The sequence below is a fragment of the Segatella oulorum F0390 genome, from assembly GCF_000224615.1.
Taxonomy (GTDB): Bacteria; Bacteroidota; Bacteroidia; order Bacteroidales; family Bacteroidaceae; genus Prevotella; species Prevotella oulorum.
The window spans coordinates 230,012-345,354 of the sequence record NZ_JH114215.1 but is presented as its reverse complement, the minus strand read 5'-3'; the positions used below and the strand labels follow the sequence as shown (position 1 = coordinate 345,354).

Annotated in this window: 99 protein-coding genes, 3 tRNA genes, 1 other RNA gene and 1 pseudogene (1 of these 104 cut by a window edge); 34 read left to right on the top strand and 70 right to left on the bottom strand. The window is 44.3% G+C overall.

Annotated features, from left to right (window positions below; genetic code table 11):
- The 4 genes from HMPREF9431_RS01460 to HMPREF9431_RS01450 all read right to left on the bottom strand — a co-directional run.
- On the bottom strand, positions 1–649 hold the start of the coding sequence (locus HMPREF9431_RS01460) for a putative transporter (RefSeq protein ID WP_004379286.1). It extends 1,046 nt beyond the left edge of the window; 649 of the gene's 1,695 nt are visible here — the first part of the coding sequence; its start codon is at positions 647–649; its stop codon lies off the left edge, out of view.
- A 289-nt stretch (positions 650–938) separates the two neighbouring features.
- Positions 939–1,012 (bottom strand) — tRNA-Thr (locus HMPREF9431_RS01455).
- A gap of 1 nt (position 1,013) precedes the next feature.
- Positions 1,014–1,112: signal recognition particle sRNA small type (gene ffs, locus HMPREF9431_RS12065), an RNA gene on the bottom strand.
- A gap of 79 nt (positions 1,113–1,191) precedes the next feature.
- Entirely contained in the window at positions 1,192–3,726 is a 2,535-nt protein-coding gene (locus HMPREF9431_RS01450) for an endonuclease MutS2 (protein ID WP_004379285.1), read from the bottom strand.
- A 125-nt stretch (positions 3,727–3,851) separates the two neighbouring features.
- Between HMPREF9431_RS01450 and HMPREF9431_RS01445 the strand changes: the two genes are divergently transcribed.
- From HMPREF9431_RS01445 to HMPREF9431_RS01400, 10 genes are read left to right on the top strand one after another with little or no spacing between them, the layout of a single operon-like run.
- On the top strand, positions 3,852–4,367 hold the full coding sequence (locus HMPREF9431_RS01445) for a DUF4199 domain-containing protein (protein ID WP_004379284.1): 516 nt from the start codon (positions 3,852–3,854) through the stop codon (positions 4,365–4,367).
- 17 nt (positions 4,368–4,384) lie between these two features.
- Positions 4,385–5,335, top strand: a complete 951-nt coding sequence (locus HMPREF9431_RS01440; protein WP_004379283.1) for a glycosyltransferase family 2 protein — start codon at positions 4,385–4,387, stop codon at positions 5,333–5,335.
- 41 nt (positions 5,336–5,376) lie between these two features.
- The gene (locus HMPREF9431_RS01435; protein WP_036902211.1) at positions 5,377–5,868 is read left to right on the top strand and encodes a DUF6452 family protein; all 492 of its coding nucleotides are present in this window, start codon (positions 5,377–5,379) and stop codon (positions 5,866–5,868) included.
- The gene (locus HMPREF9431_RS01430; RefSeq protein ID WP_004379281.1) at positions 5,819–6,505 is read left to right on the top strand and encodes a DUF6048 family protein; all 687 of its coding nucleotides are present in this window, start codon (positions 5,819–5,821) and stop codon (positions 6,503–6,505) included. Before HMPREF9431_RS01435 ends, HMPREF9431_RS01430 begins: the two co-directional genes overlap by 50 nt.
- On the top strand, positions 6,495–7,532 hold the full coding sequence (locus HMPREF9431_RS01425) for an FAD:protein FMN transferase (protein ID WP_004379279.1): 1,038 nt from the start codon (positions 6,495–6,497) through the stop codon (positions 7,530–7,532). Before HMPREF9431_RS01430 ends, HMPREF9431_RS01425 begins: the two co-directional genes overlap by 11 nt.
- A 7-nt stretch (positions 7,533–7,539) precedes the next feature.
- Positions 7,540–8,226: a Crp/Fnr family transcriptional regulator gene (locus HMPREF9431_RS01420; RefSeq protein WP_004379278.1), complete on the top strand. Its 687-nt coding sequence runs from the start codon at positions 7,540–7,542 to the stop codon at positions 8,224–8,226.
- Between the two features lie 14 nt (positions 8,227–8,240).
- A complete protein-coding gene (locus HMPREF9431_RS01415; RefSeq protein WP_004379276.1) occupies positions 8,241–10,376 on the top strand; it encodes a M3 family metallopeptidase in 2,136 nt (711 codons plus the stop codon).
- Positions 10,373–10,825, top strand: a complete 453-nt coding sequence (locus HMPREF9431_RS01410; protein WP_004379274.1) for a deoxycytidylate deaminase — start codon at positions 10,373–10,375, stop codon at positions 10,823–10,825. Before HMPREF9431_RS01415 ends, HMPREF9431_RS01410 begins: the two co-directional genes overlap by 4 nt.
- Positions 10,806–12,461 (top strand): S41 family peptidase, encoded by a 1,656-nt coding sequence (locus tag HMPREF9431_RS01405; RefSeq protein WP_004379272.1) that lies wholly within the window; start codon positions 10,806–10,808, stop codon positions 12,459–12,461. Before HMPREF9431_RS01410 ends, HMPREF9431_RS01405 begins: the two co-directional genes overlap by 20 nt.
- Entirely contained in the window at positions 12,458–13,012 is a 555-nt protein-coding gene (locus tag HMPREF9431_RS01400) for a 5-formyltetrahydrofolate cyclo-ligase (RefSeq protein ID WP_004379270.1), read from the top strand. The genes HMPREF9431_RS01405 and HMPREF9431_RS01400 overlap by 4 nt, the downstream gene beginning before the upstream one ends.
- Before the next feature lie 1,158 nt (positions 13,013–14,170).
- On the opposite strand, the gene HMPREF9431_RS01395 is transcribed toward HMPREF9431_RS01400, so the two are convergent.
- Both HMPREF9431_RS01395 and recF read right to left on the bottom strand, forming a co-directional pair.
- Positions 14,171–14,461: a DUF721 domain-containing protein gene (locus tag HMPREF9431_RS01395; protein ID WP_004379268.1), complete on the bottom strand. Its 291-nt coding sequence runs from the start codon at positions 14,459–14,461 to the stop codon at positions 14,171–14,173.
- Positions 14,454–15,563, bottom strand: a complete 1,110-nt coding sequence (gene recF, locus HMPREF9431_RS01390; protein ID WP_004379266.1) for a DNA replication/repair protein RecF — start codon at positions 15,561–15,563, stop codon at positions 14,454–14,456. Before recF ends, HMPREF9431_RS01395 begins: the two co-directional genes overlap by 8 nt.
- Before the next feature lie 165 nt (positions 15,564–15,728).
- Here recF and HMPREF9431_RS01385 point away from each other — a divergent pair, with 165 nt between their 5' ends.
- Genes HMPREF9431_RS01385 through HMPREF9431_RS01375 form a run of 3 tightly spaced genes read left to right on the top strand, consistent with a single transcriptional unit; the run spans position 15,729 to position 17,291 of the window.
- A complete protein-coding gene (locus HMPREF9431_RS01385; RefSeq protein WP_004379265.1) occupies positions 15,729–16,427 on the top strand; it encodes a tetratricopeptide repeat protein in 699 nt (232 codons plus the stop codon).
- Positions 16,427–16,903 carry a 6,7-dimethyl-8-ribityllumazine synthase gene (gene ribH / locus HMPREF9431_RS01380; protein WP_004379264.1) on the top strand — a complete coding sequence of 159 codons (477 nt, stop codon included), beginning with the start codon at positions 16,427–16,429 and terminating at the stop codon, positions 16,901–16,903. The genes HMPREF9431_RS01385 and ribH overlap by 1 nt, the downstream gene beginning before the upstream one ends.
- A 7-nt stretch (positions 16,904–16,910) precedes the next feature.
- A complete protein-coding gene (locus HMPREF9431_RS01375; RefSeq protein WP_004379263.1) occupies positions 16,911–17,291 on the top strand; it encodes a hypothetical protein in 381 nt (126 codons plus the stop codon).
- 124 nt (positions 17,292–17,415) lie between these two features.
- On the opposite strand, the gene HMPREF9431_RS01370 is transcribed toward HMPREF9431_RS01375, so the two are convergent.
- The 38 genes from HMPREF9431_RS01370 to spt form a co-directional block, all read right to left on the bottom strand.
- Complete coding sequence (locus HMPREF9431_RS01370; protein WP_004379262.1) at positions 17,416–18,024, bottom strand: sugar transferase; 609 nt, start codon at positions 18,022–18,024, stop codon at positions 17,416–17,418.
- Positions 18,025–18,033: 9 nt separating this feature from the next.
- Positions 18,034–19,287: a glycosyltransferase family 4 protein gene (locus tag HMPREF9431_RS01365; RefSeq protein WP_004379261.1), complete on the bottom strand. Its 1,254-nt coding sequence runs from the start codon at positions 19,285–19,287 to the stop codon at positions 18,034–18,036.
- Positions 19,254–19,934, bottom strand: coding sequence for an HAD family hydrolase (locus tag HMPREF9431_RS01360; protein WP_040560641.1), 681 nt, complete (start codon positions 19,932–19,934; stop codon positions 19,254–19,256). Before HMPREF9431_RS01360 ends, HMPREF9431_RS01365 begins: the two co-directional genes overlap by 34 nt.
- Positions 19,924–20,889 (bottom strand): ATP-grasp domain-containing protein, encoded by a 966-nt coding sequence (locus HMPREF9431_RS01355; protein ID WP_004379259.1) that lies wholly within the window; start codon positions 20,887–20,889, stop codon positions 19,924–19,926. Before HMPREF9431_RS01355 ends, HMPREF9431_RS01360 begins: the two co-directional genes overlap by 11 nt.
- A gap of 29 nt (positions 20,890–20,918) precedes the next feature.
- Positions 20,919–22,025, bottom strand: coding sequence for a glycosyltransferase (locus HMPREF9431_RS01350; RefSeq protein ID WP_004379258.1), 1,107 nt, complete (start codon positions 22,023–22,025; stop codon positions 20,919–20,921).
- A gap of 5 nt (positions 22,026–22,030) precedes the next feature.
- Positions 22,031–22,993 (bottom strand): hypothetical protein, encoded by a 963-nt coding sequence (locus tag HMPREF9431_RS01345; RefSeq protein ID WP_004379257.1) that lies wholly within the window; start codon positions 22,991–22,993, stop codon positions 22,031–22,033.
- A gap of 3 nt (positions 22,994–22,996) precedes the next feature.
- Positions 22,997–24,448, bottom strand: coding sequence for an MBOAT family O-acyltransferase (locus HMPREF9431_RS01340; RefSeq protein WP_004379256.1), 1,452 nt, complete (start codon positions 24,446–24,448; stop codon positions 22,997–22,999).
- A gap of 14 nt (positions 24,449–24,462) precedes the next feature.
- A complete protein-coding gene (locus HMPREF9431_RS01335; protein ID WP_004379255.1) occupies positions 24,463–25,350 on the bottom strand; it encodes a glycosyltransferase family 2 protein in 888 nt (295 codons plus the stop codon).
- Positions 25,347–26,465, bottom strand: a complete 1,119-nt coding sequence (locus HMPREF9431_RS01330; RefSeq protein ID WP_231287683.1) for an acyltransferase — start codon at positions 26,463–26,465, stop codon at positions 25,347–25,349. The genes HMPREF9431_RS01335 and HMPREF9431_RS01330 overlap by 4 nt, the downstream gene beginning before the upstream one ends.
- Complete coding sequence (locus HMPREF9431_RS01325; RefSeq protein ID WP_004379253.1) at positions 26,413–27,600, bottom strand: EpsG family protein; 1,188 nt, start codon at positions 27,598–27,600, stop codon at positions 26,413–26,415. Before HMPREF9431_RS01325 ends, HMPREF9431_RS01330 begins: the two co-directional genes overlap by 53 nt.
- Before the next feature lie 32 nt (positions 27,601–27,632).
- On the bottom strand, positions 27,633–28,841 hold the full coding sequence (locus tag HMPREF9431_RS01320) for a glycosyltransferase (RefSeq protein WP_231287681.1): 1,209 nt from the start codon (positions 28,839–28,841) through the stop codon (positions 27,633–27,635).
- A gap of 258 nt (positions 28,842–29,099) precedes the next feature.
- The gene (locus HMPREF9431_RS11940; protein ID WP_081463295.1) at positions 29,100–29,663 is read right to left on the bottom strand and encodes a serine O-acetyltransferase; all 564 of its coding nucleotides are present in this window, start codon (positions 29,661–29,663) and stop codon (positions 29,100–29,102) included.
- Positions 29,650–30,762, bottom strand: coding sequence for a glycosyltransferase family 4 protein (locus HMPREF9431_RS01310; protein WP_004379250.1), 1,113 nt, complete (start codon positions 30,760–30,762; stop codon positions 29,650–29,652). The genes HMPREF9431_RS11940 and HMPREF9431_RS01310 overlap by 14 nt, the downstream gene beginning before the upstream one ends.
- A 63-nt stretch (positions 30,763–30,825) precedes the next feature.
- Positions 30,826–31,794, bottom strand: coding sequence for a glycosyltransferase family 2 protein (locus HMPREF9431_RS01305; protein WP_004379249.1), 969 nt, complete (start codon positions 31,792–31,794; stop codon positions 30,826–30,828).
- Positions 31,795–32,757, bottom strand: coding sequence for a glycosyltransferase family 2 protein (locus tag HMPREF9431_RS01300; protein WP_004379248.1), 963 nt, complete (start codon positions 32,755–32,757; stop codon positions 31,795–31,797). It abuts the gene before it with no gap.
- A gap of 39 nt (positions 32,758–32,796) precedes the next feature.
- Positions 32,797–33,717, bottom strand: a complete 921-nt coding sequence (locus tag HMPREF9431_RS01295) for a glycosyltransferase (RefSeq protein ID WP_004379247.1) — start codon at positions 33,715–33,717, stop codon at positions 32,797–32,799.
- 63 nt (positions 33,718–33,780) lie between these two features.
- The gene (locus HMPREF9431_RS01290; protein WP_004379246.1) at positions 33,781–34,722 is read right to left on the bottom strand and encodes a glycosyltransferase family 2 protein; all 942 of its coding nucleotides are present in this window, start codon (positions 34,720–34,722) and stop codon (positions 33,781–33,783) included.
- 30 nt (positions 34,723–34,752) lie between these two features.
- On the bottom strand, positions 34,753–35,712 hold the full coding sequence (locus HMPREF9431_RS01285) for a glycosyltransferase family 2 protein (protein WP_004379245.1): 960 nt from the start codon (positions 35,710–35,712) through the stop codon (positions 34,753–34,755).
- A 267-nt stretch (positions 35,713–35,979) separates the two neighbouring features.
- Positions 35,980–36,951, bottom strand: a complete 972-nt coding sequence (locus HMPREF9431_RS01280) for an acyltransferase family protein (RefSeq protein ID WP_004379244.1) — start codon at positions 36,949–36,951, stop codon at positions 35,980–35,982.
- A gap of 14 nt (positions 36,952–36,965) precedes the next feature.
- Positions 36,966–37,928, bottom strand: a complete 963-nt coding sequence (locus tag HMPREF9431_RS01275) for a hypothetical protein (RefSeq protein ID WP_004379243.1) — start codon at positions 37,926–37,928, stop codon at positions 36,966–36,968.
- A 1-nt stretch (position 37,929) separates the two neighbouring features.
- Positions 37,930–39,366 carry a lipopolysaccharide biosynthesis protein gene (locus HMPREF9431_RS01270; protein ID WP_004379242.1) on the bottom strand — a complete coding sequence of 479 codons (1,437 nt, stop codon included), beginning with the start codon at positions 39,364–39,366 and terminating at the stop codon, positions 37,930–37,932.
- Positions 39,367–40,031: 665 nt separating this feature from the next.
- On the bottom strand, positions 40,032–41,219 hold the full coding sequence (locus HMPREF9431_RS01265; RefSeq protein ID WP_004379241.1) for a TDP-N-acetylfucosamine:lipid II N-acetylfucosaminyltransferase family protein: 1,188 nt from the start codon (positions 41,217–41,219) through the stop codon (positions 40,032–40,034).
- A 56-nt stretch (positions 41,220–41,275) separates the two neighbouring features.
- A complete protein-coding gene (locus tag HMPREF9431_RS01260) occupies positions 41,276–43,738 on the bottom strand; it encodes a LuxE/PaaK family acyltransferase (RefSeq protein WP_004379240.1) in 2,463 nt (820 codons plus the stop codon).
- Positions 43,739–43,743: 5 nt separating this feature from the next.
- A complete protein-coding gene (locus HMPREF9431_RS01255) occupies positions 43,744–45,189 on the bottom strand; it encodes a class I adenylate-forming enzyme family protein (RefSeq protein WP_004379239.1) in 1,446 nt (481 codons plus the stop codon).
- Between the two features lie 7 nt (positions 45,190–45,196).
- Positions 45,197–45,430: an acyl carrier protein gene (locus HMPREF9431_RS01250; RefSeq protein WP_004379238.1), complete on the bottom strand. Its 234-nt coding sequence runs from the start codon at positions 45,428–45,430 to the stop codon at positions 45,197–45,199.
- A gap of 7 nt (positions 45,431–45,437) precedes the next feature.
- Positions 45,438–46,397: a transketolase family protein gene (locus tag HMPREF9431_RS01245; RefSeq protein WP_028899241.1), complete on the bottom strand. Its 960-nt coding sequence runs from the start codon at positions 46,395–46,397 to the stop codon at positions 45,438–45,440.
- Positions 46,384–47,205: a transketolase gene (locus HMPREF9431_RS01240; RefSeq protein ID WP_004379236.1), complete on the bottom strand. Its 822-nt coding sequence runs from the start codon at positions 47,203–47,205 to the stop codon at positions 46,384–46,386. The genes HMPREF9431_RS01245 and HMPREF9431_RS01240 overlap by 14 nt, the downstream gene beginning before the upstream one ends.
- A 10-nt stretch (positions 47,206–47,215) precedes the next feature.
- Positions 47,216–47,950 (bottom strand): SDR family NAD(P)-dependent oxidoreductase, encoded by a 735-nt coding sequence (locus HMPREF9431_RS01235; protein ID WP_004379235.1) that lies wholly within the window; start codon positions 47,948–47,950, stop codon positions 47,216–47,218.
- On the bottom strand, positions 47,947–49,005 hold the full coding sequence (locus HMPREF9431_RS01230) for a 3-oxoacyl-ACP synthase III family protein (RefSeq protein WP_004379234.1): 1,059 nt from the start codon (positions 49,003–49,005) through the stop codon (positions 47,947–47,949). The genes HMPREF9431_RS01235 and HMPREF9431_RS01230 overlap by 4 nt, the downstream gene beginning before the upstream one ends.
- Before the next feature lies 1 nt (position 49,006).
- On the bottom strand, positions 49,007–49,774 hold the full coding sequence (locus tag HMPREF9431_RS01225) for an SDR family NAD(P)-dependent oxidoreductase (RefSeq protein ID WP_004379233.1): 768 nt from the start codon (positions 49,772–49,774) through the stop codon (positions 49,007–49,009).
- A gap of 3 nt (positions 49,775–49,777) precedes the next feature.
- Entirely contained in the window at positions 49,778–50,008 is a 231-nt protein-coding gene (locus HMPREF9431_RS01220) for an acyl carrier protein (protein ID WP_004379232.1), read from the bottom strand.
- A 16-nt stretch (positions 50,009–50,024) separates the two neighbouring features.
- Complete coding sequence (locus tag HMPREF9431_RS01215; RefSeq protein WP_004379231.1) at positions 50,025–50,660, bottom strand: acetyltransferase; 636 nt, start codon at positions 50,658–50,660, stop codon at positions 50,025–50,027.
- A 41-nt stretch (positions 50,661–50,701) separates the two neighbouring features.
- Entirely contained in the window at positions 50,702–51,811 is a 1,110-nt protein-coding gene (locus tag HMPREF9431_RS01210; RefSeq protein WP_004379230.1) for a DegT/DnrJ/EryC1/StrS family aminotransferase, read from the bottom strand.
- The gene (locus tag HMPREF9431_RS12680) at positions 51,804–52,229 is read right to left on the bottom strand and encodes a hypothetical protein (protein WP_155812905.1); all 426 of its coding nucleotides are present in this window, start codon (positions 52,227–52,229) and stop codon (positions 51,804–51,806) included. The genes HMPREF9431_RS01210 and HMPREF9431_RS12680 overlap by 8 nt, the downstream gene beginning before the upstream one ends.
- Positions 52,230–52,273: 44 nt before the next feature.
- Positions 52,274–52,858: a hypothetical protein gene (locus HMPREF9431_RS13125; RefSeq protein ID WP_004379228.1), complete on the bottom strand. Its 585-nt coding sequence runs from the start codon at positions 52,856–52,858 to the stop codon at positions 52,274–52,276.
- Between the two features lie 413 nt (positions 52,859–53,271).
- Positions 53,272–53,345, bottom strand: a tRNA-Pro gene (locus HMPREF9431_RS01200).
- Between the two features lie 24 nt (positions 53,346–53,369).
- A tRNA-Pro gene (locus tag HMPREF9431_RS01195) sits at positions 53,370–53,443 on the bottom strand.
- A gap of 447 nt (positions 53,444–53,890) precedes the next feature.
- Complete coding sequence (gene spt / locus HMPREF9431_RS01190) at positions 53,891–55,078, bottom strand: serine palmitoyltransferase (RefSeq protein WP_004379227.1); 1,188 nt, start codon at positions 55,076–55,078, stop codon at positions 53,891–53,893.
- Positions 55,079–55,309: 231 nt separating this feature from the next.
- Between spt and HMPREF9431_RS01185 the strand changes: the two genes are divergently transcribed.
- The 3 genes from HMPREF9431_RS01185 to HMPREF9431_RS01175 all read left to right on the top strand — a co-directional run bounded on the left by HMPREF9431_RS01185 (position 55,310) and on the right by HMPREF9431_RS01175 (position 58,369).
- Positions 55,310–56,341 (top strand): diacylglycerol/lipid kinase family protein, encoded by a 1,032-nt coding sequence (locus tag HMPREF9431_RS01185; protein WP_004379226.1) that lies wholly within the window; start codon positions 55,310–55,312, stop codon positions 56,339–56,341.
- A 1-nt stretch (position 56,342) separates the two neighbouring features.
- Positions 56,343–57,437 (top strand): DUF3810 domain-containing protein, encoded by a 1,095-nt coding sequence (locus tag HMPREF9431_RS01180; protein WP_004379225.1) that lies wholly within the window; start codon positions 56,343–56,345, stop codon positions 57,435–57,437.
- 101 nt (positions 57,438–57,538) lie between these two features.
- Positions 57,539–58,369, top strand: a complete 831-nt coding sequence (locus tag HMPREF9431_RS01175) for a DUF4595 domain-containing protein (protein ID WP_004379224.1) — start codon at positions 57,539–57,541, stop codon at positions 58,367–58,369.
- 410 nt (positions 58,370–58,779) lie between these two features.
- Here the strand turns inward: HMPREF9431_RS01175 and HMPREF9431_RS01170 are convergent, their stop codons facing one another.
- The 20 genes from HMPREF9431_RS01170 to holA all read right to left on the bottom strand — a co-directional run bounded on the left by HMPREF9431_RS01170 (position 58,780) and on the right by holA (position 81,443).
- A complete protein-coding gene (locus HMPREF9431_RS01170) occupies positions 58,780–59,565 on the bottom strand; it encodes a class I SAM-dependent methyltransferase (RefSeq protein ID WP_004379222.1) in 786 nt (261 codons plus the stop codon).
- Positions 59,566–59,816: 251 nt separating this feature from the next.
- Entirely contained in the window at positions 59,817–60,932 is a 1,116-nt protein-coding gene (locus HMPREF9431_RS01165; RefSeq protein WP_004379221.1) for a hypothetical protein, read from the bottom strand.
- 348 nt (positions 60,933–61,280) lie between these two features.
- On the bottom strand, positions 61,281–61,655 hold the full coding sequence (gene folB / locus HMPREF9431_RS01160; RefSeq protein ID WP_040560998.1) for a dihydroneopterin aldolase: 375 nt from the start codon (positions 61,653–61,655) through the stop codon (positions 61,281–61,283).
- A 23-nt stretch (positions 61,656–61,678) separates the two neighbouring features.
- Complete coding sequence (locus HMPREF9431_RS01155) at positions 61,679–64,264, bottom strand: adenosylcobalamin-dependent ribonucleoside-diphosphate reductase (RefSeq protein WP_004379219.1); 2,586 nt, start codon at positions 64,262–64,264, stop codon at positions 61,679–61,681.
- Between the two features lie 460 nt (positions 64,265–64,724).
- Positions 64,725–65,294: a UpxY family transcription antiterminator gene (locus HMPREF9431_RS01150; protein ID WP_231287679.1), complete on the bottom strand. Its 570-nt coding sequence runs from the start codon at positions 65,292–65,294 to the stop codon at positions 64,725–64,727.
- A gap of 20 nt (positions 65,295–65,314) precedes the next feature.
- On the bottom strand, positions 65,315–66,901 hold the full coding sequence (locus HMPREF9431_RS01145) for a peptide chain release factor 3 (protein ID WP_004379216.1): 1,587 nt from the start codon (positions 66,899–66,901) through the stop codon (positions 65,315–65,317).
- 41 nt (positions 66,902–66,942) lie between these two features.
- The gene (gene rfbD / locus HMPREF9431_RS01140) at positions 66,943–67,818 is read right to left on the bottom strand and encodes a dTDP-4-dehydrorhamnose reductase (protein ID WP_004379215.1); all 876 of its coding nucleotides are present in this window, start codon (positions 67,816–67,818) and stop codon (positions 66,943–66,945) included.
- A gap of 33 nt (positions 67,819–67,851) precedes the next feature.
- Positions 67,852–68,403, bottom strand: a complete 552-nt coding sequence (locus HMPREF9431_RS01135) for a DUF4924 family protein (protein ID WP_004379214.1) — start codon at positions 68,401–68,403, stop codon at positions 67,852–67,854.
- A gap of 33 nt (positions 68,404–68,436) precedes the next feature.
- Positions 68,437–69,126, bottom strand: a complete 690-nt coding sequence (locus HMPREF9431_RS01130) for a LysE family translocator (protein WP_004379213.1) — start codon at positions 69,124–69,126, stop codon at positions 68,437–68,439.
- A 64-nt stretch (positions 69,127–69,190) separates the two neighbouring features.
- Positions 69,191–70,171: an ROK family protein gene (locus HMPREF9431_RS01125; protein WP_004379212.1), complete on the bottom strand. Its 981-nt coding sequence runs from the start codon at positions 70,169–70,171 to the stop codon at positions 69,191–69,193.
- Between the two features lie 398 nt (positions 70,172–70,569).
- A complete protein-coding gene (locus tag HMPREF9431_RS01120) occupies positions 70,570–72,291 on the bottom strand; it encodes a chloride channel protein (protein ID WP_050795601.1) in 1,722 nt (573 codons plus the stop codon).
- A gap of 80 nt (positions 72,292–72,371) precedes the next feature.
- Positions 72,372–72,941 carry an L-threonylcarbamoyladenylate synthase gene (locus tag HMPREF9431_RS01115; protein ID WP_004379210.1) on the bottom strand — a complete coding sequence of 190 codons (570 nt, stop codon included), beginning with the start codon at positions 72,939–72,941 and terminating at the stop codon, positions 72,372–72,374.
- A gap of 153 nt (positions 72,942–73,094) precedes the next feature.
- The gene (gene fmt / locus HMPREF9431_RS01110; protein WP_040560997.1) at positions 73,095–74,075 is read right to left on the bottom strand and encodes a methionyl-tRNA formyltransferase; all 981 of its coding nucleotides are present in this window, start codon (positions 74,073–74,075) and stop codon (positions 73,095–73,097) included.
- 936 nt (positions 74,076–75,011) lie between these two features.
- Positions 75,012–75,377, bottom strand: a complete 366-nt coding sequence (locus HMPREF9431_RS01100; protein ID WP_004379207.1) for a hypothetical protein — start codon at positions 75,375–75,377, stop codon at positions 75,012–75,014.
- 237 nt (positions 75,378–75,614) lie between these two features.
- Positions 75,615–76,691 carry a chorismate synthase gene (gene aroC / locus HMPREF9431_RS01095; RefSeq protein WP_004379206.1) on the bottom strand — a complete coding sequence of 359 codons (1,077 nt, stop codon included), beginning with the start codon at positions 76,689–76,691 and terminating at the stop codon, positions 75,615–75,617.
- Positions 76,692–76,714: 23 nt separating this feature from the next.
- The gene (locus HMPREF9431_RS01090) at positions 76,715–77,296 is read right to left on the bottom strand and encodes an FKBP-type peptidyl-prolyl cis-trans isomerase (protein ID WP_004379205.1); all 582 of its coding nucleotides are present in this window, start codon (positions 77,294–77,296) and stop codon (positions 76,715–76,717) included.
- A gap of 139 nt (positions 77,297–77,435) precedes the next feature.
- Complete coding sequence (locus HMPREF9431_RS01085) at positions 77,436–78,347, bottom strand: dihydroorotate dehydrogenase (protein ID WP_004379204.1); 912 nt, start codon at positions 78,345–78,347, stop codon at positions 77,436–77,438.
- Positions 78,335–79,111 carry a dihydroorotate dehydrogenase electron transfer subunit gene (locus HMPREF9431_RS01080; protein WP_004379203.1) on the bottom strand — a complete coding sequence of 259 codons (777 nt, stop codon included), beginning with the start codon at positions 79,109–79,111 and terminating at the stop codon, positions 78,335–78,337. The genes HMPREF9431_RS01085 and HMPREF9431_RS01080 overlap by 13 nt, the downstream gene beginning before the upstream one ends.
- Before the next feature lie 59 nt (positions 79,112–79,170).
- A complete protein-coding gene (locus HMPREF9431_RS01075) occupies positions 79,171–79,638 on the bottom strand; it encodes a helix-turn-helix domain-containing protein (RefSeq protein WP_040560638.1) in 468 nt (155 codons plus the stop codon).
- A 770-nt stretch (positions 79,639–80,408) separates the two neighbouring features.
- Entirely contained in the window at positions 80,409–81,443 is a 1,035-nt protein-coding gene (gene holA, locus HMPREF9431_RS01070; RefSeq protein WP_004379199.1) for a DNA polymerase III subunit delta, read from the bottom strand.
- Between the two features lie 106 nt (positions 81,444–81,549).
- Between holA and HMPREF9431_RS01065 the strand changes: the two genes are divergently transcribed.
- Positions 81,550–82,017 carry a type I restriction enzyme HsdR N-terminal domain-containing protein gene (locus tag HMPREF9431_RS01065; protein WP_004379198.1) on the top strand — a complete coding sequence of 156 codons (468 nt, stop codon included), beginning with the start codon at positions 81,550–81,552 and terminating at the stop codon, positions 82,015–82,017.
- 363 nt (positions 82,018–82,380) lie between these two features.
- Here HMPREF9431_RS01065 and nrdG read toward each other — a convergent pair whose 3' ends face one another.
- Complete coding sequence (gene nrdG, locus HMPREF9431_RS01060; RefSeq protein WP_004379197.1) at positions 82,381–82,887, bottom strand: anaerobic ribonucleoside-triphosphate reductase activating protein; 507 nt, start codon at positions 82,885–82,887, stop codon at positions 82,381–82,383.
- A gap of 144 nt (positions 82,888–83,031) precedes the next feature.
- Positions 83,032–85,248: an anaerobic ribonucleoside triphosphate reductase gene (locus HMPREF9431_RS01055; RefSeq protein WP_004379196.1), complete on the bottom strand. Its 2,217-nt coding sequence runs from the start codon at positions 85,246–85,248 to the stop codon at positions 83,032–83,034.
- A gap of 466 nt (positions 85,249–85,714) precedes the next feature.
- Between HMPREF9431_RS01055 and purL the strand changes: the two genes are divergently transcribed.
- Together purL and HMPREF9431_RS01045 are read left to right on the top strand one after the other, a co-directional pair.
- Positions 85,715–89,443 carry a phosphoribosylformylglycinamidine synthase gene (gene purL, locus HMPREF9431_RS01050; protein WP_004379194.1) on the top strand — a complete coding sequence of 1,243 codons (3,729 nt, stop codon included), beginning with the start codon at positions 85,715–85,717 and terminating at the stop codon, positions 89,441–89,443.
- Between the two features lie 78 nt (positions 89,444–89,521).
- Positions 89,522–90,406 (top strand): DMT family transporter, encoded by an 885-nt coding sequence (locus HMPREF9431_RS01045; RefSeq protein ID WP_040560637.1) that lies wholly within the window; start codon positions 89,522–89,524, stop codon positions 90,404–90,406.
- A gap of 164 nt (positions 90,407–90,570) precedes the next feature.
- Here the strand turns inward: HMPREF9431_RS01045 and lpxB are convergent, their stop codons facing one another.
- A complete protein-coding gene (gene lpxB / locus HMPREF9431_RS01040) occupies positions 90,571–91,734 on the bottom strand; it encodes a lipid-A-disaccharide synthase (RefSeq protein ID WP_004379192.1) in 1,164 nt (387 codons plus the stop codon).
- A gap of 8 nt (positions 91,735–91,742) precedes the next feature.
- The gene (gene surE, locus HMPREF9431_RS01035; protein WP_004379191.1) at positions 91,743–92,519 is read right to left on the bottom strand and encodes a 5'/3'-nucleotidase SurE; all 777 of its coding nucleotides are present in this window, start codon (positions 92,517–92,519) and stop codon (positions 91,743–91,745) included.
- A gap of 103 nt (positions 92,520–92,622) precedes the next feature.
- On the opposite strand from surE, the gene HMPREF9431_RS01030 reads away from it, so the two are divergent.
- From HMPREF9431_RS01030 to HMPREF9431_RS13120, 9 genes and pseudogenes are all read left to right on the top strand, one after another.
- On the top strand, positions 92,623–93,387 hold the full coding sequence (locus HMPREF9431_RS01030) for a ParA family protein (RefSeq protein WP_004379190.1): 765 nt from the start codon (positions 92,623–92,625) through the stop codon (positions 93,385–93,387).
- Positions 93,388–93,417: 30 nt separating this feature from the next.
- Positions 93,418–94,314, top strand: coding sequence for a ParB/RepB/Spo0J family partition protein (locus HMPREF9431_RS01025; protein WP_004379189.1), 897 nt, complete (start codon positions 93,418–93,420; stop codon positions 94,312–94,314).
- Positions 94,315–95,028, top strand: coding sequence for a DUF5683 domain-containing protein (locus tag HMPREF9431_RS01020; protein WP_004379188.1), 714 nt, complete (start codon positions 94,315–94,317; stop codon positions 95,026–95,028).
- 55 nt (positions 95,029–95,083) lie between these two features.
- Positions 95,084–96,448, top strand: coding sequence for a lytic transglycosylase domain-containing protein (locus HMPREF9431_RS01015; RefSeq protein WP_004379187.1), 1,365 nt, complete (start codon positions 95,084–95,086; stop codon positions 96,446–96,448).
- Positions 96,449–96,465: 17 nt separating this feature from the next.
- Positions 96,466–98,741, top strand: a pseudogene (locus HMPREF9431_RS01010) (RelA/SpoT family protein).
- A gap of 387 nt (positions 98,742–99,128) precedes the next feature.
- Positions 99,129–99,314: a hypothetical protein gene (locus tag HMPREF9431_RS01005; protein WP_004379184.1), complete on the top strand. Its 186-nt coding sequence runs from the start codon at positions 99,129–99,131 to the stop codon at positions 99,312–99,314.
- A gap of 44 nt (positions 99,315–99,358) precedes the next feature.
- A complete protein-coding gene (locus HMPREF9431_RS01000; protein ID WP_231287675.1) occupies positions 99,359–101,008 on the top strand; it encodes a hypothetical protein in 1,650 nt (549 codons plus the stop codon).
- Between the two features lie 524 nt (positions 101,009–101,532).
- A complete protein-coding gene (locus HMPREF9431_RS00995) occupies positions 101,533–102,438 on the top strand; it encodes a DUF6261 family protein (RefSeq protein ID WP_004379182.1) in 906 nt (301 codons plus the stop codon).
- A gap of 436 nt (positions 102,439–102,874) precedes the next feature.
- Complete coding sequence (locus tag HMPREF9431_RS13120; protein ID WP_231287674.1) at positions 102,875–103,180, top strand: hypothetical protein; 306 nt, start codon at positions 102,875–102,877, stop codon at positions 103,178–103,180.
- 122 nt (positions 103,181–103,302) lie between these two features.
- Here HMPREF9431_RS13120 and HMPREF9431_RS12670 read toward each other — a convergent pair whose 3' ends face one another.
- Positions 103,303–103,602 carry a hypothetical protein gene (locus tag HMPREF9431_RS12670; RefSeq protein ID WP_155812902.1) on the bottom strand — a complete coding sequence of 100 codons (300 nt, stop codon included), beginning with the start codon at positions 103,600–103,602 and terminating at the stop codon, positions 103,303–103,305.
- A gap of 713 nt (positions 103,603–104,315) precedes the next feature.
- Between HMPREF9431_RS12670 and HMPREF9431_RS00985 the strand changes: the two genes are divergently transcribed.
- From HMPREF9431_RS00985 to HMPREF9431_RS00960, 6 genes are read left to right on the top strand one after another with little or no spacing between them, the layout of a single operon-like run.
- Positions 104,316–107,693, top strand: coding sequence for a SusC/RagA family TonB-linked outer membrane protein (locus HMPREF9431_RS00985; protein ID WP_231287744.1), 3,378 nt, complete (start codon positions 104,316–104,318; stop codon positions 107,691–107,693).
- Positions 107,694–107,698: 5 nt separating this feature from the next.
- Entirely contained in the window at positions 107,699–109,246 is a 1,548-nt protein-coding gene (locus HMPREF9431_RS00980; RefSeq protein ID WP_004379180.1) for a RagB/SusD family nutrient uptake outer membrane protein, read from the top strand.
- Between the two features lie 28 nt (positions 109,247–109,274).
- Positions 109,275–109,904 (top strand): hypothetical protein, encoded by a 630-nt coding sequence (locus HMPREF9431_RS00975; RefSeq protein WP_004379179.1) that lies wholly within the window; start codon positions 109,275–109,277, stop codon positions 109,902–109,904.
- Positions 109,905–109,909: 5 nt separating this feature from the next.
- The gene (locus HMPREF9431_RS00970) at positions 109,910–110,383 is read left to right on the top strand and encodes a hypothetical protein (protein WP_004379177.1); all 474 of its coding nucleotides are present in this window, start codon (positions 109,910–109,912) and stop codon (positions 110,381–110,383) included.
- 25 nt (positions 110,384–110,408) lie between these two features.
- Positions 110,409–111,746 (top strand): thioredoxin family protein, encoded by a 1,338-nt coding sequence (locus tag HMPREF9431_RS00965; RefSeq protein WP_004379175.1) that lies wholly within the window; start codon positions 110,409–110,411, stop codon positions 111,744–111,746.
- A 13-nt stretch (positions 111,747–111,759) separates the two neighbouring features.
- The gene (locus tag HMPREF9431_RS00960) at positions 111,760–114,597 is read left to right on the top strand and encodes a M16 family metallopeptidase (RefSeq protein WP_004379173.1); all 2,838 of its coding nucleotides are present in this window, start codon (positions 111,760–111,762) and stop codon (positions 114,595–114,597) included.
- A 439-nt stretch (positions 114,598–115,036) separates the two neighbouring features.
- On the opposite strand, the gene HMPREF9431_RS13115 is transcribed toward HMPREF9431_RS00960, so the two are convergent.
- Positions 115,037–115,343, bottom strand: a 307-nt coding sequence (locus HMPREF9431_RS13115) for a hypothetical protein (RefSeq protein WP_004379171.1), incomplete at its 5' end; no start/stop codon positions are given.

The window sequence follows — 115,343 nt, the reverse complement described above, 5'->3', positions numbered from 1 at the left end:
GGTGGGGCTTGGCGTGTGGATTTTCACCTTCCTGCTCGGCCAACTGCTGCTCCTCGCGCTCGAGCTTCACACGCGTGATGTAGCGCACGGCAATCGTAGCTCCGATGATGCCCAGCACGCCCAACGGATAGGCGCAGGCGTAACCCGACGCAATCTCGGGCACCTTGCCTGCCGGAAACACGTTGGTGAGCGCTTCATTGGCCGCACCCAAGCCCGGCGTGTTGGTCACCGCACCATAGAGCGTGCCCACCATCATCGGCAGGTTGGTGGCATTTTGGGTGTCGAAAAACAGCCAGTAGCACGCAAACATCACCGCAATGTTGAGCAAAATGGTGACCGTGGAAAGCACGTTGAGCGTGACGCCGCCCTTGCGGAAACTCTCGAAAAAACCGGGACCAACCTGCAAGCCAATGCAGAAAACGAAAAGAATGAGACCGAAGTCTTGCACAAAGCCCAGAATGTTCGTGGGCGCAGTGAAGCCAATGTGTCCGGCGATGATGCCTGCAAATAGCACAAAGGTTACGCCGAGCGAAATGCCGCCCACCTTCACCTTGCCCAAAAGTACGCCCACCGAAATGACGATGGCATAGAGCAGCGCAATATGCGCCACCGAGTCAGTTGTTGTGAATAGATTTATTAACCACTCCATAATATTATATTAGGGATGAAAATTCGGCTGCAAAAGTAATGAATTATTGCAGGGTAGCAAAATAAACCCCGTTTTTTTTGTTGCCATCCGTTCGCCGTCAGCCGGGTTTTCAGTCTGCTTCTTGGCCAGCCTCCGATTCTTCTACCCATATTTTCTGCGCCATTGTTTGCCGTTCCCCAAAAATTTATGCCTTGCGTCCGATGAGTTACACGACACGCCACGTTGCGTTTTGATGTCGCAAAGAAAAGGAGCGCACCAACTATCTGATGCGCTCCTTGCGTTGTTTTCGAGCCTCTTGTCGGATTCGAACCAACGACCCCGAGATTACAAATCACGTGCTCTGGCCAACTGAGCTAAAGAGGCGGGTGGGCAAGCTGTCCTTATCGCGTCGCTACAACCATGTACCCTTGCTGCGTTCCCACCCTGGGGGATTCCAAGGGAGCTGACCGTAAGGGACTTGCCCGTATGCTTTTTTTGAGCGATTGCAAAAGTATAGTTTTTATCGATAGCGGCAAAATATCGTTCATTAATTTAAAGTTTATTTACAAATCAACCACCGTGATGCCTGCACCACCAAATTGCACCTGCTCGTCGGCATAATGTTCCACATTGGGTACGGTGGCAAGGTATTGTCGAATGAGCGTGCGCAAGATGCCGTTGCCCTTACCATGGAGAATTCTTACGCGCGGCATACCCAACAAAATAGCATCGTCAATGAAGTGTTGCACGGCATTTAGTGCTGCATCTCCACGCATACCGCGCAAGTCTAAGTCCTGATGGAACTGCTGTTTGTGCTGATCAATCGTTGCGCGTGTAGCATGACTTAAATGTTGTGTAGCAGCCGTTGCGGGGGCTGTTTGCACACCGTCTTTCACGCGCTCCAAGCGTTGTAGCGCCACGGTCGAACGCATTCCTCCAAAAATAACGACCCCCTTTGCACCATCCATACGCTCTAACAGCCCTACGGTGGTGGTGCCTTTGATGCGAACGGCATCGCCAACCATCAAGGCGCGAGGTGCTATTTCAGCGGTCGCAGAGACAGCGTTGCGCAATTTTTCGGCTATTTGTTGCTCGCGTTGTACTTTTTCTTGGCTACGTTTCTCCTTGCGTTGCCGGCGTTGCTTAAGCTGTTCTATCTTTTTTTCAAATTCATCATGAGTCAACAAGCCCTGCTCTTTTACTGGCTCTTCCTTCACCGCCTGCGTAAACAGCTGCAACTCCTCGCGTATTTTCCGCGTCGTTTCCTTCTCAGCCTGCGCCTCTTTGATAGCTTTGATAGCATTTTCAATACGCCGATTGCCCTCTTGCAACAACTGCTCAGCCTCGGCCTTTGCCTGCGCAAGAATTTGTTTGCGCTGCCGTTGCAAATCGTTCTTTGCCTGCTCATATTGCGCCATCACCTGTTCGACATCCTTTTCTTGCTGGCGAATCGTTTGGCGTTTTCCTTCCCAATAGCGCTTATCCCGCACAATATCTTGCAAATATTTATCGCTCTGAATGTAATCCGACCCCACGATTTCCGAAGCCTCAGCAATCACATTCTCGGGCAGTCCAATCTTTCGAGCAATCTCAATAGCAAACGAACTACCGGGCCTTCCGATGGCCAACTGAAACAAGGCACGCATCTCGTGGCGGTCATAAAGCATCGCTCCATTGGCCACTTCGGGATGATGGTCGGCAAAATGCTTCAGATTTTGATAATGCGTGGTGATGACCGCCCAAGCCCCCTTGCGATAGAACTGATTCAAAATGCTTTCGGCAATGGCGCTTCCGATTTGCGGTTCAGTGCCTGTGCCCAACTCATCAATGAGAATGAGCGATGTGGGTTGCGCCTGCCGCATCATGTTCTTCATATTATAAAGGTGTGAGGAATAGGTCGACAAATCATTCTCTATGCTTTGCTCGTCACCAATATCAATCATCAGGTCGGTGAAAAGGCCACATTGCGAACGCTCGCTCACCGGGATAGGCACCCCACATTGCAACATATATTGCAGCAATCCTACCGTCTTAAGGCACACCGATTTTCCACCCGCATTAGGTCCAGAGATGATTAAAATGCGCTTTTCCGCGCTGAGTTTAATATCCAAAGGCACAATCTTTGCACTATGCCGTTGCAGCCGTTCTTCTAACAAAGGATGACGTGCTGCAATCCAATCGACGTAAGGCTCTGACGAGACTTGCGGTGAAATTGCATGAAAAGCTGCTGCGAAACGCACTTTTGCCTGAATGAAATCAAGCTGTCCCAAGAAATGGAGCGCATCTAAAATCTCATGCACATGCGGCCGTATATACTGTGTTAACTTAGTGAGTATGCGCAACACTTCTTGCCGTTCTTCACTCTCCAACGTGCGTATCTTATTGTTAACCTCAACCACTTCTGTGGGTTCTACAAAAAGTGTGCGCCCAGTGGCACTCTCATCATGCACAATACCGTTTACTTTGCGCTTCAAACTTGGCGTAATAGGCAACACCAACCGACCATCACGCACAGCGGGTGTAACATCTTTCTCAACCAAACCTTCGGCTTGAAAAGTAGTCAATATGCGATGAAGCACACGCGAAACAGTGCCCGACGATTGCGCCAGTTCTCGACGAATGCGTGCCAATTCGGGAGAGGCCGTATCGCGAACTTGCCCATAAGCATTAATCACCTGATCAATGCGTTGCACCAACTGCGGATGTGTTGCAATGCCATCTGTCAGGGAATAGAGCGCCTCCCCCACCCGATTTTCAGGTGCATCAGGATGTAAAATGCCCACAACTTGATGAATAGTGAATAATGAACGCCGCAAATCAAAGAAATCATGTTCCTCTAAATGAACATTTGAGATGCGCGCTTTGCGCACACATTCGCGCACATCAAAGACATGAAGAAGCGGGAAATCGGGCATTTGCTCTAACAACAAACGATATTCATCTGTTTGCGCATGTGCCACATTCACAACGGCTTCGTCTGAAGAAAACTGCATCGCTCCAACTTCTGTCACGCCTAAAGGAGACAGACAATAGCTCTGCAACATAGAACGTATCGCCGAGAAGCCTATCTTTTCTTCAAAATTATCGGGATATATCATGATGATTTTTTCTTTGTGTGCAAAGGTAACAAAAAAGTAAAAATAAGACAAAAACTAAAGGTCGTATGTCTATTTATAACGAAAAAGCACTACCTTTGTATCGTTTATAAACGTAATTTTGGTTAATGATTAATTCACAATCGCTTCGTCAGGCACAGGCCTTTGCACGACAAGACGGCGCGCTCTTGGGGCTACTTTGGTGCGTAGCCTTTGCCAGCAGCTTATATATGCCACAATCATCCATCGGCGGGCTGCTGACTTTAGCCACGCCCATCTTCATGATTTGGCGACTCATCGTTTTCAGGAACTATGCCCTCGAAGGAAAAATTTCCTATCGCAGAGCCTTTTATTACTGTGTTTCAGCGTTTTTCTATGCTGCATTACTCTTTGGTTTGTTGCTCTTTATTTATTTTGTAACACTTGGTAATACACAGCTTGTAGCACTCTTCCATGCAACCCTGCAAGCCATTGCGCCCATCTACCAACAACACGGTATTGACACAAAGGTGCTCAACGATGCACAAACGCTTGTGGCAACCATGTCACCCCTCAACTTAGCTTTCCTCTTTGCAACCTATGGTTTGATTGCAGGTTGGTTTGCTTCGATTTTCATTGCCATATTCGGTCTTTTTAAACGTTGAACTCATTTACTCAAAATATGGATATAACAGTTGTCATTCCACTTTATAACGAAGAAGAGTCTCTTCCCGAATTGCACGCTTGGATACAGCGTGTGATGAATGAAAATCACTTTTCTTATGAAATTATTTTCGTCAATGATGGAAGTACAGACCACTCATGGGAGGTCATTTCAGACTTAGCAAAAGCCGATGAACACGTGAAGGGCATCAAATTCCGCCGCAACTATGGCAAGAGCCCAGCGCTCTATTGTGGATTTGCAGCCGCAAAAGGCGACGTTGTCATCACAATGGATGCCGACCTTCAAGACTCACCCGACGAAATTCCTGCACTCTATCGCATGATTCGGGATGAAGGCTACGATTTAGTTTCAGGTTATAAACAAAAACGCTATGACCCGCTATCCAAGACAATTCCCACGAAACTCTTCAATGCTACCGCACGAAAAATCAGTGGGGTGCACAATCTTCACGATTTCAACTGTGGTCTGAAGGCCTACAAAGTGGCTGTAGTAAAGAATATAGAGGTCTATGGCGAAATGCATCGCTATATTCCTTATTTGGCGAAAAATGCCGGATTTGACAAGATTGGCGAAAAGATTGTGCACCATCAAGCGCGCAAATATGGAACGAGTAAATTCGGATTAAACCGCTTTTTCAATGGCTACCTTGATTTAATTACACTGTGGTTTCTCAGCAACTTTGGCAAAAAGCCCATGCATGTGTTTGGCTTTTTGGGTAGCCTCATGTTCCTCATTGGCTTCATTGCTATTATTTGTATTGGCGCCGACAAGGCCTATGCGCTGCTTAACCACATTCCGCAACGCTTAATCACCGACACTCCCTACTTTTTCATCGCCCTGACCACCATGTTGTTGGGCAGCCAATTCTTCTTAGCGGGCTTCATAGGCGACCTCATTAGCCGTCAGAATCCCAACCGCAACGACTACCAAATAGAAGAAACCATTTAGACATGGGGAAGAAAAGTATAACAGATTACCAACAAAAGAAGATGAGATTACATCATAAACAAGCCTTGTTTGCACTCTTATTAATGCTGTTTTGCATCGCCGGATGTTCAACCATTGACTGTGGTATCAACAATAGTGTGTACTGCAAATATAAACTTGCGGGAGATGTTACAACATTAAATGACACCCTAACCATCACAGCCGACTTGCACGATGGCAATGATTCGGTCATCATCAACAAGGCCCAAAAAACAGATAGCTTTACACTCCCCATGAGCTATCAACAAGATGAAGATGTGTTCTATTATGAAGTTGCCAATCCATCAAACCGCTATCGTGACACAGTGAAAATCAGGAAAACGAATATTCCACACTTTGAATCGGTAGATTGCAACCCTATGGTTTTTCACCATATCACTCATGTGAGCCATACGAAGCATGCCATCGATTCGATTATCATTAACAACCCTAACGTAACCAATAATGTTACAACGAGCACTTTCCTCATTTATTTTAAAAATCATAGCCATTAGCCTGAGCCTATGCGCAGCAGAACCATTGCATGCGCAAAAGAAAGCAGCAGCAACAGCAATCGACTCCATACCCTTTTTCAACGGGATTGCTGTTTCAGCCGACCTCATTGGCCCTGCACAACTCATGATAAGTAGCTATGGTCAGTATCAAGCTGCGCTGCGAGTGAACCTCAAAAATAAATGGTTTCTGGTAGCAGAAGTGGGCTATGGAAAGGCATATGCTGATGATGTTTCTACAAAATTGAGTTATCAGACAGGGGCTCCTTATGGCCGTCTCGGTATGGATTGGAACATCAACAAAGAAAAGAACGACAGCTATCGCATTTATGCAGGCTTTAGATATGCTTACACTTCATTCAAATATGACATTGACAGTCATGGTGTAATTGACCCCGTGTGGAAGAAACCCGCCGATTTTTCGGCACACCATCAACAAGCATCGCAGCACTGGTTGGAATTGGTCTTTGCCTTAGATGCTAAATTATGGGGTGCACTGCGCATGGGATGGAGCGTGAGATACAAAAGAAGACTCTTCCACCAGCAACAGGAGATTGGTGAACCTTGGTATGTTCCGGGTTTCGGACGCAATGGAAACAGTCGCTTGGGTGGCGAATTTAATATAACCATTGAACTATGAGAAAAGGAAAAAAATATATCTTCAGGCGGCATTCCTACTCTTTTTAATCATAGGAACCGTAGTCATCATACGGCAGCAACGAGACGTTCCTTATCAAACCAACAGGGGCTTCATCTTCGGAACCATTTATCATGCGACGTATCAATATGATAAAGATTTGAATCAAGAGATTGTCGCAGCTTTAAACCGCGTAGATGAAGAGTTCTCAATGTTTAATAAAAAGTCGACCGTCACTCGATTTAATGAAGGAAAAAAGATAGTGGCTTCACCCATGTTTGTCAACTTATTGCAACTTTCACAAACAATACATCAAGCAACAAATGGGGCATTTGACATCACCGTTGCACCACTTGTTAATGCATGGGGCTTTGGATTTAAACATCAACAACTGCCCAATCAACAACAGGTTGACAGCCTACGCAAGTTCATGGGCATGCAATATATTTCAGTAAACCATGTGGATGGCAAAACCATTGTTTCTACAAAACACCCCCATCTCATGCTCGACTTTAGTGCGATTGCCAAAGGTTATGGCAGCGATGTTGTGGCCGATTTGATGAAACGCCACGGCATAAAAAACTATATGATTGAGATTGGTGGAGAGATTGTGGCCAGTGGCTTAAATGAGAAGCGCCTGCCTTGGAAGATTGGCGTGACTAAACCCAACGATAATAAGACCGAAGAAAACGAAGAATTGCAAACGGTTTTGAACATTACCAACAAAGCGATGGCTACCAGTGGCAACTATCGCAACTTCTATTATCGCGGGAAAAAGAAGTTTGCACACACCATAGATCCACGCACAGGCTACCCCGTTCAACACAGTTTACTCTCGGCTACTGTCATTGCTAACAGCTGTGCCGAAGCCGATGCCTATGCAACAGCTTTTATGGTGATGGGCGTTGAACGTGCGAAAGAAGTGCTCAAACAGCATCAGGAGCTCATGGCCTATTTCATTTATGTGGGACCTGATGGTAAGAATCAAGTGTGGTTTTCACCCAGCTTGGAGAATAAGATAGTAAAATAGAAAGACGATGGGAAACGACCTACAACTCTACAAGCAACTGTTAAGTTTGCCTTTGTTCCAGGGATTGAGCAAAGGAGACTTAGAAGAGGTCGTGACGCACACACGATTGGGCTTTGAAACGTATAACGAGGGGCAATACATCGTGCAAGAAAACGCACCATGCCACCAATTGATCTTCATTCTAAAAGGCGACTTCGAGGTTGAAACCATTGCGGCCAATCACAGCTATTCGATTACCGAGACACTGCATGCACCCGAATTGTTGCAACCCGAACGCTTATGGGGATTGATGCAATTCTACACCAAGTCGTTTCGTTGTAAAACGTCATGCCAAATACTCAGCATAGAGAAAAGTGAGATGATGAAGCTTTGCGACCAATATCTCATTTTCAGAATGAACTTATTAAATCTCCTTAGCACGGCGACACAACGAAGTGAACGTAGGCTCTTGCGCCTACATTCGGCCAATCTTGAGCATCGGATTATATACTTCTTTGCCGATCGCTGCCTACGCCCTGCCGGCGCGAAAACAATTAAAATTAAAATGACACAGTTGGCTTCAGAAGTTAATGACAGCCGTTTAGATGTGTCACGGGCGCTCAACAACCTGCAAAAGAAGGGGTTTATCAATTTAAGAAGAAATTACATAGAGATTAAGAAACTGGAAGAAATACTCCAGCATCTTGCAGTTTAAAATAAAACAACAACATGAATAAAACAGACACTCATGCCAAAAGAGTAAATCCTTTCTTTGAGGATTATGGCACACTTCATTATACGGTTCCTTTTCATAAGATTAAAACGGAAGACTACGAAGAGGCGTTTATGGAGGGCATCCGCCGTGATGATGAAGAAATCGACAAGCTCATTAATGACCCAGCCACACCAACCTTTGAAAATACAATTGCCAGAGTTGATTTAGAGAAAGGCGAACACTACTACGATTTGTTGGATAGAGTGTCGAATGTCTTCTCGTGCATGCTGAGTTCTGAAACGAATGACGAGCTTGATGCATTGGCACAAAAGCTTAGCCCGATACTTACCAAGCATGCCAACGATGTGAGCTTAAACGAAAAGCTCTTCAAACGCGTGCAATATGTCTATCATCATCATCGCGAACTAACGCCCGAAGAGCAAATGCTGCTCAACAAAAGTTATGACGGATTCGTGCGGAGTGGTGCTCTGCTGGATGAGAAAGGGAAAGAGAGACTGCGCCAACTCACGGAAGAGGCAGGCATGCTCACGCTTCAATTCTCACAAAACCTATTAAAGGAGACGAAAGCGTTTGAACTGCATATCACCGACAAAGTACAATTAGAAGGACTACCCGAAACGGCCATAGCAGCAGCAAGTCAGGCGGCAAAGGAAAGGCAACTGAAAGGCTGGCTCTTTACGCTTGACTTCCCAAGCTACAGCCCTTTCATGACCTACGCCAAGAGCCGCGCGCTACGCCAGCAGCTTTACATGGCCAGAAACACGCTGTGCACCCACAAGAATGCAGAGAACAACGTCGAGATTTGCAAGCGCCTGATTAACATACGCCGCGAAATGGCTCAGCTCTTAGGTTTTGAAACCTATGCCGATTACGTGTTGCAACACCGCATGGCCAGCAACATCAACAACGTTTACCAATTACTCGACTCGCTACTCAAGGCCTACAAGCCCACGGCATTGCAGGAGGTGACGGAGATTGAAGCCTTAGCAAGAAAGGAGGAGGGTGCTGATTTCAGCTTGCAGCCGTGGGACTTCGGCTACTATTCACATCGCCTCCAAATGGAGAAATATCATCTCGACGCCGAGATGCTGCGCCCTTACTTCGAGCTTTCCAAGGTCATTAAAGGGGTCTTTGGATTGGCCACGAAGCTCTATGGCATCACCTTCAAGGAGAACAAGGACATTCCCGTATACCATCCCGACGTGAAAGCCTATGAGGTGTTCGACAAAGACGGCTCGTACCTGGCCGTGCTCTACACCGATTTCCATCCGCGAAAGGGGAAGCAGGGCGGTGCCTGGATGACTGAATTTAAAGGGCAATGGATTGACTCCAAGGGACGGAACAGCCGTCCGCACGTGAGCTTAGTGATGAACTTCACAAAGCCCACGCCCGAGAAGCCAGCCCTGTTGACGCTGGGCGAGGTAGAGACCTTTTTGCATGAGTTCGGACACTCGCTCCACGGCATGCTTGCCAACACACGCTTCGAGAGCCTCAGCGGCACGAATGTGTGGTGGGACTTTGTAGAGCTACCTTCACAATTCATGGAAAATTACGCTGTCGAGAAAGCGTTCCTACGCACGTTCGCCATCCACTTCGAGACAGGGGAACCCATCCCCGACGAGCTCATTGCGCGCATCATCAGCAGCCGTAACTTTCTGGCAGGCTATGCTTGCTTACGACAAGTGAGCCTTGGTCTTTTGGATATGGCCTACTACACACTGAAACAGCCCTTCGATGCCGACATCATAACCTTCGAGAAAGCCGCGTGGAGGGAGGCCATCATTACAAAGCAACTGCCCGACACCTGCATGACCGTGCAGTTTAGTCACATCATGGCCGGAGGCTATGCCGCCGGCTACTACAGTTACAAATGGGCCGAAGTGTTGGACGCCGATGCCTTTAGCCTGTTCAAGAAGCATGGCATCTTCGACCAAAAGACGGCGCAGCGGTTCAGAGACAACATCCTGTCGAAGGGAGGAACCGAGCATCCCATGACGCTGTATAAGCGGTTCAGGGGGCAGGAACCCACCATCGACGCGCTGTTAGAAAGGAACGGCATCGCCGCGCCATGCACCGAGAAACAGGAGGCAGAAGGTGAGGGGCAAACCATAAGGAGCACAAAACAATGAGCAACAACAAGCAACGAACATTAGACTATCGCTATTTGCGCATGGCCAAGATATGGGCCGAAAACTCCTATTGCAAACGCAGGAAGGTCGGCGCCCTGGTGGTGAAAGACCAGATGATCATCAGCGATGGCTACAACGGTACGCCCAGCGGATTCGATAACGTTTGCGAGGATAGCCGCGACCTGACCCTCCCCTACGTGCTGCACGCCGAAGCCAACGCCATCACCAAGCTGGCACGAAGCAGCAACAACAGCGATGGGAGCACCCTCTACGTCACCGCTTCACCCTGCATCGAATGTGCCAAGCTCATCATCCAGGCAGGCATCAAGCGTGTTGTTTATGCCGAGAAATACCGTTTGGAAGACGGCGTCGCACTCCTGCAACGTGCAGGAATAGAGGTGATCTACCTCAATGATAACAAAGAAGACAATGGAACAGAAGAGAACTAACCGCTGGATGCCCATCATCATGGCCACTTGTGTCATCCTTGGCATCTTCATCGGAACATTTTACACCAGCCACTTTGCGGGCAACCGCCTCAACATCATCAATTCGGGCAGCAACCGGCTCAACAACCTGCTGAACATCATCGACGACCAATATGTCGACAAGGTCAACATCGACTCACTGGTGGACTATGCCATCCCCCAGATACTCTCGGAGCTCGATCCCCACTCGGTCTATATCAACGCCAAGGACGTGCAGGCGGCCAATGACGACCTGCGCGGTTCGTTCTCGGGTGTCGGCATCGAGTTCACCATCAGGGAAGATACTATCCACGTGCAGAACGTCATCAAAAATGGACCTGCCGAGCGAGCCGGTATCCTCGCCGGTGACAAAATTGTCAGCGTGGACGGTAAGCCCTTTGTGGGGAAGGTAGTAACCAATGAAGAGGCACAACATCGCCTGAAGGGACCCAAAGACACCAAGGTGAAGATTGGCGTCATCCGCTATGGCACCAAGACGGTAAAAACCTTCACGATCACGCGCGGCGAGATTCCGCAAAAAAGCATCACGGCAGCTTACATGGTGGATGCCACAACCGGCTACATCCGCATCAAGAACTTTGGTGAGACCACCTACCCCGAACTGCTCATTGCCCTGGCCAAACTCCAGCAGAGCAACTTCAAGGGCCTCATCATCGACCTGCGCGACAACACCGGCGGCTACCTCAACAGTGCCGTACAGATAGCCAACGAGTTCCTGCCCAAGAACCGGCTCATCGTCTACACGCAAGGACGCAAGAGCCCGCGCGAGGACTATCGCTCGGATGGTCGCGGAAGCTATCAAGGCATGCCGCTGGTGGTGCTCATCAATGAGGCTTCAGCTTCGGCGGCCGAGATTTTCGCCGGCGCCATGCAAGACAACGATCGCGCCACCATCATTGGCCGACGCTCCTTTGGCAAAGGTCTGGTGCAGCAGCAGATTGGCTTCAACGACGGCAGCATGATTCGCCTCACCATCGCCCGCTACTACACCCCTTCCGGGCGCTGCATTCAGAAGCCCTACATCAGCGGCGACGCGCAAGACTACCAGCAGGATCTGCTCATGCGCTATCAGCACGGCGAATTCTTCTCGCAAGACAGTATCAAGCACCGCGGGCCTGCCTACCACACGCGCTTGGGCAGGACCGTCTATGGCGGAGGGGGCATCACACCCGACATTTTCGTTCCCGAAGACACCCTCGCCATGACGTCCTACTTCAAGCAAGCGGCCATGAGCGGACTCATCCTCCAATTCGCCTTCAACTACACCGACGACAACCGCCCCAGGCTGGCACAATATCGCACACTTGCCGAGCTAAGCAGCTATCTTGCCAAGCAAAACCTGGTCGAGAAGTTTGCCGCCTATGCCGACAAGCGCGGGTTAAGGCGACGCAACCTCATGATTCGCAAGAGCCACAGGCTGCTCTATCGCTATGTTGCAAGCCGCATCATCTACAACATGCTCGACGAAGAGGCATGGAACGCCTACGTCAACCGGGACGATGAGGTGATTGCGAAGGCGTTGCGTGTGTTTAAAAACCATGCGGCCTTTCCACGAAAACCGCAGGCTGCACCCAAGTCCCAACCGGCCAGAAAATGAGCAACGAACGCACGCAGAAAGCACAACTGCGACAAGAAATGGCACAACGCAAACGACGCTTCAGTCCCGAAAGGCGGCACGAAGCGTCGCTTGTTTGCATGCAGCAGCTGCTCTCCCACCCGCGCATCAGGCAAGCCCGCACGCTCCTACTCTATCATGCCATGCCCGACGAGGTGGACACACGCCCACTCATCCGGCTGTTGGCACAACAGATGGACAAAACGGTGCTGCTGCCCGTGACGCTGCCACAAACACTCGAACTGCGCCGTTACACAGGCGACGAAAACCTGCAAGCAAGCGGAAAATACCACATCATGGAGCCCACCGGCCCGCTGTTCACCCAGCACGATACCATCGACGTGGTGGTGGTGCCCGGCGTCGCCTTCGATGCGCAAGGCCGTCGGTTGGGCCATGGTAAAGGCTATTACGACCGCTTACTGGAGCAGCTGCCGCAGGCCTACAAAATAGGCCTCTGTTTTGCATTTCAAATGGTTGGGCGCGTGCCCACCACGCCACAAGATGTCGCCATGGACGAAGTGGTGCACGACTAACCGTCACAACTTCTCTGTCTGCGCACATCGCGCACACAGCCTTTCCATAAAGGTTTTCCATCCTCCCCAACTGCGCATTCAACATCAACCTAAACGTTTTCCGTCCGCTCGCATCACGCGCACAACCTACATCTAAAAATTTTCCAACCTCCACAACTGCTCGCACAACCATCACGATGAAAAACACCACAACGCCATGCAAATTGCAAACTATTTTTGCTATCGATTGAATATATCTTCGGAATAAATATTGCCGCTCGTGCTACCGTTTGGATATGTCTTTGGCTCGGGTAGTCACGTTCGTGCTACTGTTTGATACTACTTTGGCTCGGGTAGTCACGTTCGTGCTACCGTTTGATACTACTTTGGCCAAGGTAGTCACGTTCGTGCTACCGTTTGATGCCACCTTCGGCTCAGGTGGCAACGTTCGTGCTACTGTTTGATACTACTTTGGCTCAGGTGGCAACGTTCGTGCTACTGTTTGATGCCACCTTTGGCTCGGGTGGCAACGTTCGTGCTACCGTTTGATGCCACCTTTGGCTCGGGTAGTCACGTTCGTGCTACCGTTTGATGCCACCTTTGGCTCAGGTGGCAACGTTCGTGCTACTGTTTGACACTACTTTGGCTCGGGTAGCAACGTTCGTGCTACCGATTGATGCCACCTTTGGCTCGGGTGGAAACGTTCGTGCTACCGATTGATGCCACCTTCGGCTCGGGTGGCAACATTCATGCTACCATTTGATGCCACCTTTGTCTCGGGTGGCAACGTTCGTGCTACTGTTTGATACTACTTTTGCTCGGGTAGTCACGTTCGTGCTACTGTTTGATGCCACCTTTGGCTCTGGTGGCAACGTTCGTGCTACTGTTTGACACTACTTTTGCTCTGGTAGTCACGTTCGTGCTACCGTTTGATACTACCTTTGGTTAAAATATACGAATAAGTGTGATAGTTTACTTCGCCATTCACCTATTCCATCATTGTTAGTGTTGTGTTTTGCATGGCGTTTCACCTATTATATAACCGACAGTGTGACGGTTTGCGTGGCATTTCACCTATTATATAATAACCGTGTGTCGGCTTGCATGGCGTTCCGTGCTCCGCATGAGCATTCGAGCCATCGTTTGCATCAGCATGATGAAAAGCGGGAACAGAAGTGGTTAATAGAAATGGATGTCGCTGATGATGTAGCCACCGACAGCGGCATTGAGTTGCTGCACCAGACGCTGCCGCATCATGCTCAGGTCCTGCCGAAGTGCCGGGTTAAGCACTTTCACATACAACGTTTGGTTTTTTATGAACCGCTCGCCGGTGAGGCGTGCCACCGTTGCGCCTGCTACCGTCGGCCAAACATCCAGCAGTCGCTTCTGCTTCAACGGAGTTTCCAGCCCTTCGTTGCGCAGAAAGGTTTGCAGCAAATCTCCTAAGGGTTTTACATCGCGCTTAAACATGGCTTTCGAGGGTTACGTTGCCGTGAACCACGGCGTAAAGGTGATAGTCGAAATTTCCTTTGCCCAAAATCATGTCCAGATGCGTGCGATTGGTGTCGGTGATGAAGATTTGGCCAAAGGCTTCACCGCTGACGAATTGGATGATGCGCTCCACGCGTCCGGCATCCAATTTGTCGAAGATGTCGTCGAGCAGCAACAGCGGTTTCTGCTCGCCCGACTGCCGGTGCAGGAAGCTATACTGCGCCAGCTTCAAGGCCAAGGCAAAGGTTTTGTGCTGCCCTTGGCTGCCCTCGCGCTTCATGGGGAAGCCGTCCAACAGCATTTCTAAATCGTCGCGATGGGTGCCGTGGAGTGAATAGCCCACGGCCAAGTCTTTGTAGCGGTCACGCTGGATGGTATCCAACAGCTCTCCGCGCTGCCCATGCGAAACGTAGCGCAGTCCCACCCGCTCGCTGCCGCCCGAGATGTAGCTGTAGATCTCTTGGAACACCGGCACCAGCTGGCCGACAAAGGCGGTGCGCTTTTGATAGAGTTCGGTGCCATGCGCAGCCATCTGCTCCTCCCAAATGCTGAGCAACGCCGTGTCGGCCGCCTCGCCCTGCTTGAGCATTGCATTGCGCTGCTGCAACGCCTTGTTATAGGCCATGAGCGATTCCATATAGGCGTGATCATACTGTGAAATCACCACGTCCATCAACCGTCGGCGCTCTTCGCTCCCACCCTCGATCAATGCAGCATCAGCGGGCGAGACAAACACCAGCGGAATGAGCCCTATGTGCTGTGCCAAGCGCTTATATTCCTTCTTGTTGCGCTTGACATGCTTCTTCGTTCCGCGCTTCATGCCGCAATAAATGTGCTCTTCATCGCCCTGGTCAGAGCGGTAATCCCCCTCCAAGACAAAGAAGTCCTCATCATGCCGCATCACCTGCGCGTCAATCGGATTAAAGGCACTGCGGCAGAACGACAGATAATAGACGGCATCTAAAATGTTGGTCTTTCCTTCGCCGTTGTTACCAATGAAACAGTTAAGTTTCGGCGATAGATCAATCGTTGCAGTCTGGATGTTCCTATAATTTAAGATGGACAATCTACGTAATATCATATTAGTGTACAAAGTTATGGGTTTATCATGAATAACGAAAAAAAGAGGCCATAAATTTCACCAATTGAGATTATTTCAGTAATTTTGTGACTGCCTTTCTTGCGCACCTTTCTGGACGCAGATACGCTGAGAACAGAATACAAATAGAAAAGACAGAATAAACAAATGACAAACATCAAAGAACAAGGAGCACTCGAGAATGGGGCGCTCATGAAGTCGGAAGCTTTCGCTATGAAGTATCGGAAAGCCATCATCATCGCAGTTGCTGCCATCATCATCGCAGTGGTGGGCGGATTTCTCTACAAGGCCTATGTTGCACAGCCGCGCGAGGAAAAAGCAAGCACGGCCTTAGCAAAAGGGCAGGAGTATTTTGATGCCGAGCAGTTCGACAAAGCCTTAAAGGGTGACGGCGCAGGCTACGCAGGCCTATTGAATATCATCAGCGACTACAGCAGCACCGATGCGGCGAACTTAGCCAACCTATATGCAGGGCTTTGCTATGCCAATTTAAACAAATGGGACGATGCAGTGAAGTATTTAGATGCCTACAGCCCGGCAGACGATGCCATGGTTAGTCCCGCAGCAATCGCGGCGCTCGGCAATGCTTATGCCCACGTAAACCAGCTCGATAAAGCCATCGATAACCTGGAAAAGGCTGCTGAGATGGCCGATAAGCAAGCCAAAGACGGCGTCAATAACTCTATCGCTCCCACTTTCTATCTGCAAGCCGGCATCCTGTTGGAGAGCCAAGGTAAGAAGGACAAGGCGCTGGAACTCTACCAAAAGATTAAGGCTAACTATGTAAACGCACAGCTCGTGCAAAGCCAAGAGATAGATAAATATATCGAAAGAGCTTCACGATAATGGCAACAGCATTACATCATCTCTCGGATTATGACCCAGCTACCGTTCCCGATGCCAGCAACATGTGCTTCGGCATCGTGGTGGCTGAATGGAATCCTGACATTACTGGCGCCCTCTTATCGGGCGCTATGGCAACACTAAAACAGCATGGTACGCTGCCCGAGAATATACATGTGAAAACTGTCCCGGGCAGTTTCGAGCTCATCTATGGCGCACACCAAATGGTGTTGCATGGCGGTTATGATGCTGTTATCGTGTTAGGGAGTGTAATCCGTGGCGAGACTCCCCACTTCGACTATATCTGTCAAGGTGTAACGCAAGGCATTGCCCACTTGAATGCCACACAGGAAATCCCCGTCATCTATGGCCTTCTCACCACCAACGACCTGCAACAAGCACTTGATCGCTGCGGTGGGAAATTAGGGAATAAAGGAGATGAGTGTGCCATTGATGCGATAAAAATGGCCAAATTCTAATCAACAAATGAAACTCTACCAATTAATACAAGCTTATTCGTTCGACGAGCTCATGCCGGTCATCAATGAAATGTTCCCCGGTACGGCCAAATACCGCGAACCATTAAAGGAGGCTTATACCATATTGGAATCGCTTCGTCCCGTGAACTCTTCCAAAAGCATTCGTTACAAAATCATGAAAGGAAACGGAGACGAGCAATATATGGGGGCCGAAGATGCCAACTTTAGAGGCAACTGGGAAGTGATTATCGGTAAAGATGTCTCGCGTGAGAAAGGAGTTGATTTGAGTGATATAGAACTCTTGGCCAACTGTATCGTTAACATGTGCTTCATCAGCAACTACCCCAAACGATTTGAGCAAGCACATCAAGCGCTCTTGCAAGAATAGGACGAGGGTTTAGAATACGAGTATAACTCATGCAACGCGATGGGAACAGATTTTGTTTCCATCGCGTTGCACGACTTTAGGCACCTTACGCTTTTAAAAAGCAACAACTCCTGCAACTGATAGGTTAATTGTGCCCATTGAATGGCTCCATCGTTGCCGAGCCCTCATGTGCAATACCATCCCGTTTCAATACACTTTTTATCGTCAAAGCAACCACCTTACAATCGGTAAGGAACGATAAATGGTCGACATACCACACATCATAAGCAAACTTTTCACTCCAAGTGAGTGCGTTGCGACCATGACATTGCGCCCAACCTGAGATACCAGGTCTGACTTCATGCCGGCGTGCCTGTGTTGCATTATACAATGGTAGATATTGAACCAACAAAGGGCGTGGCCCTATTAAACTCATATCGCCTTTCAACACGTTCACAAATTGCAATAATTCGTCCAAGGAAGTAGACCGTACGAAAGCACCAACACGTGTAATCCGCTCGTCATCAGGCAATAGATGACTGGCTGCATCGCGTGCATCAGTCATCGTTTTAAACTTGATCACCTTGAATATCTTCCCCCCTTTCCCCGGACGCTCCTGTAAAAAGAATGCTCCAGCACCACGATTAGCGAAATGCAACCACACTGTAAGCAACAACAACAATGGTGACAAACAAAGAAGCACCAAAAACGAAATCACCACATCTAAAAAGCGTTTGAAAAATTTCCGATACATAAGTCTTCTTTAAAGTGATTGATAGCATTGCAAAACAGCCTGCCAAACATGCTCGCGCTTATAACGCGTAACAATTTGTTCACGTGCGTTATGCGCCATACGCCCCACGTCATCAGGATGATTTATAAACCACTCCATCGCATGATAGAGCGCATTTTCCATCACTGTACCTCCGGATTTGGTCAACAGTCTTCCCTCATCTGAAAGTGGAGCTACAATGATTTTCCCGTTCAAACCATCCTTGATAATTTCATTACATCCATTGATATTGGTCACAATAGAAGCCAAATCCAAAGCACCTGCTTGCAAAGGAACATTGGGAAAGCCCTCCCGATAGCTGGGAAAAACCAGAGCATCGGCTGCTAAGAGATAAGGGCGTACATCGTTTTGCCAGCCAACCCACACAATATGGGGATTATTTTTAATCTCGTTTTCAGCCACTTCGCCTACAGCATCCCCCGACTCAAAACTCCCTACTATAAGGAGCTTTGCCTGCTGATAACCATTCACATGCAATCGATTTAAGGCGTGAAGCAACTCTATAATTCCTTTATCTTTCACCAAGCGACCTACAAAGACGAAAACAAAATCATTGAGATTGAAGCCTAAAGTCGCGCGAATTGAAGCACAATCTGGTGCACTTTGCTCCGTCATTTCCATGCTTTTACTAAAACGATGATCATGTATAAGATCCGCTTCTGTCCTGCTCACTGAAAAATAGTCAGTATCAATTCCATTGATATTTCCATTTCCCAAAACAGCAAGCGGCTTCTTCGTGATACCATCAACCTGCAATGTGTGCAACACTCCGTTCCCTTCAGGAATCACCTTCGTCGCGAAAAGACAGGTAAGCCGTTCCATTGTTTTTAAAACGAAACGCAACATGCCGTTGGCACCTTGATAACGTAGGCCTGTAACGGTGTATATACGATGGGGAACCCCCACCACTTTCCCAGCAATCATCGCCAACAAAGACCCCTTTGGTGTGTTGGCATGCAAAATATATGGACGTTCCTTTTTAAAAAGCTTTATCAGACACCACAAACTTTTAACATCCGCAAAGGGACGGATTTCACGCTCCATGGACACATTGATTACACGAATTCCTTCACGCTTAGCCAAGTCATGGAGCACCCCTGTATCGGCAGAAACACCCACAACCTCATAATATTGATTGAGGAATTTCAACTGTCCCACCAATAAGTTATAAAGCGATATGTCGACCGTTGTCAATCGAATGAGTTTTCGTCTATGAGCTTGCATAAATCTTCTATATGATGTATTTTGTATTGGGGTAAACAGCTTTCGTCAACATTAAACTGCTGAGAGTGGATATTCTGCCCGTCATCCAACAAGCAAATTGTTATCCATCCCAAAGCATTTGGCCATGCAAAATCTTTTTTAGGATTATCGCCTACATAGAATATTTCACTATTTTCGCCATAGCGTTGCTGCACATCCTGGAACGACTTTCCCTCTGTTTTTTCTGATCCAAACGCTTCCGAGATATAAATATCTTGCTCCTCAAAATACTTTTTTATCCCTAATGCCGCTATTTTATTTTGCTGTGTTAAGGTTCGTCCGTCAGTAATTAATCCCATTCTGATGCCCTTTGCATGCAAGTGTTCTAAAGTGTGTTGCGTTTCAATGCTTAATGTAATCTGTGGAACGTGTGCCCGATAATGCAACAATAAGTCTTGTATCGTCAAATCATGTAAGGAATGAGATGCTAATAAGCACTGGAAGACATTCTCACTAGCCTGCCAATAGCCCATCATCTCTGCATAAATTCCTTGCAAATGATAATTTGTTTCAATAAAAGAAGCTATCTCTCGGTAGGCCGATTTCAGAAAATCGACTTCATGATAGAGTGTATCATCCAAATCAAAAAAAACGACTTTATCCTTCATGAACGATAATTTCGCGGTCATAACGCAACATCAGCGTATGGTTTTTCCAATTATCTTGATACGTTATTTTCTCACCTAAACAATACTCTCTCAACATAAATTCCGCAAAATTTGCCCCAGCATAATAACTTAACGGGTAGCCACCGCCAAAACGAGGATTAATTTCTATACCATAAACACGCTCATCAGCCTCACGATAGAACAACTGAATACAAATGCACCCCACAACGCCAGGCAAATAATTCATGCGCTTTTTGAGGAATGCTACTAAACTGTTTTTTTGCGTAATGCCTTTATTGATTTCGCCAGCACGAATCTTTAAGCGTTCCCGCGGTACAATACTCTTCACTTGATGATCGCCTCCATAATACATATCCACCGTAAATTCTTTAAACTCTTCGGGGTTGATATACTCCATAAAAATAAGCTTTTCATCAGCCAACAGCTCCGAAGTCAACTCCTCTTGATGACGGATGACATGAAGGTTAGTACTTAAAGAACCATCGTAGGGCTTGGCAAAAAGGGGGAATGTTGGGTGAAACTTATCTATTTCTCGAGGCACATCAATCCCCAAATCAGCAAAGAGTTTGGCTGTCTTTCGTTTATCCCGACACTTTGAAATAAAACTTTCATCCGACACCATCACACGAATGCCTGCTGCAGCAAATGCTTCTTTGTGCTGTGCCAGTATTAAAAGTTCTGTGTCAATCGTCGGAACAAGGATACTTATATCATGTAATTGACATAGTTCTAACAAGTGTGTGATGTAAGTAGGAGCGGTACATCGCTCTACTTCAAAACAACCATCTGACACATATCCCGCAGGTGCCATTCGCGGATTCATATCCGTTGTAAACACTTTTCCTTCAAGATGCAAAGTAGCGAGTGAATTTTTAAAAATCTCTGTCAACACAACACGCTGACCGGCAGATGTAATTAATATGTTTCTTTGCATTGCTGTATTGCTTATTTTATCGTTATTTGTCATGCTTTGCACAACGTTAAATATACTTGGTTGTATGCTCTGACCATCTCGTTAATATCAAACTGTTTCGCACGTTCATAACAACGCTGGGCTATCTGCTTATAATAGGCATCATCGGTTGCCAATCGCTGAAGAAGAGCAGCCAACTGTTTTGCATCTTCATGTGGAAACAATAGTCCCCAATCCTTTGTCACTTCGCGTAAACCATTCACATCACTTGCAATGAAAGGCTTACCCGCCGACATCCCTTCAACATTACTAAGACTCAGACCTTCCCAATGAGAAGACATCACAATAATATCGGCCGCTTGCAACACCTGCGGAATATCAGTACGAATGCCCAAAAACCTTACATAAGATGCAACACCTAAAGTCTCACTTAACTTTCGCACTTCCTCTAAACGTTCACCCACTCCAGCAAACCATACTTCATACGCTGTTTTAGGAAGCAATGCTAAAGCTCGTACAAGCGTGTCTTGATCCTTTTGTTTCCTGAAGGCCGCTACCATTAATAGGACACATCTTTGTTCCTTTACTTTCACCAATTCCTGGCACGGTTCAGCCGCATGAATCGCCTCAACATCAATACCATTGTTAATCGTTGAAATGCGTTTATAAAGTGAAGATGCAGAACTATTCCAGCCTTTCCCCATATACTCACGTAACTTCTGAGCAGCAATATCGCTAATACAAATAATATGCTGATAACGATGATACATCCATCGTTCTATAGGACGATACCACCTCCAATTCCGTTTCCTGTTTGAAGTGTTATGTTCTGTCGTACATAAAAAAGGCTTATGCCACAAACTGGCTAAAGCAACAAACAACTGGGGTGACGAATTATGCGTGTGAACAAGATCATAATCACGCATCATCCGCATCAATTTAAAGATATATAAAGGGTTATAATAGCCCGTCCCTAAAACAAAAAGGTTTGTTTGTGGACATTGTTCCTTTAATCGTTGCATCAAAGGGGTTTCATTACCATTAAAAACACAAAGGTCAACTTCGTGTTCCAAAGCCTGCAAGCGAGGTATCATATTAACCAATAAGGTTTCAGCCCCTCCCATTTCCAATGAGGTTATGACTTGTAAGATACGCATTTTGATTATTTTTTACGAAAAGAAGAATGTAACAGAAGCTTCAGATAACCTGCTAAACGCTGCGAATTTACAGCAACTCCCTGTGCATTGAGATGATAGGTTGTGTTATAAAGCAAACTATCGGGATAAGCTAAACTATCGGGGGAGACCGCATAGGCACAACCTGCAGCGGCCAAACTCCGCTTAATCTTAACAATTTGCTTATGATTTAGCGCTACCATATTCTTGCTGGTTATCGGAGGGAAAAAGATGACTCGTACACCCCTCTCTCGTAAATGATGTACTTGGTTTAACAAATGTTGGATGTAACTTGCATTATAGTCACCAAAAATAGGATAGGCACCTATATTATTAATATTAGGTGGAAGTGTTCTATGTGATACTTCATCCCCCCATTTATTAAATCCGCTCATCTTATACTCATACACATTTCCTGCCGGCTTAAAGGCGTGAAGCAACTTAAAATAAGTCCCCTTAACAGCTATCTGTAATGTTGTTTTAAGAAAACCTAAGCTGACAACGCCAAGCTGTTTACCATTCAAAAGCCATGGTTTAAAATCGCTTAAATAGGGCAAATAGCCAGCAGTTTCTGGATTTCCATAAGCATTATCACTATAGAAATGATCGTATTCGGGCATTAAAATCACAATATCTCCTTGACGGAAATAAGGCTCATAGCTATCAAAAATATAACGCATTCCCAGACCAGCAATAAGCCCTGCATTAAAAACCGGAAGCTTTATACTATCGGATATTGTCTTAGAATCAATACCAAAAGCTACATTACTACCACCCACAAAAATAACTTTTGGAAGGCGGGTCTCCGTTTGAATGAGCTTACCTTTAACGGTAAATTCATTGTTATAATGATCGGTTGCAAGCCAATATTTATTGAGAAGAAATAACAGGCCTACCCAAACAGAGAAGAAAACAATAAAAGAAAAGAGCTTAATTAGTAATGCCTTCATCTTTTAAAAGTTTTGATAAATAAATTGTCCACCTTCTGTTTGAATGTAGAAGAATATAGAGAAAATCATTAAGGTATAGACTGTCCACCGGAAAAAGCGCGATTTCTTCTGCACAAAATCTAAACCATGGTTCTCATTCCTACCCTTCCATTCTATCCCGATGAAACTCAATAGTAGCATAAAAAATACCGGGGGCATCACCATCGTAACGACACTTACCGAACTACTTACGGTGAGATTATTGAACATATAGCCCAGCAATTCACAAGCTTGCGTTACTGACGCTGACCGAAAGAATACCCAACAAATTGTAATCGCAAGGAAAAGAGTGAACATGTGGATGATATTATTGAATGTAAAAGCGACTGGTGTTTGTTTCCATTTCTGCTTACTTTTCCCACCATCTAAGAGAATGGGGATAAACAATGCACCGCATAGAAAGCCCCATACCATAAAAGTCCAATTGGCTCCATGCCATAATCCACAGAGTGTAAACACAATAAGTGTATTCAATATGGTTCGAAATGTTCCACGACGACTACCTCCTAAAGGGATGTAAAGATACTCTGTAAACCAAGATGTGAGCGAGATATGCCACGAACGCCAAAACTCTGCCACCGTTCTTGCAAAGTAAGGAAAGCTGAAATTCCGCATCATCTCTATTCCAAACAGACGTCCTATGCCTATCGCAATATCCGAATAACCCGAAAAATCAGCATAGATTTGGACGGAATAAGCCATGGCTCCCAAAAGGATGACAAAAGTATTTTGTTGCGGATAGGTGTTCCAAACCTGAGAGACGATAAGTGCTAAATTATCGGCAATGACCAATTTCTTGAAAAATCCATATAACATTTGCCGCAGCCCACTAATAAAAAGATCTTGCTGGAAATGCTTTTTTTCTTCTAATTGCGGAATAAACAGTCGTGCTCTATCAATAGGACCTGCTACTAAATGCGGGAAGAAACTCATATAGACAGCATAATTCAATAGAGAAGGGGTCTTAGCGATCGTCCGCCGATAGCAGTCTATGACATAACTCATCGACATAAATAGATAGAAACTCAAACCTATCGGCAACAGCAAACGCCACGAATTCAACCTCTCTGCAGCCGTGAAATGATCGAGGAATGGTGCTATCGTCGTAACAAAAAATGATAGATACTTAAATAAAAACAGTGTAGAGACACTCACTGTCAAATAGCTTCCTACAATGAACTTCCGCTGTTTAATGTGCGTATCGTTTAGCTGTATGAGCTTTTTCCCACAATCATAAGAAAGGATGGTTATAAAGAAAAGGAAGAAAGAAAAGCGCCAATCAAATAAACTATAGAAAATATAGCTTAAAATAAATAATAAATATTTACGCCAAATTCCTCTACGAGAAGGGATACTCCAATAAACCAAGCAGGCTAAGGCCAAACTAACTAAAAAAGAAAACGATTCAAACTGCATTGTTATCCTATCTTTTATTTTAGCAACGATGCTGCACCCACCTGCTTTTTATCACGCCAATGAAGCAGCATGCCTATGAGATAGCACCATCGCCACCCTCCCTTTAAGGTTGTTATCATCACCCGAGAAGGAGCACAGGCTTTGAAACGCCAAAAATTTATAGCTGCTTTTATCTTTTCCTTAAAGGGTATCTTATAGGCCAGCATTTCTGCATACATCATACAAGTGGCTTGTGGTGCTAACATTCTGACACGGATGATGGAAGCTGTTATACCATTGGGCTGATACTCTGCAACATAAATTGGGATATTAAAATAACGGAGTTTATACTTTTGTGCGATGCGAAACCACACTAATTGCTCTGGACAAAATTTTTCATCTTGTATTTCAGGGAAAGGAAACTCCTGCAAAACGGTGGTCTTAAAAACCTCTTTTAGATCCCCATCTACATGGTAGCGATAGCGAATATCCATCGCATTACAATCGATAATATCTTGAGGTAATCCTGTCCCCACAATACGCTCATCATCAAAAACATCTAAGCCTGCAACACCAGCAAAAGTATTATCATCTGCAATCGCTGACGTATGCTGTCCCACTATCGCAACAGATTGTGGCAATAGCCAGTCATCGCTATCGGCAATAAAGATAAAATCGCCCTTTGCCTGCTTCACACCTGCATTCAAAGCACAATGCTTTCCGCCATTTTCCTGCCGATAATATCGAATGGAAAAAGGTGCCGATAGGAAGGTATTACCCGCAAATAAATCAGAAGTTCCATCTGTAGAGCCATCATCCATCACCAACCACTCAAAATCAAAATCGGTTTGGTGTGTCAGGCTTTCAAACAAACGAGGTAACAGATGCGCTCGATTAAATGTGGGGGTTAATATCGTTATCATGAGCGTTCCATTTGCTTCTGTAAGAAATTACAACCTATTTTATAAAGCTGCTGATACAGATATAGTCGGATTTGGTCCAACAAAAAAGCGATTATAAAAATGCTTATAAATAGTAAAGCGATAGAACACGCATAAGAATAAGGGGATAGTTTTGCATCCAAATCTAAAATCAACTCACGGAAAGATGTGTGCAAAACTAAAGGATGTGCATGGAGCAAATAAACAGCCAAGCAAGAAAGTGCGAGCTTATTAATAACCTTGCTCTTCATCTTCAATTGTGAGAAAAACATAAACAAGGCTACAGTTTGCACTATCACTAAAGGATTGGTGTAAGTAAAGAGACGGCCTGCAATGAGGATATTATGCCATGTCAGCCACGAAGCCAAAAGAGCTTGTAGGAAAGCTATCCCAAAGAATAACACTAACCAAGTTTTTTTATCCCATTGTTTGCAAACTGATGCATAATGACGCATATAATAGGCCAAGAGATATAACTCTACAAAAGAAGTAGCCGAGTAGCCGCCTGCAAACCAAATAGCACCATAAATACTCATCCAAGCATATAACGTCTGGAAACTATAAAAGGCAATCAGCACCCCGCGTAGCTGTTTTTCGGAACATCTCTCCGTAAAACTATTCAGCATGGGAGAAAATATCACTAATCCTAAATAGGCTTTCACAAACCAATAGTCGTCGGTATGCCACATAAAAATGGTAGATAGCGCATCGATGTTTCCGTATGTTTGAGGTGAGAGGCACCACAGCACGCCATAAATGAGCATAGCAAAGAATAGTGCTTGAAAACACAAATTACCTATACTTTGCAAGTTTTTCTTAATGCCAAACCATCCCGATATAAAGACAAATACATTCACACAGACGATAGATAACGACTCTAACATGAAACTATTGATGCTCGAAAAAGGAGCATCATGCATGCGCTGATAGCTAAAACCTATTGTCCCAGGATAGATATGCACGATTATCACCATCAGCATCGCTACTATTCTCAACAATTCTATCCCCGATTGTCGAGGCTGTTTCACAGCCGTGCGCACTAAATTATCGATAGAATTTATCTTTGTCATATCGGTAGTCATATTCATATTCATCATACGTTCTATCGGGATCCCGATGTCCGTTAGTCAAAAATGTTTTGTAAGGATACAAAATTTGATAACCACCTTCACCCCAACCACGAAGAATTCGGAAATACAAGAAGAAACTTAAACCAATGAGGAAAAGATGAAAACCACTTAAACTAATAGATTGTGGGGTGGCATTCACTCTGTGTTTTTGTGCTGCAATATTAGCCAATGTGGCCATAATACCGATGGCATAATACCAACTTAAACGTCCTCCATTCTCTGAGCGAATAAATAAAAGCAATACACAACAGAAGAATAGCCCTACATTCATCAACAGAATATGGCGTTTGGTATCTAAGACATATTCATAGTTTCGCAAAATGAGTACAGCAAAAATAACGGCTTCTATCAAATAACCCGGGCGCAAAGAACCTGTACTCTCATTCAGACTTTCGCCACGCGAGTCATCGGCCGCATCACTATAAGTGTTATAAAAGAAATTCGCAACACCCAAAGCACCTAAAAACAAGCAGACGATTAAGACCGTTATCACTACCCCCTTGGGATATTTTTTTACGGGAATAAAATAAAGCGGAAACAGAATCACTCCTGAATTATGCATCGAATAAGCTAACAATACTATCAGTACAAATTTCCAAAAACTGCGCTGATAAGCATAACGAATGGCCAACCAACCGATGCTAAAGCCCATGACCTGACGTAAATAGGTGAACGTGAAGAAAAACAATAGTCCCATGAACATCATGAGTGCCATCAGATTATCGTCAGTATATTCGCTGATTGACACAAATAACAGACCATAGACAATGAGTGTAAAGACGAGAATAAAGATATAACGATTGCTCGTAAAGAGCGAGATGGCCACATTCAACCATCCATACCCCTTCTCACCCTCCCAGTGGCTGAATATCTGTGCATCGTTAAGATAGTCGTGCATCGACGTCTTCCCCACATCAGCCACCTGGTCAAAATACTCGGCATAGATGTAACGATCATAGCCTCCTAACATGTCGGATAATCCTACGAAGAGCCCCAATGCCAACACGATAAAGAAGAAAAGCCGTTTGTCGCAGCCCGAACCGCGATAAGTCAGCTTATAAATCCCTGCAAGAGCGATAAAAAGGAATAAATATAGGAACATTTAAATCTGAAACTACTTTAAGCGATACCATCTCATTCCGCCGATGAAAGATCCCAATGAAACAGTTTGTGAACGATGGCTAAGCACTGGTGGTGTGCTAAAACCTGCTCGCGTCCGGCCTCGGCCATACGCTCATAGTCGGAAACATGCTGCGGAATAGTTGCCAACATCGTGACAAGTTCGTGAGGACTATGGTATAACAAACACGACTTGCCATGCTCCACCGCAATATTTTCTAAAGCACCCAGCGTTCCCACCGCTAACAGACCATTGGCAATCGCATCCAACACCTTACCCTTCGTTCCGGTTCCTACAGCTATCGGCGTAAGTTGTATGTCGTGGGCTTGCAGCGCTTCGATGTAATCCTCTGCAAAATTTTGATGGCTCACAACAAACCCTGCGTGCTGCAATGTTTCGGCCTCTCTCTCCCACCCTTTTCCTAAAAAGGCAATATCGTAATGCACTTTAATGGCGCCAACCTCTGCCTCAGCATTACGAGCCGCGAGCAAGGCTATCACCTTTTGCACCTCTTCGGCCATATAAAAATCATTACGCCCGGCAATCAACAGTTTGATTCGCGGTTGATGAAACGCTATCGGCTTACCCTTGTAATCATAAAGTGGATGCCGCAAGAACAACGTCTCGCCGTGCTCGGCATGTGATTGGAAAAACGACGCATCAGCCTGCCCTACAAAATGATAACGCACGTGGGGCAAACAAATGTGGCGCTCCAACGAGAGATATTGATGATAGGCAAACGACGACTTTAAAATCTGAAAGAGATTGCGCGTGGCAAACGTCTTTCCCAGCAAACGATAATAGAACAACGATTCGCAATCGGGCATCGTAACCACGCATCCCATACCACTAAACCAGCGTGCCAAGCCTGCAATCTCTTCGCCATAAATCCACACAACGTCGGGCTTCTCGGCCTTCACGGCTTGTGTTGCAGCCAACGGAAGGCGATAATAGGAGGCCAAAGGGTAGCGCAAAAACACACGCAACAGAAGCAGTCGCAACCGCATCATGAACAACATCCATCGCGGACGCGGCAGCAATCTGATGGTGATGCCTAAGGTGGCCTCTATCTGCTTGATTTCATCAGGCGCAATTTCGTTGATGTTAAACGAATAGACCACGAACGCAGTCCCCTCACCACGTTGCGCCCGAATGAGATGATAAGGCAGTGCCGAGGCAGCTCTGACATTATTATAGGTGGGTGTTGACAGGGATATCAACACTATTTTTTGCAATGAATCCATATTTTATGAAAAGATAAGCAAACGATTTTACCAAATCATTTCGATACATGTTGCTGCCCCGTCACACGGCAATCATACATTTATCTCGTTTTCGCAGCCTGAGGGTCGTTTGCATGGGAAATAAAATTTCCCGTGACTCGTGAAGGACAATAGATTAGGTCCCTCGAGAAAATGATTTCTTCCATTGCCGCAAGGTCGCATGCTCTGAACACGCGCGATGATGCATTTCTACAGGCTTCAATGCTCCTTCAGAATGATTTTGGCAGGTGCGCCCACAACGATGGCATCATCGGGCACATCCATATCCCGCACAACCGTGTCGGTTGCAATCACCACCCGATGGCCAATGTGGCACTTGCCAAACACCTTGGCGTTAGGTGCCAAATAGCAATCGTTGCCGATAACAGGCAGTTCGTGTCGGCGATTGAGCGAGCTAATGCCCACAATCACACCCGGCGATAGATGCACATTGTCGCCAATGCGCGCCTCGCTATGCACAATGATGAAGCCCGCCGTATGCTGTATTTTCACGCCCTTCCCCACCGAATGGAAACTGATTTCGATGTTTCCTTTCTGCGAATAATGATGGTAGCAGATGGCTGCCAGCGGATAAAGCCACTGAAAACGCCGATTGCACTGTGCCATCTCTGCCACACGCAACCAAAAAAGGAAGCGGAAGTGATAATTGGGGAAAAAAAAATCGGCCAAGAGAAACTTTAGCCAGGAGTAGGCATAATTGCGCTTAAAATCGGCCGCGATGCTGGCTTTCATCCCCTTCCATGTTGCCTTATCTTCCATCATAATGACAAATTTTCTGATACAAATCCATCCATTGCGCCTGAATGGCTTCTATTTTAAATTGCGCTGCAACGGCAACCGACGCTGTCCCGAAAGCCTTTCTGAGTTGCACTTCGGCTATCAGCTTACAAATTTTATCGGCAAAATCGTCAACATCGCCCAAAGGAACCATAAAACCATTTTGCCCATGATACACTAATTCGTGAGGAGCTGAGGGGCAATCGAAAGCCACAATGGGCAAGCCACACGCCTCAGCTTCGGTAATAACCAATCCGAAAGCTTCGTCACGTGAACTTAATAGAAACATCGAGGCATCGACATATTTCGACACGATATCCTTCGTCGTCCCCCGCAAAGTTACGACTTCCGACAACGCCGCCTCATCAATTTGCTGCTGCAAACGCTGCCTTAACTCACCTTCGCCATAGATATCCAACTGCCATTGCGGATAGCGTTGTGCCACCTTCTGCCACGCTTTAATCAAATAGTCAAATCCTTTTTGATAGTGCAGACGTCCCGCGGCTATAGCCTTGGGATGCTCACAAGTTGAGAGGGCTTGCGGATGGATAGTCAAAGGATTATAAATAAAGGTGGTCTGTGGAACGAAACGCTTCCATTTCTTCGCATCACTCAGACTCAATACCACCAACTGATCATACTTCCTGACCAACAGGATGCGCCGCAGAGTTTGCATCCATGCTGCAATTTGCAGAGCCAATCCGTGCCGATGTTGCCCCATCCAAACCCATGAGATATTGAAAGAAAAATGGAACTCGAAAACTTTCTTGCTTCCATCATGCAACTTATAGAGCACAAAAGACTCTAAACCTCCTGTTGAAACGGTAATGTCCTGCGGATGCTGCTTAAAATAGGCTGCCAATACCGCATAACACTCGGCCTTGGTCTTCGCTGGAAGATGCACCCGCTCGATGCGCTGATCTAATGGAAAAATGTCGGGGCAACTTCCATCATCTAACGTGATAAACGTGATATCCAGATCATGGCACATCGCATTTACCCGCAAAGAAAGCACGCGCTCCATGCCTGCAGCATGCCACAGCCCCTCGGTGATATAAGCAATTCTGATTTTATGCTGTACCATCAATAAAAATACCTTTAATAAAGCCGACCGCCTTTCCCATTGAATTGATAAGTGAGATGCCCCTCACATTCTATTTATTAAGAATGTTGCGATAAGAAAGCGTTTCCACTGTAGAGGACTTATTTTAAAAGGTAGCACTCGATCTTTTTTCAATATTGCAATCATTTCAGGAAGCTCACCTGCAAGGAATTTACGCTGCCTCCATAAAGAATAGAGTGCCCCAAATGCGATTTGTTCTGCACGCGACTTAAGGCACGAAGCAATAAAAGGTTTTTCCTTTTTAATTTTCTCAGCTAAAGCAATTAAGCTCTCACTTACGCTAATCGTATCCATAAGTTTGCCACGCACTACCTCAGGTTTATCCATATTGGTCTGTGTGACGGAATTCCCGTTTACATGATAGATATAAGGCGTACAATGAATAAATTCCACTCGTTCTGCATACGCCATTAAACAATAACAAAGTTCCGCATCTTCACCAAATGTCTTCGGTAAAAACCTTAAATGATTATCTGTCAACAATTCTTTTTTTGCTATACAAGAAGACATTGCGTATGCTACAAATCCTCTTCGATAGCACTCTTCTCCTGTGCAGACCGTATTATAACGCATGTTAGCATATCCCCCACTAAAATCAGGACGTCCATCGTTATAACGAATCAAGTCACTAAAAAGTAACATATCTAAATCATGCGATGTAGATAGATTTACTAAACGTGATAGGCAATTTACTTCTATTTCATCATCAGCATCGACGAACCAAATATATTTTCCCTGTGCAAGCCCCAACCCGTGATTACGCGCTAAACTTTGTCCAGTATTTTCTTGATAATGATAAATCAAATTAGTATGCGCATTTTGCCACTCTACCACTATATCTTTACCCTTATCTATTGAGCCATCATCAATAACAATAACCTCAAATAATGACTCTTCCAAATCTTGTTGGTAGCACGAAGTCAGCAACCGTGTTATATACTTTTCAGCATTATACATCGGAATGATAATACTAAGTTTACAACTCTCCTCCATCTATTGAAAATGATAAGTCAATCTTAAAAAATTAAAATATATAAAACGCAAAAAGATATTCGGACTCAACAGCATCTTTTGTTGAAAAGTCAATGAATAATCAACCTTCTTAACTTCATTCTTGAGATAGGCCACATAAGCATTATTCTGCCAACTTATACAAAAAAGATTCGCAAAAGTCCATTCTAACAAAGGAATAAAACGAGCCTCCATGATAGCTGACATGTATTGCTCTTGATATTCTGTTGGAATTGATGCTAATCTCAAGCAATCATAAACTATCAAGGATTCAGGAGTCCCTTCTGATGTATGCAGTCCTCCATCTGTAATAATGTAATTGTAAACACACCTTTCAACAACAACCGGCTTATGCTGCATTACAAAAGCATAACGGATATTAAACAACCAATCCTCACCTTTCAATACACTCTGTGGAATATCAAACATAAAATCTGTAAACAATTTGCGCCGATACAGTCGCCCGCAAGGGCCTACATGAAGATGTCTGCGTGAAATCATATCCCTTCTATAATCTTCGATACAATAAGTATCCCCTAACCTTTCTATTCTCACGCCATCACGGAATCCGACAACCATCTCTGTAAAAACATTGTTCTTTGCCGCCTGATAAAGGTCTTGTAAAGCATTAGGAGGAAGCGTGTCATCACAATCAACAAAGGTGACCCACTTCCCTTTTGCAACTTTTACTCCTGTATGCCGTGCTTTCATTGCTCCACCATTTGGCTGATGGATAACTTTTATCCTTGCATCTCGAAGCGCTATCTCATCTGCAATAATACCCGTTTGGTCAGGGCTCCCATCATCTACTAATATTAGCTCAAACGCTTGACATGTCTGCTTAAGAACACTCTTAACACAACGCTCTAACACTCTTTCTACCTTATAACATGGCACCACTATTGAGATGTTGATATGATGAGGTATTATCTCACTTTTTTCCATAAGTTACACTACTAAGATTTATCATATTAATGTAATAGCTTACCCGCAAATTTTCGCAAATGCAAAAAGAGTTGTCCCAACCAAAAGTATCGCAAAGATAACCTTACCAACCATTGTGCACTCGCTATAAGATATCAAATCTCCAAACTCTTGTTGAAACTCTTCTTTGGAAATACCTCCATAATATAGTGTCCAATAAGCAAATAAAGGCATGCCATGTCGGACATAATAGTCCCAATACGTGGTGCCATACAACAATGCACGATAGTTCACACTCGCCCTATACGCATTTAATCCCATCCGAGGGTTATTATCTCGAGTAATTGCATCAGGATTTTCATCCCTAACATAGTGATAGAAAGCCTTATCTAAATATGAGTAATGGATATCAGACATAGCCATTTTGATATTAACTAAAGCGTCCTCGCAAAGATTAATGTGGGGGAAGTGGATATTCAATTTTCTCCATGTTTCTAATCGAACAAGCTTATTCCAACAAGCTCCAAATAACCTTCCATCAAGATATTCTTTCACAATGGATGAGGGGACGAGACTTTCTGGGCGCTGTGAAATCAATTCTGAATTACATGCCGTATCTCGATAATAGTCACAAATAACTACGTCCACATTCTCTTCAACTGCTTTATCATAAAGTTCTTCAAGCATTGTTGGCTCCCCCCAATCATCGGGATCCGCATGAATCATATACAATCCTGAGGCTTTCTCTACTCCGAACTCTCTTGCAGACGCAACGCCTCCATTTGCTTTATGAAAGACCTTAAACCGAATATCTCCACGAGCGTAAACATCACAAATCTGTCCAGAGGAATCTGTACTTCCGTCATCAACCAATATCACTTCAAACTCTTTTAAAGTTTGCACCTTTAAAGATGCTAAACACTTATCCAAAAAAGAAGCAACATTATAGACTGCTACAATAACCGAAACTTTTGGTTGCATATTAAAATATTCTATAAAATAAAAATTACTGATTTCTTGTACATCATAATAATATCAAGAGCCCTAATAAAGCCAATCTCGTAGTTTTCCAAGACACTTTCTTGCCAACAAGATCAGTTGTCCTAACCAATACCATTTTACAGATAATCTGAGTATCCATCCTACACTCGAAACATGCTGCAAATCTCTAAATTCCTGCTTAAACTTTTCAACTGATACCGCATTGTAGTATAACGCTAAATAGGCCATCCAAGGCATACTATACTTTACATAAGTTTCCCAATAGTCTGTATCTTGTAGCAAATTTCGAAAACACACATTCGCTTCATAAGCGTTTATACCTGCTTGTACATTCCCCCCCCTCGTTACACTCCCTACACGATCAATCCGAACATAGTGATAAAAAGCGTTATTTAAATAGGAAAAACTTATATCATTCATCGCTAATTTGGCATTCACCCACATATCCTCACACAACTTAATCAAGGGAAAATGTATATCTAATGCGCTCCAAACACTACGTTTCACAAGTTTGTTCCAACAAGATCCATGTAAAGAAGAATCAAGATATTGTGTGAGTATTGTTGAATGCTTCAAATCCCTAGGCTGCTGCCTTGAATATTCCATAGCGGCAGGGAGAGTATCTATATAAAAATCACAAATCACAACATCTGCAGCCTCAGAGATTGCACAACCATACAATTCTTCTAACATATCATCTTCTATCCAATCATCTGGATCTACATGAATCAAATATTCACCAGAAGCTTTCTCAACTCCTAATTCTCTTGCAGATGCCACACCTCCATTTGCTCGATGAAAAACCTTAAACCGACTATCTTCGCGAGCATAAGCATCACATATCCGTCCTGACTTATCTGTACTTCCATCATCAACCAATATTACCTCAAAATCTCTTAAAGTCTGATTCTTCAAAGAGGTCATACACTTATCCAAAAAAGGGGCTACATTATACACTGCAACAATGACAGATACTTTTATCATCTTGTAAACTTGGAAATAAATTAAATAGTTTTATACATCTATAACACTTTCTTTGTTTCTAAATTTTATTATGGCATTATAAATTGTAATCCACAGTACCCTAACAGATAGCCTCAATTTAAAGACTCTACTAACCCATTTAAACACACGCCACTTATTTGCTGCCAAATCTGAATCAATATCCTCCAATATTGAATTTTCTATAAACCGATTAAGCTCTTTTCTTGATAAGTTATAATAATAAACAGACTCGGAATCCATAGGAGCAAGTGAAAGGAAATCTTGATACCATTTCTTTATCTTTGTCCAACACTGCACTTTATCTTCAGTTATAGCTGTATCAGAAGATATTTCATATCTACTATTTCTAAACTGGAAGCCTATTATTTGAGTACTTGCGATACCCTTTTCTTTAGCCATTATTATTGCCGATATTCTATCAGAATGCCAAGCATAAGGAAGATTATAATAACCATTATTTTTGCGCAAGGTATCAACCTTATACAAAAAATCTCCTATTACAGGACGTTTTTGCAATGATAATATACTCCAAACAAATGAATAAATAGACTCATAACTAGGATACTCAGACTGCTCACCAATTACATTACTATTTTCATCAATAAATTCAGTCCTCATATGGTATATATCAAGTTTTGGATATCCTGCCATTAAATCAATATATGCTTGTAAACAATTGGGAAGTAACTTATCGTCATCACCCATATTGATAACATATTCTCCAGTAACATATTTAAGACAATCATTCCAATTATCAACTAATTTTTTTGCACCCAAGCCATGTTTCCTTCTATAATATCGTATCCTTTTATCTTGAAATTCTCCAACTATCTCATCTAAATTATATGGAGAACCATCATTGACTAGAATCAATTCAAAATTAGTATACGTCTGGCTAAGAATACTGCTTATACATTCTCTTAAAAATAAATCCTTATAGCAAGGAACAATTATACTAAATTTTATCATTATTAAAATATACAATACTTACAACTCTTCACATAAGCTAATAAGGGAAATCTTCCTATCAAAGACTCCGTTACAGTAATATAATTCTTGTCACAATATACTCACGTATAATGGACTTCTCACACCGATTAGCATAAAAGTATCTGTATTAGCATCATCAATCAATATCATTTCAAAATCTTTTAAGATTCGATTTGCAATCTCTATAAGATACCTCCTAAAAAGATTCTACCTTACCGATTATATAAAGGAAATTAAGTTTAAACCTTAATGAGAAAAGCATTTGCTAAATATCTTACCATAGACAACATTATCGAACCAATATATTTTATGCAAGCACTTCCCCATTAAAATTGATAAGAAAGCTATTATAACTGATAACCCACATGAAAGTACCACCAACCATAGTAAATTTAAATCTGTTTTAAACCAAGGGACAGGAAACAATATGATAAGAAACAACACAATATAATAATGAAGACAATAAATATCAAGTGTATTGCGCCCAAAATAAGAAAAGATAAAATTTAATTTATTAAAATATAGTCCGTTCCGTTTAAAAAATAAGATAAAAAAAATAACACTTCCTAATGTTGCAGAATGAATATAGCCAGTTATCCCTTTCACATATTGTATAAAACTTAATACCCCAATAAAAAACGATAATAACAATATCCAACCCTTATCAAGTTTTGGCAGCCAGTTATAACGCCGAATAAGAAAACCTGCTACAAAGAAAAACCAATAACGAGCAACCCAATCAAGACAGAATAAATCAACAAAACGTGGTGAGACTAAAAGCTCCAAGATTTTAGCTGACAACATTATTACCCCAACAACTGTCAAATCATAAATAACAGCATGTCTGGTATCAGCATTTTTACGAAAAAGAGGTAAAAACAAGTAAAATAACGAAAGCATATAAAGATACCAGTAACCAGACTTATACTTATCTACTAAAAAGAATATAATATTGTCACCATGCAAATAAGTATAGAATACGCCAAAACAAAAGAAAGGTGATAAAAAGCGAGCCAACTTGGAAATAAGTTTCTTTCTATTAGGTATCTCGGTTATAACCAAACCTGACAATACAAAAAATAGTGGCATCATGTAAACGCCAACAAATGTTGACAATAAATTAATTTTACCTACAAGTAAGAAAACACTTACATGAGAAACAATAACCGAAAGTATTGCCAATCCCTTTAAACTATCTATGTAAACAATACGTCCCATTAAAATTCAAACAATTAATTGAATTTAGCTTGTAACAATGCTAAGAAAATGTCAATCTCTCGTGCATTGTGTGCCACAAAATTGACTTTCTCCAATAGTTTATCACAAGTTGCTAAAGCCTTTTTAATTTCCTCTGGCGTATTACCATACGCGACTCCATCTTGGTTTTCTAAATCAGCAACACTATAATAATCTTCTTTCTCTTTACCCGGTTCTAAAACTACCACAGATATACAACCACAGATAGCAGCAATGGCTGAGTAGAACGTTTGTATATCATAGGAATAACAATAAGCACATTTATTAAGTACTTGCACCTTTTCTTCTTCAGATAAAGAATCTATCACAGGACCATCAAAATGGGTTGGCAAATCATTTCTATTCGCTCCTTTACGTATAATATAACAATTTCCCTTTCGATTACCATAGTTATAACGCCGGTAAAGCTGATTGTTAAACCATAAAACTTGAACCTGATAGCCTTTTGGATTGAGCTTCTCATCGTTAAATATACTACGAAAAGCTATTACCAAATCATCTTTCCCAAATGCCTTTTCATCATTTGGATAAGGATTATAATAAAGTAGCCAACGCACAACATGTCTTGCTTTAAGGAAATTCCCATACACCTTTTCAGGATATAATACAACTGTATTTTTACGACTGAAAAAAGGGTTCCATTGCAATTTTACTCCTTCTATTGGTTCTCGAAGAAAGGTCTGATAAATCTTATATCGTGGACTATTTGGATTGTTAATAAAGCGACACAACAAAGGATAAATTAGGAAATGCAAAACATGCTTTATCCAAGAAAACCAAAATTTCCATAACTTTGTTCCACGCGTCGGCTCAACATGAATATCAAACAAGCGTGCATCTATACCGCGCTCGCGCAATAAACGGCATAAAGCAGCCAACACTAAAGCTCCTCCAGATACACTATGCGGTCTGACGATTATAATACGTTGTATCTTCATTTTATTTTTTACGGATAATACTCATTATATAATCAACCTCATCACGCAAGAAAATATAGGAAAGGGTCAAATAAAGAACTCCACCAATTACCACACCTAACAAAAGGCTCAGCCATTCCATAGAAACAGAATTAACTACTAAAAAACTTACCCCACCCATAACACATGAAACACAGAGAATGGGTAATAAATCACGCATTTGAACTAAATAACCCACCTTAATAAGTTTTCCTGTGTAGTGTGTATTCAAGAACAGACTTATCAAAGAAGAGATAACCATTCCCCAACACATTGCCAAAACCCCCATAGGAATTGTTATAATCATTATAACGATACCAACAGCTCGCTTAATAATTTCTAATCTAAGAAATAAATCTGAACGCCCTTTTACCTCTAATAAATTTAGATTAATAGCGTGCACAGGATACCACATTAATGCCAAGCAAATAATCTGTAAATATAATACACAGCCATCCCATTTTTCTGTCAACACAATTCTAATTAAAGGAGATGCTACAACAGCAAGCCCAATCATCAATGGGAAAATAATGTATGCTGACAAACGGATTAACCGACGATAATTGATTGCTATCCGCTCCTCATCGCCTTGCATTTCACTTAATACAGGAAATGTCACACGTTGCAATATCCCCGTTATATTAGAAGATGGGAGCTGTGCCCATCCTAATGCTCTTGAATAATTCCCTAACTGTGCCGGTGTATAAAACTTACCTATTACCAACGGATAGATATTTTCATAAATTGCTCCTATCAAGTAGGATGCTAATAGTTTCGAACCATAACCAAATAGATACCGAAACGATTCCCAAGAAAAAATCCATTTAGGTTGCCAACCTGCAACAATCCAATACAAAATCGTCCTAAGAAGTGTTGATGCTATACCCTGCCATACCAATGCCCAAATACCAAACCCGATATAAGCCAAAGCAATTCCTACAATACCAGAAATTATTGTACAAGAAAGAGAAATCTTTGCAGTCGATTTAAAATCCATTTTAAAAGTGAATTGAGCACCTTGGACAATACATAATGAATTAAAAAGAACATTTAAACCTGAAACCCGAACAATGGGACTAAGAATAGGCTGATTATAAAAATCAGCAATAAAGGGCGCACAAACAAATAGCAACAAATAACAAACAATGCCTACAACAATATTAAAATAGAAACAAGTGTTGAAATCAGCTTCAGTCCTATCCTGCTTCCTCACCAACGCAGAACCAAATCCACTGTCTATAAAGCATTGGGCAAGCATAAAGAATATTGCCACCATAGCAACAATTCCATAATCACTTGGGACTAAAAGTCGTGCCAATACGATAGAGAATAGAAATTGAACGCCTTGATTAGAAAACCGATCTATACTACTCCAAAGTAATCCTTTTGTTGTTTTAGATTTTAAAGATTTATTTTCCATCTTCTCGAAATACCAATATATAAGAAAAGTCTCTCACTAAATAACTTCTGATTGTTCCATTAAAACCTGTACGAATTCTACTTGATGGTTAGTCGCATTGTCCTATCATCCAATAAGACATAGCCACCTATGTATAGGAGAAATGACTAACAAAATGTTAATAAGTAAATAAAAAGGCAGGAAATAGTGCAATCAATATAAATTAATTGATAAGCAGTTGGATAACCGGTTGAAAGCTTAAACGAAAATAAGCAACACGGATGAGTGAACGACCTCCCTCTCTGTTTTATAAGAATAAAATACCAAAACACATCCTTTCAAACATAATGAAATAACGCCCTAACAAACTATGAACATGCATCTTCTTCATTCTTCAACATCTCTTACTCTAAAAAGCTATGCTTTCGCGCCACAAAGCCAATCATTTTACTTTATAATTACAATGCTTTTTCTGCACAAAACAAACTGTTTTATTGGATAAAACCGATGGAAATGCACCATTTCGTATTTTACTTTCAAAGGCCATATGCTAAGGCCTTCCACAACACACTCATTGTTAACATCTTACAAGGGTCTGTCATTCTTGCTTAAATTCGCACCAACCTTTTCTGTTTTGAAATCAGCTCATGTCCAATCCTGAATCGTTTCATTAAACCACGTACTGATTATTTAGATGGGGAAGTAAAAATATCAGGCTGCAACTTTTCATATAATTTTCGAATATTACCAAGTAACACTTCTTCTGCTCCAAACGCTAATAGTCTTTCTCGTGTGTACATGATTTCCTCTCGAGAAAAAACTTGTTGAAGATTATCATCCACTAAATCGCTTTGTAGACTGAATAATGGAATTCCCATTGCTTTATACATCTTAAAAACTTCACTTGTTTCAGAAAGGAAAACGCTACATCCATTCCACAGAGCAACAGATATATTGCCCAAAGCCTGTTGACGCTCATGGAACATAATAACAGAACCGCATGATGCGATTATTCTGCAATACTCTTCATAAGGCAGAAATGTTTCTAATGCTATAAAATTCTTCCCCCAATACTTTTCTCCTTCTTTTTTTACTTTACCACGGTAATCTGCTGTTCCGCCATAGCTAAGAGGGACATATATTTTTTTTCCTTCTAAATTTAAATGTCTCAATAGCTCAAATGCGTCCAAATGGTTATTGGAGGGATCTCCTGAGTTACCAACAAGAATATTCCGTCCTATTGGAAAGAAAGTATCTAAATTTTTTCTTGATATAATAGCATCCAATTTAAAGTAATTGAACACAACCTCTTGCGCTTTAAAATAAGGCAGTCGGGACATTAAATGATACTCGGCTGGTATTACACCAGAAAAATAGTCTATACGATTGACAATCCTTTGTATTTTTTTTCTATTGAAAAGATATTTGCCATAACAATAGCCTTCATATAATGCCTCCTTACAAGAAGTTCGTTTTAATGCTTTACAAGTTTTTTTATGGTAAAGCGATACTTTTATGAAAGGGGAGCACATTGTAGGTTTACAATATAAATCGTAGCCCCATGCTAACCACACAATTTTAATTTCCTTTGGTATTGTTATAATAGCATTAAGAGGAATTGAATATAAGCTATGAAGAAATATAACATTAAACTCGCCATGGGCAATATAACTCAACAGTTGTGAAGATGTTATGCACTTTACTCGTTCTTTCTTTTTGATATACTTATAAGTAAATTCATGTTCGGATATACAGATAAATTCATTCTTTACCTTAGCATTGGATGTATAATCCATTACCTCAATTAATCCATCAATAAACTTATCGTCAGGGACACAATGTAAATTACATATTTTCTTGCATTCTTTCTCCATCTTAATTTAAAATTCACAAATGAATTATAACAGATAATTATTGTGTGGGAGGGAAATCATCGCAAAGGTCCACCTAACGTACTCCAACGTACAAGTCTATCAAAAAGGAAAATACCATCCCATGGCATTTCAAAATTAAGCATCCTTCCTAATTGAGGACAACGGGCAACGCCTCTTTGTGCTGCAGCTTCAGCAAAAGAGATTGCTCGTTCATTAGGAGCTGCAAGACCAACTGTTTGAATATCTTCATTAAGAAGAGGTGTCACCTCCATTAAATTTTCAACGGGATGAATAAATAGCGTACGAGAATAGATCGGATTAGCTAATTTCACTTGCGTATCAATTAATAGAGTCCAAGACATTGTTGGACTCCCTATAACTTTACCCTTAAAATCATAAACTCCTCGAATAGAATGAATAGCAGAGACCTCTTCCTGGGATACTGTACCTTTGGGTATTTGTTTTTCCGTCCGTTCCATTGCCTTTGCTAATGCTTCTACAAATTTTTCAATTGATATGTTGCTACCCTTTTCTATAAAAAGATTATGGGGTGAGGCACAGCCCGTCTGATCAAATACAGAAACATCAACAGAAATACGGCGTGCCAACTTCTTTACGGCAGACTCATCCGTCAACATCTCTTTTGCTATAACAGCACAAGAAAGTTTTGGTCCAAAGATGATTGTCTCTGCATCAAATTTAGTAGGATAACCGCAAACTGTTTCTACAGCACTTTTTCCTCCCCACGCTATACGTACATCAGCCTGCTTTGACATCTCCTCGCCTAACAAATCTGCATGATGAGAGAAATATATCAAACCTATTGTATCTAACAGCTCGTCTCCAGTTATTGTGTATCCCTGTGCTGTCTTATAATAAACACCTTTAAAGGAATTGAGTATGGTCTCAAAAACACCATTATCTCTTGAAGACACCTTTAAAAGATTTACATTTTTAGAGATAATAGATTGAACCAAAGCAAACAACCCAAGTATTTGAACATTTCCTGCTAACCAATGGCATACCAAGCCACGAGCATTAGCACGTAGCATGTGCTTTTCAGAATTAGGAAAGGCCAAATATTGGTCTAAATATTGATAGTTCCCCTTAATACCCAAATGAGCCATTGAGGACAAATGATTATAATCACACCATGATGAAAGGAATAATAGCCCTTTATCCTTCAAGAAGGCTAAAGAAGTATCGTCTGACCATTTTTTCGCTACCTCTGCAATAAGTCCAATAAGAGCTTCTGTCGGTTGATGGCGAAGCCATTCTTGCTTTGCCTTTAACTTTACAATCAATTCTTGAAGTTGTAATAGTGGGTCTGAAGCTTTTAAACTTTCAGCATGCAATAATACCTGTAGATGCTTATCAACCACCTTATCCTCTCTTTTCTTTACGAAAGTTAATTTCTGAGATAAAATATCACCACAACCACGGACTTCTGCCTTTTTTATTCTGCCTAAGACCTTAAAACGCTCTCCTCCTACCTCATTAGAGGTAAAATTAGGATCAATAACTCCTAAATCATCTGTTAGAATAACGTTCCCCGGATATGAATGCGGGATTGGAGATATAAACTCTAACATACCTTCTTTACCTGCAGGAAGCACCTCGTGTGTAACAACATCACGTACTATTACCTTTGAATAAACAGAACAATGCTTCCACCCATCCTTCATATCAGGATAGTTTAATCCCATCTGCTCGGTAAAACCATAAATATCTATAATGTCAGAAGGTTCTATTCCAAAACAGTGGGCAAGCTCAATATTAAATTTGTCTTTGCTTATCTTTTCAGACTCTAATTTTTTCCATCCTCCAATATGAATAATCTGACTACCCTTTGGCAGTTGTATTTTAATATTCTTAGAAGAAATCCCTTTTAAAACATTTGCATAAAGAATATAAGTAAAACCAAAAAGAACAACTGGTTGACTTCTATCTAAACTATCAATAAAAGTCTTCATTGCCTCTATATCAAAATAAGATATATTATTTTCTTTTACTTTAAGGAAATAAGCAACTTTACTTGCAAACTTTAAATAGCCTGTTACCGCAGCAAAACGAGCTCCTAAAAGCTGTTTAAATTCAGATTTTGGGTCAATATCCATAATAAGGAAAGGCTTCCTCTGATGCCCTATTACTTCCTCTATCACCCGTATCATAGCTTTCGATTGCCGTTTAGCAGTTATCTTGTCAACAACAATAGAACTAGGAATGCCAGATGTTGCCGAAGATTGAAGAGTTAATTTAATTTCATCTTGGGGGACTGAAGATAAAGATTTCCCTAACTCTTTAAAAACACTGACAGAAACAGGTGGAATATCTTCAAGTGAGAAATTTGTATAAGGATTAAAGTTCTTCCTTATACAAAATTGCTTATACATTTCATTATTTTCATAGTGAAATATCAGTTCATCTTTTAAAGAATTAAAAAATAGTTTATCTGATATTGCATCGTTTGAAAAAGTATCTAATGTAAAGAGCTTATCTATATTTGTTTCCTTTTCCATATTTATTAATTTTTCTCTTTTAATAAATGCCGCTGTATTTTTCCATTTTGAGTTTTAGGTAGAGCATCAATATACTCAAATTTTACAGGGATTTTATAATTTTCCAGCTTACTACCCAATAGTTTTACTACTTGGTTAAAGTCTATATCATGTTTTTCACTAACGATATAAGCTTTTACAACTTCACCTAAAACAGCATCGAATATGCCAACACAGGCACTTTCCTTTATATGCTCTGTTTGATTAAGTTGCTCTTCAACCTCTATTGGAGAAACTTTTTTCCCACCTACATTTATTATTTCTTTTTTTCGGCTCCGTAAATATACATAACCATCTGAGTCCATATGTCCCCAATCACCCGTTTTAAAATAGTCACCGTTAAAGTCTTGATGAAACATCTCATCTGGAACTCCCCAATAAGCTGTACACACATGCTCACCTTTTACGCAAATTTCCCCATCACTTCCATCACTAACAGGGAATCCTTTTTCATCAAAGACCTTTATATCAACATTTGGAGAGGCCTTTCCTACAGAAGATAGCGCATTTTTATCATGATGAAAGCTAATAAAACAGCTGCGTGATGCTTCTGTTAGCCCATAATGCATACAAATGCGAGTCTTGGGTAGAAGTGCCATAAGATGCTCCTTGTCTGATAAGGACATGAACGAGCTTCCTATCTCTATATAGCGCAACTGATGTGCATAATTTGCAATCCTGTCTTTACTCATTTTTTGAATATAAGACCAACTTGCAGGGACCATCCCGAATCCTGTGACTTTACAACGTTCTAATTCGCCATAGAATTTCTTCATACTTGCAAAACCATTAAGCAAGACTATAGTCCCACCTGCCAAGAATACACATCGCATTCTACCTAAACCAAAGCTATGACTTATCGGTAAAGCTAATAACTCTATATCGCTATCTGTATTTCCTATAAAACTATTAATATTAGAAGCTGCTATCATTTGATTATGAAAAGAAAGAGCTACCCCTTTAGGTAAACCTGTAGTTCCTGTCGTAAAAAGAATATCAGAGATATTATTTTCATCAGGAAAAATTATGGATTCTAATGGGGCTTTACTCTTGCAAATCTCAGAAAAGGGCGTGATTTTCTTTCCACCGTCGTATTTCAAATTCCCAATAATAAGTTTAGGAGTTGCTGTATCCACGATACGTTGTAAACGTGTTACATTCGTTTCCGAGTCAATGGGAACCGTTATCAAATGTGCTAAATGAGCTCCGAAATAGGTATAAATGAAATCAATCTCTTTATTAGCCGACAGAATAATACGATTGCCAGGAGCCATTCGCTCTAACAAAGTCCCGGCAACTCGCTTAATAGCCTCCCAAAGTTCTGCATAAGTTATTTGCTCTGCCCCTGATATAATTGCTACCTTTTCAGGGGTCTCTCGTGCATGATGATAGATGACTTCTTCTATACTCATAACTTCTTTACATTACTTTTCCTTCTACAGCTTTAACGATATCGTTTATATCTTCCAAATCCATCATCTCTTCTGGATCGAACTCTATCCCGAATTTTTCCTCAACCGTCGATAAAATCGTAAGGTGACCAATAGAATCCCATGCATCAAAATCGCCTATAGAGCTATCGTTATTAACTTTAGAAATCTCTACTTCACAAACTTCTGCAACGATGTTCTTTACTTCATTTAATATATCCATATTCATTTTAGTTTATATTTGACAATATCTTATTTACAATATTTTCAGCGGAAAGTCCTCTATCCTCCAACATCCAGTTATATTCTCCAACCTTACCATAGCTATCGGGTAGTCCAATTGGCAATAATTTGGGAGTATTTTTTAATTGTGCAAGCTCAAAACCGACAATGCTTCCTAATCCACTCACCAATGTATGCTCTTCTATAGTAACTATTAACTTTGCATTCAAAGACAGACAAGTCGCATCGAATGGTTTAATTGTATGTACATCCATGACTTGCACACTAATGTTTTTTTCTTCCAAAAGCGCACGCACTTTTAAAGCTGTAGTTACCATATTTCCTGTTGCCAAAATCTGAATATCAGAACCATCTGATAATGAGATGGGTTTACCGACTTCAAAATTAAAATCATCATCATATACCATTTGTGCACCTAAGCTACCCATTAACCGTAAGTATGATGGCACATCAGACTGCATTGCCGCATAAAAAGCCTTTACAGCTTCACCTGCATCACATGGTGAAAATACTTGTATCCCAGCTATATTCCGAACTAATCCATAATCTTCAATGGAGAAGTGTGTATTACCCATATAAGCTAAAGATAGTCCAGCATTAATACCTATGAAGACTATAGGGAAACCCATATAACCACTATACTGACGTAATTGTTCAAAACTACGCATACTTAGGAAACAAGATTGTGCTTCAACGATGACTTTATAGCCTTCGCTTGCAAAGCCAGCGGCTATTCCTATCATATTTTGTTCTGCAATACCTACATTTATAAAATGATCAGGATACGTCCGTTTAAATTTATCTAACCCGGCATAATTAGAAACATCAGAAGATAAAACGATCACCTTATCATCTTCTTTCATATATTCCATCAATGCCACATAAAATATAGAGGCAGGCTCCCCCATATTTGAGAATATCTTTGCTTTAAGTTTATTTAATTTCATACTTATTCTCCTCCAAAGCTTGCTTATATTGTTTTTCCGTTAACACAATATGATGACACGCAGGATTATTCTCCAAAAAAGAAATCCCTTTTCCTTTTATTGTATCAGCAATTACAACATTTGTTCGATCATATCTTTTTTCTAAAGCCCTACACAATGACTCAGGATTGTGGCCATCAACAGTATCTACAGCTAAATTAAATGCACTAAATTTCTTCTCGAAAGATTCCATATCACATATATCTACAGTCGGAGCATCTAACTGTAGATGATTCCTATCAAGGATAATTGTAAGATTAGAAAGTTTATGATGGGCAGCAAACGCTAAAGACTCCCAAACAATGCCCTCATTACATTCTCCATCACCTAAAATGACAAATATACGATTATTGAATTTTCTAAGTTGGCAAGCCTTTGCTACTCCCACCGCAAAAGAGATACCCAACCCTAAACTGCCTGCTGAGAATTCTATTCCTCTCTCTAAATTACGATGTGGGTGTCCATATAAAGTAGTACCATTTGTTTCAAAAGTTGTCAACAAGTCATCACTTATAAATCCTGCTAAATTTAATGCAGCAAAATAAGAGAGCACACAGTGTCCTTTGCTAACGATGATTCTATCACGATTTTCATCATAGCGATTTTCAAGATTTATATTAGCAACACTTGAATATAAAGCAGCAAAAATTTCTATAGACGAAAGAGCTCCCCCCATGTGACCTCCATTCCGTCCAGCCTTATAAGTTTGCTCTATACACTGTATTCGCATTTTATGCGACCAATCTGTTATGACTTGATATTTATTCATACACTCTATCTTAATAAATTAATCCTCCATCAACTCGAATCACTTGCCCATTTATGTACGAAGATTTCTCCGTAGCTAAAAAATAAACAACTTCTGCTATTTCAGAAACATTGCCTATTCGTTTTAGAGCAGTATTCGCTATTAAAACTTCTTTATTTTTCTTATTTAGCTCTGTAAACATATCTGTATCCATTCCACCAGGAGCAACCGCATTTACCCTAATATTAAAAGGAGCCAATTCTTGCGCTAAAGATGTAGTAAATATATTTAATGCGGCCTTACTTGCACCATATCCTGTAACAGCAGACTGCTTCGTGAAACTTGAAACAGATGATATATTTATAATAGTTCCACCTTTCCTAAGCATTAATTTTGCGACACGTTGTGTTATTTGCACTGCTGCAAAATAGTTTACCTGGAAACATCGTTCTATATCATCAACCGTACTCATCAAGACAGTCTTATCAAAAAATATACTAGCATTATTAATGAGCACAGTAGGAACTATTTTCAAAGCAGAAAACTCTTTTAAGCCCAAAGAAATAGCTTGACGATTTTCTAAATCCATATAAAGGATGTGTATGAGTATTCCATATTGTTGCTCTAAAGACTTACAATGAACTTCAAAATCTTTGTAACTCTTCCTCGTTGTTACAACAATATCATAGCCTTTTGAAGCAAATAAATTTATGAGTGCCAACCCCAGCCCTCTATTACCACCTGTGATAAATAATACTTTCTTCATCCTAACTCTATCAAAGGTAAACTAACAATATGGTTTAACTTTATATATGCTGCAGCCCAAGATAATCCCGCGCCAAAACCACACATAATTACATCTGCCTGTTCCTGACTTAATTTATCACCAATACCGACTACTATTGTCATTGGTATAGAAGTACTACTTGTATTGCCATATTGCATCAATGAATAAGGTATCTTCTCTGATGGAATTTTTAACTTTTTCCCTATTTTTTCATCCATATATTTATTTGCCTGGTGGAGTAAGAGGTAATCTATCGAATTTAAATCTATCCCATTATATTCACACAAGGCTTTAATCGCTGCAGGTGGTTCTTTTACTGAAAATGAAAAAACACTCATTCCATCCATATAGCCATGATACCCTTTACGAATAATTCCATCTTCTCTCTCTCTCATCCTTAGACTATCTTCATTCATAGGATTACGAGTTCCGCCATATTCATGCATAATTGCACCAGCACCTGATCCATCACTCATCAAGTCAAAAAACATTGGTGCTACCCCCTCTTTATATTCAAGAGCAGTTGCAGAACCGGCATCTCCATGCAATGGCCATAATGTTTTATCTAACGGCGATTGCAAAACTGAAGTCGTTTCACCAACAAGAAGTAAAGCTCTTTTGATATTCCCAGAAGACATTAATGAACTTATAACAGAAAGTCCATACACATATCCTGAACAGGCTAAAGGTATATCAAAAGCCATACAAGACTTTGGTAGATGTAGTTTTTCTTGTAGAATATTTGCAGTAGCAGGTGTAATATAGTCACGTGAAAGAGAAACAAATATTAAAGCTTCTACCGTTTCCCGCTCCCATCCCAAAGAGTCTAACAATTTTTCTGCAGCAGCTTGACACAAATCAGAGCAACACATACCTTTAGGGACTATCCTTGAACGCTCAACATGCGTAAGTGCAATAACTTTCTCAGCCTCTCCTGGAGCAAAGAAAGGTAAATCCTTAATTTCTTTTACGTCTTTAGGAACAGCACATGCTACTCCTCTTATCGAAACATTTTTAACTTTAAGAAAAGCCATATTAATGATTTAATGAATATCCACCATCAACAACTATTGAAGCACCATCTATGAAAGAAGCTGCATCTGAAAGAAGAAATGCCACAACATGTGCTATTTCCTCAGGTCGTCCATAACGCTTTAATAGATACTTTTCTTTATCAGAAGCCTTATCATCCTCAGACAAAGTATCTTGCTGTATCATCTGTGTTTGTATCATGCCTGGACAGACACTATTACAACGAATACCACGATTAGCAAACTCTATTGCACTGTATTTCATGAATGAATTCAAAGCTGCTTTGGACATACCATAAGCTGCTGCACCTGCAACGTAACTTATATTTCCACCTATTGAAGAAGTAAAAACATAAGCACCATTCTTTTTCAAAAGTTTCTTCTTAAATACAGCTTTTGCTAACTGAAAGTGTGCTAGTACATTCGTTTGGAACACCGCTAACAACTCTTCCTCACTAACAAATTTAATTGGTTTGCTCCCATTTGTAATACCTGCATTACTAAAGACTCCATCTAAAGTAATATCTAAAGAAGCTATTGTCTGCACAACATCATCTAAAGTTATATCAGCAATGACACAATGGTGCTGCTGCCCTTCCGAAGTATCCAATAGCGATAAACCTTCTTTTAAACGAAGCTCATTCCTGCCATTTAAAACGACATTTGCACCTAATTTTGCACATTCTATAGCCGTAGCAAGCCCTATACCTGATGATGCGCCTACAACTAATATCGTCTTACCTTTTAAGGTGAAAGGATTATATCCAACCATCTGTTAGCTTTTACTCTTTACAAGTTCAAATAAGTCTGCAATTGTTTTGCTATTACGAATATCGTCTCCTTTCAACGTTACATTATATTCTTCATCAACCATTGCTATGATGCTTAATGCCAATAAAGAAGACCATTCATCAAGTTCCTTGAAATCGGTATCTGGCTTCAAATCACCAATCTCCGTATCATCAAACTGTTCTGCAAAGTTCTCAATAAATTCTTTCAATTCCATAATCAATATTTTAATTTTAAAATTCTAATCTTTGAGCAGGATTTCCATATACTGTTATCCCTGGTTTTACATGACGAACGACTACCGCTCCGGCACCAACAACAGCATGATGCCCTATTTTCTTATGTGGTGTTATGATTGCACCAGGATGTATCGTTACAAAATCTTCAATAGAAACTCCTCCTCCAGTAATAACGGAGGCTTCTATTTCACAATAATCTCCAACACGAACATCATGCCCTGCACCAGATCTTATATGCATAGTAACAAAATTACCTATATGCGAATTATTAGATAAAACAACATCACGCATAATAATGCACCCTACACCTAATTTCGCAAATTCACAGACAACAGCACTGTTGTGAATTAGATTGATAAAGCAACCAGACTTAGCCAAAATCATATCTGTATACCTTTTTCTATCAATCACATCACCTAATGCACAAACAAACACATCATCTTCTTCCGGTAAATAATGCTCCACACTATCTATTATTGGAGGATAATTCCCCATACCATTCAATGCGTCTGCTTTATCATCTAAAAAACCTTTTACCACAAACTCTTTATGATAACCTTGTGCCTCTTTTGCTAAAGAATAAACTTCACGTCCAAAGCCACGTGCCCCAATAATAAGAAGGTTCTTCATATATTTATATTAATGTGCGTATTGTTGATAAAATACCATGGCTATTTTTTGATGACATTGAGCACCCTCTCCACATCATCATCCGTCAAAGCATGATGCATGGGTAAACAAATTACTGTGTCAGCCATCTTATGCGCATTAGGAAGATTTTCCGGACGAGCACTTTCTAAACCACGATAGGTAGAAAATTCACTAATCAGCGGGTAAAAGTATCGCCGCCCCAAGATGCCTTGTTCCTTTAATTTGAAATAAAGTTCATCTCGAGTCATTCCATATTTCATTGCATCAACAAAAATAGGGAAATAACTATAATTATGCCTTACACCAGGCATATCCTCCCAGTAGGATAGCCCTTCTATATCTTTTAAAGCTGCTCGATAGACCTTTGCAACACGTTGCCGAGCATTAATGGCCGCATCAACTTGTTTAAGATTGAGTAAACCATAAGCCGCTCTCACTTCATCCATTTTACTATTAATGCCAGGACCTATTACTTCGGTTTCACTTGCAAAGCCAAAATTCTTCAAATAGTCTATCCTCTGTTTCGTTTTAGCATCATGCATAATCATTGCTCCACCCTCTATTGTATTATAAACTTTAGTAGCATGGAAGCTAAGGGTACTCATATCTCCAGCCTCAAGGATGCTCTTCCCATTCACCTCTACCCCAAAAGCATGTGCCGCATCATAAATAACTTTTAAACCATATTTATCAGCAATGGCTTGGATTGCTGCAGTATCACAAGGTTTTCCATAAACATGGACTGGCAAAATTGCAGTTGTACGGGGCGTGATTGCAGCCTCTATTTTCTCAGGATCAATATTTCCCGTAGACAAATCCACATCCACAAACACTGGCTTAATACCATTCCACCATAAAGCATGTGTCGTTGCCACAAAACTATAAGGTGTAGTTATAACCTCGCCGGTGATACGTAATGCCTGTAAAGCCGTAAGCAACGGCAGCGTACCATTAGTAAACAAACTCACATAAGGCACCTTTAGATATTCTGCCAATGCCAACTCCAACTGCGCATGCAGTACTCCATTATTAGTAATCCATTTCCGTTGCCAAATCTCTTGTAATGATTTGGTGAACTCCTCTAAATCAGGCAATAAGGGAGAAGTTACGGTTATATTTTTCTTATCCATTAATTCTGAATTGATTTGCTAACCAGCAATAATGCCGGTTTTTTTGAATAAAAGAAACTAATTTATCAAGATATACATTTTCTATTAAGCGAATACGAGCATAATCTATCATCACACAAACACAAAATACGACTATTGGAACAAGAACCACTTGCCAATAAATAGCAGATGTATGATATATTTCTACATTACGGAAAACATCATGCCAAAGAAATGTACGCATAGTATCAGAGTGCGCATGTATTAACAATACGCCAAAAGAACAAGCAGCAATTGTATTAATGCTCTTATTCTGCGGTACATGCAAATTTTTAAAAAACATAAAACTTGATAGACTCACTAAAAAAGCTAATACTCTATTCGATTCTGTTACAAAAAACGTCGTATGTTCCCATGTCACTTCGCGTCCTCTTATCATTTGGAACCACAATAAGAATAATACACTCAAGGCACTTAGCAATATCAAAATGACGGTAGCCCCCCCCAGAAGGTTACACTTTGTTCACGGAATATGCCATAAAAGCGGATATAAGCTATTACCACATACAATACGCTGAACCATGTTATATAATTAAATGCAACATGAATAACCGGATTCGTTCCTATGACAGTATAGATACCTATTCCCAAACAACCTAAAAATAGATGCTGTTGCTTAGAGATTCCTTGTAACAAGCGATTGAGAAAAGGAATAAACAAATAAAAAAGCAGGAAACAACTTACAAATCCCGTATCAACACTTTGAATCGGATTAAGAATGTTAACTATGTTCATTAAAGTTATAGGCATCTTGCCACTCAACAAGAATATCAGTCCTATCCCTAAATTATAGAATACTAATTGAAATAGCAATTTTACAAATTTGTGCAACGTAATACGCGATGTACACATAAAATACCCCGTGATAAGCACAAAACAATTAATAATTGTCTTTCCCCACATTCCCATGAGGAAAAGATATATGCTTTTAAAAGATGTAGGAGCTGCACACATTTCACTTAACAGCCCAGAATTAACCACATAGTGATGCATCACGATCATCATCATGAGAAGAATTCTATACAACTCAATGTTTGAACTTCTGCTATTTTTTTTAACCATCCTATCTACAAAAAGAAATCTTGCGACGCTACTACAAAAATGAGCTACATCTTATTTTTTATAAAACAAAGTCATTTATAATGCTCCTCCTCCTCACTGAGCTACACTCAATGAGAAACAATACACACATGAACCAGCTGGCCGCAGAGAGTTGAAATAATCAACAAGCAGCAGCAATACCTATTTAGACGGTAACAAAATCCATGTGTTGAGAATACATATAAACTACTTTATGGGTTGCAAAGATATGTGTTTCTTATGAATAATGCAAATTTAAATATGATTTTTATTCAACGTAATCTAACACAGTGCATACAACAAAAAAAGCGAGACAGCTTCCATGAAACTATTTCGCTTCGTCGGGGCGACAGGATTCGAACCTGCGGCCGCCTGGTCCCAAACCAGGAGCGCTACCGGGCTGCGCTACACCCCGCTGCAAAACGTCATCGTTAAAAAGTCGGGGCGACAGGATTCGAACCTGCGGCCGCCTGGTCCCAAACCAGGAGCGCTACCGGGCTGCGCTACACCCCGCATTAGATGCGATTTCGTTTTTGCGTGTGCAAAGTTAGTATTTTAATTTGGAGCAACCAAAGTTTTGTTGCTTTTTCTACATGATGCCAATGCCCATTGCTGGGAAAAACTGCTTCGCTATCTGCAGGAAAAGACGGCTTCATGAGCTGTTAATTGAAGTTGTATTCATTCATAGTTGTAGCAACACGCACGAATGTTGAATCAAGCTCTGAAAAAGGTACTATCGTTTTGTTTAAAAAGTACTATCATTTTTGATGAAAAGTACTATCGTTTTGCTCAAAAAGTACTATCGTTTTTAATGGAAAGTACTATCGTTTTCTGCAAAAGCTAATATCCACTTCGCGAGATGATAGCATGGTTTGCATATCACGGCTATTTGCATAGAACACAAAAAGGCGGAACTGCAACCAATGTGCAATCCCGCTTTTATGAATGAGGAATGAATTTTTACTTGATAATGCCTTGCTCGACAAAAATCTTCTTGAGTGCTTTCACTCCACGATCAACCTCGTCTTTCGTGTGGTTGGCCATCAAAGCAAACCTCACCAAGGTGTCTTGTGGCGCACAGGCCGGTGGAATAACAGGGTTAATGAATACACCCGCATCGAAAGCTAACTTTGTTACCAAGAACGTTTTCTCAATGTCACGCACATACAAAGGTATGATGGGGCTCTCTGTATCGCCAATTTCAAACCCTTCTTCACGGAAGCGTTCTAAAGCATATTTTGTTACATTCCAAAGATTTTCCAAGCGTTCGGGCTCCTGTTGCAGAATGTGGAGTGCTTCCATTGCGGCGGCCGTTGCAGCCGGAGTGTTAGATGCACTGAAAATATAAGTGCGGCAAGTGTGGCGCAAATAGTTAATCGTATCTTTGTCGCTCGCTATGAAACCACCTATTGAAGCTAAGCTTTTAGAGAAGGTTCCCATGATGAGATCCACCTCATCGGTCAGCCCAAAGTGGTCGCAAACACCTCGTCCCTGCTTGCCAAACACACCTAAGCCATGGGCTTCGTCGACCATCACCGAGCAATTATACTTCTTCTTCAGCGCAACAATCTCAGGAAGTTTGGCTAAATCGCCTTCCATTGAGAACACGCCATCGACCACAATCAGCTTAATGGCCTCCTGCGGCAAAGCTTTTAATACGCGTTCCAAATCCTCCATGTCGTTGTGCTTGTAGTGCAACTGGCGTGCAAACGACAAGCGACGCCCATCAACAATGCTGGCATGATCGCGATCATCACAAATAATGTAATCGCCTTTTCCAACCACTTGTGCCAACACACCTTGGTTAACGGAGAAACCTGTAGAGAAACAGAGCGTTGCATCTTTGTGCACGAACTCGGCCAACTCTTTTTCCAACTGCACATGAATGTCTAAAGTTCCGTTGAGGAAACGACTTCCGGCACAACCCGAACCATATTTATCGAGTGCGCGCTTTGCAGCATCGATTACGCGTTGGTCGCCGGTTAAACCTGTATAGGCGTTAGAACCAAACATCAACACATGATGCCCTTCCATGTCAACTTCTGTGCCTTGCTTACTGGTGATGGCACGAAAATAAGGATATACGCCTGCCTCTATATATTTCTGAGGCTCGCGATAATGCTTATATCTTTCTTGTAATTGTCCCATTTTAAATAGGTGTAGAAAACTACGTTTTGATTTTTTTAGGCTGCAAAGATACAAAAAACTATGAATAACGGCCTATCTTTTGGCAATAAATGTTTCAAAATAGCAAATAATCAAGGCGTCACAGCTTTTATAACATTGAAATATTTATCTTTGCAAAGGAAATGTGTTGAACGTTTTCCGCTGGATGAATATTTCTTTTTCCTGCCTATTGTCATTAAAAAATAACTCTCAATGAACAAGAAAAAAATTGTTTTTATCATGAACCCCATCTCGGGAACCATGAATAAAGCGGCTATTCCAAGCCTCATAGAAAGGTATTTAAACCACGAATGTTTCGACTATGAGATTGTCCAAACAGCCTATGCGGGGCATGCAGTTGAGCTCGCCACAAAGGCTAAAGACGAAGGAATAGATATTGTGGTGGCCATCGGAGGCGATGGAACCGTGAACGAAGTGGCACGCGCTGTGGTGCATAGCAACACGGCCTTGGGCATCATCCCATGTGGGTCGGGCAATGGATTAGCGCGCCATTTGATGCTACCGATGAACGTAGCGAAAGCCATTCAAATCATTAACGAGGGCGAAATCCACTTGCTCGACTATGGCATCATCAACGATCACCCTTTTTTCTGCACCTGCGGCATGGGCTTCGACGCTTTCATCAGCCACAAGTTTGCCGAGGCAGGAAAGCGTGGGCCAATCACCTATGTTGAGAATGTGCTCAAAGGCGGATTGCAATATAAGCCCGAGACCTACGAGATACGCGACGAACACGGCACCACACGGCTCAAAGCATTCCTCATCTCGTGTGCCAATGCTTCACAATACGGCAACAACGCATACATCGCACCACAAGCATCAATGAGCGACGGATTGATGGATATTGTGGTGATGCAGCCATTCAGCGCACTTGAAGCGCCACAAATCAGCATCGACATGTTCAACAAGACCTTAAACAAGAACTCGAAAATCAAAACTTTCCGCTGTAAACATCTTCACATCCACCGCAGTGCGCCGGGCTACATCCATTTCGACGGCGACCCTGTTCTGACGGGTGAAAACATTGAGGTGGTGCTGAAAGAAAAAGGAATTCATATCATCGTCAACGCTCATGCCGACAAACGGCTGCGCCAGCCCAACCGATTCCAAAACATGGCTACGACGATATTCAACGAGCTGACCGACCTTAGTCGCGGCATTAATCGCAGAAGCCGACAAATTCAGGCGCTTAACAAAACCATTCAGCGCAAGCTCAATCTCTAAAATGAAAAGAGATAGCGTCCACATCGGCCCATTTCGCCCACGACATCTCCTCCTCTTTGCACTTCTCGTCGCCATAACGGTCATCCGTTTCATCCCCAAATTAGGCGACGTTTACACCGCTAAGCTCTATCCCATCATAGGCCGGGCACTGGCATCGCTCTCCAATCCCATCCCCTTTTCAATGGATGGGATTTTTGTGCTGTTATGTATTGCATGGCTCATTGCCTACCCCATTTACGCCATCGTTTATCAAAAGAGGAGAAAACGTGCAACGCTGCTGCGCATGGCCGAATTTCTGCTTTGGCTCTATGCGTGGTTCTATTGCGCATGGGGGCTCAATTATGCGCAATCCAACATTTTTCAGCGCATGAAAATGGTTCCGATGTCACCCGACACTGCTGCCTTCCGCAACTTTGCCTATCGCTATGCCGACAGCCTAAACGCCACGTTCACCCTGAACTTCCCACACGAAGACGAAACCATGGAGCGCATCCAGCAAGGCTATCGGCAGCTCAACAGCACCCAAATGGGCATCAACCGTCCTTTCAACCGGCATCCGCATCCCAAAACCATGCTCCTTTCCCCGCTCAGCAGCATGGCGGGCGTAACAGGCAGCATGGGGCCGTTCTTCTGCGAATTCACCATCAACGCCGACGTTAGGCTACATAACTTCCCATCTACTTGCGCCCACGAATATGCCCACAGTCTCGGCATTGCCAACGAGGGCGAGGCCAACTTCTACAGCTACATCATCTGCACCCACGCATTCAACAAGGCTTTGCGATTTAGCGGTTACTATCAAATCTTTTTCCACATGCTGCAGCAAGTTGACGACCTCCTCGGCCCATCCGAATATAAGACCTTCATCAAGCACATTCGTCCCGAAATCATCCGCCTCGCACAAAGCGACCGAAACTATTGGCTATCGCGTCGCAGTCCCATCATCGACACCACACAGCGTTTCATCTACGACCTTTATCTGCAAAGCAACCGCGTCGACGGAGGCATCAAAAGCTATTCGGGCGTGATGGCCATCATCATGGCATGGGAGGCGAATGTTTTTCGGACTGAAAGCACCGGCCGAGCCCGCGATTGACAACAAAAACCTGAAAAGATTTGCCGCTCTCCCCGTTTTCTGCTACCTTTGCACCGCTTGATAAAATTCTTAGCATCAATTTTTTTAAATAATTCAACAAGATGAGAAAATTATTTCAACTCGCCCTCATGGTCACCCTGACCGTGGGCATCGCAATGATGGCATCGTGCAGCAAAGACAACAGTGACGAACCCGAACAAAAGATGGTCAACGGAACGGATGTTAATCCGCGCAACGTTTTCCCATTAGGATTGCCCAAGAAGATCTCAGAGCTTGTGCTCACCCAGAACGAAAAGGGACAGCTCATCCAGCTTGCAGAGCCTAATGACGATGAAAGAATCACGTTTGAATATAAGGACGTTGCCTTAGGGTCGACCCAAGCACCGCAAGTGATATTAACAGAGACGGATGAGCCCGACAAACACGTTTATGAGCTTTATCTCAACCGGAACGGCTTTGTGACCCACGCCAAAGAGACCCACTACCGCAACGACCACATCGCCGGGAAAGCAACGTGGGATTTTGCCTACAACGCCGACAACCAACTGAAGGACGCGAAATGCTCGACCGACAAGAAGCACATCGTTCTTGAATATCAAAATGGCAACGTCGTGAAAACAACAACCACCGCCACGGGCAAACCCACCGAAGTAACCACCATCACCTATGCCACGGCTTCGACCAGACCGATTGAAAACAAAACGGGTGTGATGCTTTTCGGCGCCACACTTGATGCCGATCTCGACTACCTCGAGGCGGCCTATTATGCCGGACTGCTCGGGAAGCCAAGCAAAAATCTGCCGCTGCAATCTGAAAAATCTGGTGATAAAGCCAATCTTAAATGGACGCTTGACAGCAATGGCAATCCCACTGCGCTCAATCAGAGTTTCAGCAATTCGTCAGAAAGATTCAGTACCTCTTTCACATGGTAGCCGCCGGCGCTCGCATCCCTTTCGCAGCAATAGCAAGGGATGCGAATTTTCACAGCCGAACACCCCAAAACGGTGAGCGGATGCGGACTTTCACGGCTGAATATCCCCAAAAAGTCAACGGATGCGGACTTTCACAGCCGAACACCCCAAAACGGTGAGCGGATGCGGACTTTCATAAACGCATAAAAACGGTTGTTCCCAACTTTGGGAACACATGAAAATGGTAAAAACAGACGTTCCCAACTTTGGGAGCGAGCAAATTCTCGAAAAACGGTTATTCCCAACTTTGGGAACACATGAAAATGGTAAAAACAGACGTTCCCAACTTTGGGAGCGGGCAAAATGCTGAAAAACGGCTGTTCCCAACATTGGGAACAGCCGTTTTTCTCACGTTGTTTCGGCTCTACAGCCTATTTTATGCCATAAATCAGTCCCATGTTCTGCAACATGAGGCACATGAGTGGATGCCGCTTGATGAAATCTTGCTTTTCAACGTGCAACATGCAGTGGATTTCTGCAATCCCCTCGCAACGCAGTTCTTCAACAAATGCGTCCATGTCGCCATAAAGCGCTTTGCTGCCGAAAAGGTCTTGGAAAGCAAAAGCACCACCTTTTTTCACCACACGCAGCGCTTCGCGCACCACTTCTCGCTTGTCGGGCTGGGTCTTCACCTCGTGGAAAACAAAGTTGCTCACCGCCGCATCAAAACTTTCGTCGGCAAAATCGAGCTTTGAAGCGTCACCCTTGCTGAAAGTCACACGGTCGGCCACCCCTTCAATCTCGGCATTTCGCTCGCATTGCTCCTTGGCATAGTCCCAGCCCATGCCCCAATAGTCCATTCCTTGGAGCGTGGCCTCGGGAAATTGCTTTGCACAACGATTGGTGAGCGCGCCGGCTCCGCAGCCAATATCAAGAAGCGTCCCGTGCCCATCCCAATCAAGATGGTCGATAAGAAACTGGTGGATTTCGCCCATCAGTCCCCCGCCATTAAAGGAAAAGGTGTGGTGACACACCTGCATGAAAACCGCGATGACGACTGCAGCAAGTGCCAAAAGACCGGCGATGACGGCAGCCCAGAAATTGTGCCAGCAAAACGCGGAGAAGAAAAATAACAGTAGAAAAGCAACAGCACAACCGTAGCTGATGCGCAGGATTGTAGCGGGAACCCAGTTCCCATAATTTGTTCTTTGTTTCATTGCATATCCATTTGTTGTTAGAAATCGTGCTTTTGTTCAAGCTAAAGAAACGTGGCGGAGCACCCTTTGTCCCGACGTGTCTGCAAAGATAAACAAAATTTTTAATACGCCGCCACTTTAGCATGCCTGATGAATACAGAGAATGGGCACGTATCTGCAAAGATAAGACGTGACATTCGCAACAAAAAAACACGAGCCCTTATCAACCAAAAATATTATGAGAAGGGCTCGCGTAGAGGCTATAGTATGATTTACTTACTCTTGTGATAGATGCTTGCAGCACCACCGGCTAAATCGATCAGCGTTTCGGGAGTCGGACGTTCAGCCATGAGTTTGCGCAACATATACAGATTGTAAACGCAATACAGCGTGTTGCTCACCGCAGGCTTCCAGCTATTGGGATCATTGGCATCGGCTAAAAGGCCATATTGGTTGGCTGCCTTAAAATCTCTTCCCATTGCTGAAAGCAGAGCCGCATTGGTGTAAACAAAATACTTATAATCAGTAGACTTACCTTCGACGTTGAGATGGGCAAACCGTTGGCTCAAATCAACGAACTGCTGATTAAGTTTCTCGCTATTGACATCTTGCAACCATTGAGTATAAAGTGGTGCAGCTTCGGCCGATAATTTCGCCTCTTCAGGATAAGCGGCCTGCACCTTTTCGGCTACAGCAGTATATTGCAGTTTGCTATACTTGTCACCCACCAAAAAGAGTTGAACATACTGTGCCAAACTATTGCCGGCATAATCGAGAGCCTTTTTGGCCGTTAAACCTTGAATGACACCAGCATGCTCAGCAAAATAGCTTCCGGCAACCTCCTCTGTTCCCCATTTCTTCGCACTATTCTTATCGGTGATGACAATCTGCTTCGCCGCAGCATCATAACCCACATAGTTTTTGTCGACATAATTAGAATCGATGACCGTGAAATTTACCAAGGTCTTCCCTTCCGCGTCTTTAATCCTACAAGCCACACCTAAACTATATTCTGTGCGAATACATACGCCAGCATAGGGGTCGCCATCATATTTGGGCTGCTGAAAATCATATTTCTTTTTAAACACAGGCTTCTTGGTGTAATAGACTTCCATCGTAAATTTAGCTGCACCTGACTTCACATTAATGCCATTACCCTTTCCTAAATTCATCTGTTCGGGCAACACGCCAATGGTTTGCTGCGTACCTTCAAACTTATAAGTGTCATCGGGCGCAAGTTTTGTCAACAATGCCGGAGCAACGAAGCTCTTCATCTCTTTGGGCAACAAGTTCTCACGTGTGAATTTAAACGATTTTTGCGCAACAGCTTGCACACTGCTCATTGTTAGGATGGCACAAACCATCCATGAAGATTTAAAATGAATCATACGTTATTTTATTAAAGAAATTATAATGTGCATCGAAGAATTTTATTGAAGAATTGATCTATAACGCGCATGCTGCACTATTATTTGGATGTCCTAAATCCAATGCAAAAAAGGAAATCTTCTGCAGCTCAAAAACACTATATGTCATCGTGTAATCCAAATTTATGGCCGCGAAATTAAAGAATTCTATTGAAAACGACAAGAAAATAGCAGATAAATTATAAAGGATGTGTATTTCGCCCCCACAAGGCATAGGCATTTCAACAACAAAATATAGAATGGTTATGCGACGAAGGAATACCACCAAGAAAGTCAACGGATTCGAATTTCCACGGCCGAAATGGCTTTCTATTCTTCAGAAACAAACGTAAATGCTACGCCTGCGCCATCAGCATCACCCCCCATTGGAGGATTACACTTGAGTAATTGCAAAGAAATGGATGTAATACGAGGAAAAGCATGCTTCAAGCGCTGGGCAATGCGCTGTGCCACATGTTCGACCAAAGCCGAGGGTTGATTCATCTCTTCGGCTACGAAGGCATACACGTCGGCATAGTTGAGCGTATCAGCCACTTTATCACTCGTGGCCGCAGCAGCCAATGGGTAGCTTATCCGCAAATTGAGCACATAATCATTGCCCACAAAACGTTCCTGCGGCATCACACCATGAAAGGCGTGAAACCGCAGGTTTTGCAAAATAATCTCACCGGATTGTATCTTCATCGTCATGAGCTGTTCGCGACGCATCAGCCACAACGACTTGCGCCACAGTTAGTGCAGATGAGACAGCCTTCTTGGTAGACAAGACTTTCGTGCCCGCAAACAGGACATTTCTGCCCATTGGCTTTGGTCCCATCAACAATATATTTCTTCAACGCACGCTCAACACCATTCTTCCACGTGTTGATGCTTTCGTCTTTGAGTTGCAGAGAGCTCACGAGCTTCATGACATGGTCAATGGGCATACGATAGCGCAACACGCCCGAAATGAGTTTGGCATAATTCCAATATTCTGGATTGAATTTCTCACTCAAACCCTCAACGGTCGTTTTATAGCCGCGCTTATTCTCAAATTGAAAATCATAGCGATGTGTCCCTTCGGCTGTGGTCGATTTAATGATTTTCCCTTTCGTCACATTCTTAGGCAGCACAATACCCTCTTCATCGTCTTGCAACCCGGTGAAGATTTCATAGGGATAACCATTGAGCAGGCCCACAAAAGCCACCCATTTCTCTTTATTATTTTGGAAACGCACAACATCGCATTCCAATTCCTTCGGTCGAACCTCTGTCACTTCGGGCTGCTTACAGGGCTGACGGTTATCAGCAACTTCTTGCACATCTGCACCTTCGGCATGCTTCCCTTTCTTTTTATCATCCTTCGAAACAGAAATCATCACGCCTGCGCGACTTCCATCACGATAAATGGTGCAACCTTTACATCCGCTACGCCACGCCTCGACATAAAGACGATTGACCAATGCCTCATCAACATCGTTAGGCAAATTAACCGTTACACTGATGCTATGATCTACCCATTGCTGAATGGCACCTTGCATCTTCACCTTCATCAACCAATCAACATCGTTGGCCGTAGCTTTGTAATAAGGTGATTTAGCCACTAACGCATCGATCTCGTCTTGCGTATAACGTTTTTCCGTGTCATATCCATTAATCTGCATCCACTCCAAGAACTTACGATGATAAACAATGTATTCCTCAAAGCTATCGCCCACCTCATCGACAAAATCTACATGCACATCAGTATCGTTGGGGTTGACCTTGCGACGACGCTTGTAAACAGGCATGAAGACTGGTTCGATACCGCTGGTTGTCTGCGTCATGAGCGATGTGGTACCCGTGGGAGCAATCGTCAAGCAGGCAATATTGCGGCGGCCATAACGCTTCATATCGTCATAGAGTTCCGGATCGGCCTCTTTCAAACGTAAGACAAACGGATTTTTAGCTTCACGCTGCGCATCGAACACTTCGAAAGCGCCACGTTCCTTGGCCATCGTCACCGAGGAGCGATAGGCATTTAGCGCCAACGTTTTATGCACCAATACCGAGAAGTCCGTAGCTTCTTCTGTGCCATAGCACAAGCCCAATGCAGCCAACATATCACCCTCAGCCGTGATTCCTACGCCCGTTCGACGCCCCATGCTGCTCTTGCGTTTTATCTTTTCCCAAAGGTGATATTCCGTCTCTTTCACCTCATCATTTTCGGGATCAGCCTTAATCTTTTCGATGATTTGGTCTATCTTTTCCATTTCCAAATCAACGATGTCATCCATGATACGCTGCGCATACTGCACATGCTGCTTGAACTTATCAAAATTAAACGTCGCATCAGCTGTAAAAGGCTTATCGACATAGCTGAAAAGATTGATGCTCAGCAAACGACACGAATCGTAAGGGCACAAGGGAATTTCGCCACAAGGATTAGTGCTCACGGTAGCAAAACCAAGGTCTGCATAACAATCAGGAATGCTTTCGCGCAAAATGGTATCCCAAAATAATACACCCGGTTCGGCACTCTTCCAAGCGTTATGCACAATCTTTTGCCATAGGTCGCGCGCTGAAATCTCTTTCTTCACCAAAGGCGAATCGCTATCAATAGGCCATTGTTGCACATAGGTTTTACCACCAATGGCCGCCCGCATAAACGCATCGTCTAATTTCACAGAGACATTGGCACCCGTGACCTTTCCTTCCTCCATCTTAGCATCAATAAAAGCCTCACTGTCGGGATGTTTTATGCTCACCGAAAGCATCAATGCGCCACGACGACCATCTTGAGCCACCTCGCGCGTTGAATTACTATAACGCTCCATAAACGGAACCAACCCCGTTGATGTCAGCGCCGAGTTATTCACAGGACTTCCTTTCGGGCGAATATGACTCAAGTCATGGCCTACCCCACCACGACGCTTCATCAACTGCACCTGCTCCTCATCGATGCGCATAATGGCACCATAACTATCAGCCTTGCCATCCAAACCAATCACAAAACAGTTGCTCAAACTTGCAACTTGTTGTGTGTTGCCAATGCCTGTCATAGGACTTCCCGCAGGAATAATATAACGGAAATGATCCAACAAATCAAACACTTGTTGCGCCGTCAAAGGATTCTTATACTTCTTTTCAATGCGAGCCACTTCATTGGCAATGCGCCAATGCATATCTACAGGACTTTTTTCATAAATATTCCCGAAGCTATCCTTCATCGCATACTTATTCACCCATACACGGGCAGCCAGTTCGTCGCCGCCAAAATAGGACAAAGTTGCCTGAAAAGCCTCGTCGAAGCTAAAAGTTTTTTTGGAGTTCATATTTTATTATTATTCGTGAATTCTGCGTTGCAAAATTAGGATTATATTTTCAAAAAAGGAAATCCTTACCTTGATATTTTCGTTTATCAATTTCCTTTTTTGAAAACTTTCACAACCCAAATGCATTCAAGAATAGTTCCAAAAATCATACCAAAATAGATTTATGTACCACGTATCATTCACGGGAATGAACGATGGATGCACCCTTACAGGGGGCAATGTGGACGAATGGCAGGGGCGGCGCCAGTATGGAGATTGCTGAAAAGTAAAATGGACTTTCAGATTGTAAGTTAGTAAAGTGGAACCGGCCTCAAAATCATGCAGAAATCTCATTTCTTAGAATGAATTTAAGGGTATACAGATAGTTACTGACTTATCAAGTTACAAGTTGAAACACTTTTCAAAAATATCTTTCAAATATGGAAACTTTTTCAGCAGCTTCCCCGATGTGCCCATCCATTTACTCGGCTGCCTCGCAACACCAGCGCGACACCTTCACCATAATGGCCATACCGGGAATTTCTTTCAGCAAATAGTATTTTTTGTTCGAGCGCACCAAACGGCCGGTTAGTCCTTTCAAAGGCCCATGGTGCACCAACACTTTATCTCCTTTTTTGAGATGGGCTTGTTCGGTGCTCAGGAATTTTTTCATCGTGAGCTCTGGGTTGCACATCATTTTGAAGTCGAACATTTGTTTGGCTGGGATTTCGCAATACGCAGGTGAGCCCATCTCCTTGGTAACAACACTCATTTTCAAAGGTGAAGAGATGACAAGCTTGCGCATTTCTTTCTCGGACAATGTTTTTTTCAAGAAGATGAGGTTACGCACCACTGGCCGCAGTCCATGCCGAATGTGATGCTCTTTATCTTCATAATCAACATATTGCTCGGGGATGAACGTTTCAAGCCCATACTCGGCGAAATAAGCTGCTACGGCCTGCTGCCTCACCGTGTATAGCTTGATGGCATACCATGGGGTGGTGTCCGTTTCATCGATTGCCGCAACATTCTCGGCCGTTGTTCGCTCCATATCCTGCGCCATCTGATGGATTAAAATTCGCTCGTGAAATGGAATTTAATATGCTCAAAGTCTTGCTGCGCCATGGAAAGCACATAGCCGCTGTCGGCCAAGAAGACATCACGGCCCTCGGTGTCTTTAGCCATGTATTGGTATTTGCGTTTTTTGAAGTTTTCCAATTCAGCCGGATCATCCGACTCTACCCAGCAGGCTTTATGCAGATGCACGGGTTCCCAACGGCACTTGGCATTATACTCGTGCTCCAAACGATATTGGATAACTTCGAATTGCAGTTGTCCCACGGTGCCCACGATTTTGCGACCGTTGAACTGATTGACAAACAACTGCGCCACACCCTCATCCATCAACTGATCTAATCCCTTTTGAAATTGTTTGCTTTTCATGGGGTCATCGTTCTCAATATATTTAAACAGCAGGGGCGAGAAGCTCGGCAATCCGCGGAAATGCAGTTGCTCGCCCTCGGTCAGTGTGTCGCCAATCTTGAATATGCCATTATCGGGCAGGCCGACAATATCACCGGGATAGGCTTCGTCAACGGTGCTTTTGCGTTGCGCCATAAACTGTGTGGGCGAAGAAAAACGCACTGTTTTCTCCTGTCTCACGTGCAAATAGGGCTGATTGCGCACAAATTTCCCAGAGCAAACCTTGCAAAAAGCAATGCAACTGCGATGGTTGGGATCGATATTGGCCGTGATTTTAAAAATAAATCCTGTAAACTTAGGCTCTTCGGGCATCACCATTCGCTCCTCGGCTTTTGTGGGACGCGGGCTTGGAGCAATGTCAACAAAACAATTTAGGAGTTCTTGCACGCCAAAATTATTCAGAGCCGAACCAAAGAAAACGGGGGCAACCACACCGGCGCGATAGTCTTCTTCTTCGAAAGTGGGATAAACCCCATCGACCAATTCCAAATCATCACGCAATTGCTGTGCTTCGCGTTCGCCCACCATCTCGTTGAGCTCGGCCGTTTTAATATCTACGGCCACCTTCTCGGTTACACGTTGTTTATTGGGTGTGAAGAGATTTAGCTGCTGCTCATAGATGTTATAAACGCCCTTAAACCGCTGTCCCTGCCCAATAGGCCACGACAACGGGCGCACTTTTATTTGCAGTTCTTCTTCTAATTCATCCAACAAATCAAATGCATCACGCCCTTCGCGGTCCATCTTATTGATGAAGATGATAACGGGCGTATTGCGCATGCGACACACCTCCATGAGCTTTCGCGTCTGTGCCTCCACACCTTTTGCGCTATCTACCACGATGATGGCCGAGTCAACCGCCGTCAGGGTGCGATAGGTGTCTTCGGCAAAGTCTTGGTGACCCGGCGTGTCTAAAATATTCACCTTATAAGGCTCACCCGTTTCGCCATCGGGAAGGTAGTCAAACTCCATGACAGATGTCGAAACAGAGATGCCACGCTGCTTTTCAATATCCATCCAATCGGATGTAGCCGTCTTGCGTATCTTATTGCTTTTTACGGCACCTGCCACCTGAATTTGGCCACCAAACAAGAGGAATTTCTCCGTCAGCGTTGTCTTACCTGCATCAGGATGGGAGATGATGGCAAAGGTTCGCCGCCGTTGTATTTCATTCATGCCTAAAATCTTTATCTGTATAAAATTGATATTGGATTATGCTATTCGCCCATGTTGGCAAGACATTTCTTCAAACTGTCGCGCCAATAGGGTATCTGATAGCCAAAAGTATGCTTGATTTTTGTTTTATCCAAAACAGAATAAGCTGGACGCACCACCGGACTGGGATACTCATCGCTATGACAAGGCAGCACCTCACAGGTCGTATTGCCGGTAAGTTCAGCTATGGCCAGAGTGAAATCATACCAAGAGCAAACCCCTTCGTTGCTGAAATGATAAATGCCTTCGTTGCCAACAAATTGCCGACGCTCAATGATATGCACGATAACATCGGCCAAATCTCCGGCGTAGGTGGGGGTTCCACATTGGTCGAAAACAACCTTCAACTGCGGCTTAGTCTGCAAGAGCGACAACATGGTCTTCACAAAATTCTTACCATATTCGGAATAGAGCCATGCTGTGCGAATGATGATATGCTGCACTCCTGTAGCTTGAATGAGCTGTTCGCCATGCAATTTCGTTCGCCCGTAGACTCCTGTTGGCTCTCCTTGTTGCGTCTCCTTGCACGGAACATTATAGTTTGTTCCGCCGAAAACATAGTCGGTACTGATGTGCACCAACAATCCGTCAACTTCTTTCATTGCAAGCGCCAGATTTTCGGGTGCCTTAGCATTGAGCACATCGACAATATCTCCGGCCGTTTCGGCAGCATCGACATTGGTCCATGCTGCACAGTTGATGATGCACTTCACATCATGCGTCTTCACCATCTTGCGAATAGCATCAAGATCGGTGATGTCTAAATGGGTATAGCCCTCACAAACATCCGTGAAAATAAACTCATCTTTACTCTGCTTTGCACAGATTTGTATTTCATTTCCCAACTGTCCGTTTGCACCTGTAACAAGAATCTTCATAGCTCCTACCTTTTAAATCGTAACTCTATATTTTTATTCCTCGCCGAAGTCCAATCCTTCGGTCTCATCTTTCAAATAGTAATCACTAAGCATGCCTATAAAGGTTGATATCTCCTTCATCGCATGTTGGGTCTCGGGATTAATATCCTTTTTTTGCAAACGCAACAGCATCACACCATAGAGGGCATCTAAACACGTCTCAATCTCATTGATGTCTTTTTCACCCTTGTTGCGCAACTCCACAATAAAAGGCAGCACCTTATAATATTCGGCATTATAGATGGGGAATTTATTGCTTTGCAACAAGCGATGGTGCAAGTCGGCCATATCACGCACCACAATGGCATTAATATTTAAGTGCCCCTGTTCACGCTTACCTTCTTCGTTCATCATGCGCACTAAATTGCCAAACCAATCTAACTCCTCGGCACGCTGCTCTTCCGTATAACTTGTAAATTGATTGATATAAGCCTTCCGAATCAGCGGCAACGAACACCCCATCGCGCGGATGGTGTCTTCAATCTGCCACATATAAAGCAGATACTCTGCTATAGACTTTCTCCTTAATTCTTGTGCAATAAACATAGCTACCTATTCTTTTCAATCTTCACCTTGTGCCTACAAAGCCGACAATTCAGGAAGATGGTATAAATTAAAGATGGTGCCGACAAGCGCTATCAAAGCAAAAACAATCACCACACCACCGATAACCTTGTTGATTATAACAATGGCATTATCATTAAATTTAGCCCGAACTTTGTCGATGAGCCACGTCAGGCCATACCACCACAACAAAGCGCCTAACAAGACACCTGCATAGCCAATGGTCATCTCGGCCTTATGGTCGGGAATAACGAAAGCAAACAAAGCAAACAGCATCATGAAATAGGGAATGATGAGCAGATTGCTAAACGTTACGACAAAGGCCGTTATCCCGTTATGCAACAACGAGCCACGACTGCCGCTACTGCTCTTATGGGCCTTCTCCATGGGATTGCTGCGATAGCTATAAATGCCAAAGAGAAGAATGAGGATGCCACCAAACACCTGAAGATAGAACTTTGTGTTAGGATTGTTTACAAAATCTATCACAAAGCTCATGCCGACACCTGTAAGCACTGCATATATCAAATCGCTGAAAGCTGCACCCACACCCGTTACAAACCCAAACCAACGACCCTTTTTCAGCGTTCGGTTGATGCACAAAATACCAACTGGCCCCATAGGAGCCGAGGCCAATATCCCTATCAGAACACCCTTTACGACGAGTTCTAATATATTGTAATCAAAGGCGGATGCAAAATTCATACGGGCTGCAAAGGTAAATAAAAAAAAGCAGATTGCAAAGGCAATCTGCTTAAATATGTAGTTTTTACAACTCCCATCCAACAGCGCTCGCTCCTAACACTGCAGCGCTCGACCCTTCAAGTCCGCTGATTAAGAATTTGGCCTTATTTTTATAAATAGGGAGCACCGTTTCATTGTAACTCTCCACCAAAGGTTTCATGAGCAAATCGCCGGCCTTTGTCAATCCACCGAAGAAAATAAAGGCTTCAGGACTCGAGAATGTCATGAAATTGGCACAAGCCTCGCCCAACAACTTTCCTGTAAAGTCATACACACGATTGGCCAACGCATCGCCCTTTCCCGCCGCAATACTTACGTCTAACGCCGTGATGTCGTCTGCATTAATATCGCGCAATAAGGATGGTTCATCGCTCTCTTTCAAAAACTCGCGTGCACTCCGGGCAACACCTGTGGCAGAACAATAAGCTTCCAAACAGCCTTTACGCCCACAGCCACACATACGCCCTTCGTGAGGGCGAACAATCATGTGGCCTAACTCACCGGCAAAGCCATCGCTTCCATAAACCATCTGCCCATTGACCACGATACCCGAACCGACGCCCGTGCCCAAAGTGAGGACGATGAAGTTCTTCATTCCGCGCGCTACGCCATAGGTCATTTCGCCAATGGCTGCCGCGTTGGCATCATTTGTAAGCCCGACAGGAGTGTTTTCCAAGCGCTTACTAAACATGTCGGCTAAAGGAACGATTCCCGTACGTCCCCACGACAAGTTAGGAGCAAACTCTATTGTGCCCGTATAAAAATTTCCATTCGGCGCACCAATCCCCATTGCTTTAATGGTGCCAAGGCCGCCAACCTGATCGATGATTACCTTCAATGCCTCTACAGCAGCATCAACATAATCCTCCACTTTGTCGTAACCTTGCGTCTTGATGGCTGTCGTGGCCTTAATTTCACCACGCGAATCAACAATACCAAAAACAGAATTGGTTCCTCCAAGGTCTAAGCCTATAACATAAGGCTTCATCATTTCGTTTATATTCATGACTACACTAATTATATGATTTTACTTTTTGTCATTAGATAATAGAAGAATGCGGTAGCAAAGATATTATATTTCCACCACTACAACAAATTTTTCTTTAAAAAAACATGTGTTCAGCAGGTGCGGAACAACCATTTTCCTAAAAAACATGCGTTCAGCAGGTGCGGAACAACCATTTTCCAAAAAAACATGTGTTCAGCAGGTGCGGAACAACCATTTTCCAAAAAAACATGTGTTCAGCAGGTGCGGAACAACCATTTTTCTAAAAAACATGCGTTCAGCAGGTGCGGAACAACTGTTTTCGAAAAAAACAAACGTTCCAAGGGGTTGGAATAACTGTTTTCAGAAAAAACAAACGTTCCAAGGGGTTGGACGACGGTCTTTCGCAAAAAAGACAGCTATTCGGAACTGAAATCGGCCACTAAATGGCGATACATGCTGTACATCCGGGTGCGCGAAACATAGCCCTGCAAATGCTTGTTTATATCCACCACGGGCAAATAATTGCAATTCGCATTTTCGAATTTCCGCATCACGTCAACCATCTTATCGTCTTTAAACAACGTTGCCGGCACGGGCGTCATAATGTCACGCACGGTGAAACGATGATAAAGTTCTGAACGAAACATCACATGACGAATTTTCGTAATATCGATTTCGCCAAGCAATGTCCCCGCTTCATCCAACACCGGCAAAAAGCTCGTATGGCTCTTGCTGATGGCATTGATGAGCTTTCCCAAGGGCATGTCGGGACTGACCGACGTAAATTGCCGGTCGATGATGCTGTCCAAACTCATCAAAGTCAGCACGGCCTGGTCTGTATGATGGGTTAAAAGCTTCCCCTCACGCGCCAAACGTATGCCATAAATGCTATGCTGTTCAAAGATGTTTATCGTGAGATAGCCGCAGATGCACACAATCATCAGGGGGATAAAAAGTTGATAGCCGCCCGTCAGTTCGGCAATGAGGAAGATGCCTGTCAAAGGTGCTTGCATCACACCGGCCATCACACCGGCCATGCCCATCAAAGCAAAATTCTTCTCGGGAACATAAACGCCCAACTGATAGCTATTCCAAATGCGAGCGAAAAAGAAACCCGCAAAGCCGCCAATAAACAGCGATGGCGCGAAGGTTCCGCCACAACCTCCGGCTCCATTGGTGGCCGATGTGGCAAAAACCTTAAACAACACGACCAAGCCCACATAGAGAACAAGGTATTCGCTATGGCCATAAAACATCGAACCATCCATCACCTTCCCCCAATCGGCCATGGTTTCGCCGCTCAAGAAGATATCGACTTGGTTATAACCCTCGCCATAGAGTGACGGGAAAAAGAAGATAAGCACACTCAACAAAAGCCCACCAACGATGATCTTCATGCCCGGATAGCGCTTCATGCGGGTAAACGTATTCTCGCAAGCGGTCATCAGACGCATGAAGTACAAACCCACAAAGCCACAGAACACGCCCAAGAGAATATAAGGTGGGACGCGCTGAATGTCCCACGTGCTGTCCATGTGGTAGTTGAACAGGGCATCGCTACCCGAGAAAATGTAACTGAAACAGGTTGCCGTGACGCTGGCTATCAGGATGGGGAGCAGGGAAGCCATGGTCAAATCGAGCATCAAAATCTCCAACGTAAAGACCAAACCGGCAAAAGGAGCTTTGAAGATGCCCGAGATGGCGGCCGAAGCACCGCAACCAACCAAAAGCATCATCGTGCGGGAATCCATGTGGAAGAGCCGCCCTAAGTTGCTTCCTATGGCCGACCCGGTAAGCACAATCGGTGCTTCGGCGCCCACCGAACCGCCAAAACCGATGGTGATGCTCGAGGCAATTACCGACGACCAACAGTTATGGCCTTTCAAACGAGAATGGTTGGTGGCGATAGCATTCAGCACCCGCGTGATGCCATGCGAAATATTATCTTTTACAACGTGCCGGATAAACAACGACGTGAGATAAATGCCCACTATCGGGAACAACAGATAAAGCCAGTTATAAGTAGACATGTCAAAGCTGGCTGTCAGCAAATTCTGTATTTCTTTAATGATATGATGGAGCACATAACCTGCGACGGATGCGAAAAAACCGATGACAAAAGCTAAGATGAGCGTCATTTGCCGGTCTGACAAATGGGCTTTTCTCCAATCAAGCAAACGTGAAAGTTTCAAAACGCTTAAAATTTCTGTTATACCTTTTATTTCCGAATGACTTGCACCTGGCCATCCTCATTCAATTTGATAATAGCACTTGGCGTATGGGGTTTGTGCTCGTTGCGCCGACTCCAACACACATAATCCACAGCTTGCAGAATTTCTTCGCTAATATCGCGATAATTTGACGCAGCCGGCTGCCCACTGACATTCGCACTGGTGCTTACGATGGGCTTCTGAAAACGATAGCAAAGCTCCTTGCTGAAGGGCTCGTTGGTAATGCGCATGGCCAGACTTCCATCTTCGGCCACTAAGTTTTCAGCCACATTCACGGCATGCTCCAATATCACTGTCGTGGGCTTGACGGCTGCATCAAACAGCTCCCAAGCCACAGATGGCACATTACGGAAATAGCGTTGCAAACGCGCATCCGAATCGACTAAGCAAATAAGTGCTTTGGAGTCGTCCCGATGTTTGATGGCATAAACCTTGGCCACAGCTTCGGCATTGGTCGCATCACAACCGATTCCCCACACCGTGTCGGTGGGGTAAAGGATTACGCCGCCTTGTCTCATACAAGAAACGGCATTCTTAATATCGTCTTCTCGTGTCATATCGTTTTCTTCTCTATTCGTTTTTCTTTTCGTTTTGCCGCGCTCCTCCTAACCCATATCGCAGCTTTTATGCCATAAAGAATAGGCTTTTGCACCACAATCTATAGGCTTTCAGGCCCTAATCTCTATGCTTTTTCTCATGCCATGCGCCGGTTATTGCGCGACAAACGAGAAATCGTGCTGCCGCATCCCATTCAGAAAGTCGCGCGCAGCCATTCGTTTCTTGCCGGCAAGTTGCAGCTCTAAGATTTCCAAACATCCTGTGCCACACACGACAAACAAACGACTCTGCTCAACAACCACCTGCCCAGCCGCACCAGAATAAGCGGCCGTGGTTTGCGCTGTCTTATAAATTTTCAGCGTCGAAGCCTTTCCATCTACATTTAAATTCGTCCAAGCGCATGGATAAGGACTGAGGCCGCGCACAAAATCATAAATGCGTTTTGCAGGCCATTGCCAATCAATTTGGCAAGTTTCTTTGAAAATTTTCGGCGCCGAATGTAACGCCCCACCAGGCTTCTGCGCCCAATCGTCCTGTGCAACCGACTCCACTCTCCCATCGCCTGCAATAACTTTATCAATCGTTTCTATCGCTGCCGTCGCCCCTAAGCGCATCAGGCCTTCATACACATATTCTACATCGGCATCTTCAGGAATAGGGAAAGGCTTTTGCAAGATGATGCGCCCGGTGTCAATGTCGTGGTCTAAGAAGAACGTTGTAACGCCGGTCTCCCGCTCGCCGTGGATAATGGCCCAGTTAATGGGAGCCGCACCACGATATTGTGGCAACAAGGCGGCATGCACATTAAATGTTCCAAAGCGAGGCATCGCCCACACCACTTCGGGCAACATGCGAAAAGCCACCACCACTTGCAAGTCGGCCCGATAGGTTTTTAATGTCGAAACAAACGCCGGGTCTTTCATCTTTTCGGGCTGCAACACGGGCAAACCATGCGCCTGGGCATAGCGCTTCACGGGCGATGCCTGCAACGTGTCCTGATGACGGCCAACAGGTTTGTCGGGTTGTGTCACAACTGCCACAACATGATAGCCCTGCTCAACCAATTTTGACAAGGTTTCTACGGCAAACTCAGGTGTCCCCATGAAAACAATTCTTAAATCTTCTTTTCTCATCTTCTTGAATTTTCGACACACAAAAATAATAAATTTATTGTGATTAGCGTCCATACGGCTCGGTTTTTATCAAAGCTAAACAAAAAAGCATCAAGCAAAATCGGCCTTTTGCGCTGGCATGACGGCAAAATATGCTAGCGTTCATGCCTTTTTGGGCGACAAGATTGCAGGAAGGTCAGCAAAGTCGGCGGCGTTTGATGGCAAGATTGTAGGAATGCTTGCAAACTTAACGCTTCAGGCGACATACCCACAAGTTACATAGCTGTTATGCTGTGTTTCAATGATGTAAAAGCCCGTTCTGCCCACCGAATGAGTTGCTGCAACAATGTAACGGTCATATTACCCCCCGAATCGTTTGCTGCAACGATGTAACGGTCATATTGACCCCCGAATCGTTTGCTGCAACGATGTAACGGTCATATTGACCCCCGAATCGTTTGCTGCAGCGATGTAACGGTCATTTCGACCCCCGAATCGTTTGCTGCAACAATGTAACGGTCATTTCGACCCCCGAATCGTTTGCTGCAACAATGTAACGGTCATTTCGACCCCCGAATCGTTTGCTACAACGATGTAACGGTCATTTCGACCCCCGAATGAGTTGTTGCAACGATGTAATGGCCATATTGACCCCCGAATCAGTTGTTGCAACGATGTAAAACGTGTTTGCATGCGTACGAAATCGTGTTGCAAGGCGCAAAACGTGTTTGCACGCATACGAAATCGTGTTGCAAGGCACAAAACGTGTTTGCACGCATACTACAAGGTGGCAGCCTATCTGCCCCACCATCAAACAAGACCCGAACAGATGCTAACGATTGATTTGAGCCTGGGTTTTCGTTTGTGGTGACTACAACATAAAAAAACTGCACGTCTGTTTTGCCAGACATGCAGCTTCCTTTTTAGTTTTAACAACTTCTCAATATGGTGACGGGCTTAATTGTTCAAGCCACGATTGTTCATTGTTGCGTTCAACAGTTGCAAATACTTGCTATATTGATTGCTGTTCAAGATATAACGCATATACTTCAAATTCTTCTCAATGGCTTTGTCAACCATGCCCTTGCGCTCGTCTTTAGGAGCGTTTGCCGCATTCATCATTTCGATGCAGAAGGTCTTGTGCACGTCTTCAACGCTCTCCAACTGGTCGATTGAAAGACCTAAAGCGTTAGCCAACTTAGAATAGTTCACGCTCATGTCGTAAGCAGCAGCCTCATTTGCTGCCTTTGCATTCTCACCTTCGGCAAAAGCCATCGTTGTCATACTCACTAATGCTACCAACATCAAAACAATCTTTTTCATATCTTTTTTACCTTTTAAAATTAAGAGTGCCATGCGTTGCCGCCGCGCTCTGTTATACCTGTTTTTTATTCGTTTTAAAATGTCTTTTTGTTCTTAAGACAATGCAAAGGTAGGGCGAGAAAAAGAAAGAACAAAGCAATTATCACAGAAAACGGCAGAAAGACAACATTTATTGACCTACGTCAAACAGATGCTTATAGTTCGAAACAAAAGTTGCATCTGCCCAATGTTTTTCTCTTAAAACTTCCCGGTTAGATGGAGCAGATAATGGTCGAAGATCACCATCGCGGCCATTGCCTCGACAATGGGAACGGCGCGCGGAACAACACAGGGGTCATGGCGGCCTTTAGCCTTAAAGGTCACCGGCTGTCCATGCTGATTGACGGTGGATTGCGGTTTCAGAAGCGTTGCAACGGGCTTAAATGCCACCCGAAAGAAGATGTCTTGCCCATTACTGATGCCGCCTTGAATGCCCCCGCTGTGATTGGTTGAGGTGGTAACACTGCCATCCGACACGGTAAAACAATCGTTTGTCTCGCTGCCACGATGGCCGACGCTCGCAAAGCCGTCACCATACTCAAAACCTTTTGCTGCATTAATGCTCAACATCGCACTGCCCAAATCGGCATGCAGCTTGCTGAACTCGGGCTCACCTAATCCCGGAGGGCAGCCTTGAATGACGCAAGAAACAATGCCGCCAAGCGTGTCTCCCTCTTGTTTCACCTTCATAATGAGCGCTTCCATCTGGCGGGCTATGGCACTATCCGGACAACGCACGATGTTTTGTTCCGCCTGGTTTAAATCATAATGATGGTAATCTGCGGACAAAGCGATGGGGCCAATCTGTGAAGTGTAAGCATGAACATGAATATTGTGCTGCTGCAGCGCCAACTTAGCGATTGCACCTGCTACGCAACGTGCAAGGGTAATGCGCGCTGAAGCACGCCCGCCACCACGATAATCTCGGATACCATACTTAGCTTCATAGGTGAAATCGGCATGCGAAGGGCGGTACAACGTACGCAAAGCATCATAATCTTGACTGCGTTGGTCTTGATTAAATACGGCAAAAGCAATGGGAGCGCCAATGGATTTCCCCTCAAACAAGCCACTAAGAAACTCTATTCGGTCAGCTTCTGCACGTGAGGTTGTCACACGACTTTGTCCCGGTCGCCGGCGGTTGAGCTCGTTTTGCACGAAATTAATATCAATAACGACCCCCGCAGGCATGCCATCAATCACGCCCCCTACAGCCACACCATGGCTCTCTCCAAAGGTGGTTAGCCGAAAAAGATGCCCAAAACTATTTCGCATAGCGCAAACAACATATAGTTTTTTTAATGGCAACCGCCACAACCGCCGCATTCGTCGTGCTCACAACCGCCACTATGGCATCCTCCACCACAGCCTCCACAGCTGTGTTCGCCATGCAACATCTTAGCAAATTGTGCCAGTTCCTCGGCTGTAGCATCGCGGTTTTCCAACACTTCGCCGACAAAATTCAAGGTTTTCCCTGCCAACGGATGATTTAAATCGATTTTCACTTTGTCCGCACTGATAGCTAACACTCGCCCATTGAATCGCTGCCCATCTTCGTTTTGCAATGGAATAACTGCGCCTATTGCAATACGCGTATCATCAAATTTACCATCAATCATGAAAATAGATTTATCCAAATCGACAATATGGGCTTCCACATAATCACCATAAGCCTCAGCTGATGACAATGTAAAATCAAAATGCTCGCCTTTAGTTAAATGGACAATAGCTGCCTCAAAAGCCGGCAAAGTGATGCCAAAACCACTGATAAAATCAAAAGGACGCCCATCTTGTGTCTCTTCAAGAAGTGCTTTCGGCATTGCTGTCACATCATACAAACGGTAAGAAACCGATATAAACTTATTCTTTTCTTGTTCCATCTTATTAAAAACTGTTTGAATTGCGGCAGCAAAGGTAGGTCTTTTCCATCAATAGCCCCACATTTTACCACCTTATTATATATAGTTATGATTTCACCCTAATGCTTATAGCCCATTTATACCTCAATGCTTATAACCATTACACCTCTAAAGCACCGATGATTTCATGCACACTCTGACAACCATGCGCATCTAACCAGGAATCCAATCCTTCGATAACCTTTATGGTAACAGTAGGATCTACAAAATTAGCCGTACCAATTTGAATGGCTGTTGCACCACACATAAGGAATTCTATCGCATCAGCTGCCGAACTTATACCGCCTAAGCCAATCACAGGAATCTTCACTGCATGCGCAACATCATACACCATACGCAACGCTACAGGTTTAACAGCCGGGCCACTTAAACCACCCGTCCGAATACTTAGCTGCGGTTTTCGGCGCTCTATATCTACAGCCATCCCCAAAAGCGTGTTAATAAGTGAGACTGCATCGGCTCCTTCATCCTCACAAGCACAAGCTATTTGAGCTATGTCGGTAACATTCGGCGACAGCTTCACAATAAGCGTCTTATCATAAACGGAACGAACAGCCTTCACAACTTGTGCAGCTCCCGAACAAGTTACGCCAAAAGCCATCCCCCCTTCGCGTACGTTCGGACAACTGATATTCAGCTCTATCGCAGGTATCTTCTCTAAAGTATTAATACGCGCTGCACATGCGGCATAGTCTTCCGGGCTACTCCCACTCACGTTGACCAACATATTGGTGCCTATATCCTTAATCTTTGGATAAATCTCACGGCAAAAATAGTCGACACCTTTATTTTGAAGCCCCACACAATTCAACATCCCTTGAGCCGTTTCTGCCATCCGTGGATAATCATTTCCCTCACGATGATGTAAAGTTGTCCCTTTGACGATGATCCCTCCTAATTTATCTAACGGCACTAAATCTGCAAATTCTAAACCATAACCAAAAGTTCCTGACGCAGTGATGATAGGGTTTTTAAATTCAACATTATTTATTTTTACATTTAAAGCTGCCATAATAATTTATTTATATTTAAAACAGGACCTTCCTTGCACACACAAACATTCCCATCCTTCGTCTGCTCTACACAACAAAGACATGCACCTAAACCGCATGCCATCTTATTCTCTAACGAAACTTCACATAGAATTTTGTGTGCATGTGCATAGCGCGCAACACTTAGCATCATGGGCTTTGGCCCACAAGTTGCTAGATATGAGAAATTTCTTTTTTGGAGAATTGAATGGTTTGTAACATAACCTTTCTCACCCAAACTACCATCTTCGGTTGTAATGCAGACCTCCCCGTATTGCTCAAAAAGTTCTTTTTCAACCAAGTCATCTTTTGATTTTGCACCTAAAAGAAAAGTAACATCATACTTTCTATCATGAAGCACTTTCCCATAATAAAGCAATGGAGCTACGCCGACACCTCCTCCAATCAATAAAACCTTAGCATTAATATCTGTTGGTATCGTAAAATGATTCCCTAAAGGCAGCAAACAATTTAGAAATTCGTTTGGTACGAGCTTAGAAAGTTGCCGTGTCCCATGTCCCACTTGTGCCACTAAAAGCCAAAGTTCTCGATTTTCTACATCAACAAAGTTGACTGAAATAGGGCGCCTTAGAAAGGTATGTGAGGAATGATCCACACGAACTTCAACAAACTGCCCCGGATAAATTGTTGGAAGAGATTCGTCACTTGTTAACTTAATCAATGAATAGCGGAAACCTAATTGCTCAACCGACTTCACTCTCAAATCTAAAATCTGTTTTTCCATCTTTGCGCTTGCGCTTCTGTTTCTTGCAAAGATAACAAAAAAAAGTTAGTTACCAACAACTAACTTTTTGCAGGAACGAAGGTTTCCCATGTATTATCATCATAGAAAATACGTATCTCAGAAATCTTCCTCTCCTTTTTGTCAATAATTTTCACAACCTCTTTTTGCGGTTTCATAGTGATTTTGTTCCCATCTGGCACAACAGATTGAGAAGAAGATGATGGAGAAGTAGGGGACGGTTCTTCGGCAAAGTTAAGCATACCGTCAGATGTTTTTTGAGATGCATTACTACCATTGCCTGCTGAATTTACAACATCATTTTTATACATAGCCCCCGTTCCAAACATCAACCACTCTAAAGATAAGGTCGGTATTTTTGCACAGATAGCCTCAACGATAGCCAAAGTCGGTTTCGTACGATCATTAAATATGCTACTCAAAGATGCAGGTGATATTTGAATGAACTGTGCAAAAGTTTGCTGGGTCATGTGTTGACTCTCCATAATCTGTTTTATACGCTCTTTCATACGTAAAGCATCGAAAAATATGTTCAAATTACCTTGTTCCTATACAATTTACAAAGGTAAAGCAAAAAAGTTGAATAAACAACAAACTTAAACTATTTTTTATTACGCGAATTTACATTTACAAACATAAATCAGCATAAACAAAAATAAGAATGTAAATTAACCTCATTTTGATTTGCATATACAAATTCACAAACAAAAATGCACCTTATCTATCATTTTATTCATTATAAGTTAATATATTGGTTAAAAGCTGATTATATTAGAATAGAAAAAGATGACTACACGAGATTATCTCCTATACCACTAAATAATCGTTATTGTGGGATTAATTACTCTTTAAAAGTCCTATATAATACAGAATATGAGCTATTTGCATGGTATTTCAATGGGTACATATTTATTCATTTAAGAATATAAATATAAATATTCGGGTAAATAATTTATCATTGTAAAAATGTGAATTATTCAATATTACAAAACCATCCTGTTTACAAATATAAATTTATAACAAGATTTATCGAGTTTTGTTTTGTAAAATACAGAAATATGAATGTTAATAAAACAAAACCTAAAGCAATTTTCTTTGAAAAAGGCATTTTTTCATCATATTTTTAATATTCTGGCCCATTGGAAAGAATATTATAAATGCGCAAAATATGAGGCTATTAAAATAGGACAAAACCCTTTATTTACCGATATTTATGCCTAAAAAAAGTGCTCTTATGGAGCACTTCATTTAGAACAAAACAAGGTAAAAATAGCTATTTTTAATGCAAAATAAAGAAGATAAGCTCCTTCATAAGCTCTCCGACTTCTGTATTTGGGTTATTTATTCCCTTACTTTTGGCATCAATCTCTCTAACTTTAGAAATAATTTGGAGCGTTTTCATTGCAGAGTAATTTTGCATTCCTCGAAGATAATCTCGCGCAGCCCAACCACCCCGCAACTCAAGTGCTTGTGCAAGACTATTTTCATTTGTCCTATTCGGTGTATAATGTGCAATCATTAGATTTTCAAAATAAGAGAACAGCATTGGCAGAAAAGCAAAGAGTGAACCCGACTTTGGATTTTTGTCAAAGTATTTTACGATTAAATTAGCTTTAAAAACATCGCGATTGACTATCGCATTACGCAATTCAAAAGCATTAAAGTCTTTACTAATACCAACCTCCTTCTCAACCAATTCCGGTGTGATGCGGCGTTGGGATGTAGAAAATGATAGGAGCAATTTATCCAATTCAGAAGTTAATCGACTCAAATCTGCCCCCACAAATTCAGCCATCATTTGTGCCGCTTTGCAATCAATCGTTGCTTGTTGCTGTCTGAGATAACCCTCAATAAATCCCGGAAGCTCTCGGTCATACAATTTTTTGCTTTCAAAAATCACCGCACCACTTCCTTGTGCTATGGTAAAAAACTTTTTGCGTTTATCTATCGTTCCATTTTTATAGCAGAGTACAAGTGTTGTCGAAATAGCAGGATGTTTAAAATAGTTTTCTAACGCTTCCGTATTCTTCATATTCTGAAACTCGCGTACAACGACAATCCTCCTTACGGCCATCATAGGAAATCCTTTTGCCAAATCTACAACTTGCGCAGCAGAAACATCTGTCCCAAAGACAATACTTTGATTAAAATCTCGTTCTGCAGGTTGTAGACCATGCTCTACAATATAGTCCGTAATCTTATCAATATAATAAGATTCCTCACCCATTAATATATATATAGGTGAAAATTTCCCTGCATTCAAGTCGCGCATAATTTGCTCATACGTCGCACTTACATTTTTCTTTTCGGGCATTTTAGAATTCAATTTTTATTATTATCTTTGCATAAAAGGCCAATGTGTCAAGCAATGTTTTAATTTACATTGTCACATTCAACCTCATTACTGCAAAAATAATAAAATGATTCCATTAAACCTACCCGATTTCGATATAAAGTTAGCAGGAACTCCCAACCGACCAACAATTTTAGATATTCTCCGTCGAAAGTATGTTGCACTCACTCCCGAAGAATGGGTGCGCCAACACTTCATCCACTTTTTAATTAACTATAAAAAATATCCGGCAACACTTTTGGCTAATGAAGTAGAACTTAAAGTTGGCCAAAAGAGATTACGTGCAGACACTATTCTATACTCTAAAGACCTTAAACCACTCATGATTTTAGAATATAAAGCACCTCATATTACCATCACACAAAAGACATTCGACCAAATATCAGTCTATAACATGCTGCTGCATGTAGACTATTTAATAGTTTCAAATGGACGACAACACTATTGCTGTAAGATGGATTATAATAGTAAAAAATATTTATTTTTAGAGGATATACCGGAATACCAAAATATTTTACAAAACATAATGGGATAAACACTAAGTCTGCTTTAATATACAACACCTTATTTGAGAAATACTATAAGGTTTTTCTCCTATTACATACCCAAAAACCAATCCCACCATTTTCCAAAAGCAGTTTTTTCCTTTTCTTTCTCTACATCATTTCCATTCTTTTCATACAGTACTATGTCCTCATTCATCACTTATGGAATAGCACATGTATCCAAGGTGCAATGGCTTTCATAAAAAAAATGGTTCATATTGAGAATAAATATGAGCCATTTTATGCAGTAATATCGTATAGTTTATGGTATAAAGTGTGCTATATTTCACACCAATATACACCTTTTTAAAGCCCAATCACAGCGATTTTCTTAACAATCTAAGTATATTCTTCTAAATCGCCATAGCTGAATCAGCTTTCCAAAGCACAACCTTTTGTGTTGAAAGAGAGCGTTTTACATCGATTAATCGCTGGTTTCTACTCCCTCGAAACAGTAGGTCTTCATCCTTTTGCGATGCAATAAAGCGTCCATCGACCAACACATCAAGCTTTTCTAACAATGCCCTTTGTGTAGAATTTTGCAAGAGATCTTCAAAAGTAAACCCCGTATAACACCAAATTGTTTTATGCGTTTGTTCCCGAATGACCTTTGCTAAATCCAAGAAACCTGCGGCCTGAGCCATTGGATCACCACCGGTAAACGTAACATCAGCAAAAGAATCGGTTAAAATCTCATCCATCAAAGTTTCAGTTGTCATGCGTTCTCCTTGACCAAAAGCCCAGGATTGCGGATTATGGCAGCCCAAACAAGCATGTGGACACCCCGCACAATAAATCGAAGTACGCAATCCTGGTCCGTCAACCATTGTGTCATGCACCACTCGTAATACGTGAATCATATATTTTATAACAACTGATTATCATTAAAGGTGGGGATAGTCACTTCTACCATTCTATTTGTTTGCACAAATAATGCTCCTTTTTCAGAAACCGAAGCTGACTATTCCCTGCCCCATAAGATTTCATTATCTTTTAAAACAGAATTAATTTTCATCTGTATGTGTCACGCGATCATTCAATTCTGCAAGTTTTCCTTTATTCCAACGTTCGGTCGTTCCCACTAAATAACCCGTAATACGCTGTAATCTATCGATATGCGTGCTTCCACATTTTGGACATACATCTAATTTTTTTGCTGCATTTTCATATCCACAATCCATGCAACGATTACGATTATGATTCATGCTTCCGTAGCCCATATTATAGGCATCCATCATATCAACAATGCGCTCTATGGCCTTTGGATTATGTGTTGCATCGCCATCCATCTCTACATAGAATATATGTCCACCGCGTGTTAATTCGTGATAAGGTGCTTCTACTTGCGCTTTATGTGTTGCAGAGCATTTATAATACACCGGAACGTGATTGGAGTTTGTATAATAATCACGATCTGTGACACCTTCTATCTCGCCAAATTCTTTCCGATCGAAGCGGGTGAAACGTCCAGACAAGCCTTCAGCCGGTGTAGCCAACAGACTATAATTATGCTGATAACGCTCTGAGTATTCGGCACATCGATCGCACATATAACGAACAATCTTCAAACCTAAAGCCTGTGCTTCTTCACTTTCACCATGGTGTTTCCCCGTTAAAGCCTTTAGACACTCGGCCAATCCTATAAATCCGATGCCTAAAGTGCCCTGATTAATGACCTTTTCTATCGTATCATCCGGATTTAATTTGTCGGCATTAATCCAAAGTTTCGTCATCAACAAAGGAAATTGTTTCACAAAAGCGGTCTTCTGGAACTGATAACGCTCATCCAATTGCTTTGCTGTGATTTCCAAAATATGATCCAACTTCTTGAAGAAAGTGTTAATCCGCTCTTCAGAATTGGCTATTGATCGACATTCTATGGCCAATTTAACGATATTAATTGTGGTAAAACTTAAGTTGCCACGCCCCACACTTGTTGTCTCACCAAAACGATTTTCAAACACACGTGTACGGCATCCCATTGTTGCAACTTCCCACATATAACGCTTGGGATCAGTAGCTTTCCAATTTTTATTCTGATTAAACGTGGCATCTAAATTCAGAAAATTGGGGAAGAAACGGCGTGCAGTCACCTTACAAGCCAATTGATACAAATCATAGTTTCGGTCAGAAGGCAAGTAATTTACACCACGTTTTTTCTTCCAAATTTGAATAGGGAATATTGCTGTTTCGCCATTTCCGACTCCCTCATAAGTCGATTTTAATAATTCACGAATAATGCATCGCCCCTCAGCAGAAGTATCAGTGCCATAATTAATGGATGAAAATACGACTTGGTTTCCTCCTCTACTATGAATGGTATTCATATTGTGGATAAAGGCTTCCATCGCCTGATGCACCCGATTTACAGTTTTATTGACGGCATGTTGCTGCCAACGTGCATCACCTTCCAAGTCAGTCAACTCACTTATGGTGTAATCTTCCATCTCTGCATGATAAAGATGTGAAAGATCGAGCCCCATTAAACGTTCTACATTTTTCACCTCTTCTATATAAGAAGTACGAACATAAGGTGCCAAATAAAAGTCAAAAGCAGGAATAGCTTGTCCGCCATGCATCTCATTTTGACAAGTTTCTAAAGAGATACATGCCAGAACTGCTGCCGTTTCAATGCGTTTTGCAGGACGAGAAGAACCATGCCCTGCCACAAAACCGTCATCTAGAATATGGTCTAAAGGATGTTGAACGCAAGTTAAACTCTTCGTAGGATAATAATCTTTATCATGAATATGGATATAATTCTGACGCACAGCCTCATAAACATCTTGCGACAACAGGTAATCATCAACAAATGGTTTTGTGGTTTCCGAAGAAAATTTCATCATCATGCCTGCAGGTGTATCGGCATTCATGTTCGCATTTTCACGTGTTACATCGTTGTTTTTTATATTCACGATTTCCATAAAAATATCACGTGTTTTAGCTTTTCGTGCAATACTTCGTTGATTTCGATAAGCAATGTAACGCTGTGCCACATCTTTTCGGGCACTTTTCATTAATTCTTTTTCTACAAAATCTTGGATTCCTTCTACTGTCATCTGACTCTTTCCACGCATCGTGATATGGTCAGTAATCTTTTGTGCTAAGGCTTCATCTTCACCTTTATCTGTTTGCAGCATCGCTTTACGAATCGCTGCCATAATCTTTTGCTCGTTAAAACCAACGATTCTACCATCCCTTTTAACTACTGTCTGTATCATATATCCTTTATTTTTTATATTACTTATATCTTCATGCAAAGATAATAAATACTCAATTAAAAAAGCAAATTATCTATATTAAATTTTATTTTTGGATAACTTTTTAAACATTATATTTTAAATATGTATTGATTATCAGTAATTTACAAAAAATTTTGGAAAACTTTCATACAACTATTACAAAAAAATGTTGTCTATAAAATAAATCTTTCTGATTATTTTTCGAATTATGTTTGACAAAAATAAACAGTTATATCTCTCTTTAGCAAAAGAAGATTTTCTATTACAACTTCTTCAACACATTAAAAAATTCTACATAAAATGATAGGAACATGGCTCCCTATACCTGATACAAAAACAGGAACGTTACAGAGACTTATAAAAAAAGCAACATTCATTTGTGTGATAAACAGAATTACTGTAACTTTGCATAACACAACACTTCACCTATTATAATAAAGAAAGTATGATTCTTTTTTTCAAAACAACAACACAGAGCATTATTGCTACACAATTCAATCATCAACCCACACAAGAAGAAATCGACAAACTATGTTGGCTTTACGGAGAGGCGACCTATGAAGGCAACGATAAACTTGCCGGGCTTTTCGTGGGACCACGCCGAGAAATGGTGACTCCTTGGAGCACAAATGCCGTTGAGATTACACAAAATATGAATCTTGATGGCATTTTACGCATTGAGGAATATTACCCCATCAGCAGCAAAGATGCGGAGTATGACACGATGTTACAGCGCATGTACGACGGTTTGGATCAAGATATTTTCACCATTAATCATCAGCCCGATGCCATTAAATATGTTGAAAACTTAGAAGAATACAACGAGCAAGAGGGATTGGCACTCAGTGAAGATGAGATTAAATATCTCCACCAATTGGAGAAAGCCAATCAACGTCCACTAACAGATTCTGAAATTTTTGGCTTTGCTCAAATCAATTCAGAACATTGTCGCCATAAAATCTTTGGTGGAAAATTTGTGATTGATGGCAAGGAACGCCCCTCCTCACTTTTTGCTTTGATTAAAAAGACAACGCAGGAGAATCCCAATTCGATTCTTTCAGCCTATAAAGATAATGTAGCTTTTGCGCAAGGTCCCATGATAGAACAATTTGCTCCAAGCAACCCTTGTGCGCCCAGTTTCTTTGAAACAAAAGAGATTGAAAGCGTCATATCGCTGAAAGCAGAAACACATAACTTTCCAACTACGGTGGAACCCTTTAATGGTGCGGCAACAGGAACGGGCGGAGAAATCCGCGATCGCATGGCAGGTGGTGTTGGTTCTTGGCCTATAGCGGGGACAGCTTGCTACATGACGGCCTATCCTCGCCTACAAAACGATGAAGGATTAGCGACAGAACGTGACTGGGAAAGCATTCTCCCCCTAAGAGAATGGCTTTATCAAAACCCCGAACAAATTCTCATCAAGGCTTCGAATGGTGCCAGTGACTTTGGCAATAAATTTGGTCAACCGCTCATCTGCGGTTCGGTTCTCACCTTTGAACACCAGGAGAACGGAGAGAAATATGCCTACGATAAGGTCATTATGTTGGCTGGTGGCGTTGGATTTGGCAAGAAACGCGACTGCCTAAAGAAGACACCTAAGACAGGAAATAAGATTGTTGTTGTCGGGGGAGACAACTATCGCATTGGTTTAGGCGGCGGAAGTGTATCGTCTGTTGATACGGGTCGCTATAGTAATGGCATTGAATTAAATGCTATCCAGCGCGCTAATCCCGAGATGCAGAAGCGTGCTTACAATTTAGTCCGCGCGCTTGTTGAGGATAAAGAGAATCCCGTTGTGAGCATTCACGACCACGGCAGTGCAGGCCATCTGAATTGTCTTTCGGAGTTAGTTGAGGAATGTGGTGGCGAGATTCAAATGAAAAAGCTCCCGATTGGCGATCAAACCCTTTCGGCTAAAGAGATTATAGCCAATGAAAGTCAAGAGCGCATGGGGCTTTTGATTGATGAGCAACATTTGGATTATGTGCAGAAGATTGCCGAGCGCGAACGTGCACCAATGTATGTTGTAGGCGAAACGACTGGCGACGCACATTTCAGTTTCAAGCAGGAGGATGGCAAAAAACCATTCGATTTAGACGTGGCACAGATGTTTGGACACACTCCTGTCACCATCATGTGCGACAAGACTGTCACACGCACCTACGAGAATGTCACCTATTCGGCTGAAGCATTGGATACCTATGTGCAGCGCGTGCTGCAATTGGAAGCCGTAGCTTGCAAAGATTGGTTAACCAACAAAGTTGATCGTTCGGTAACGGGAAAGGTGGCAAGGCAGCAAACACAAGGCGAGATTCAATTACCGCTGTCGGATTGTGGCATCGTAGCCCTTGACTATAAAGGAGAGAAAGGCATCGCAACTTCCATGGGACATGCGCCACAAGCAGGATTAGCCGATCCCAAGGCGGGCAGCGTGCTCTCAGTGGCCGAAGCGCTAACCAACCTCGTTTGGGCACCGCTCAGCGAAGGATTGCACAGCGTCAGCCTCAGCGCAAACTGGATGTGGCCCTGTCGTTCACAGCAAGGCGAAGACGCTCGGCTCTACGAAGCCGTTGAAGCTTTGAGCGACTTCTGTTGCGCATTGCACGTGAATGTTCCGACGGGAAAAGACTCCCTCTCGCTCAGTCAACAATATCCCAACGGCGAGAAAATCATCGCACCGGGAACGGTTATCGTGAGTGCGGGAGGCGAAGTGTATGACATCAAAAAGGCCGTTAGCCCCGTCTTGGTGAATGACAAGCACAGCTCACTCTACCATATTGATTTCAGTTTCGACGAGCAGCATCTTGGCGGCAGCGCCTTTGCCCAGAGTTTAGACAAAGTGGGAAGCGATGTGCCGACAATTAAGAATGCAGAATATTTCGCCGATTGTTTCGAAACAATTCAGGAACTCATACGCCGCGGATGGATTATGGCAGGCCACGACATCAGCGCGGGCGGCCTCATCACCACCCTTTTAGAGATGACCTTTGCCAACACCACTGGCGGCATGCACATCAACTTGTACGACATCACGAGCGACGACATCATCAAAGTGCTGTTTGCCGAGAACCCCGGCGTGGTCATTCAAGTGAGCGACATCCACGAAGAGGCGTTGAAAACATTCCTCGACGACGAAGGTATCGGCTTTGCAAAGATAGGTTATCCCACACCGAAACAGCGCACCCTCACCATCAAGAAAGGCGATTTTACACACGAATTTGACATCGACATGCTGCGCGACAAGTGGTATACCACATCCTACTTGCTCGATCGCGACCAGAGCCGCAACGGCATGGCTAAACAACGCTTCATGAACTACAAAAAGCAGCCGCTCGACCTGCACTTCAACGACAGCTTCCGCGGCACGTTCGAAAGCTATGGCATCACGCCCAACCGCCAAGCGCCATCGGGAATCAAGGCCGCCATCATTCGCGAAAAAGGAACGAATGGCGACCGCGAGATGGCCTACGCACTCTATTTGGCGGGCTTCGACGTGAAGGATGTCACGATGACCGACCTTGTCAGCGGGCGCGAGACGCTGGACGACATCCACCTCATCGTCTTCTGTGGCGGTTTCTCCAACAGCGACGTTTTGGGCAGCGCCAAAGGTTGGGCGGGCGCATTTCTCTACAACCCCAAGGCCAAAGAAGCTTTGGACAAGTTCTATGCACGTCCCGACACGCTGAGCCTCGGCATCTGCAACGGTTGTCAACTGATGATTGAGCTTAACCTCATCAATCCCGAGCACGCACAACGCAGCCACCTGCTGCACAACACTTCGAAGAAGTTTGAGAGTGCCTTTGTGGGGCTCACCATTCCGCAGAATGAGAGCGTGATGTTGAAATCGCTGAGCAACTCGAAATTGGGCATTTGGGTGGCACACGGAGAAGGACATTTCCACTTGCCCGAGCCCGAAGAACACTACAACATCGTGGCGAAATACAACTACGCCGAATACCCCGGTAACCCCAACGGATCTGACTACAATGTGGCCGCCATCTGTTCGAACGACGGCCGACATTTAGCCATGATGCCCCACCCCGAACGCGCCATCTTCCGGTGGCAAAACGCCTACTATCCACGCCGACGCCACGCCGACGAGGTTACGCCGTGGATAGAAGCCTTTGTCAACGCACGCCAATGGGTTGCGCGCCAAATGGAGCAACATTAATCCACAAACAACAAGCACACTACTTTCATCGGTGCCATGCATCGTGAAAGTAGTGTGCTATTTTCAGCTCAGCGCAACATGAAATCTTCCGCCCAACCAACCCGTGGCTATGTTGATGCCATCGTTTCGGCCGCCACCTTTGGCACCATTCCGCTCTTCAGCCTGCCCGTGTTGTCGGCAGGCATGCCACCATCGTCGCTTTTGGTCTATCGGTTTGGCTTTGCCTGCCTCTTCATGCTCGCCGTGCTCATCGCCAACAAGAAATCGCTGCGCATCGGTTATGGCGAAGGGCTCCGCCTGGCTTTCCTCGCCCTACTCTATGCCTGCTCGGCCGTTTGCATCATCAGCGGCTATCGCTACCTTCCCAGTGGCGTGGCCACCACCCTCGTTTTCTCCTATCCCGTGTTTACCGCCCTCATCGAAATTATCTTCTGCCATCAGCCCCTCCGCGCTGTCACAGCCACGGCGTTGCTGCTGGCCATCGTGGGTGTGGCACTACTTTCGGGAGCTACAACGGGCGCGATGCACACGGGGGCGATTGTAGGTGTAGTGCTCGAACTGCTCTCAGGACTTTTCTATGCCATTTATATGGTGCTCTATCCGCGCATGCACTTGGCCCACTTAGGCAATCTCAAGCCCAACGTGCTCATCTTTTTTATGGCCATGCTGCTGCTCACGCTCTATTCCACCTTCACCACAGGTGGCCTCTACCCCATCCATCAACCCACCATCCTGCTTCATCTGCTGTTGCTCGGTCTTGTCCCCACAGCCATCAGCAACGTCACGCTCGTGATGGCGTTGAAGCGCATCGACAGCACCACCGTGGCCACTTTAGGCGCATTCGAACCCCTCACGGCCATGCTCATCGGCATCTTCGTGTTTGGCGAATCCCTCACGTGGTCCGTCATGTTAGGCTTCGTACTGGTGATTCTCGCCGTCTATATCCTCATCAAATACAAGTAGCGGCGGAGTTCCCGCCAGCTTCAACCTAATTGAGAAATATGCGGAGGAGTTTCCGCCGATGTCAAACTGATTGGGGAATGTGTGGCGGAGTTCCCGCCGGTCTCAGCCTTTCCCAAAATTATATCATCAGATTTTAAAGAAATTTCGGCCACGTGGCCTTGCGGTTAGCCCCGTTGCAAAAGTGCTATCATTTGCCGGGCAGCATTTTGTGCCGCGCGTTCCTCGCCCAACCGCTCCTCCACCAAACGATAGCCGGCCAACATCTCGCTGCGATTCGCACCACCGGGTAGGATTTGCGCCAGTTCGGCTGTGATTTGTTCCACCGAAAAACGATCGGCGAAAAGCTCCGCCACAACCTCTTTATCGGCGATGAGATTGACCAGCGAGATGTAGTTGCACGACAGGATGTGGGTGAACGCCCAGCGAATGAGCCGCGGAACGGGCGTTTTGTAGCACACCACCTGGGGCACACCAAAGAGTGCGGTCTCCAAGGTTGCCGTGCCACTAGTGACCAAGGCGGCCGTGGCATGCTGCAACAAGTCGTAAGTGGCGTTTTCAATACGATGCAACACCATCCCATTCGGCACAGTCACGCGGGCTATCACCTCATCATAATAGCGCGCTTCGATGGCTGGCGCGCAGGCTAAAACCATCTGGTAGCGGTCGGCGAAAGAAGCTGCGGCCTGCATCATGGCGGGCAAATTGTCCTTAATCTCTTGCTTTCGGCTACCCGCCAGCAAGGCGATGATGGGTTTGTTGGGAGTTAGTTGGTGCTGTGCGGCAAACGCTTCGGCCGTGGTGTGATGGACTTTCCGATAAGCCGCCACCTCCTCGGCCGTGGGGTTGCCCACGTAATGAATGGGGAAATGGTGCTTTCGCTCGTAGAAATCTACTTCGAACGGCAGGATGGAAAACAATTCGGTCACATCGCGCCGAATGGCTTTGATGCGCCATTCTTTCCACGCCCAAATCTTGGGCGAGATGTAATAGTAAGTCGGGATGGTCGTATGCCGCTTCAGAAACTTTGCAATACTGAGGTTAAACCCCGGATAATCCACCAGGATAACCACATCGGGATGCCAGGCCACAATGTCGCGTTTGCATTGCGCCATGTTGCGAAAAATGGTGCGCAGATGGAGCAAGACAGGCACGAAACCCATATAGGCCAACTCGCGATAGTGCTTCACACATGTGCCGCCAACGGCCTGCATCTTATCGCCACCAAAGAAACGAAACTGGGCATCGGCATCGTATTGCCGCAGAGCTTTCATCAATTCGGCAGCATGCAAATCGCCGCTGGCCTCGCCTACAAGGAGATAATATTTCATGTGTTGAGTTAAAGGTGGGTGTCCCAGCCGTGTATTTTCTGCAAAAACGAATAGTCGGTGGTATCGATTTTCAGGGGTGTGACGGCCACATAACCATGTGCCAACGCCCATTGGTCGGTATCTTCGCTCGCCGGCTCGTCGTTCTGATAATGTCCAGCCATCCAAAAATAATCGTAATGGCGGGGGTGCGTAAATCGTTCTACCTCGTTCACCCAACTCCCATGGGCCATGCGGCAGGTCTTAATGCCTTTGAAAGGCGGCTGTGCGGGGAAGTTCACATTGAGGTAAACGCCCTTGGGCAAGCCTTCCTGCATCACACGTTTCACCAGCGCGAGCACGTCGCTTTGCAGGTAGCTGAGGTCGGCATCCTCGTCGTCGTTGCACGTAGAGAGGGCTATCGAAGGAATATACTTCATACAACCCTCCTTAGCTGCGCCGATGGTGCCCGAGTAATGATGATTGACAGAGGCATTATCGCCATGGTTGATGCCACTGAGAATGAGGTCGGGCCGGCGTGCATGGCACAGTTCGCTCAGTGCTAACTTAATGCAATCAACCGGCGTTCCGTTGCACGACCACACCTCAATCTCGCCCATATTGTGGCGCTGCTTAAGGCGCAAAGGAACAGCAGCCGAGAAGGCACACGAGAAACCCGAACGTCCCGATTCGGGCGCACACACTAAAAGGTCGGCCTGATTTTTTAAAAATGAAACCAACGTTTTAATGCCGTTGGCATGATAACCATCGTCGTTCGAAATTAAAATAAAGGGGCGATTTTGTGCCATTCTATCTGTTTTGAATTCGCCGCAAAAGTACTAAAAAAAAGTTTATTTATCGTGTTTCTCGCCCAAAATATGTACCTTTGCGGACAAAACAACGTTCTTAGAAATGGGAAAAATAATTGCATTAGCCAATCAAAAAGGTGGCGTCGGTAAAACAACAACAACCATCAATTTAGCCGCCTCGTTGGCTACGTTAGAAAAATCTGTGCTTGTGGTCGATGCCGACCCGCAAGCCAATGCCTCAAGTGGCTTGGGGGTTGACACCAAAGAGGTCGATTGCTCGCTCTACGAATGTATCATCGACCACGCCGATGTGCGCGATGCCATCTACACAACCGATATTGAAGGCTTAGATATTATCCCCAGCCACATTGACTTAGTGGGAGCAGAAATCGAAATGTTGAATTTAGAAAATCGTGAACGGGTGCTCAAAAATCTCTTAGACCCTATTAAAAAGGAATACGATTTCATTCTTATCGACTGTAGCCCTTCCTTGGGACTCATCACGGTAAATGCACTCACGGCAGCCGACTCTGTGGTCATCCCCGTGCAATGCGAATACTTCGCCTTGGAAGGTATCAGCAAGCTGTTGAGCACCATCAAAATTATTAAGAGCAAGCTCAACCAGCAGTTGGAGATTGAAGGTTTCTTGCTGACCATGTACGACAGCCGCCTGCGTTTGGCCAATCAAATCTACGATGAGGTGAAGCGGCATTTCCAAGAGTTAGTGTTCAAAACTGTTATCCAGCGCAATGTGAAACTCAGCGAAAGCCCGAGCCACGGACTACCCGTCATTCTGTATGATGCAGACTCCACCGGCGCCAAAAACCATTTGGCATTGGCAAAGGAAATTATCAACAAAAACGCATAAGCAAACATCGCAATCATAGAAGGAACAGCAATGGCAGTGCATAAAAAGTTTAACACATTGGGGCGTGGTCTCGACGCCCTGATTTCAACCGACGCAGTTAGAACACAAGGTTCGTCAACGATTAACGAAATCGCTATCGAGCAAATTCAGGCGAACCCCAATCAACCGCGCCGCGAATTTGATGAAGAAGCACTACAAGATTTAGCGCACAGCATAAAAGAAATTGGCATCATCCAACCCATAACGCTACGGCAGATTTCTGATAATCGGTTTGAAATCATCGCAGGCGAGCGACGCTGGAGAGCTTCGCAATTAGCCGGACTGAAAGCCATTCCGGCCTACATTCGCACCATCAAAGACGAGAATGTGATGGAAATGGCGCTCGTTGAAAATATTCAACGCGAGGATTTAAACGCTATTGAAATTGCCTTAGCCTATGAACATCTCTTAGAAGGTAGCGGCATGACGCAAGAGAAAGTGTCTGAACGCGTGGGCAAAAGCCGTACAGCCATCACCAACTATTTGCGCCTACTGAAATTACCTGCACAAATTCAAATGGCTTTGCAAAAGAAAGAACTCGACATGGGCCACGCACGTGCGCTCCTTTCTATCGATAGTCCTTCGTTGCAGATAAAAGTGTTTAAAGAGATTCAGAAACACAACTATTCGGTAAGAAAGGTTGAAGAATTGGCGCAAGCATTAAAGAACGGCGAGGATATAGACAGCGGGAAAAAGAAAATCGTGGCAAAAAACCAATTGCCGGAGCCGCTGAATGAAGCAAAAAAGATGCTCACGAATTGTTTGAACGCAAAGGTGCAAATGAGTTATTCGGCTAAAGGAAAGGGAAAAATAAGTATTCCGTTTGCCAACGATGACGACCTGAAGCGCTTATTAAGCATTTTCGAACAACTAAAAGGAAAGGAATAATTGGTGATAAAGTTTTATCACGTCATCGCGATCGTCGTGCTGTTTGTGCTACCAACAACGCTTTGGGCACAACAAGAAAATGCAATGGTTGCTGTTGTGGCTAATCAACAACAAGGCTATACCGCCTCCATACAGATGCAAAAAGACAGCACAACACTCGCGCACAAAAGCCAGCAACCTCGCAAAAAAATGAAACGTGATTGGGCCACTTGGAAGCCCAATCCTAAGCGAGCATTATGGCTTGGGCTCATTCTTCCCGGCGCAGGACAGATTTATAACCAAAAGTTTTGGAAGCTACCTATTATATATGGTGGCATGGTGGGGTGTGCTTACGCCATTCAATGGAACAACCAAATGTATCGTGACTACGCACAAGCCTACATGGACATTATGGACAACGACCCCACAACAGCCAGTTATAAACAGTTTGTCCATTTAGGAACAACCATCAACAGCTCCAACATAGCGCGCTATCAAGAACTCTTTAGAAGCCGAAAGGAACGCTATCGGCGCTGGCGTGATTTAAGTATCTTCACAATGATTGGCGTTTACGCGCTCTCGGTCATTGATGCTTACGTAGATGCTTCTTTGTCCGAATTTGATATTTCAAATGATTTAAGTTTGCGTGTAGAACCCACTGTGATTAAAACGGGTGCACCATCTAATCCACTACAAACTTCAGGAGTTGGATTACATTGCAGTTTAACCTTCTAAACGGCAAGACAATAAGGCACGCTACATGCACAAGAATAAGAAAGAATAATTTAAAATGAAGAAACTCTATTTATTAGTCTTCACACTTTTGTCTCTCCCCGTTGTAACGATGCAGGCACAAGTTGTAGATGAAAATGAGACGCATGATGACGAAACTGAAATTACCGTCACCAATGCAAAAGGGAAAAAGGAAGTCATCGACCTTCCAGAGGCAATGACAATGCAGTTAGACAGTTTGATGCACTTATACAACACCAAAACCTATCTACGTCCCGACACAACGTGCAACCTACCCGATATAAATCCGGTTTATGATGCTTCGGTATATAAGTTTCGCTTAAGCAAGCTCCCAACCATTATCGAAATGCCCTATAATGATGTCGTACAAAAGTTCATCGACTTATATAGCGGTCAACTGCGACGGTCGGTCAGCTACATGTTAGGTGCACAGAATTTCTACATGCCCATCTTCGAAGAAGCTTTAGAAGCCTATGGTTTACCATTAGAACTAAAGTATTTGCCTGTCATTGAGTCAGCCTTGAATCCACGAGCTGTCTCACGTGTGGGCGCAACAGGATTATGGCAGTTCATGCTCAACACCGGAAAGCGCTACGGTCTGACCGTAAATTCTTTGGTGGATGATCGGCGCGACCCCGTGAAATCGTCGTATGCTGCAGCACACTATCTGAGCGACCTCTATAAAATCTACGGTGATTGGAATTTGGTGATAGCAGCCTATAATTGTGGCCCAGAGAAAATCAATCAGGCCATTCATCGCTCAAAGCAAAACGACTATTGGCAGATTTATCCCTATCTGCCTCGAGAAACGCGTGGTTATGTGCCCGCATTCATTGCAGCCAATTATATTATGAACTACTATTGCGAGCATAATATATGCCCCATGATGACCGAGCTTCCCGCAAAAACGGATACCGTCGAAATTAAACGCGATTTATATTTCGAGCAAATTGCCCATGGATTAGGCATCGACATCGACCAGGTTGCTGCCCTTAATCCCCAATATCGTCGCAGCATCATCAACGGCAGTTGGCGTCCTTCTACGCTACGGTTGCCGGCCATGTTGGTGACAAAATTCATCGACAATGAAGATTCGATTTACAATTATGTTCCAACCGACATGAACGCCAAGCGAACAGAAGTAGAAATTAACGACGAAGAGCCGACCATCGTGCGTTATAAACGCGTCTACAAGCACAGTGCCTCGGCGAGAAAAGGTAAAAACAGACATGCCAAGAATAAGAGGGGCGTAAAAACAGCTTCAAAGAGTATTACCATCAAAGAGGGCGACACACTCTCTGAAATTGCGGCACGCAACAACACCTCGGTTGCTAAATTAAAACGGCTGAACGGCATTCAAGGCAGCAACATCCGCGCAGGCAAAAAGCTTAAAGTGAAATAACAAAAAGAACGAAGAGCATGAGTGAGCATGAACTGACGGAGACAAGTCGTGAAATGTTGGATGAAGAAATGGTGACGCAAGCCTTTCAACATCTTTTAGACACCTATTTGGCTTCACGACATCGCAAGAAAGTTGAAATCATCACCAAGGCTTTCAACTTTGCCAAGCAAGCCCACAAAGGTGTTAAACGCCTTTCGGGCGAACCTTATATCATGCACCCCATCGCCGTGGCGCAAATTGCTTGCGAAGAGATGGGGCTCGGCTCAACCAGCATTTGCGCTGCTCTACTCCATGATGTCGTCGAAGATACCGACTACACCATCGAAGACATCGAAAACATCTTTGGTCCTAAAATTGCCCAAATTGTTGATGGGCTAACCAAAATCAGTGGCGGCATTTTTGGAGACAAAGCCTCGGCACAAGCCGAAAACTTCAAGAAATTGCTGCTCACGATGAGCGATGACATCCGCGTCATCCTCATAAAAATCTGCGATCGCCTGCACAACATGCGCACATTGGCTTCGCAACCTGCCAACAAACAATATAAGATTGCAGGCGAGACGCTCTACATCTATGCACCGTTGGCCAATCGCTTGGGACTGAATAAGATTAAAACCGAGCTCGAGGACCTGAGTTTCAGCTATGAGCATCCCGAAGAATATGCCGCGATTAAAAGCAAATTAGCACTGACACAAGAAAAGCGCGACGAGCTATTTGCACAATTCACACAGCCCATTCGAGAGGCCTTAGACCAAATGGGGCTGAAATACACGATTAAAGCGCGCGTAAAAAGTCCGTATTCTATATGGAATAAGATGCAAAACAAGCACGTAACGTTCGAAGAAATCTATGATATTCTCGCCGTCAGAATTATCTTCGAGCCCAAGGTGCGTAGCGAAGAAATCAACGAATGTTTCAACATCTATGTGGCCATCAGCCGCATCTATAAAAGCCATCCCGACCGTTTGCGCGACTGGCTCAACCACCCCAAAGCCAACGGCTACCAAGCTTTGCACGTAACCTTGATGAGCAAACAAGGACGCTGGATTGAAGTGCAGATACGTTCCGACAGAATGAATGAAATTGCCGAACAGGGATTTGCCGCGCATTGGAAATACAAAGATGGAGGCGAATACAGCGAGGACGAGACCGAGCTCAACGATTGGCTCAGCACGATTAAAGAGATCTTAGACGACCCGCAGCCCGACGCGATGGACTTTTTGGACAGCATCAAACTCAACCTCTTTGCCTCCGAAATATTTGTCTTCACTCCGAAAGGCGAAATCAAAACCATGCCCGCAGGCTGCACCGCCTTAGACTTCGCCTTCCAAATTCACACCTTCTTAGGAAGTCACTGCATCGGCGCAAAGGTAAACCACAAGTTGGTGCCACTGAGCCACAAGCTCAACAGCGGCGACCAAGTAGAAATTCTCACCAGCAAGGCGCAACACGTGCAAGCCTCGTGGATTAATTTCGTCTCAACCGCAAAGGCACGCGCCAAAATACAAGCCATCTTGCGGCGCGACGAGCGCGAGACACAGCGCAAGGGCGAAGAGACACTCACCGACTGGCTCACGCGCAACCAGTTGGAACTCACCTCATCGGTATTAGACAAGTTGGTTGAGTTGCACCATTTACAACGCCACGATGAGCTATTCGCAGCCATCGGCAACAAGCAAATCATCTTGGGCGACCAGGACCTCGACTACCTGTTGGGCAAAGATGTCAAAGAAAAAAGCACCACCACCTGGCGACGCTACGTGCCCTTTCTCCACGATAAGAAAACCCCTGCAACCACCGAGAAACCCAATAAACTGTCGCAGCTGTTCACCGTGGGTGCCGATTTCAAAAAGAAAAAGCCCGTCCTCATCAACGAAGAAAACATCAACACCTATGTGTTCCCCGATTGCTGCCACCCCATTCCCGGCGACGACATTCTGGGCTACATCGACAACAGCAACCACATCGAAATCCACAAGCGCGCCTGCCCCGTGGCCAGCAAGCTCAAATCGAGCTATGGTAATCGCATTTTAGACGCCAAGTGGGACATGCACAACCTCCTCTTCTTCGACACAACCATACAAATCAAAGGCATTAAGGCATGCTCTGCGATTTGGCCGAAGTGCTCTCCGAACAATTAGGCCTCTACATCCGCAACGTAAGCATCGGAACCAACGAAGGCATCTTCGAGGGGAAGATTGACGTGCGGGTGCACAACCGAAACGAAGTGGGAACCATCATCACCCAATTAAAAGGCATCGACGGTTTGCAAGAAGTGACCCAAATCATGTAAGCGCAGGCGCCGGCACATTTTTCGCTGCATTGTTTGCCGCTTCCAACAAAACTTTATATCTTTGCATCCGATGTTCGTTATAAACATCATCAAAACAATAACGCGTGTAGGTGTAAAAATGAAGACAGAAAATAAAAATATTTCGACTTTTAACAGCTTTTATTTGGCAGAACCAAATAAAAGTGTAACACACACACACACACACAGGAGCGAGACCAATATAAAGGTACGCGCGACGCGCGCGTAATATACAACATAATCTCTTATAAACAAAGGGTGTGCAAGAAGTTTTTCATAAACTTTTTGCACACCTTTTTCGTGCCTATAAATGAACAAAAAAACAAGGAAAAGATAGTAGTAAAATGAATCATTTAAAATTGAAAGAAAATGAAAAAGCAAGTAAAGCGGGCATACATCGCGCCTGCAATTGAAGTGTTTGCACTCGAAGTTGAGAACACCTTAGGAAAGACTTCATTCCACGGCGGCCACCTTGCCGGCGAAACAGCCGACGACGGCATTGATCAAGGCGGCGGTCACGGCATTGGTGACGTGGAGGAAGACGAAGGCGATTAACTTCTGAAGCGGTTTTTAGTAACATTAGTTTTTAATTAAGAAAAATGAAAATGAAACAAAACTTATTTTATGCAGCAGCCTTTGCCTTGGCTTTGCTGGGCTGCTCGCAGAATGATGTAACCGAGCCATCGGACAAAGGTGGTGCCAAGACGGGAACGGCCTTCACGGGCAAGTCAAGCCCTCAAATGGGCGAAAATCCCGTGAGCCGCACCTCAATCGACTACGATCGCACGGCACGCACCATGACCTACTATTGGGAACCGGGCGACAAAATTTGGCTCAACGATGGCAACAACGCCGAGACCGAAGCCAGCAGCCGCGTGGCCAACTCGAGCTTCTTCTTCACCACGGGCACCTATCACGCACAGCATTACGACGTTTATTATCCCGGCAAAAACGCCACAGCTTATAACGCCGTGACCATTCAAACCACACAGACGCAAGCCGCACCCAACAGTTCCACCCATTTGGGCGATGCCGGAGACTGCGGCGTAGCCACGGCCGATCGGCAGAGCGATGGCGGCTACACCTTCTCGCTGGCCCACAAGGCTGCCTACCTGTGTTTTTTGCCGCGCACTACCAACGTCACCGAAACGGGCTGGGTGATGACGGCCATTAAAGTGACAGCCAACAACAACATCGCCGGCAACTACACCCTCACCACCACCGGGCTCACCGGCACGGGCTCGTCAAACGAAATCACCCTCAACACGGGCAATTTCGACATCAGCAATGCTGCCACGAGCCTCGCCACCAACGGCGCCTACATGGTGATTGCACCGGGCGTGCACACGCTCACCGTGGAATACACCGTGAAGAACACCAACACTGGCAACACCGGAACCATCGTGAAGCATCTCGATTCCAAAGACTACCATGCCAACACCCTCTACCCCCTCACCGCTCATCTGTTCAGCGAATATTCCAACACAAAATACTATCTGTGGGATGCCGAACACGACATGTGGGAAGGCAAAACACCCGTAGACTATGCTTCTGGCCTATATGCTGCGTCTGATAAGATAACTCTGGTGGGGTCGGGCTATACATCTATACCAGCCGACCAATATCGTTGGCTGAATAGCAATCCTCCCGAAGTGACGGGCTTTACCATGTCACATGGCTACGGCAATAAATTCTATTATGCTACACGCAAGGCCAAGGACTGCCCCAATGTGTGGGAGTTGGCTTGGTATTACGATAAGGGCGATATACATTGGGACGATGAAGCTGCCTTTCTGTTCCGTGGAAAGATTTACCATGGCGGCGTATGGATTAAAAAGCAAAGCGTGATAGCCGCAGAGAACAGCACCACGGTGGCCGCCCTTAAAAACACTTATCCCGGCGTGCACCATGGAAATCAAGATGACCTGATTCATCCTGATGGCAGTAATGGTGGTGGTCCGGGGTTTGGGAAAGCGACGGTGCAGGGGGTTCCCTCTCCCGCAACACTCAAGAACTATTTCTTCCTGCCACCATTAGGCACTTATGGCGGAGAGAGTGGAGGGTATATTACCCCTAATGATTGGAATAAACTTTATGGTTTAGGCACTTATGGTGCTTACATGTGCTCGAATACTTATGATAATCTCCAGTGGTATTATACATGGGCATTAGATTTTACCCGCACAACCGTAAGACTTAACAATGAACAGAATATGAGAAATGGTCTGCCCTTGTGGAAAGCGCAATAACACGGTTAGTCCCCAGGGGGATTTTCAATTCCCAAACGGAAACGCATTAGTCCCCAGGGGGATTTTCAATTCCCAAACGGAAACGCATTAGTCCCCGGGGGGATTTGTAATTCCCGAACGGAAACAGGTTAGTCCCCGGGGGGATTTGTAATTCCCGAACGGAAACAGGTTAGTCCCCGGGGGGATTTGCAATTCCCGAACGGAAACGGGTTGGTCCCCAGGGGGATTTGCAATTCCCAAACGGAAACGGGTTAGTCCCCGGGGGGATTTGCAATTCCCGAACGGAAACGGGTTAGTCCCCGGGGGGATTTGCAATTCCCGAACGGAAACGGGTTAGCCCCCGGGGGGATTTGCAATTCCCGAACGGAAACGGGTTAGTCCCCAGGGGGATTTGCAATTTCCAAACGGAAACGCATTAGTCCCCGGGGGGATTTGCAATTCCCGAACGGAAACGGGTTAGTCCCCAGGGGGATTTTCGATTTTATCCATTAAATCATGATATTATTCTTAAAAATAAAGTTACAATGAAACAGATTGAAGCAATTAAATTGAAGGACATGAAAAGTGGCGCCCATTTTTTGTTCATCACCGACACGGTGGGGCTCGCCACGGCCGATGCCAAAGTAAAAACAAAGGTGACGGCCGAGTTGACGGCCCTGCAAACGGCGCTGAAGGCCGAGGACGATGCGCTGGCGTTGTCGAAAGCCAACCTGCTGAGCGGCGAAATCAAAACGCTCGATACGGAGCGCGACAAGCACTACAAGGCGCTGCGCAAGGCCATCAAGTTTTTCCTGAGCCATCCCGATGCCGAGCAGGTGAAGGCCGCTCAGCGGTTGGAACGGTTGCTGAAGGATTACAACATCGACCCCAAGATGCAGCTGGACCGCGAGACGGGCTTGTTGCTCAACCTCATCAGCGATTTGGAAACGAAATCGGCTGCCGACGTCACGGCCTTGGCATTGACGCCCGTGGTGCAGGCCATGAAGCAGGCCAACGACAAGCTGCGCGAGGTGACGCGGGCACGTGCCAACGACCGTGCGGTGCAGATTGTGGGTCAGTTGAAGCAGGCGCAACACGCCTCCGACGAGGCCTATCGCGCATTGGTGCAAAAGGTGAATGCCTTGGCGGTGGTCGAGGGCGAGGCCGATTATGCCGATTTCATCAGCAAGATGAACGAGCAGGTGAAGCACTACAAGCAGGAGGTGCTGCCCAAGGCGAAGAAAAAGGATGGCGGCAAGCAGCCCGGCGACAGTGGAAAACCCGGAGAGGGGAAGAAACCCGGAGAGGGGAAGAAACCTGGTGACGGCGGGAAGAAGCCCAATGGCAAGAAGCCGGGCGATGATGCTGCAAAGCCGGGTGACGGTGGCGACGGCAAAGATAAACCGGGTGGAAAAGGTCAGGGCGATGCCACGGTGACGCCGAAAGAATAACTTGTTTTAAAACAAATGGCGTCATCCACGGGACACCGAAAGAATAATTTGTTTTAAAGCAAATGGCGTCATCCACGGTGACGCCAAAATCATAATTTGTTTTAAAATAAATGGTGTTATCCGCGGTGACGCCGAAATCATAACATACACACACTTTTTTATTTTAAGTAATGGGGGCGGGAGTGCGCGATGCATTTCCGCCCCCGAGTGTTGTGTGGATTGTTTACGCGTTTCGTTTGTGTAGTTGATATCGTTTGGGAGGATTGTACGCGGATGTATAACGGAGTTTGGTAGGGGCGGTGCCTGTGTGCCCGCCCGTGTCGCCCTGCAAGGGCGCATCCATCGTTAAAATCCCGCGCACAATGCGTATATTTTTGGATGGAAACGCCGCTGCGCGGACGTTCGGGCGGGCACACAGGCACCGCCCCTACGCATTTTGCTTGAGAAAATTGCGCGTAGGCGGTTGATGGTGTTTGGGTGGATTGCGTGGAAAAATATGATGGAGTTTGGTGGGGGCGGTGCCTGTGTGCCCGCATCGCCCCACAAGGGTGCATTCGTCGTTAAATTCCCCGCGCACAATGCGTGTATTTTTGGTATGGAAACGCCGCTGTGCAGACGTTCGGGCGGGCACACAGGCGCCGCCCCTACGGTTTCGTTTGGGGATGGATTGTGCATGGCCAACGCATTTCGTTTGGGGGGTGATGTTTGCAAATGTCGTTATTCCGCGTGTGTAAATGGATAGGGAGGGAACAACGCCGTAGGTGTTGTACTTTTGATAGCGCAGGGTTGATTGAGCGCAGCGAAATCTACCCTGGGTAAAGTCGTGAAGGGGAACCTATGCCATCGGCATTGTACTTTTTTTAATCAATTTTCGTGTGGGGAAATCATTCGCCGCGTGTGGTAATGATGTGTGATGAGAAAGAGTACAACCCCCAAGGGGGTAGCCTCCTTGCTTGCATTGTTACCCAGGGTAGGCAGCGTTGCACTTGCCAACCCTGCGCTTTCGAAAGTATAACCGCGATGCGGTAGGGGCACACCGTGCGATTGGCGTGGGCTATCGAATGTACAATGTGATAGGGTAATGGCACACCGCGTGGTTTGATGGAGATGGGTAGGGGCGGTGCCTGTGTGCCCGCCCGTGTCGCCCCACAAGGGCGCCTCCATCGTTAAATCCTCGTGTGTAAATGGATGTGGGGGAAATCAAGCCTGTAGGGCTTGTACTTTTGATAGCCCAGGGTTGCCGACGAAAGGAGGCTACCCTGGGGAAAGTCGTGGAGGGGAACCTATGCCATCGGCATTGTACTTTTTAAAATCAATTTGCGTGTGGGAAACCATCTGTTCGCCGCGTGTGGTAATGATGTGCGATGAGAAAAAGTACAACCCCCAAGGGGGTAGCCTCCCCGCTTACATCATAACCCAGGGTAGGCTGCGTTGCACTTGCCAACCCTGCGCTATCGAAAGTACAACCCCGATGGGGTAAGGGCACACCATGCGGGGATTGATGTGCGGACTATCAAAAGTACAACCGCGATGCGGTGGCACACCGCACGTGTGGGGTCGTCTAATATGCGATGGCTAATGGTTCACCACATGTGGTTTGATACAAATGGAGGGTTGCGGCCATGGCTTATTCCCGAAAAAACGACGAATGCACTTGCAAAATAAAAAATATATCGCTAAATTTGCAACGCACTTTGGTGATGTGCTCACAACGCTAACACCAGCACATGACCTCGAAAGTGCTCCTATTTGAAATTAAACAGAACGTAATGAATGATTATGCCAAACCCATTGTGCAAGGACGTTCGCTGCTCCTTGCGTTTGTTTGCTTTGTCGCTCTGCTGCTCGCACCTATTGTCGATGCGCAGGCACAAGTGATGGGCAAACATTTTTCCATCTCGTTTAAGGATAAGCCTGTGGCGGCTATCCTCGATTTTCTCGCTAAAAAGGGCGATTATGCCATCCACTATACCGACGATGTGAAGAACGACACGCTGCTGCTCACCATCTCGCTGGAAGATGTCGACGAGTTGAGTGCCGTGGAACGGTTGCTGCCCAACACGGCGTTCACCTATCGCGTGGAAGGAAAGCGCATTGAGGTGTATAAGATGCAACAAGCCGTGCAAGGAAAATTCACGCTGCAAGGTGTGGTGAAAGACAAAACGGGCGAGACGGTACCGTTTGCCACGCTGCAAATCAAAGGCACGACGCAAGGCACCACAGCCGATGCCGATGGAAAATTCTCCATGGCCGTCAATCAAGAGACGGGCAACGTGACGGTGTCGAGCGTGGGTTATGAAACGAAAACTTTGCACTACACGGCCGGCAAGACGATGAATATTGTGCTGGCAGCTTCGGCCTATACCATCGGCGAGGTGTCGGTGATTGCCTATGGCAAACGCAACACGCGCGAGCAGGTGGGGGCCATCACTTCGGTGAAGGTTGAGGATTTGCAAAAGGCGCCTACGGCCAGCATTGAAAATCTGTTGCAAGGCCGCATGTCGGGCGTTGATGTCACCAACATGTCGGGCTCGCCCGGTGGTGGTGGTTCGCGCATCACCATTCGCGGTTTTAGTTCGCTCAATCAGCAAGGCATCAACGACGGCAGTCCCTTGTTTGTGATTGACGGTATTCCGGTTTCGAGCAGTTCGTCGACTCTCACGGGCGGCATCAATCCGCTGTCGAGCTTAGACCCTTCGAGCATTGAGTCGGTGCAAGTGTTGAAAGATGCAGCTTCAGCTTCGCTCTATGGTTCGCGCGCAGGGAATGGTGTGATTTTGATTACCACCAAGAAAGGTAAAACCGGGCGCACGGAAGTGAATGTGAGTGCGTCGCAATCGCTCTCGTGGTTGCCTGCCACCCCTAAACAAATTCTGGGTAAAGGCGAGCGTGACATTGCCTTGCTTTTGGCCAAACATCAGCGTGCGGCGCATTACGATTACCTCACCGACCGCTTGATTTATCCGCATTCTCACAATGACAGTTATGGCTGGGATGCCGACTACGATGGTGCTTACGACTATCTGTGGCGCAATGGTAAAGTGGTTGAGGGCGACCGTCGTTTGCCTGCCATCGCGCAAGACTCGCTCAACAGCTTTTACAACAATAAAACCAACTGGTGGAAATATGCGTTCCGATTGGGACGCGTGACGAAAGGCGATGTGCAATTAGCTGGCGGCACCGAAAACATGCGGTTCATGGTCAATGCAGGCATATACGACGAAACGGGTATCATGATTAGTTCGAATTTCCGCCGATACAGCTTGCTGAGCAACCTTGATTTTAATTTATCGACCAAGCTCAGCGCATTCACACGCATCAATTTGTCGTATGCCACGCAGCAGGCCGGTTCGGACATGGGGCGTGCGCAAGGACTGACATTCGACCCGAAACTCACATCAACCCTTTTGCCCGGAAAAGGTAGTACGGCCGAACGTGAGGCATTGAAACAGCTGCGCGACATCGATAAAACAAATTCGAATTACAATGTGCGCTTGAGCGGCGGCCTTACTTACACGCTGCTTAAAGGGCTGAAGTTTGCCTCGACGGCTTCACTTGACCATTATTTCACGCGTATTTATATGTTTACGCCCGACTATCTGAAATATGATTTGAAATCGGAGGTGCAAGGTTCGAACATCGCCATGACAGGCATTCAAACCGAGAATATACTCACGTATAATCTCAACCTGCCCCACGAACAGAAGTTAGAACTCATGGCGGGTATGACCTATAATTATGATTTGCTGCAAAATATTAGCGGAACGGCAAAAGGTGGTCCAACGAATTCCATTAAATATGCAGGTGAAGGTTGGCCCTTGTTGATTAACGATGCCTCGGGCACAGTGAAGGCTGCGCAAAACTTTCTCACCAACAAGCAGGAACAAGCTTTAGTGAGTGTGTTGGGGCGTGTGGCCTATAACTATAAGAAACGCTATTTGGCCGAGCTTTCTATTCGTTCGGATGGTTCAAGCGTTTTCGGAAAAGACGTGCGCTGGGGTACCTTTCCTTCAGTGGGTTTAGGTTGGGCTTTCAGCGAGGAACGCTTCATGAAAAAATATTGGTGGTTGAGCTTTGCCAAGCTCCGTGCATCATGGGGTAAGTCGGGACAGAAGTTCCAAGAGCCCTATTTGGCACTCGGTGTGATAGAAGAGAACAATGTGTTTGACGGCACCTTAGGTCTCATTCCCGAAACGATGGCCAACAAAAAGCTGACGTGGGAAGAGAGCGACCAATATGATTTAGGTCTTGATTTGCAACTGTTAGACTACCGTTTGAAATTCAAGGTAGACTATTATTATAAGTATTCCAGCAAACTCTTGATGCAATCCTACTTGCCGGGCAATGTGTTCTTAGCTTCACGCATGTGGGACAATGCTTCGGCCATTTCCAACGAAGGTATTGAGTTTGAAATGCAAGCCGACCTCATCCGCCGCAAGGATTTAAATTGGAGTGTTGGCTTCAACCTGTCGCACAACCGCAACATGCTGCGCAAGACTTATAATGGCGAAGATTTGAACGATAAAGTCTTGGGGCGTCCGGTCTATGGCATCTATACCTTTAAAGATGAAGGTATCGTGCAGCAAGCATCCGACATTCCAATGTATCGCAATGCTTCAGGTAAGTTGCTTCCTCTCTATTTCCAGTCGGTTAATAACCCCTTGCGCGTAGGCGGACGCAAGATTAAAGACCAAAACTTCGACGGTGTGATTGATGATAAAGACCTTTATTATGCCGGCAGCACCTTGCCCGCAGCCTATGGTGGTATCAATAGCCACGTGGAATGGAAGGGATTAAGCCTCGATGTGCTGTTTAGCTACACCCTCAGCCGCAAAGTGATGAATATGTACCAAAACAGTGCCTTCACTTTCACAAAAGACTTTGGCGTGATGATGAACCATTTCAACATCCATGATTATTGGACACCCACCAATAGGCAAGCCAAAAATCCATCGTTAGAATTTGCCGACAAAGATTATATTGGACAGTTCGACGGCAATGTTGACTCCAATATTGAGAATGTCAGCTTCATCAGACTCAAACAATTGGTGCTGGGTTATCAGTTGCCCAAGCAATGGCTAAAGGGAACATTCATTAAGGATGTCAACCTTTATCTCAGCGGCGAGAACTTATTCTTGCTCACAAATTATTCGGGAGTCGACCCAGAGGTGATTAATCCCTACACGGGAAAAGATGACGGTACACAATATCCACTGAACCGAAAGATTACTTTCGGCGTGAATTTAAAGTTTTAAGGCGTATGAAAAAAATAATACTTCTCTCAATAGTTAGTTTCGGCCTCTGTGCTTGTAACCTCGATTTGCAACCCGAGAACGGACTAACCTACAGCAATTCTTTCAACACCGAGAAAGAGGTGAATGCAACCACCACATCTATTCAATATTTCATCAATACAGTTGTGGGCAGCAATTATGTCTTTGCTACAGCGGGCATAAAGTTGGATGCACTGTTGGATGGCACGCAAGTGCGCGAATGGAATCCTCGCACAGTGCTTTCAAGTGATTATTCTTGGAAAGGATTGTATGACATTATCTTCGAATCAAATTTGCTGCTTGATAACATTGACAGAGCAAAAGGTCTGCCTGAGGAGCGCAGAAACTATCACATGGGACAAGCCGAGTTTGGTTTAGGCTTAGCTTATTTCCTGTTAGCACAACGCTATGGAGAAGCCATCATCACCGAAAATTCATCGGTGATTAAACCCTATCCCCTTTCTTCGCAAACCGAAGTGCTGAACGCTGCCGTAGTGCATGCACAAAAGGCTTTTGCGATGCTGCCCACCTTTGATAAACTAACGGACATCAACGGAGCACTCATCACCAATCGACAAACCGCTTCAAAAGGAACCGCTGCGGCACTTTTGGCACAGATTTATGCTTGGAAAGGAAGCGTGACAGAACTCTATCACCTGCAAGGAAATGCGCAGGCCGATTATCAGAAATCGGTTGAATATGCCACAAAACTCATTAACGGCCAAGTTGGAAATTATCAGCTATGCAGCAATCCCGAAGAGCTTTGCACGTATCTGTCAAATCAAAAGAGCCCCAATCCTGAGGCTATCTTCAGTTTGCTCTTTGACAAAACACGGTCAGCCTATGTTGCTTCGCCCAATGAAGTGGCACGAAACTTTGTCAGTTGGCCTGTGAGAGAAGACCAAACTTTAGCCGATCTTCCAACCAACACCACTTATCAACTGTACAAAACAACAGTAGACGAGCTTTTCCCCGATGCAAGTGACCAGCGCTTGCAAGCCTTTTTCTACGACTGGGGCACGCCACATGTGGTTGATGGTGAAGACTATGCCCTCATGAATAAGTTCAGAGTAGCCATTATGGACCCCGATCAAATAGCTCCCGGTCAAAAGAGTTATCGCACGGTTGATGCCGATTATGTTTACTGGCGATTGGCCGACATCTATCTTCTGCGGGCAGAATGTTATCAGAAGTTGCACAACGATGCCAGTGCCATTGCCGATTTAAATCGCATCCGAACACGAGCTGGTGCGCTCACCTACCCTTCTATCTACGACACCGAAGGTCTTAAGAAAGCCATTTTCCGCGAACGTGAGAAGGAGTTTATTGGCGAAAACGACGCGCGTTATGCCGATATTATTCGCAATGGTTATGTGAAGGACGAGCTTCAAGGAAAGTTTAAACTGCTCACCAATCGTGAGATTCTGAATGGTGCACTCTTCTTACCGTTGCCAAAAGATGCTTGGCAAGATAAAGATGGACATATCATTAACAACCGGTTGCGCCAGAAACCCTATTGGCAGGCGTATAATTAATAACGAATAAAATAAGATGCAACATCAAATGAAAAAAATAAGACTTCTTTTCGCAGCCTTTGTAGCAACATTGTTGGCTACAAGTTGCACCCAATATAATTTTGAAGATACGGGCTTAGCCAATGGGAAGCACGAGAAATCGATGTGGGATTATTTCGGCGAAGACTCGTATAACTGGGACTCGCTCCGCGTGATGGCTAAACGTGCCGACCTCATTCCACTCTTTCAAGGCAACAGCCCTTATGGCAAAGATTTTACGTTCTTTGGTCCTACCAACCACACCATTAGACGCTATCTAAAGAAGAATGGTTTGGAAAAGGTTTCTGATATTCCCGTCAACGATTGCAAAACATTTATTTTAAATGGTGTGCTTCTTAAACACATGATGTTGGGCGATTTTAAGCGTGGCACACAATCGACCGATACGTCTACACCTATCGGTAAAGGAGGTGAAATGTTTACGATGGCTTCGGGGCGGAAACTTTGGATTTATAGCTTCCAGGAACCCTATAATAATGTTCCGGGAACAGGGCCTGTACAAATTTATTTGGTATCGCCCACCACTACACGAACGTCACATGTCGGCTCATGCAACATCGAAACGCAAACCGGTGTGGTACACGCTTTAGATTATAACTTCAATTTAAATGATTTTTAACGACAATGAAAAAGAAAACCAACATGCTCTACATGGCAGGCATGGCACTGCTATTTACATTATGTTGCACAGCGTGCAGCCACATGAAGGTGGGCTATCTGCGCACAACTGGAGCCTCGTTTTCCCCCGACTCCATCAACGCCTTTCACAATGTTGATCCCACCAGTGAGCAATACATCGAGAAAATTCCCTTTGTCTCAACACGCATTCAAGGCGTAGCAGGCACGCACCCCATTAATTATGAACTGGCGCATGTGAAAGCCGACAATGCCACAGCCGCTCAATTATTTATGAAACTCTATCATGAGCAGCTGATTTCTGTGGCTGGAGGAATGGTTGTTGTAACACAAGAAGCGACAAAACAATTACCCAACGGACACTATTACTTAACATTCCGCATCTTTAATGACGACCACGAGGCACTCTTAGAGAACGTGTTTAAAGTGGTTGTTACAGACGATGAATTGCCCTTATCATAAAATCAACATTTAAAAGTACACGAAGATGAAAACAAAATGCTATCTCTTTACTGCGCTAATGGCTATCTTTTGCCTCACAATTCATGCGCAATCGCAACAGAATAACGCAGCAAATACTTCAGAAGGTATTAAGTTCTTTCAAGGAACCTTTGCAGAAGCCTTAGCACAAGCGAAAACAGCAAACAAGCCACTCTTTGTCGACTTCTATGCCGTTTGGTGTGTGCCCTGCCGCAAAATGGCCAAGACGGTGTTCACCCTCCCCGAAGTTGGGCAATATTTCAATGAGCACTTTATCAACATTCAGATTGACGCCGAAAAGAAAGAAAATGTGGATATTGCCAAAAGCTACAAGGTTGAAGCCTATCCTACCCTCGCCTTCATCGCCCCAGACGGCAAAGCGCTGTCAGTAAATATGGGTGCAATGGATCAGAACGAGTTGTTGGAAGCGGCAAAGATTGCGGCCGGAGAAAGTGTCAGCTTTGAACAACTCTACAATCAATACAAGGCCAACAATAATGATTTAAGCGTGCAACAAACCTTATTGCTCAAAGCACCAGCTTTTTTGCAGGCACAAGAAGGCATGGAAGCCGACAAATGGGTGACACGCTTGCAGAAGCTCTATCGCAACTATATCGCAGCAAAAGCCCCCAATCAGCTCATCAACGAGAATGACTATCGCATTATTTTGAGTTTAGAGGGTAGCGACGACAAAGTGCACAAGCAATATATTGTCGATCTGATGAACGACCATTTAGACGAATGGATGAAAGCGGTGGGCAAAGCACCTGCTTATTATATTGTAGAGGCCAACGACGCTTTTGCCGAAGATTTGGCCAAGGAAGGCAACGCAAAGTATAAGGAGTATGTGGAAAATGTGAAAACAAAATATGGCAAAGCCTATGATGTTATCGGCCTTACCACTATCAATCCCTATGAGAAGGCCAAGCTCTACAATGACGCCTTGTTCAATCTTTATAAAGATAAAGATGTCGATGGCTACATCAAAGCCATGCAAACCTATTTCGAAAAGATGGGCAGCAACCTTCAAGCAGCCGATTATGGAAAAGCTGCACAAAATCTTTATGCCGCAGCAGGAAAGGTTCTCAAGCCCAAAGATCACGAAGTGGCTATTCAATGGGTAGAGAAAGCGCTGGCACAAGACGATGCCATCATGGATCGTGTGAACTATATGGTGATGATTGGCGACTCTTATCGTGAGTTGAAAAACTACGACAAGGCACGCCAATACTATAACCAAGGGTTTGCAGAGACGCTGAGATTAGAAAACATGGAGATGCCACAAGCGATGCTGCAAGGTGCCATTAAGCAAAAACTTGCCACACTTGAACTGCTCGAAAAATAACACAACAGACAACATGCGTATGTCACAACCTGCTTTAAAAAGACTTTTTGCGCTCACATGCTTCTGCCTGTTGGTGCTCACAACCCTCACAGCGCAAACCACCATCAAAGGATTGCGGAAGGGAAAGTTGCCCAACGGACTGACCTATTATATTTATAACGACGGAAGCGACACGAAGGAAGCACAATATTATTTGTACCAAAACGTAGGCGCTATTTTGGAGAACGATGCCGAAATAGGATTGGCTCACGTGCTCGAGCATTTGGCTTTCAACACCACCGATCACTTTCCCAACGGCATTATGAATTTTTTGCGCAGCAATCATCTCAACGAGTTCGAAGCCTTTACGGGCATTGACGATACGCGTTATGCCGTGCACAACGTGCCCACAACCGACGAAAAACTCAATCAACAGATGTTATTCGTGCTACGCGACTGGTGCCACGGTATCAAGATTCTGCCCAAAGATGTTGAGAAAGAGCGCGGCATCATTCTCGAAGAGTGGCGCCACCGTGCGGGTATCGATCGCCGGATAACCGATGCTATCGCACCCGTCGTTTACAACCACTCACGTTATGCACAGCGCAATGTCATTGGCACGCAAGCCATTCTTGAGACCTTTAAAGGCAAAGAGGTGAAAGCGTTCTACGACAAATGGTATCGCCCCAACATGCAGTTTATCGCGATTATTGGCGACGTGGACATCGACAAAACCGAACAAGCCATTATCGCCACCTTCAAATCGCTGCCCAACCAACAGGCGCCAGCCGTTGCATCCGATGTGCGGAGCATTGCCAACAACGCGACGCCACTCTATCTGCCATTCGTCGACAAGGAAAATAAAAGTGCCTCATTTGGCCTTTATCAGCGCTACGAGGTGAGGGATGATGCACCCGAAGAAGCGCGCACCCGACAGTTTCTCTTCGCCAAATTCTTCAACACCTTAGCCCCCAAACGGTTTGCAATGCTCAAAAATGCCGAGAAAGAAGCATTTATTGCCGCCGAAGTAAGCCTGTCGCCTTTGGTGCGCAACTATTATCAAATGGCATGGGATGCTGTGCCCTATCAGGGAAAGGCGCAGCAAACGTTGCAGCAAATGCTCGCCATACGCCACGACTTAGCCGAAAAAGGGTTTACGAAAGAGGAATTTGAAACCGAGAAAAACAACCTCTACAATGGCATGAAAGACGTGCTGGAGGCTAAAGGACTGGGCACACCCGACAACGTGCTGATGCTGCTGAAACAAAACTTCCTATGGGGATTGCCCATTCAAGACTTCCGCACGCAAATCAATCGCAACATCGAAACGTTAGTGGAGCTTGAGCCCGAAGACCTCAACAACTGGTTGCACGGCCTGCTGAGCAACGACAATCTGGCTTTCGTCACCTACGAGAAACGCCCCGGAGAGCTGCATCTCAACGAGCAGACGTTCCTCGCAGCGCTCCATCATCCCCAACCAACAGACATTGCTTTTGCACCCGAAAAGCCCATCCAAAAGCTCATCGATTTCAACATCACACCGGGGAAAATCGTAGCCGAAAAGCCGCTCAAAACCTTGCAAGCCAAAATGTGGACGCTGAGCAACGGCGCAAAGGTCATCTACAAATATCTGCCCAATGCCCAACAGCAATTTCTTTTTGCCGGATCGGCCGAGGGCGGAAAAGCCATGGTGGCGCCCAACGATTTGCCCAACTACACGGCCATGCGCGCCCTACTCATGCAGTCGGGGCTCTATCGTTACAACCGCAACCAGTTGGCAAGCTGGCTGCAAGGCAAGGATTTAAACCTCACGCTCTCGCTCGAAGACTACACCGACGGACTGGGCGGAAACGCACCCGCGCAACAAGCCGACAACTTCTTCGCTTTCGCCTATTTAGTGCTCACGCGGCAAAACTTCAGCCCCACGGTGTTCGACAAATATCTGCAGCGCAACCGCTATTTGCAAGCCAACAAGGCAACTACGGGCATGGAAGCCGTGCAAGACTCCATTCGGCAGCTGCTCTACCCCGTCAGCCCGCTCAATCCGCAGCAAAACGAGGCCTTCTTCCAAGCGATGCAGCAGGACAAGCTCCAAGCACAGTTCGAGGCACATTTCGGCAATGCGGCACGCTTCACCTTCTGCCTTGTGGGCAATTTGCCCGAGACGCAGGCGCGCGAATTGGTCTGCCGCTATCTTGCCGCGCTGCCTGGCCAATCGCAAACGGCAAAGCCAACGATGCACAATCTTGATTTCGCTTCGAAAGCACCAAGCATCAAGCACACTTTTGAAGCCGACATCGAAGACGATATGGCCGAAATCGAACTCTCGTGGCGCAACGACATGAAGCTCACCGAACGCGAGCAGAGTGCCCTCGAGGTGCTGCGCAGCATGGTGGAACGCCGTTGCTTCGACGTGTTGCGCGAACAAGAGCAGCTCACCTACACCATCGGCGTGCAAGCCAACTACAACGTGCAGCCCACAGCCCACGAAGACTTCAGCATACACCTCTCGACGGCAAGTGAGCACATTGCCCGCGTGACGGCCTTCGTTCGTCAAACCCTCGACGAGATGCAAGCACAAAAATTCTCGGCCGATGCGTTTAAAGCGGCCATGATTCCCTTGGCGGTCGACGAAGAAGCACCGCAGAACCCGAGCACAGACAATCCGTCGCTGTGGATGGGACTGCTCAACATTTATGCCGAAACGGGCGAAGAGCTGACGCCCGAAGAAAGTGCCAAGGTGGCACCCATCTTCCGCACGCTCACGCCACAAGACGTGGCGGCCGTGGCCAAAAAGGTGCTGTCCACGGCACGGCAACGCGAAATCATCGTACGTCCCAAGCCGCAACAGGGCAAACGCACGTTTAAATAGCCCGCACATCCTCCCCAAAACACTGTCGCCAGCCCCACGACAGTGTTTTTTTTTACGTCCGAGAGCAGTTGGTAAGAATTTACAATGGGATTTTTACCAACGGAGGGCAGTTGGTAAGAATTTGCAATAGGATTTTTACCAACGGAGGGTAGTTGGTAAGAATTTGCAATGGAATTTTTACCAACGGAGGGTAGTTGGTAAGAATTCGCAATAGGATTTTTACCAACGGAGGGTAGTTGGTAAGAATTTGCAATGGGATTTTTACCAACGGAGGGTAGTTGGTAAGAATTTGCAATGGGATTTTTACCCCCGAGGGTAGTTGGTAAGAATTTGCAATAGAATTTTTACCCCCGAGGGTCGCGCGTCAAAAAAAAATGAGTTTTTTCTGCGCCGGAGGGTCACGCGTCAAAAAACAATGGATTTTTTCTGCACCCGAGGGTCAAGCGTCAAAAAAAAACGGATTTTTTCTGCGCCGCAGGGTCAAGCGTCCAAAAATAATGGATTTTTTCTGCGCCGCAGGGTCAAGCGTCCAAAAAATAATGGATTTTTTCTGCGCCGCAGGGTTGCGCGTCAAAAAAAAATGGATTTTTTCTGCGCCCGAGGGTTGCACGTCCAAAAATAATGGATTTTTTCTGCGCCGCAGGGTTGCAAGTCCAAAAATAATGGATTTTTTCTGCGCCGCAGGGTTGCACGTCCAAAAATAATGGATTTTTTTCTGCGCCCGAGGGTCAAGCGTACAAAAAAAA

Excerpts from the sequence above, each read along its gene's own strand:
- lpxB (WP_004379192.1), bottom strand. The coding sequence starts at position 91,734 with ATGAAATATTATCTCCTTGTAGGCGAGGCCAGCGGCGATTTGCATGCT.
- HMPREF9431_RS01305 (WP_004379249.1), bottom strand. The coding sequence starts at position 31,794 with ATGGAGGAGAGTTGTAAACTTAGTATTATCATTCCGATGTATAATGCT.
- HMPREF9431_RS01405 (WP_004379272.1), top strand. The coding sequence starts at position 10,806 with ATGGAACAGAAGAGAACTAACCGCTGGATGCCCATCATCATGGCCACT.
- nrdG (WP_004379197.1), bottom strand. The coding sequence starts at position 82,887 with ATGATTCACGTATTACGAGTGGTGCATGACACAATGGTTGACGGACCA.
- HMPREF9431_RS01395 (WP_004379268.1), bottom strand. The coding sequence starts at position 14,461 with ATGTTTAAGCGCGATGTAAAACCCTTAGGAGATTTGCTGCAAACCTTT.
- HMPREF9431_RS01335 (WP_004379255.1), bottom strand. The coding sequence starts at position 25,350 with ATGATAACGATATTAACCCCCACATTTAATCGAGCGCATCTGTTACCT.
- HMPREF9431_RS01125 (WP_004379212.1), bottom strand. The coding sequence starts at position 70,171 with ATGAATATAAACGAAATGATGAAGCCTTATGTTATAGGCTTAGACCTT.
- HMPREF9431_RS01420 (WP_004379278.1), top strand. The coding sequence starts at position 7,540 with ATGGGAAACGACCTACAACTCTACAAGCAACTGTTAAGTTTGCCTTTG.
- HMPREF9431_RS01185 (WP_004379226.1), top strand. The coding sequence starts at position 55,310 with ATGAACAAGAAAAAAATTGTTTTTATCATGAACCCCATCTCGGGAACC.
- HMPREF9431_RS01005 (WP_004379184.1), top strand. The coding sequence starts at position 99,129 with ATGAAAAAGCAAGTAAAGCGGGCATACATCGCGCCTGCAATTGAAGTG.
- HMPREF9431_RS00985 (WP_231287744.1), top strand. The coding sequence starts at position 104,316 with ATGGGCAAACATTTTTCCATCTCGTTTAAGGATAAGCCTGTGGCGGCT.
- HMPREF9431_RS12670 (WP_155812902.1), bottom strand. The coding sequence starts at position 103,602 with ATGGAGGCGCCCTTGTGGGGCGACACGGGCGGGCACACAGGCACCGCC.
- HMPREF9431_RS01385 (WP_004379265.1), top strand. The coding sequence starts at position 15,729 with ATGACAAACATCAAAGAACAAGGAGCACTCGAGAATGGGGCGCTCATG.
- HMPREF9431_RS01080 (WP_004379203.1), bottom strand. The coding sequence starts at position 79,111 with ATGGAAAAACAGATTTTAGATTTGAGAGTGAAGTCGGTTGAGCAATTA.
- HMPREF9431_RS00960 (WP_004379173.1), top strand. The coding sequence starts at position 111,760 with ATGCGTATGTCACAACCTGCTTTAAAAAGACTTTTTGCGCTCACATGC.
- HMPREF9431_RS01230 (WP_004379234.1), bottom strand. The coding sequence starts at position 49,005 with ATGGCTTTTCTTAAAGTTAAAAATGTTTCGATAAGAGGAGTAGCATGT.
- HMPREF9431_RS01410 (WP_004379274.1), top strand. The coding sequence starts at position 10,373 with ATGAGCAACAACAAGCAACGAACATTAGACTATCGCTATTTGCGCATG.
- HMPREF9431_RS01155 (WP_004379219.1), bottom strand. The coding sequence starts at position 64,264 with ATGAACTCCAAAAAAACTTTTAGCTTCGACGAGGCTTTTCAGGCAACT.
- HMPREF9431_RS01400 (WP_004379270.1), top strand. The coding sequence starts at position 12,458 with ATGAGCAACGAACGCACGCAGAAAGCACAACTGCGACAAGAAATGGCA.
- holA (WP_004379199.1), bottom strand. The coding sequence starts at position 81,443 with ATGCCCGAAAAGAAAAATGTAAGTGCGACGTATGAGCAAATTATGCGC.
- HMPREF9431_RS01055 (WP_004379196.1), bottom strand. The coding sequence starts at position 85,248 with ATGATACAGACAGTAGTTAAAAGGGATGGTAGAATCGTTGGTTTTAAC.
- HMPREF9431_RS01215 (WP_004379231.1), bottom strand. The coding sequence starts at position 50,660 with ATGAAGAACCTTCTTATTATTGGGGCACGTGGCTTTGGACGTGAAGTT.
- HMPREF9431_RS00970 (WP_004379177.1), top strand. The coding sequence starts at position 109,910 with ATGAAAAAGAAAACCAACATGCTCTACATGGCAGGCATGGCACTGCTA.
- HMPREF9431_RS01165 (WP_004379221.1), bottom strand. The coding sequence starts at position 60,932 with ATGATTCATTTTAAATCTTCATGGATGGTTTGTGCCATCCTAACAATG.
- HMPREF9431_RS01260 (WP_004379240.1), bottom strand. The coding sequence starts at position 43,738 with ATGGAAAAGGAAACAAATATAGATAAGCTCTTTACATTAGATACTTTT.
- HMPREF9431_RS01135 (WP_004379214.1), bottom strand. The coding sequence starts at position 68,403 with ATGTTTATTGCACAAGAATTAAGGAGAAAGTCTATAGCAGAGTATCTG.
- HMPREF9431_RS01210 (WP_004379230.1), bottom strand. The coding sequence starts at position 51,811 with ATGGATAAGAAAAATATAACCGTAACTTCTCCCTTATTGCCTGATTTA.
- HMPREF9431_RS01280 (WP_004379244.1), bottom strand. The coding sequence starts at position 36,951 with ATGGGACGTATTGTTTACATAGATAGTTTAAAGGGATTGGCAATACTT.
- HMPREF9431_RS01270 (WP_004379242.1), bottom strand. The coding sequence starts at position 39,366 with ATGGAAAATAAATCTTTAAAATCTAAAACAACAAAAGGATTACTTTGG.
- aroC (WP_004379206.1), bottom strand. The coding sequence starts at position 76,691 with ATGCGAAATAGTTTTGGGCATCTTTTTCGGCTAACCACCTTTGGAGAG.
- HMPREF9431_RS00965 (WP_004379175.1), top strand. The coding sequence starts at position 110,409 with ATGAAAACAAAATGCTATCTCTTTACTGCGCTAATGGCTATCTTTTGC.
- HMPREF9431_RS01120 (WP_050795601.1), bottom strand. The coding sequence starts at position 72,291 with ATGACGCTCATCTTAGCTTTTGTCATCGGTTTTTTCGCATCCGTCGCA.
- HMPREF9431_RS01265 (WP_004379241.1), bottom strand. The coding sequence starts at position 41,219 with ATGGAGAAAGAATGCAAGAAAATATGTAATTTACATTGTGTCCCTGAC.
- HMPREF9431_RS01415 (WP_004379276.1), top strand. The coding sequence starts at position 8,241 with ATGAATAAAACAGACACTCATGCCAAAAGAGTAAATCCTTTCTTTGAG.
- HMPREF9431_RS00980 (WP_004379180.1), top strand. The coding sequence starts at position 107,699 with ATGAAAAAAATAATACTTCTCTCAATAGTTAGTTTCGGCCTCTGTGCT.
- HMPREF9431_RS01370 (WP_004379262.1), bottom strand. The coding sequence starts at position 18,024 with ATGTATCGGAAATTTTTCAAACGCTTTTTAGATGTGGTGATTTCGTTT.
- HMPREF9431_RS01065 (WP_004379198.1), top strand. The coding sequence starts at position 81,550 with ATGATTCCATTAAACCTACCCGATTTCGATATAAAGTTAGCAGGAACT.
- HMPREF9431_RS12680 (WP_155812905.1), bottom strand. The coding sequence starts at position 52,229 with ATGATAAGAGGACGCGAAGTGACATGGGAACATACGACGTTTTTTGTA.
- HMPREF9431_RS01090 (WP_004379205.1), bottom strand. The coding sequence starts at position 77,296 with ATGGAACAAGAAAAGAATAAGTTTATATCGGTTTCTTACCGTTTGTAT.
- HMPREF9431_RS01310 (WP_004379250.1), bottom strand. The coding sequence starts at position 30,762 with ATGGTACAGCATAAAATCAGAATTGCTTATATCACCGAGGGGCTGTGG.
- HMPREF9431_RS01235 (WP_004379235.1), bottom strand. The coding sequence starts at position 47,950 with ATGAAGAAAGTATTATTTATCACAGGTGGTAATAGAGGGCTGGGGTTG.
- HMPREF9431_RS01275 (WP_004379243.1), bottom strand. The coding sequence starts at position 37,928 with ATGAAGATACAACGTATTATAATCGTCAGACCGCATAGTGTATCTGGA.
- HMPREF9431_RS01290 (WP_004379246.1), bottom strand. The coding sequence starts at position 34,722 with ATGATAAAAGTATCTGTCATTGTTGCAGTGTATAATGTAGCCCCTTTT.
- HMPREF9431_RS00995 (WP_004379182.1), top strand. The coding sequence starts at position 101,533 with ATGAAACAGATTGAAGCAATTAAATTGAAGGACATGAAAAGTGGCGCC.
- HMPREF9431_RS01100 (WP_004379207.1), bottom strand. The coding sequence starts at position 75,377 with ATGAAAAAGATTGTTTTGATGTTGGTAGCATTAGTGAGTATGACAACG.
- HMPREF9431_RS01085 (WP_004379204.1), bottom strand. The coding sequence starts at position 78,347 with ATGGCAGCTTTAAATGTAAAAATAAATAATGTTGAATTTAAAAACCCT.
- HMPREF9431_RS01145 (WP_004379216.1), bottom strand. The coding sequence starts at position 66,901 with ATGAATGAAATACAACGGCGGCGAACCTTTGCCATCATCTCCCATCCT.
- HMPREF9431_RS01180 (WP_004379225.1), top strand. The coding sequence starts at position 56,343 with ATGAAAAGAGATAGCGTCCACATCGGCCCATTTCGCCCACGACATCTC.
- HMPREF9431_RS01245 (WP_028899241.1), bottom strand. The coding sequence starts at position 46,397 with ATGAAATTAAATAAACTTAAAGCAAAGATATTCTCAAATATGGGGGAG.
- HMPREF9431_RS01295 (WP_004379247.1), bottom strand. The coding sequence starts at position 33,717 with ATGCAACCAAAAGTTTCGGTTATTGTAGCAGTCTATAATGTTGCTTCT.
- HMPREF9431_RS01130 (WP_004379213.1), bottom strand. The coding sequence starts at position 69,126 with ATGAATTTTGCATCCGCCTTTGATTACAATATATTAGAACTCGTCGTA.
- HMPREF9431_RS01330 (WP_231287683.1), bottom strand. The coding sequence starts at position 26,465 with ATGATGAATATGAATATGACTACCGATATGACAAAGATAAATTCTATC.
- HMPREF9431_RS01255 (WP_004379239.1), bottom strand. The coding sequence starts at position 45,189 with ATGAGTATAGAAGAAGTCATCTATCATCATGCACGAGAGACCCCTGAA.
- HMPREF9431_RS01300 (WP_004379248.1), bottom strand. The coding sequence starts at position 32,757 with ATGGAAAAAAGTGAGATAATACCTCATCATATCAACATCTCAATAGTG.
- HMPREF9431_RS01250 (WP_004379238.1), bottom strand. The coding sequence starts at position 45,430 with ATGGATATATTAAATGAAGTAAAGAACATCGTTGCAGAAGTTTGTGAA.
- ribH (WP_004379264.1), top strand. The coding sequence starts at position 16,427 with ATGGCAACAGCATTACATCATCTCTCGGATTATGACCCAGCTACCGTT.
- HMPREF9431_RS01340 (WP_004379256.1), bottom strand. The coding sequence starts at position 24,448 with ATGCAGTTTGAATCGTTTTCTTTTTTAGTTAGTTTGGCCTTAGCCTGC.
- HMPREF9431_RS01285 (WP_004379245.1), bottom strand. The coding sequence starts at position 35,712 with ATGATAAAATTTAGTATAATTGTTCCTTGCTATAAGGATTTATTTTTA.
- HMPREF9431_RS01345 (WP_004379257.1), bottom strand. The coding sequence starts at position 22,993 with ATGAAGGCATTACTAATTAAGCTCTTTTCTTTTATTGTTTTCTTCTCT.
- HMPREF9431_RS01435 (WP_036902211.1), top strand. The coding sequence starts at position 5,377 with ATGAGATTACATCATAAACAAGCCTTGTTTGCACTCTTATTAATGCTG.
- folB (WP_040560998.1), bottom strand. The coding sequence starts at position 61,655 with ATGAAGATACAATCCGGTGAGATTATTTTGCAAAACCTGCGGTTTCAC.
- HMPREF9431_RS13125 (WP_004379228.1), bottom strand. The coding sequence starts at position 52,858 with ATGATGATGATCGTGATGCATCACTATGTGGTTAATTCTGGGCTGTTA.
- rfbD (WP_004379215.1), bottom strand. The coding sequence starts at position 67,818 with ATGAAGATTCTTGTTACAGGTGCAAACGGACAGTTGGGAAATGAAATA.
- HMPREF9431_RS11940 (WP_081463295.1), bottom strand. The coding sequence starts at position 29,663 with ATGATGGAAGATAAGGCAACATGGAAGGGGATGAAAGCCAGCATCGCG.
- HMPREF9431_RS01025 (WP_004379189.1), top strand. The coding sequence starts at position 93,418 with ATGGCAGTGCATAAAAAGTTTAACACATTGGGGCGTGGTCTCGACGCC.
- HMPREF9431_RS01360 (WP_040560641.1), bottom strand. The coding sequence starts at position 19,934 with ATGAAGGATAAAGTCGTTTTTTTTGATTTGGATGATACACTCTATCAT.
- HMPREF9431_RS01150 (WP_231287679.1), bottom strand. The coding sequence starts at position 65,294 with ATGGAGCGAACAACGGCCGAGAATGTTGCGGCAATCGATGAAACGGAC.
- HMPREF9431_RS01175 (WP_004379224.1), top strand. The coding sequence starts at position 57,539 with ATGAGAAAATTATTTCAACTCGCCCTCATGGTCACCCTGACCGTGGGC.
- surE (WP_004379191.1), bottom strand. The coding sequence starts at position 92,519 with ATGGCACAAAATCGCCCCTTTATTTTAATTTCGAACGACGATGGTTAT.
- HMPREF9431_RS01240 (WP_004379236.1), bottom strand. The coding sequence starts at position 47,205 with ATGAATAAATATCAAGTCATAACAGATTGGTCGCATAAAATGCGAATA.
- HMPREF9431_RS01115 (WP_004379210.1), bottom strand. The coding sequence starts at position 72,941 with ATGACACGAGAAGACGATATTAAGAATGCCGTTTCTTGTATGAGACAA.
- spt (WP_004379227.1), bottom strand. The coding sequence starts at position 55,078 with ATGGGACAATTACAAGAAAGATATAAGCATTATCGCGAGCCTCAGAAA.
- HMPREF9431_RS01355 (WP_004379259.1), bottom strand. The coding sequence starts at position 20,889 with ATGCAAAGAAACATATTAATTACATCTGCCGGTCAGCGTGTTGTGTTG.
- HMPREF9431_RS01015 (WP_004379187.1), top strand. The coding sequence starts at position 95,084 with ATGAAGAAACTCTATTTATTAGTCTTCACACTTTTGTCTCTCCCCGTT.
- HMPREF9431_RS01075 (WP_040560638.1), bottom strand. The coding sequence starts at position 79,638 with ATGAAAGAGCGTATAAAACAGATTATGGAGAGTCAACACATGACCCAG.
- purL (WP_004379194.1), top strand. The coding sequence starts at position 85,715 with ATGATTCTTTTTTTCAAAACAACAACACAGAGCATTATTGCTACACAA.
- HMPREF9431_RS01170 (WP_004379222.1), bottom strand. The coding sequence starts at position 59,565 with ATGAAACAAAGAACAAATTATGGGAACTGGGTTCCCGCTACAATCCTG.
- HMPREF9431_RS01000 (WP_231287675.1), top strand. The coding sequence starts at position 99,359 with ATGAAAATGAAACAAAACTTATTTTATGCAGCAGCCTTTGCCTTGGCT.
- HMPREF9431_RS01045 (WP_040560637.1), top strand. The coding sequence starts at position 89,522 with ATGAAATCTTCCGCCCAACCAACCCGTGGCTATGTTGATGCCATCGTT.
- HMPREF9431_RS01440 (WP_004379283.1), top strand. The coding sequence starts at position 4,385 with ATGGATATAACAGTTGTCATTCCACTTTATAACGAAGAAGAGTCTCTT.
- HMPREF9431_RS01430 (WP_004379281.1), top strand. The coding sequence starts at position 5,819 with ATGTTACAACGAGCACTTTCCTCATTTATTTTAAAAATCATAGCCATT.
- HMPREF9431_RS01450 (WP_004379285.1), bottom strand. The coding sequence starts at position 3,726 with ATGATATATCCCGATAATTTTGAAGAAAAGATAGGCTTCTCGGCGATA.
- fmt (WP_040560997.1), bottom strand. The coding sequence starts at position 74,075 with ATGAGAAAAGAAGATTTAAGAATTGTTTTCATGGGGACACCTGAGTTT.
- HMPREF9431_RS01325 (WP_004379253.1), bottom strand. The coding sequence starts at position 27,600 with ATGTTCCTATATTTATTCCTTTTTATCGCTCTTGCAGGGATTTATAAG.
- HMPREF9431_RS01365 (WP_004379261.1), bottom strand. The coding sequence starts at position 19,287 with ATGCAAGCTCATAGACGAAAACTCATTCGATTGACAACGGTCGACATA.
- HMPREF9431_RS01445 (WP_004379284.1), top strand. The coding sequence starts at position 3,852 with ATGATTAATTCACAATCGCTTCGTCAGGCACAGGCCTTTGCACGACAA.
- HMPREF9431_RS01350 (WP_004379258.1), bottom strand. The coding sequence starts at position 22,025 with ATGCGTATCTTACAAGTCATAACCTCATTGGAAATGGGAGGGGCTGAA.
- HMPREF9431_RS01225 (WP_004379233.1), bottom strand. The coding sequence starts at position 49,774 with ATGGTTGGATATAATCCTTTCACCTTAAAAGGTAAGACGATATTAGTT.
- HMPREF9431_RS01030 (WP_004379190.1), top strand. The coding sequence starts at position 92,623 with ATGGGAAAAATAATTGCATTAGCCAATCAAAAAGGTGGCGTCGGTAAA.
- HMPREF9431_RS01375 (WP_004379263.1), top strand. The coding sequence starts at position 16,911 with ATGAAACTCTACCAATTAATACAAGCTTATTCGTTCGACGAGCTCATG.
- HMPREF9431_RS00975 (WP_004379179.1), top strand. The coding sequence starts at position 109,275 with ATGAAAAAAATAAGACTTCTTTTCGCAGCCTTTGTAGCAACATTGTTG.
- HMPREF9431_RS01220 (WP_004379232.1), bottom strand. The coding sequence starts at position 50,008 with ATGGAATTGAAAGAATTTATTGAGAACTTTGCAGAACAGTTTGATGAT.
- recF (WP_004379266.1), bottom strand. The coding sequence starts at position 15,563 with ATGATATTACGTAGATTGTCCATCTTAAATTATAGGAACATCCAGACT.